Source organism: Haloarcula pellucida (assembly GCF_014647235.1).
GTDB classification, from domain to species: Archaea; Halobacteriota; Halobacteria; order Halobacteriales; family Haloarculaceae; genus Haloarcula; species Haloarcula pellucida.
In genome coordinates this window covers 1-106,567 of sequence record NZ_BMOU01000006.1, presented here as the reverse complement: position 1 = coordinate 106,567, position 106,567 = coordinate 1, and the positions used below count along the sequence as shown (strand labels likewise).

123 protein-coding genes and 2 rRNA genes (1 of these 125 cut by a window edge) are annotated in these 106,567 nt (G+C 67.7%); 75 read left to right on the top strand and 50 right to left on the bottom strand.

The genetic code is table 11. The annotated features are described in order from the left end of the window. The 11 genes from IEY28_RS17240 to IEY28_RS17190 all read left to right on the top strand — a co-directional run. A protein-coding gene (locus IEY28_RS17240) for an urea ABC transporter substrate-binding protein (RefSeq protein ID WP_189000806.1) crosses the window boundary here: on the top strand, positions 1–276 show its final stretch. 1,002 nt of this gene lie to the left of the window's left edge; only the last 276 of its 1,278 coding nucleotides appear in the window; its start codon lies off the left edge, out of view; its stop codon occupies positions 274–276. 1 nt (position 277) lies between these two features. After that, positions 278–1,216 (top strand): urea ABC transporter, permease protein UrtB, encoded by a 939-nt coding sequence (gene urtB, locus IEY28_RS17235; RefSeq protein WP_189000803.1) that lies wholly within the window; start codon positions 278–280, stop codon positions 1,214–1,216. Continuing rightward, positions 1,217–2,338 carry a branched-chain amino acid ABC transporter permease gene (locus IEY28_RS17230; RefSeq protein ID WP_189000800.1) on the top strand — a complete coding sequence of 374 codons (1,122 nt, stop codon included), beginning with the start codon at positions 1,217–1,219 and terminating at the stop codon, positions 2,336–2,338. Beyond that, entirely contained in the window at positions 2,338–3,132 is a 795-nt protein-coding gene (locus tag IEY28_RS17225) for an ABC transporter ATP-binding protein (RefSeq protein ID WP_189000797.1), read from the top strand. The genes IEY28_RS17230 and IEY28_RS17225 overlap by 1 nt, the downstream gene beginning before the upstream one ends. Beyond that, entirely contained in the window at positions 3,132–3,830 is a 699-nt protein-coding gene (locus IEY28_RS17220; RefSeq protein WP_189000794.1) for an ABC transporter ATP-binding protein, read from the top strand. The genes IEY28_RS17225 and IEY28_RS17220 overlap by 1 nt, the downstream gene beginning before the upstream one ends. Positions 3,831–3,894: 64 nt before the next feature. Further along, complete coding sequence (locus IEY28_RS17215) at positions 3,895–4,350, top strand: Mov34/MPN/PAD-1 family protein (RefSeq protein ID WP_189000791.1); 456 nt, start codon at positions 3,895–3,897, stop codon at positions 4,348–4,350. 286 nt (positions 4,351–4,636) lie between these two features. After that, a complete protein-coding gene (locus IEY28_RS17210) occupies positions 4,637–6,193 on the top strand; it encodes a high affinity choline transporter 1 (protein ID WP_189000776.1) in 1,557 nt (518 codons plus the stop codon). Between the two features lie 251 nt (positions 6,194–6,444). Continuing rightward, positions 6,445–7,467 carry a phosphate signaling complex PhoU family protein gene (locus IEY28_RS17205; protein ID WP_189001378.1) on the top strand — a complete coding sequence of 341 codons (1,023 nt, stop codon included), beginning with the start codon at positions 6,445–6,447 and terminating at the stop codon, positions 7,465–7,467. Between the two features lie 234 nt (positions 7,468–7,701). Continuing rightward, on the top strand, positions 7,702–8,811 hold the full coding sequence (locus tag IEY28_RS17200; RefSeq protein ID WP_189000773.1) for an agmatinase family protein: 1,110 nt from the start codon (positions 7,702–7,704) through the stop codon (positions 8,809–8,811). A 458-nt stretch (positions 8,812–9,269) separates the two neighbouring features. Then, positions 9,270–11,147, top strand: a complete 1,878-nt coding sequence (locus tag IEY28_RS17195) for a PINc/VapC family ATPase (protein WP_189000771.1) — start codon at positions 9,270–9,272, stop codon at positions 11,145–11,147. Between the two features lie 58 nt (positions 11,148–11,205). Further along, the gene (locus IEY28_RS17190; RefSeq protein ID WP_189000768.1) at positions 11,206–11,481 is read left to right on the top strand and encodes a ubiquitin-like small modifier protein 1; all 276 of its coding nucleotides are present in this window, start codon (positions 11,206–11,208) and stop codon (positions 11,479–11,481) included. On the opposite strand, the gene IEY28_RS17185 is transcribed toward IEY28_RS17190, so the two are convergent. Further along, positions 11,478–11,873: a MoaD/ThiS family protein gene (locus IEY28_RS17185; RefSeq protein ID WP_189000765.1), complete on the bottom strand. Its 396-nt coding sequence runs from the start codon at positions 11,871–11,873 to the stop codon at positions 11,478–11,480. The genes IEY28_RS17190 and IEY28_RS17185 overlap by 4 nt on opposite strands. A 91-nt stretch (positions 11,874–11,964) precedes the next feature. On the opposite strand from IEY28_RS17185, the gene IEY28_RS17180 reads away from it, so the two are divergent. Genes IEY28_RS17180 through IEY28_RS17170 form a run of 3 tightly spaced genes read left to right on the top strand, consistent with a single transcriptional unit; the run spans position 11,965 to position 13,006 of the window. Beyond that, on the top strand, positions 11,965–12,333 hold the full coding sequence (locus IEY28_RS17180; protein ID WP_189000762.1) for a DUF7971 family protein: 369 nt from the start codon (positions 11,965–11,967) through the stop codon (positions 12,331–12,333). Between the two features lie 53 nt (positions 12,334–12,386). Further along, positions 12,387–12,641: a MoaD-like domain-containing protein gene (locus IEY28_RS17175; protein ID WP_189000759.1), complete on the top strand. Its 255-nt coding sequence runs from the start codon at positions 12,387–12,389 to the stop codon at positions 12,639–12,641. A gap of 2 nt (positions 12,642–12,643) precedes the next feature. After that, complete coding sequence (locus tag IEY28_RS17170; RefSeq protein WP_189000756.1) at positions 12,644–13,006, top strand: DUF8048 family protein; 363 nt, start codon at positions 12,644–12,646, stop codon at positions 13,004–13,006. Here IEY28_RS17170 and IEY28_RS17165 read toward each other — a convergent pair. The 5 genes from IEY28_RS17165 to IEY28_RS17145 all read right to left on the bottom strand — a co-directional run bounded on the left by IEY28_RS17165 (position 12,996) and on the right by IEY28_RS17145 (position 18,534). Further along, complete coding sequence (locus IEY28_RS17165; protein ID WP_189000754.1) at positions 12,996–13,358, bottom strand: DUF8159 domain-containing protein; 363 nt, start codon at positions 13,356–13,358, stop codon at positions 12,996–12,998. The two genes, IEY28_RS17170 and IEY28_RS17165, sit on opposite strands and share 11 nt — an antisense overlap. 75 nt (positions 13,359–13,433) lie before the next feature. Then, positions 13,434–15,377 (bottom strand): aldehyde ferredoxin oxidoreductase family protein, encoded by a 1,944-nt coding sequence (locus IEY28_RS17160; RefSeq protein ID WP_189000751.1) that lies wholly within the window; start codon positions 15,375–15,377, stop codon positions 13,434–13,436. Between the two features lie 102 nt (positions 15,378–15,479). Continuing rightward, positions 15,480–16,448, bottom strand: a complete 969-nt coding sequence (locus IEY28_RS17155; protein ID WP_229783173.1) for an ABC transporter ATP-binding protein — start codon at positions 16,446–16,448, stop codon at positions 15,480–15,482. Then, positions 16,445–17,419 (bottom strand): ABC transporter permease, encoded by a 975-nt coding sequence (locus tag IEY28_RS17150; protein ID WP_189000748.1) that lies wholly within the window; start codon positions 17,417–17,419, stop codon positions 16,445–16,447. The genes IEY28_RS17155 and IEY28_RS17150 overlap by 4 nt, the downstream gene beginning before the upstream one ends. A 44-nt stretch (positions 17,420–17,463) precedes the next feature. After that, positions 17,464–18,534 carry a substrate-binding domain-containing protein gene (locus IEY28_RS17145; RefSeq protein WP_189000745.1) on the bottom strand — a complete coding sequence of 357 codons (1,071 nt, stop codon included), beginning with the start codon at positions 18,532–18,534 and terminating at the stop codon, positions 17,464–17,466. Positions 18,535–18,599: 65 nt separating this feature from the next. Between IEY28_RS17145 and IEY28_RS17140 the strand changes: the two genes are divergently transcribed. Both IEY28_RS17140 and IEY28_RS17135 read left to right on the top strand, forming a co-directional pair. Further along, entirely contained in the window at positions 18,600–19,307 is a 708-nt protein-coding gene (locus tag IEY28_RS17140; RefSeq protein ID WP_189000742.1) for a TOBE domain-containing protein, read from the top strand. 4 nt (positions 19,308–19,311) lie between these two features. Continuing rightward, entirely contained in the window at positions 19,312–20,403 is a 1,092-nt protein-coding gene (locus IEY28_RS17135; protein WP_189000740.1) for a putative sulfate/molybdate transporter, read from the top strand. Positions 20,404–20,409: 6 nt separating this feature from the next. On the opposite strand, the gene IEY28_RS17130 is transcribed toward IEY28_RS17135, so the two are convergent. Continuing rightward, positions 20,410–20,592, bottom strand: a complete 183-nt coding sequence (locus tag IEY28_RS17130; protein WP_189000737.1) for a hypothetical protein — start codon at positions 20,590–20,592, stop codon at positions 20,410–20,412. A 162-nt stretch (positions 20,593–20,754) separates the two neighbouring features. Between IEY28_RS17130 and IEY28_RS17125 the strand changes: the two genes are divergently transcribed. Further along, entirely contained in the window at positions 20,755–21,153 is a 399-nt protein-coding gene (locus tag IEY28_RS17125) for a hypothetical protein (protein WP_166968283.1), read from the top strand. A gap of 14 nt (positions 21,154–21,167) precedes the next feature. Here the strand turns inward: IEY28_RS17125 and IEY28_RS17120 are convergent, their stop codons facing one another. Genes IEY28_RS17120 through IEY28_RS17105 form a run of 4 tightly spaced genes read right to left on the bottom strand, consistent with a single transcriptional unit; the run spans position 21,168 to position 26,660 of the window. After that, on the bottom strand, positions 21,168–22,184 hold the full coding sequence (locus tag IEY28_RS17120) for a cytochrome b/b6 domain-containing protein (RefSeq protein WP_189000734.1): 1,017 nt from the start codon (positions 22,182–22,184) through the stop codon (positions 21,168–21,170). Continuing rightward, on the bottom strand, positions 22,181–22,561 hold the full coding sequence (locus IEY28_RS17115; RefSeq protein WP_189000731.1) for a hypothetical protein: 381 nt from the start codon (positions 22,559–22,561) through the stop codon (positions 22,181–22,183). Before IEY28_RS17115 ends, IEY28_RS17120 begins: the two co-directional genes overlap by 4 nt. Continuing rightward, positions 22,558–23,220, bottom strand: a complete 663-nt coding sequence (locus IEY28_RS17110; protein ID WP_189000728.1) for a 4Fe-4S dicluster domain-containing protein — start codon at positions 23,218–23,220, stop codon at positions 22,558–22,560. Before IEY28_RS17110 ends, IEY28_RS17115 begins: the two co-directional genes overlap by 4 nt. An 11-nt stretch (positions 23,221–23,231) precedes the next feature. Continuing rightward, positions 23,232–26,660 carry a molybdopterin-dependent oxidoreductase gene (locus IEY28_RS17105; RefSeq protein WP_189000725.1) on the bottom strand — a complete coding sequence of 1,143 codons (3,429 nt, stop codon included), beginning with the start codon at positions 26,658–26,660 and terminating at the stop codon, positions 23,232–23,234. 243 nt (positions 26,661–26,903) lie between these two features. On the opposite strand from IEY28_RS17105, the gene IEY28_RS17100 reads away from it, so the two are divergent. Continuing rightward, positions 26,904–29,045, top strand: coding sequence for a hydrogenase iron-sulfur subunit (locus IEY28_RS17100; RefSeq protein ID WP_189000723.1), 2,142 nt, complete (start codon positions 26,904–26,906; stop codon positions 29,043–29,045). Beyond that, entirely contained in the window at positions 29,042–29,668 is a 627-nt protein-coding gene (locus IEY28_RS17095; protein WP_189000720.1) for a TorD/DmsD family molecular chaperone, read from the top strand. Before IEY28_RS17100 ends, IEY28_RS17095 begins: the two co-directional genes overlap by 4 nt. On the opposite strand, the gene IEY28_RS17090 is transcribed toward IEY28_RS17095, so the two are convergent. From IEY28_RS17090 to IEY28_RS17080, 3 genes are read right to left on the bottom strand one after another with little or no spacing between them, the layout of a single operon-like run. Then, positions 29,669–29,902, bottom strand: a complete 234-nt coding sequence (locus tag IEY28_RS17090) for a hypothetical protein (protein ID WP_189000717.1) — start codon at positions 29,900–29,902, stop codon at positions 29,669–29,671. Then, positions 29,895–30,170 carry a hypothetical protein gene (locus IEY28_RS17085; RefSeq protein WP_189000714.1) on the bottom strand — a complete coding sequence of 92 codons (276 nt, stop codon included), beginning with the start codon at positions 30,168–30,170 and terminating at the stop codon, positions 29,895–29,897. The genes IEY28_RS17090 and IEY28_RS17085 overlap by 8 nt, the downstream gene beginning before the upstream one ends. Further along, a complete protein-coding gene (locus tag IEY28_RS17080) occupies positions 30,160–30,318 on the bottom strand; it encodes a hypothetical protein (protein WP_189000712.1) in 159 nt (52 codons plus the stop codon). Before IEY28_RS17080 ends, IEY28_RS17085 begins: the two co-directional genes overlap by 11 nt. 90 nt (positions 30,319–30,408) lie before the next feature. Between IEY28_RS17080 and IEY28_RS17075 the strand changes: the two genes are divergently transcribed. Beyond that, positions 30,409–31,629, top strand: coding sequence for a DUF7405 family protein (locus IEY28_RS17075; protein WP_189000709.1), 1,221 nt, complete (start codon positions 30,409–30,411; stop codon positions 31,627–31,629). On the opposite strand, the gene IEY28_RS17070 is transcribed toward IEY28_RS17075, so the two are convergent. The 7 genes from IEY28_RS17070 to yqeC form a co-directional block, all read right to left on the bottom strand. Continuing rightward, positions 31,630–31,773, bottom strand: a complete 144-nt coding sequence (locus IEY28_RS17070; protein WP_189000708.1) for a hypothetical protein — start codon at positions 31,771–31,773, stop codon at positions 31,630–31,632. 46 nt (positions 31,774–31,819) lie between these two features. After that, entirely contained in the window at positions 31,820–32,167 is a 348-nt protein-coding gene (locus tag IEY28_RS17065) for a hypothetical protein (protein ID WP_189001374.1), read from the bottom strand. Continuing rightward, the gene (locus IEY28_RS17060; RefSeq protein ID WP_189000706.1) at positions 32,164–32,310 is read right to left on the bottom strand and encodes a hypothetical protein; all 147 of its coding nucleotides are present in this window, start codon (positions 32,308–32,310) and stop codon (positions 32,164–32,166) included. The genes IEY28_RS17065 and IEY28_RS17060 overlap by 4 nt, the downstream gene beginning before the upstream one ends. Further along, on the bottom strand, positions 32,307–32,576 hold the full coding sequence (locus tag IEY28_RS17055; protein WP_166968269.1) for a hypothetical protein: 270 nt from the start codon (positions 32,574–32,576) through the stop codon (positions 32,307–32,309). Before IEY28_RS17055 ends, IEY28_RS17060 begins: the two co-directional genes overlap by 4 nt. A 51-nt stretch (positions 32,577–32,627) precedes the next feature. Continuing rightward, a complete protein-coding gene (locus tag IEY28_RS17050) occupies positions 32,628–33,398 on the bottom strand; it encodes a DUF7124 domain-containing protein (RefSeq protein ID WP_189000704.1) in 771 nt (256 codons plus the stop codon). Continuing rightward, entirely contained in the window at positions 33,395–35,167 is a 1,773-nt protein-coding gene (locus IEY28_RS17045; RefSeq protein WP_189000702.1) for an aldehyde ferredoxin oxidoreductase family protein, read from the bottom strand. The genes IEY28_RS17050 and IEY28_RS17045 overlap by 4 nt, the downstream gene beginning before the upstream one ends. Before the next feature lie 114 nt (positions 35,168–35,281). Beyond that, positions 35,282–36,001 carry a selenium cofactor biosynthesis protein YqeC gene (gene yqeC / locus IEY28_RS17040; RefSeq protein ID WP_189000699.1) on the bottom strand — a complete coding sequence of 240 codons (720 nt, stop codon included), beginning with the start codon at positions 35,999–36,001 and terminating at the stop codon, positions 35,282–35,284. Between the two features lie 109 nt (positions 36,002–36,110). Between yqeC and moaA the strand changes: the two genes are divergently transcribed. Continuing rightward, positions 36,111–37,175 carry a GTP 3',8-cyclase MoaA gene (gene moaA, locus IEY28_RS17035; RefSeq protein WP_189000697.1) on the top strand — a complete coding sequence of 355 codons (1,065 nt, stop codon included), beginning with the start codon at positions 36,111–36,113 and terminating at the stop codon, positions 37,173–37,175. A 1-nt stretch (position 37,176) separates the two neighbouring features. Here the strand turns inward: moaA and IEY28_RS17030 are convergent, their stop codons facing one another. Beyond that, on the bottom strand, positions 37,177–39,018 hold the full coding sequence (locus IEY28_RS17030) for a molybdopterin biosynthesis protein (RefSeq protein ID WP_189000694.1): 1,842 nt from the start codon (positions 39,016–39,018) through the stop codon (positions 37,177–37,179). Continuing rightward, the gene (locus IEY28_RS17025; protein ID WP_189000691.1) at positions 39,015–40,232 is read right to left on the bottom strand and encodes a molybdopterin molybdotransferase MoeA; all 1,218 of its coding nucleotides are present in this window, start codon (positions 40,230–40,232) and stop codon (positions 39,015–39,017) included. Before IEY28_RS17025 ends, IEY28_RS17030 begins: the two co-directional genes overlap by 4 nt. A 276-nt stretch (positions 40,233–40,508) precedes the next feature. On the opposite strand from IEY28_RS17025, the gene IEY28_RS17020 reads away from it, so the two are divergent. Continuing rightward, a complete protein-coding gene (locus IEY28_RS17020; RefSeq protein WP_189000689.1) occupies positions 40,509–40,673 on the top strand; it encodes a hypothetical protein in 165 nt (54 codons plus the stop codon). Positions 40,674–40,819: 146 nt separating this feature from the next. Here IEY28_RS17020 and IEY28_RS17015 read toward each other — a convergent pair whose 3' ends face one another. Beyond that, positions 40,820–41,086, bottom strand: a complete 267-nt coding sequence (locus tag IEY28_RS17015) for a helix-turn-helix domain-containing protein (protein ID WP_166968262.1) — start codon at positions 41,084–41,086, stop codon at positions 40,820–40,822. Positions 41,087–41,244: 158 nt separating this feature from the next. Between IEY28_RS17015 and IEY28_RS17010 the strand changes: the two genes are divergently transcribed. From IEY28_RS17010 to IEY28_RS17000, 3 genes are read left to right on the top strand one after another with little or no spacing between them, the layout of a single operon-like run. Continuing rightward, the gene (locus IEY28_RS17010) at positions 41,245–41,541 is read left to right on the top strand and encodes an EMC6-like membrane protein (protein ID WP_166968261.1); all 297 of its coding nucleotides are present in this window, start codon (positions 41,245–41,247) and stop codon (positions 41,539–41,541) included. A gap of 2 nt (positions 41,542–41,543) precedes the next feature. After that, positions 41,544–43,382: a ribosome biogenesis/translation initiation ATPase RLI gene (locus IEY28_RS17005; RefSeq protein ID WP_189000686.1), complete on the top strand. Its 1,839-nt coding sequence runs from the start codon at positions 41,544–41,546 to the stop codon at positions 43,380–43,382. A 41-nt stretch (positions 43,383–43,423) separates the two neighbouring features. Next, positions 43,424–43,801: a hypothetical protein gene (locus IEY28_RS17000; protein ID WP_189000683.1), complete on the top strand. Its 378-nt coding sequence runs from the start codon at positions 43,424–43,426 to the stop codon at positions 43,799–43,801. 66 nt (positions 43,802–43,867) lie between these two features. On the opposite strand, the gene IEY28_RS16995 is transcribed toward IEY28_RS17000, so the two are convergent. Both IEY28_RS16995 and IEY28_RS16990 read right to left on the bottom strand, forming a co-directional pair. Continuing rightward, positions 43,868–44,083 (bottom strand): hypothetical protein, encoded by a 216-nt coding sequence (locus IEY28_RS16995; protein WP_189000680.1) that lies wholly within the window; start codon positions 44,081–44,083, stop codon positions 43,868–43,870. 82 nt (positions 44,084–44,165) lie between these two features. Further along, positions 44,166–44,687 (bottom strand): archaemetzincin family Zn-dependent metalloprotease, encoded by a 522-nt coding sequence (locus IEY28_RS16990; protein WP_189000678.1) that lies wholly within the window; start codon positions 44,685–44,687, stop codon positions 44,166–44,168. A gap of 39 nt (positions 44,688–44,726) precedes the next feature. Here IEY28_RS16990 and IEY28_RS16985 point away from each other — a divergent pair, with 39 nt between their 5' ends. Genes IEY28_RS16985 through fer form a run of 5 tightly spaced genes read left to right on the top strand, consistent with a single transcriptional unit; the run spans position 44,727 to position 47,918 of the window. Beyond that, positions 44,727–45,125 (top strand): UPF0146 family protein, encoded by a 399-nt coding sequence (locus IEY28_RS16985; protein WP_189000675.1) that lies wholly within the window; start codon positions 44,727–44,729, stop codon positions 45,123–45,125. A gap of 35 nt (positions 45,126–45,160) precedes the next feature. Continuing rightward, entirely contained in the window at positions 45,161–46,027 is an 867-nt protein-coding gene (locus tag IEY28_RS16980) for a TIGR01548 family HAD-type hydrolase (RefSeq protein ID WP_189000672.1), read from the top strand. Between the two features lie 51 nt (positions 46,028–46,078). Beyond that, complete coding sequence (locus IEY28_RS16975) at positions 46,079–46,468, top strand: hypothetical protein (RefSeq protein WP_189000669.1); 390 nt, start codon at positions 46,079–46,081, stop codon at positions 46,466–46,468. 54 nt (positions 46,469–46,522) lie between these two features. Next, positions 46,523–47,188, top strand: a complete 666-nt coding sequence (gene npdG, locus IEY28_RS16970; RefSeq protein WP_189000666.1) for an NADPH-dependent F420 reductase — start codon at positions 46,523–46,525, stop codon at positions 47,186–47,188. A 46-nt stretch (positions 47,189–47,234) separates the two neighbouring features. Next, complete coding sequence (gene fer / locus IEY28_RS16965; protein ID WP_189000662.1) at positions 47,235–47,918, top strand: ferredoxin Fer; 684 nt, start codon at positions 47,235–47,237, stop codon at positions 47,916–47,918. A gap of 48 nt (positions 47,919–47,966) precedes the next feature. Here the strand turns inward: fer and IEY28_RS16960 are convergent, their stop codons facing one another. Next, positions 47,967–48,233 (bottom strand): thioredoxin family protein, encoded by a 267-nt coding sequence (locus IEY28_RS16960; protein ID WP_166968252.1) that lies wholly within the window; start codon positions 48,231–48,233, stop codon positions 47,967–47,969. 104 nt (positions 48,234–48,337) lie between these two features. Between IEY28_RS16960 and IEY28_RS16955 the strand changes: the two genes are divergently transcribed. From IEY28_RS16955 to IEY28_RS16945, 3 genes are read left to right on the top strand one after another with little or no spacing between them, the layout of a single operon-like run. Next, complete coding sequence (locus tag IEY28_RS16955; protein ID WP_166968251.1) at positions 48,338–48,493, top strand: preprotein translocase subunit Sec61beta; 156 nt, start codon at positions 48,338–48,340, stop codon at positions 48,491–48,493. Between the two features lie 39 nt (positions 48,494–48,532). Continuing rightward, on the top strand, positions 48,533–48,907 hold the full coding sequence (locus tag IEY28_RS16950) for a DUF7532 family protein (RefSeq protein WP_189000659.1): 375 nt from the start codon (positions 48,533–48,535) through the stop codon (positions 48,905–48,907). Further along, positions 48,904–50,304 (top strand): ribonuclease FAU-1 family protein, encoded by a 1,401-nt coding sequence (locus tag IEY28_RS16945; RefSeq protein WP_189000656.1) that lies wholly within the window; start codon positions 48,904–48,906, stop codon positions 50,302–50,304. Before IEY28_RS16950 ends, IEY28_RS16945 begins: the two co-directional genes overlap by 4 nt. A 25-nt stretch (positions 50,305–50,329) precedes the next feature. Here IEY28_RS16945 and IEY28_RS16940 read toward each other — a convergent pair whose 3' ends face one another. Beyond that, a complete protein-coding gene (locus IEY28_RS16940; RefSeq protein ID WP_189000654.1) occupies positions 50,330–51,715 on the bottom strand; it encodes an LVIVD repeat-containing protein in 1,386 nt (461 codons plus the stop codon). A 72-nt stretch (positions 51,716–51,787) separates the two neighbouring features. Between IEY28_RS16940 and IEY28_RS16935 the strand changes: the two genes are divergently transcribed. Beyond that, positions 51,788–52,525: an SDR family NAD(P)-dependent oxidoreductase gene (locus IEY28_RS16935; protein ID WP_189000652.1), complete on the top strand. Its 738-nt coding sequence runs from the start codon at positions 51,788–51,790 to the stop codon at positions 52,523–52,525. Positions 52,526–52,622: 97 nt separating this feature from the next. Beyond that, positions 52,623–52,817, top strand: coding sequence for a hypothetical protein (locus tag IEY28_RS16930; protein WP_189000650.1), 195 nt, complete (start codon positions 52,623–52,625; stop codon positions 52,815–52,817). Positions 52,818–52,913: 96 nt separating this feature from the next. Here the strand turns inward: IEY28_RS16930 and IEY28_RS16925 are convergent, their stop codons facing one another. Continuing rightward, a complete protein-coding gene (locus IEY28_RS16925) occupies positions 52,914–53,495 on the bottom strand; it encodes an LURP-one-related/scramblase family protein (RefSeq protein WP_189000648.1) in 582 nt (193 codons plus the stop codon). A 117-nt stretch (positions 53,496–53,612) separates the two neighbouring features. Here IEY28_RS16925 and uvrA point away from each other — a divergent pair, with 117 nt between their 5' ends. The 3 genes from uvrA to IEY28_RS16910 all read left to right on the top strand — a co-directional run bounded on the left by uvrA (position 53,613) and on the right by IEY28_RS16910 (position 59,745). Beyond that, positions 53,613–56,600: an excinuclease ABC subunit UvrA gene (gene uvrA / locus IEY28_RS16920; RefSeq protein WP_189000647.1), complete on the top strand. Its 2,988-nt coding sequence runs from the start codon at positions 53,613–53,615 to the stop codon at positions 56,598–56,600. Between the two features lie 73 nt (positions 56,601–56,673). Next, entirely contained in the window at positions 56,674–58,587 is a 1,914-nt protein-coding gene (locus IEY28_RS16915; protein ID WP_189000645.1) for a S9 family peptidase, read from the top strand. Between the two features lie 201 nt (positions 58,588–58,788). After that, the gene (locus IEY28_RS16910; RefSeq protein ID WP_189000643.1) at positions 58,789–59,745 is read left to right on the top strand and encodes a WD40/YVTN/BNR-like repeat-containing protein; all 957 of its coding nucleotides are present in this window, start codon (positions 58,789–58,791) and stop codon (positions 59,743–59,745) included. On the opposite strand, the gene IEY28_RS16905 is transcribed toward IEY28_RS16910, so the two are convergent. Next, positions 59,742–60,128: a hypothetical protein gene (locus IEY28_RS16905; protein ID WP_189000640.1), complete on the bottom strand. Its 387-nt coding sequence runs from the start codon at positions 60,126–60,128 to the stop codon at positions 59,742–59,744. The two genes, IEY28_RS16910 and IEY28_RS16905, sit on opposite strands and share 4 nt — an antisense overlap. Positions 60,129–60,235: 107 nt before the next feature. Here IEY28_RS16905 and IEY28_RS16900 point away from each other — a divergent pair, with 107 nt between their 5' ends. Next, complete coding sequence (locus IEY28_RS16900; protein ID WP_189000637.1) at positions 60,236–60,685, top strand: DUF5518 domain-containing protein; 450 nt, start codon at positions 60,236–60,238, stop codon at positions 60,683–60,685. A gap of 101 nt (positions 60,686–60,786) precedes the next feature. Further along, positions 60,787–61,914, top strand: a complete 1,128-nt coding sequence (locus IEY28_RS16895) for a geranylgeranyl reductase family protein (RefSeq protein ID WP_189000634.1) — start codon at positions 60,787–60,789, stop codon at positions 61,912–61,914. Here the strand turns inward: IEY28_RS16895 and IEY28_RS16890 are convergent, their stop codons facing one another. Continuing rightward, positions 61,915–62,163, bottom strand: coding sequence for a DUF8151 family protein (locus IEY28_RS16890; RefSeq protein ID WP_189000631.1), 249 nt, complete (start codon positions 62,161–62,163; stop codon positions 61,915–61,917). An 83-nt stretch (positions 62,164–62,246) separates the two neighbouring features. Here IEY28_RS16890 and IEY28_RS16885 point away from each other — a divergent pair, with 83 nt between their 5' ends. Next, positions 62,247–62,474 (top strand): DUF7860 family protein, encoded by a 228-nt coding sequence (locus IEY28_RS16885; protein WP_189000628.1) that lies wholly within the window; start codon positions 62,247–62,249, stop codon positions 62,472–62,474. A 248-nt stretch (positions 62,475–62,722) separates the two neighbouring features. Here IEY28_RS16885 and ygfZ read toward each other — a convergent pair whose 3' ends face one another. The 4 genes from ygfZ to IEY28_RS16865 all read right to left on the bottom strand — a co-directional run bounded on the left by ygfZ (position 62,723) and on the right by IEY28_RS16865 (position 67,319). Beyond that, positions 62,723–63,808: a CAF17-like 4Fe-4S cluster assembly/insertion protein YgfZ gene (gene ygfZ / locus IEY28_RS16880; RefSeq protein WP_189000626.1), complete on the bottom strand. Its 1,086-nt coding sequence runs from the start codon at positions 63,806–63,808 to the stop codon at positions 62,723–62,725. 38 nt (positions 63,809–63,846) lie between these two features. Next, positions 63,847–65,088: a carboxypeptidase regulatory-like domain-containing protein gene (locus tag IEY28_RS16875; protein WP_189000623.1), complete on the bottom strand. Its 1,242-nt coding sequence runs from the start codon at positions 65,086–65,088 to the stop codon at positions 63,847–63,849. Positions 65,089–65,166: 78 nt separating this feature from the next. Then, positions 65,167–66,111: a sugar kinase gene (locus IEY28_RS16870; RefSeq protein ID WP_189000620.1), complete on the bottom strand. Its 945-nt coding sequence runs from the start codon at positions 66,109–66,111 to the stop codon at positions 65,167–65,169. 80 nt (positions 66,112–66,191) lie between these two features. Continuing rightward, positions 66,192–67,319, bottom strand: coding sequence for a carboxylate--amine ligase (locus IEY28_RS16865; RefSeq protein ID WP_189000617.1), 1,128 nt, complete (start codon positions 67,317–67,319; stop codon positions 66,192–66,194). A 231-nt stretch (positions 67,320–67,550) separates the two neighbouring features. Here IEY28_RS16865 and IEY28_RS16860 point away from each other — a divergent pair, with 231 nt between their 5' ends. Beyond that, positions 67,551–68,489, top strand: coding sequence for a glycosyltransferase (locus IEY28_RS16860; RefSeq protein ID WP_189000614.1), 939 nt, complete (start codon positions 67,551–67,553; stop codon positions 68,487–68,489). A 23-nt stretch (positions 68,490–68,512) separates the two neighbouring features. Here the strand turns inward: IEY28_RS16860 and mutL are convergent, their stop codons facing one another. Beyond that, entirely contained in the window at positions 68,513–70,654 is a 2,142-nt protein-coding gene (gene mutL / locus IEY28_RS16855; RefSeq protein ID WP_189000611.1) for a DNA mismatch repair endonuclease MutL, read from the bottom strand. A gap of 129 nt (positions 70,655–70,783) precedes the next feature. On the opposite strand from mutL, the gene IEY28_RS16850 reads away from it, so the two are divergent. Continuing rightward, positions 70,784–70,948 carry a hypothetical protein gene (locus IEY28_RS16850; RefSeq protein WP_189000608.1) on the top strand — a complete coding sequence of 55 codons (165 nt, stop codon included), beginning with the start codon at positions 70,784–70,786 and terminating at the stop codon, positions 70,946–70,948. A gap of 75 nt (positions 70,949–71,023) precedes the next feature. Further along, positions 71,024–72,280 (top strand): HAD family hydrolase, encoded by a 1,257-nt coding sequence (locus tag IEY28_RS16845; RefSeq protein WP_189000605.1) that lies wholly within the window; start codon positions 71,024–71,026, stop codon positions 72,278–72,280. A 6-nt stretch (positions 72,281–72,286) separates the two neighbouring features. On the opposite strand, the gene IEY28_RS16840 is transcribed toward IEY28_RS16845, so the two are convergent. Continuing rightward, positions 72,287–72,895, bottom strand: coding sequence for a DUF4397 domain-containing protein (locus IEY28_RS16840; protein ID WP_189000602.1), 609 nt, complete (start codon positions 72,893–72,895; stop codon positions 72,287–72,289). A 151-nt stretch (positions 72,896–73,046) separates the two neighbouring features. On the opposite strand from IEY28_RS16840, the gene IEY28_RS16835 reads away from it, so the two are divergent. The 14 genes from IEY28_RS16835 (at position 73,047) to IEY28_RS16770 (ending at position 82,195) form a co-directional block, all read left to right on the top strand. Continuing rightward, positions 73,047–73,556, top strand: coding sequence for a hypothetical protein (locus IEY28_RS16835; protein ID WP_166968226.1), 510 nt, complete (start codon positions 73,047–73,049; stop codon positions 73,554–73,556). 86 nt (positions 73,557–73,642) lie between these two features. Continuing rightward, positions 73,643–74,242, top strand: a complete 600-nt coding sequence (locus IEY28_RS16830; protein ID WP_189000599.1) for a class I SAM-dependent methyltransferase — start codon at positions 73,643–73,645, stop codon at positions 74,240–74,242. Between the two features lie 61 nt (positions 74,243–74,303). Beyond that, positions 74,304–74,489 (top strand): hypothetical protein, encoded by a 186-nt coding sequence (locus IEY28_RS16825; RefSeq protein WP_189000596.1) that lies wholly within the window; start codon positions 74,304–74,306, stop codon positions 74,487–74,489. A gap of 38 nt (positions 74,490–74,527) precedes the next feature. Beyond that, a complete protein-coding gene (locus IEY28_RS16820; protein ID WP_166968223.1) occupies positions 74,528–74,698 on the top strand; it encodes a hypothetical protein in 171 nt (56 codons plus the stop codon). 108 nt (positions 74,699–74,806) lie between these two features. Then, complete coding sequence (locus IEY28_RS16815; protein ID WP_189000592.1) at positions 74,807–75,304, top strand: DUF7992 family protein; 498 nt, start codon at positions 74,807–74,809, stop codon at positions 75,302–75,304. Positions 75,305–75,400: 96 nt separating this feature from the next. Continuing rightward, the gene (locus tag IEY28_RS16810) at positions 75,401–76,261 is read left to right on the top strand and encodes a ferritin family protein (RefSeq protein ID WP_189000589.1); all 861 of its coding nucleotides are present in this window, start codon (positions 75,401–75,403) and stop codon (positions 76,259–76,261) included. Then, the gene (locus IEY28_RS16805) at positions 76,258–77,241 is read left to right on the top strand and encodes a quinone oxidoreductase family protein (RefSeq protein WP_189000586.1); all 984 of its coding nucleotides are present in this window, start codon (positions 76,258–76,260) and stop codon (positions 77,239–77,241) included. Before IEY28_RS16810 ends, IEY28_RS16805 begins: the two co-directional genes overlap by 4 nt. A 251-nt stretch (positions 77,242–77,492) precedes the next feature. Next, positions 77,493–77,738, top strand: coding sequence for an acyl carrier protein (locus tag IEY28_RS16800; protein ID WP_189000583.1), 246 nt, complete (start codon positions 77,493–77,495; stop codon positions 77,736–77,738). A gap of 1 nt (position 77,739) precedes the next feature. Then, positions 77,740–78,957, top strand: coding sequence for a beta-ketoacyl-[acyl-carrier-protein] synthase family protein (locus tag IEY28_RS16795; protein ID WP_189000580.1), 1,218 nt, complete (start codon positions 77,740–77,742; stop codon positions 78,955–78,957). 1 nt (position 78,958) lies between these two features. Continuing rightward, complete coding sequence (locus IEY28_RS16790) at positions 78,959–79,420, top strand: holo-ACP synthase (protein WP_189000576.1); 462 nt, start codon at positions 78,959–78,961, stop codon at positions 79,418–79,420. Positions 79,421–79,447: 27 nt separating this feature from the next. Continuing rightward, positions 79,448–80,395, top strand: a complete 948-nt coding sequence (locus tag IEY28_RS16785; RefSeq protein ID WP_189000573.1) for an ACP S-malonyltransferase — start codon at positions 79,448–79,450, stop codon at positions 80,393–80,395. Further along, positions 80,395–81,138, top strand: coding sequence for a 3-oxoacyl-ACP reductase family protein (locus tag IEY28_RS16780; protein WP_189000570.1), 744 nt, complete (start codon positions 80,395–80,397; stop codon positions 81,136–81,138). Before IEY28_RS16785 ends, IEY28_RS16780 begins: the two co-directional genes overlap by 1 nt. Before the next feature lie 170 nt (positions 81,139–81,308). After that, entirely contained in the window at positions 81,309–81,701 is a 393-nt protein-coding gene (locus tag IEY28_RS16775) for a DUF7344 domain-containing protein (protein ID WP_189000567.1), read from the top strand. Between the two features lie 77 nt (positions 81,702–81,778). Next, on the top strand, positions 81,779–82,195 hold the full coding sequence (locus IEY28_RS16770) for a hypothetical protein (protein WP_189000565.1): 417 nt from the start codon (positions 81,779–81,781) through the stop codon (positions 82,193–82,195). A gap of 64 nt (positions 82,196–82,259) precedes the next feature. Here the strand turns inward: IEY28_RS16770 and mutS (IEY28_RS16765) are convergent, their stop codons facing one another. Further along, the gene (gene mutS / locus IEY28_RS16765; RefSeq protein ID WP_189000562.1) at positions 82,260–84,959 is read right to left on the bottom strand and encodes a DNA mismatch repair protein MutS; all 2,700 of its coding nucleotides are present in this window, start codon (positions 84,957–84,959) and stop codon (positions 82,260–82,262) included. A 198-nt stretch (positions 84,960–85,157) separates the two neighbouring features. On the opposite strand from mutS (IEY28_RS16765), the gene IEY28_RS16760 reads away from it, so the two are divergent. The 6 genes from IEY28_RS16760 (at position 85,158) to IEY28_RS16735 (ending at position 90,980) form a co-directional block, all read left to right on the top strand. Continuing rightward, positions 85,158–85,298, top strand: a complete 141-nt coding sequence (locus IEY28_RS16760) for a hypothetical protein (protein WP_189000560.1) — start codon at positions 85,158–85,160, stop codon at positions 85,296–85,298. Continuing rightward, positions 85,295–85,717: an arsenate-mycothiol transferase ArsC gene (locus IEY28_RS16755; protein ID WP_189000558.1), complete on the top strand. Its 423-nt coding sequence runs from the start codon at positions 85,295–85,297 to the stop codon at positions 85,715–85,717. Before IEY28_RS16760 ends, IEY28_RS16755 begins: the two co-directional genes overlap by 4 nt. A 40-nt stretch (positions 85,718–85,757) precedes the next feature. Continuing rightward, complete coding sequence (locus IEY28_RS16750) at positions 85,758–87,893, top strand: peptidase (protein ID WP_189000555.1); 2,136 nt, start codon at positions 85,758–85,760, stop codon at positions 87,891–87,893. A gap of 64 nt (positions 87,894–87,957) precedes the next feature. Continuing rightward, a complete protein-coding gene (locus IEY28_RS16745) occupies positions 87,958–88,980 on the top strand; it encodes an AIR synthase family protein (RefSeq protein WP_189000552.1) in 1,023 nt (340 codons plus the stop codon). 189 nt (positions 88,981–89,169) lie between these two features. Then, a complete protein-coding gene (gene tnpA / locus IEY28_RS16740; protein WP_189000549.1) occupies positions 89,170–89,601 on the top strand; it encodes an IS200/IS605 family transposase in 432 nt (143 codons plus the stop codon). Next, positions 89,598–90,980 carry an RNA-guided endonuclease InsQ/TnpB family protein gene (locus IEY28_RS16735; protein ID WP_189000537.1) on the top strand — a complete coding sequence of 461 codons (1,383 nt, stop codon included), beginning with the start codon at positions 89,598–89,600 and terminating at the stop codon, positions 90,978–90,980. Before tnpA ends, IEY28_RS16735 begins: the two co-directional genes overlap by 4 nt. Before the next feature lie 46 nt (positions 90,981–91,026). Here the strand turns inward: IEY28_RS16735 and IEY28_RS16730 are convergent, their stop codons facing one another. Then, on the bottom strand, positions 91,027–91,191 hold the full coding sequence (locus tag IEY28_RS16730; RefSeq protein WP_189000523.1) for a DUF7331 family protein: 165 nt from the start codon (positions 91,189–91,191) through the stop codon (positions 91,027–91,029). A gap of 171 nt (positions 91,192–91,362) precedes the next feature. On the opposite strand from IEY28_RS16730, the gene thiD reads away from it, so the two are divergent. Then, complete coding sequence (gene thiD / locus IEY28_RS16725; RefSeq protein WP_189000520.1) at positions 91,363–92,715, top strand: bifunctional hydroxymethylpyrimidine kinase/phosphomethylpyrimidine kinase; 1,353 nt, start codon at positions 91,363–91,365, stop codon at positions 92,713–92,715. 67 nt (positions 92,716–92,782) lie between these two features. Here thiD and IEY28_RS16720 read toward each other — a convergent pair whose 3' ends face one another. Continuing rightward, complete coding sequence (locus IEY28_RS16720; RefSeq protein WP_189000516.1) at positions 92,783–93,028, bottom strand: PRC-barrel domain containing protein; 246 nt, start codon at positions 93,026–93,028, stop codon at positions 92,783–92,785. Between the two features lie 100 nt (positions 93,029–93,128). Further along, entirely contained in the window at positions 93,129–93,584 is a 456-nt protein-coding gene (locus tag IEY28_RS16715; protein ID WP_189000513.1) for a ferritin-like domain-containing protein, read from the bottom strand. Positions 93,585–93,782: 198 nt separating this feature from the next. Between IEY28_RS16715 and IEY28_RS16710 the strand changes: the two genes are divergently transcribed. Further along, entirely contained in the window at positions 93,783–94,493 is a 711-nt protein-coding gene (locus IEY28_RS16710) for a TraB/GumN family protein (RefSeq protein WP_189000510.1), read from the top strand. Positions 94,494–94,574: 81 nt separating this feature from the next. After that, positions 94,575–95,210: a DsbA family oxidoreductase gene (locus tag IEY28_RS16705; protein ID WP_189000507.1), complete on the top strand. Its 636-nt coding sequence runs from the start codon at positions 94,575–94,577 to the stop codon at positions 95,208–95,210. Here the strand turns inward: IEY28_RS16705 and ddh are convergent. From ddh to IEY28_RS16690, 3 genes are all read right to left on the bottom strand, one after another. After that, positions 95,207–96,133: a D-2-hydroxyacid dehydrogenase gene (ddh, locus tag IEY28_RS16700; RefSeq protein ID WP_189000504.1), complete on the bottom strand. Its 927-nt coding sequence runs from the start codon at positions 96,131–96,133 to the stop codon at positions 95,207–95,209. The genes IEY28_RS16705 and ddh overlap by 4 nt on opposite strands. 110 nt (positions 96,134–96,243) lie before the next feature. Beyond that, positions 96,244–96,498, bottom strand: coding sequence for a hypothetical protein (locus IEY28_RS16695; RefSeq protein WP_189000502.1), 255 nt, complete (start codon positions 96,496–96,498; stop codon positions 96,244–96,246). 104 nt (positions 96,499–96,602) lie between these two features. Beyond that, positions 96,603–96,785, bottom strand: coding sequence for a hypothetical protein (locus IEY28_RS16690; protein WP_189000500.1), 183 nt, complete (start codon positions 96,783–96,785; stop codon positions 96,603–96,605). Between the two features lie 186 nt (positions 96,786–96,971). On the opposite strand from IEY28_RS16690, the gene IEY28_RS16685 reads away from it, so the two are divergent. Together IEY28_RS16685 and IEY28_RS16680 are read left to right on the top strand one after the other, a co-directional pair. Further along, the gene (locus IEY28_RS16685) at positions 96,972–98,063 is read left to right on the top strand and encodes a sulfite exporter TauE/SafE family protein (protein ID WP_189000496.1); all 1,092 of its coding nucleotides are present in this window, start codon (positions 96,972–96,974) and stop codon (positions 98,061–98,063) included. A gap of 24 nt (positions 98,064–98,087) precedes the next feature. Continuing rightward, the gene (locus tag IEY28_RS16680) at positions 98,088–98,528 is read left to right on the top strand and encodes a universal stress protein (protein ID WP_189000493.1); all 441 of its coding nucleotides are present in this window, start codon (positions 98,088–98,090) and stop codon (positions 98,526–98,528) included. Here the strand turns inward: IEY28_RS16680 and IEY28_RS16675 are convergent. Together IEY28_RS16675 and IEY28_RS16670 are read right to left on the bottom strand one after the other, a co-directional pair. Beyond that, positions 98,525–99,280: a DUF7847 domain-containing protein gene (locus IEY28_RS16675; protein WP_189000489.1), complete on the bottom strand. Its 756-nt coding sequence runs from the start codon at positions 99,278–99,280 to the stop codon at positions 98,525–98,527. The two genes, IEY28_RS16680 and IEY28_RS16675, sit on opposite strands and share 4 nt — an antisense overlap. A 38-nt stretch (positions 99,281–99,318) precedes the next feature. Then, positions 99,319–99,651 carry a thioredoxin family protein gene (locus IEY28_RS16670; RefSeq protein ID WP_189000486.1) on the bottom strand — a complete coding sequence of 111 codons (333 nt, stop codon included), beginning with the start codon at positions 99,649–99,651 and terminating at the stop codon, positions 99,319–99,321. A gap of 89 nt (positions 99,652–99,740) precedes the next feature. Between IEY28_RS16670 and mutS (IEY28_RS16665) the strand changes: the two genes are divergently transcribed. Continuing rightward, complete coding sequence (gene mutS, locus IEY28_RS16665; protein WP_189000484.1) at positions 99,741–102,467, top strand: DNA mismatch repair protein MutS; 2,727 nt, start codon at positions 99,741–99,743, stop codon at positions 102,465–102,467. A gap of 73 nt (positions 102,468–102,540) precedes the next feature. Beyond that, positions 102,541–102,804 carry a HalOD1 output domain-containing protein gene (locus tag IEY28_RS16660; protein ID WP_189000482.1) on the top strand — a complete coding sequence of 88 codons (264 nt, stop codon included), beginning with the start codon at positions 102,541–102,543 and terminating at the stop codon, positions 102,802–102,804. Here IEY28_RS16660 and nucS read toward each other — a convergent pair. Beyond that, positions 102,801–103,529 carry an endonuclease NucS gene (gene nucS, locus IEY28_RS16655; protein WP_189000479.1) on the bottom strand — a complete coding sequence of 243 codons (729 nt, stop codon included), beginning with the start codon at positions 103,527–103,529 and terminating at the stop codon, positions 102,801–102,803. The two genes, IEY28_RS16660 and nucS, sit on opposite strands and share 4 nt — an antisense overlap. 9 nt (positions 103,530–103,538) lie before the next feature. Beyond that, a complete protein-coding gene (locus IEY28_RS16650) occupies positions 103,539–103,970 on the bottom strand; it encodes a hypothetical protein (protein ID WP_189000476.1) in 432 nt (143 codons plus the stop codon). A gap of 164 nt (positions 103,971–104,134) precedes the next feature. Between IEY28_RS16650 and IEY28_RS16645 the strand changes: the two genes are divergently transcribed. The 4 genes from IEY28_RS16645 to IEY28_RS16630 all read left to right on the top strand — a co-directional run bounded on the left by IEY28_RS16645 (position 104,135) and on the right by IEY28_RS16630 (position 105,988). Further along, entirely contained in the window at positions 104,135–104,422 is a 288-nt protein-coding gene (locus tag IEY28_RS16645; RefSeq protein WP_189000473.1) for a DUF7577 domain-containing protein, read from the top strand. Between the two features lie 299 nt (positions 104,423–104,721). After that, positions 104,722–105,561, top strand: a complete 840-nt coding sequence (locus tag IEY28_RS16640; RefSeq protein WP_189000470.1) for an aldo/keto reductase — start codon at positions 104,722–104,724, stop codon at positions 105,559–105,561. A gap of 9 nt (positions 105,562–105,570) precedes the next feature. Next, complete coding sequence (locus IEY28_RS16635; RefSeq protein ID WP_189000455.1) at positions 105,571–105,756, top strand: hypothetical protein; 186 nt, start codon at positions 105,571–105,573, stop codon at positions 105,754–105,756. A gap of 94 nt (positions 105,757–105,850) precedes the next feature. Continuing rightward, entirely contained in the window at positions 105,851–105,988 is a 138-nt protein-coding gene (locus IEY28_RS16630) for a hypothetical protein (RefSeq protein ID WP_166968190.1), read from the top strand. A 176-nt stretch (positions 105,989–106,164) separates the two neighbouring features. Here the strand turns inward: IEY28_RS16630 and rrf are convergent. After that, positions 106,165–106,287: ribosomal RNA gene (gene rrf, locus IEY28_RS16625) — 5S ribosomal RNA — on the bottom strand. A 127-nt stretch (positions 106,288–106,414) separates the two neighbouring features. Then, a 23S ribosomal RNA gene (locus tag IEY28_RS16620) occupies positions 106,415–106,567 on the bottom strand; the annotation flags it as partial.

Sequence of the window (106,567 nt, the reverse complement as noted above, 5' to 3'; positions counted from 1 at the left end):
ACCGAACAGCCGGAAGTGAGGGAAGCCCTCGAATCGGGTATCACCTACGAGGCCCCCGAAGCCCCGGACGGCGAGTCCATCAAACTCGACGGCGCGACCCACCACGTCGACCACCACATGTGGGTCATGCGCGCCGACGACCAGCACAACGTCGAGGCCGTCGACGACCGGGTCATCCCGGAGACGTTCCTCTCGGAGACGGTCGGCTGTGACCTCACCCAAGAGGACGAGGAGACGCAGTACACCCCGCAGGACTTCTACGAGGAGGCCGGATAGCATGGTCAACGGGCTCAACCTCCTGTTCCAGTTCCTCGATAGCTTCGCCTTTATCGTGCTGGCGGCGGCGGGGTTGGCCATCATCTTCGGCATCATGGGCGTCATCAACCTCGCCCACGGCGAGTTCATCATGGTCGGCGCGTACGCGACGACGCTGGCGAACATCCGCGCGGGCCTCCCGCTTCCCGCCGCGATGCTGGTCGGCGTCCTCGTGACGGCCGGCTTCGGCCTCGTCGTCGAACGAGTCGTCATCTCGGGCACCGTCCCGAACGCTCTCAGTCAGCGGTTCCTCGGCCGCAAAGTCATCGAACCGCTGTACGACCGACTCGCCGACTCGATGGTCGCGACGTGGGGGCTCTCGCTCATCATGGTCCAGGGCGTCCGTATCACGCTGGGCAACTCGCTGGACCAGATCGGGACGCCGCTTGGCAACATCGCCTACAGCGGCTTCTCGTACTCGACGTATCGCGTCATGCTCGCCGCCGTCGCACTGGGCGTGCTGGCACTGACCTACTACGTGTTCACCCGCACCGAGTACGGGATGCGCGCCCGCGCGACGATTCAGGACGAGGACACCGCCCGAGCGCTGGGCGTCGACACCGAACGCACCTACATGACGACGTTCGCTATCGGGTCCGGACTGGCCGGCCTGACGGGCGCGCTGTACGCCCCGACCATCACGATGGTCCCCGGGCTGGGCAGTTCGTTCCTCGTCGAGGCGTTCGTCGCCGTCGTCGTCGGCGGCCCCAGCGTGGTGCTGGGGACGACGCTGGCCGGCGGCCTGCTGGGCGCTATCAACGCGACCGTCTCGAACGTCCTCGGGACGTTCTTCGGGCGCATCGCGCTGCTCGTGACCGCCATCGTGATGATCCGGTTCCTGCCGGACGGCATCACTGGCTTCGTCGAGACGCTTCGGGAACGCAGACAGGAGGGCGCGTAGATGGCGACGGAAACGAGCGGCGCTGGTCCGGCAGACGCCGGCGACAGCGGCGCCCTCGCCGGCCTCCGAAGTCGCTTCGAGGGCCCCAACACCGTCGGGAACTCCCGCGGGTTCTGGGTCGGCTTCCTCGTGGCCGTCCTCGCGCTGGCGGCGTACCCGTTCGTCGTCGGGTCGTATCAGGCCTCGCGGTTCTCGCTGTTTCTGGTGTACGCCTTCCTCGGCCTCTCGCTGTCGGTCGTGTGGGGCTACGCGGGCGTCCTCTCCTTCGGACAGGTGGTCTTTTTCGGCGTCGCCGGCTACACGTTCGGCGTCGTCTCGGTGAACTTCGCCACGCCGGCGGGCATCACCGGCGCGTTCCTCGTCGGCGTCTTCGGCGGCGCGCTGATGGCGTTCGTGCTGGGCTATTTCATGATCTACGGGGGCGTGCGTAACGTCTACGTCACCATCATCACCCTCGTCTCGACGCTCGTCTTGCACACGTTCATGGCCCAGACGGCCGGCGACGAGTGGACCATCGGCGAGGCGGCGCTGGGCGGGTTCAACGGGATGCCGACCATCCCGAACCTCGCCTTTGGCGTCGGCGGCGCGTCGATTACGTTCAGCAGCATGACCTTCTACTACCTCGTGTTGGGGCTGCTCGTGGCGACGTATCTGGGTCTGCGGGCGCTCGTCAACTCGGACTACGGCCGCGTGATGGTCGCGGTCCGAGAGGACGAGGACCGCACCCGGATGTTCGGCTACGACGTCGAGCGCGTGAAACTCGCCGTGTTCACGCTGGGCGGCGCGCTGGCGGGCCTCTCGGGCGTGCTGTACGCCGCGTGGGGCAACTACATGAGTCCGGGCGTGTTCGAGTTGACGTTCGCCTCCCTGCCGGTCATCTGGGTGAGCGTCGGCGGCCGCAAGACCCTGCTGGGCGCGGTGACGGCCACCGTCGGCATCGAGTTCCTGCGGAACTCGCTGGGCGGCGAACTGGCGTTCGTCATCGTCGGCGTCCTCTTGCTGGTGTTCATCCTCGGTCTCCCCGGCGGTATCGTCCCGTGGGTCCACCGGACCTACGTCGAGATGCGAAGCGACGGCGCTACTCCGGAACCGCCTGAGGCGTCGGCAGAGGTGAGCGACTGATGAGTACGAACCAAGACGCATCCGGCGGACCGAACGTCCGCCAGACGGCCGCGGAACTGGCGACGGGCGACCGAACGGACACGCTGTTACAGACCGAGGACCTCCGCAAGGAGTTCGGCGGCTTTACCGCCACCGACGAGGTGGACTTCTCGGTCGCCGAGGGCGAGTTGCGGTGTCTCATCGGCCCCAACGGCGCCGGGAAGTCGACGCTGCTGAACCTCGTCACCGGCACCTACGACGCCTCGGGCGGGAGTATCTACTACGACGGTCACGACGTCACCGACCTCGACCCCCACCAGCGGGTCCGTAAAGGTATCAGCATGAAGTTTCAGGTGCCGTCGGTGTACGGCGACCTGACGGTGCGTGAGAACGCTCGCCTCCCCATTCAGCGGTTCGCCGACGGCGACGAGCGGCGTCGGCGGGTCGACGACGCCATCGAGGCCGCCGGCCTCGCGGGCTACGAACACGTCGACGCGAGCCAACTCTCCCACGGCCAGCAACAGCAACTCGAAATCGGGATGGCCGCCGCGCTCGAACCGGACCTCCTCCTGCTGGACGAACCGGTCGCGGGACTCGACGTGGCCGAACGCGAGGCCATCGCCGAGCGCGTCACCCGCCTCAACGAGGCGGAGGGCATCGCCTTCGTCGTCATCGAACACGACACGGAGTTCGTCGCGAACATCGCCGACGAGGTGACCGTGCTCCACAACGGCGAGATATTCCGCGAGGGCCCCATCGAGGCCATCGAGTCAGACCCCGAGGTCCAGCGCATCTACCTCGGAGGTGAGCACTGATGCTGGAACTGGACGGCGTCACCGCGGCCTACGACTCGACGCCAATCCTCCGGGACGTGGACCTCTCGGTCGAGGAGGGCGAGATCGTCGGCGTGATGGGGAAAAACGGCGTCGGCAAGACGACGCTGATGAAGACCATCATCGGCCTGCTCGAACCGTCGAGCGGGACGATTCGCTACGCCGGCGCAGACGTGACCGACGCGCCCGCCGACGAGCGCGCTCGCGCCGGGATGGGCTACATCCCGCAGGGCCGGGACGTGTTTCCGAAACTGACCGTCGAGCAGAACGTCCGGATGGGCGAGACGGTCAACGCCGACAGCGAGCAGACGCTGTACGACCAGATTTACGACTACTTCCCGGTCTTGGCGGAACGCGCCGACCAGCAGGCCGGCACGCTCTCGGGCGGCCAGCAACAGATGCTCGCCATCGCGCGGGCGCTCGTGTCGAACCCGGACCTTCTCTTGCTCGACGAACCGAGCGAGGGCATCCAGCCCTCCATCGTCGACCAGATCAGCCGCGACATGCAGGCCATCAACGACGACCTCGGGACGACGATTCTGTTCGTCGAGCAGAACCTCGGGGTCATCCGGGAGATGGCCGACCGCTGTTACGCGATGGAGCGCGGCGAAATCGTCGACGAAGTCGGCCCGACGACGCTGGCCGACGAGGACGCCATCGCCGAGTATCTGGCCGTCTGAGGGCTCGTTACTTCACCGCCGTTCGAAACGTACCTATGTCTTCCTGCCGTAGCGGTTATCCACTGTGTACGCGGTCCGTCGGCCCAGCGCGCTCGTCGTTCCCCAAGCGGTGCGAGCGGCGATAGCCGACGACGTGCGGACGGCCCACCCGCACGAGGCCGGCGGCTTTCTGGGCTGTGAGCGTCGCGACGGCCGCCTGTACGCCACGTCGCACGTCGCACTCGACAACGAGGCCGAAACGCCACGGCGACGGTTCGTCTCGACGGCCACCGACGCCGTCCCCCCGTCGCCGCGCGTGTTCTATCACTCCCACACGTCCGCGTCGACGCCCTCCGGACTGACGGGCGTCGACCGGCGCAACATTCCCGATTCGCTGGCACTCGTGGTGTTCGCACCCCACGGCGACCCGTACAGTTATCGACTGTTCCGTCGAGCGCTGTTCAACTGGCAGGAGGTCCCCGTCGAGACGGCCGAGGAGTCGGCGGCCGTCGGGCGCGAACGCCTTCCACGACTCGTCTGAGTGGTGTCACCGGACGCTCAAATCCTTATATTCTCTAAAGACGCTAGGGAGAGAAGTACCCCCCTCAGACTGTTCGTACATCCATCTATTAGTTCGAACAGTGGGTGTACGTTGGTCGTCAATCCCAGACGGTAAACAATGTCAGGGTAAGCCCTTTTTGTGGTGGTCGGTTCTCAACTTCTGTCCCAACTATGCGTACGAACGCCGACGGAATCCGTCTCGGAATAGCCGAATCGGGCACTGACTGCCGACACAACTGGACGTTCTGTAATGGGGGTGTCGGTCGGTGAGCGTCATCCTCTACGGACTGGTCGCGATGATTCTGGTGACGATGGGCGTCGGCCTCTACGTCGCCAAGAAGATAGAGGGCGACAGCGTCAACTACATCGTCGCCGGTCGGGGACTGGTACTGCCACTGGCGGCGGCGACGCTGATGGCACAGTCGCTGGACGCGAACGCGACGCTGGGGAATACGGACCTCACCGCCAGTTTCGGGTTCTGGGCCGGTGCGGCACTCCCCATCGGCCTCGCCGGGTGTCTGTTCCTCACCGGGCTGTTCTTCGCGAAACCGATGAACCGGATGGACCTGATGACGCTCCCGGACTTCTACCGCCGGAAGTACGGCCGGGTGACCGAAGTCATCGCGTCGCTCATCATGGTGCTGTCGTTCTCCCTCCTGCTGGGTGGGAACCTCGTCGCCGGCGGGTTCCTCTTCCAGACGTTCATGGGCACCACGTTCGTGCAGGGCGTGCTCATCATCTCCGCGGTGGTGTTCCTCTACACTATCGCGGGTGGCCTGTTCGCCGTGGCCTACACCGACGTGATTCAGGCCGTCGTCGCGCTCGCGGGCTCTATCGCCCTCATCGTCTACGTCGCGACGACGTACGGCATCACCATCCCGGAGGGGATGGGGCCGACGGCAATCGTCCAGATAAATCCCTTCGACAACTCCGCCGGGTCGTGGATAAACCTCGCGACCATCTTCGCGCTGGCGCTGGGTGACATCGTCGCCATCGACTTCATGGAGCGTGTGTTCGCCGCCGAGAGCCCGGAGACGGCACAGAAAGCCTGTTTCGCCGGCTCCGCGGGGACGCTCGTCATCGGCATCCCGTTCTCCATCGTGGCGCTGTCGGCCAACAGCATCCTCTCGTCCATCGGCGTCGAGGCCGGCAATCAGGCCGTCCTCTACGTCCTCCTGCAGGAGGCAGTTCCGTCGTGGCTGGCCGTCCTCGTACTGGCCGGAATCGTCGCCGCGTCGCTGTCGACCGGTGACGGGGCTATCCTCGGCACGTCGGCCGCACTGGCCCGGAACGTGCTGGGCATCCGCGACGAGGACTCGCCCGGCGAGGGCGTCGAGGCCGACGGCTCCGGCTTCCTCAGCAAGGGGTCGGACAAACTGCTCGCGGCGACGCGGGTGATGGCCGTCCCCATCACGATCCTCGGGGCGTTCTTCGCCATCCAGGTGAGCGCGACCGGGATGTTGCTAGTGTTGGCGTTCGACGTGGCCTTCGCCGGGCTGCTGGTCCCACTCGTGTTCGGCATCTACAAGCCCGACGTGGCGACGGCACCCGCCGCGCTGGCGGGGATGCTCTCGGGGTCGCTCACTCGGCTGTTCTTCTTCGTCACCATCCCGACGACGTACGCTATCCCGAACAACCTGCTGTACGTCGAGAACAGTCTCGTGCCGGCCGGGTGGGACGGACTGGTGACGTTCATCGCGCCGCTGGTCGGCCTGACCGTCTTCCTCACCGTCGCGTTCCTGACGAAAGACGACTACCCGACCCACAGCGTCACGGGACGGCAACAGCGGGCCATCGTCGCCGGTGGCGAAGAGGATGACTGACTACTCACCCGCCGACCGGTTCTTCCTGTTCGGCCTGGGCCTCCTCGTCGTCCTCCTCGGTGTGACCCTCGCCGTCGTTCTCGCGATAGGGTAGCGAACGTTCGTCCGCCAGTTCGGAATTTACCACGTATTGTGCCTACCATAAGTCGGAATAAGTTGCAGTTTCGACAGTGTATACAGATGAAAGTGAACGAAGTCGAACCACGTGTTCTCGGCGGGTGTGCCGGGCTGTGACTCCCGACGCCGTCCGGATGAAGCGGAAGGTCCAGCAACTCGGCTCCTCGACGTTGGCTGTGACCGTCCCCGCAGAGTGGGCCCGGCACCACGACATCGAGAAAGGTGACGAGATAATCGTCCAACGCGACGAGAACGGCGGGTCGCTGCTGCTGGTCCCCGAACAGCCGTCGATAGCGGACGTGGAAGCGACCGTCGACGCGGACGCGCTGACCAGTGACGCACTCGAACGGGCTATCGTCACCCAGTACGTCCTCGGCCGCCAGCTCATCCGTATCGAGGCGACGACGCCGCTCGGCCTCGAACACCGCAACGCCGTCCTCGGTGCCGAACGACGGCTGATGGGGCTTGGCATCGTCGAACAGGCCGAGACGACCGTCACCGTCCGCTGTTCGGTCGCGCCCGGCGACTTCGACCTGCCGACGTTACTCGGCCGACTCAGCCGAACCGAGGCGGCGATACGGAGCGACGCCGTGACCGCGCTACTGGACGGGGACCCTGAGGCCGCCGAGCAAGTCAGCGCCCGAAAGGGACAGGTCGAGAAGCTGTTCTACCTGTTCTTGCGACTGGTGTTCGCGACCTACCGGAATCCGCGACTCAATCAGGCGGTCGGGTTGGAGACTGGATTCCCCCTCATCGGCTACCGGTCGGTCGCACAGGACGTCGTATTGATGGCTGACGTGGCCGTCGAGATAGCGACGCTCGCGGCCGAGGGCGACGGCACGGTTCCCGACGCGACCACGGCCGAGGTCGTGACCGACCTCGCCGAGGCGCTGGACGAGGCCGCCAGTGCGACCAGAGCGGCCGTCACGACGCCGGACTACGAGGGGACCGAGACGGCCCGCGAGGCGTTCGACCGGGTCGACGAGTGCGTCGCCGCGGCGAACGACCACCTCGCCGCCGAGCGCCCGGAGCCACTGCTCGTCCTCCAGCGAGCGGTCACGCTCCTCGAACGGAGTGCCAGACACGCTCGCGACAGCCTCTCGGTCGCGACGCACCTCGCGTTCCGCGAGGACCCGGACCTCGTCACGAGCGAGTGACGCGCCCCCCGTTTCTCCGCCGCTCGACCGACCAGCGGCGCCGCCACCCAGCCGTCAGCCGCGCACGGTCCTAGAACACCTAGATGAGAGTCGAACGGTACATGCCTACGCATGGTCACCGGAGGGAGTATTACACATCCGAAGGAACGCTTTTCAGTACGATACGTCCATCCAGTAGTGTCGCAATCATCGGCCGAAGTGTGCCGAAAACGCGGCCGAAACACTACGATTACCATGTCCGAAGAACGCAACGGCGAAGACATCTACGGCGACAAGCACAAAGAGGCGAACGAACCCATCTTCAGCGGCATCCCGACGTTCCTCAAACTCCCGCAGGCCGACCGGGACGAACTCGACGAGGAGGACGTCGACGTCGGCATCCTCGGCGCGCCGCTGGACACGGCGACGACCATCCGCCCGGGGACCCGCTACGGGCCCCGCGCCGTGCGGGCCGCCTCGACGGTGCCCTCCCCACCGTACGAGCACTTCAACATCGAGACGGGCGTGGACCCGTTCGACACGTTCAGCGTGGCCGACACCGGCGACGCCACCGTGTCGCCGGGCGACACCCGCCAGAGCCAGTTGAACATCGAGGACGCCGTCTACGAGATCAGCGAGCAGGCCACCCCCATCGTCATCGGCGGCGACCACTCCATCTCCTACCCGGACATCAAGGGCTGGGCGGAGGCCAACGGCTACGAGGACATCGGCCTCATCCACTTCGACTGTCACGCCGACACCGGCGAGGACGGCCTCACCGGGTTCGAGTACGACCACGGCGCGTGGGTCAAGCGCGTCTACGACGAGGGCATCATGGCCGGCGAGAACTACACGCTCATCGGGCCGCGCGGGTTCTGGCCCGGCCCCGACACCTACGAGGACATGCGCGACGCCGGCATGAAGTGGTACACCGCGATGGAAGTCGGCGGGATGGACCTGGACGACATCGTCGCCGACGCCGTCCAGCGAGCGACCGACGGGACCGACGCCGTCTGGGTCTCCTTCGACGTCGACGTGATGGAGCCGGCCTACTGTCCGGGCACCGGCGAACCCGAACCCGGCGGCCTCATCCCCCGCGAGGCCATCTACATGGTCCGGGAAGTCGTCAAGGCGCTGGACCCCGAGGACTTCGGGTTCGACGTGGTCGAAGTCGCGCCCCAGTACGACGTGAGCGACACCTCCTCGTACAACGGCGGTATCACCAGCGGGTTCGCCAACCGCCTCATCATCGAAGTGATGGGGAGCATGGCTCTCGCAGAGAAGGGGCTGGAGTCCGGTGACCCCATCAAGCCTGAGGAACCCCTCGGCCCGACGGAGACGGCCGAGACGCCCGCCGACGACTGAGCCGCCCCCGTTTTGAGACGGGTCCGGCGCGGCACTTCCGCTCTCTTGCCCAACCGCGTCGACCCACTTTGCTCCCGCGTCGATTGACTACCGACCGTATCGACACGAACGCGGGCCCCTCTCGGTTCTCGGAACCAGAAAACGCCATACTGTCGCTGATTGGCCAGCCAGGCGGGTGGGACTGAAAGGGGCCGACCGCTCGGCGTTCGAGATCGTTCGAAAGGCCCAATGCACCTTTCGTGATGACGAGAGAGCTTTGCTCTCTCGAACCACGACGCAAGCACGCGAACGGAGTGAGCGCGCAGCGAGTCGCAGTAGCCGAGCGGTCGGGGGCTTTCTGCCTGTTCACAGCGTGGCCCGAGCGATTCAGTAGATAGGCGACGCAACTCACGGCTAGCACGCCACTCGCTAGCGCGGGCATCAGGACCCTTATCACGCGACAGGCACCTACTCCGCATATGGAAATCGTACCGGACACGAGCGTGGTCATCGACGGCCGCGTGTCCGACCAGATAGAAGCCGACGCCGCTCCCGACGGTGACGTGGACGGCATGGGCTTTGCCGGCGCGACGGTCGTCGTCCCCGAAGCCGTCGTCGGCGAACTCGAAGCACAGGCCAACGACGGCCGGGACACCGGCTGGGAGGGGTTAGAGGAACTCCAGCGTCTCGTCGACCTCGCCGACGAGGGCACCATCGACGTGGAGTACGTCGGCCGCCGTCCCGACGCCATCGAGAAGCGAGACGCCGGCGAGGGCGAGATAGACGCGCTCATCCGCGACGTGGCACAGAACCGTGGCGCGACGCTGGTGACCAGCGACGACGTACAGGCCGAGGTGGCCAGCGCCAAAGGGCTGGACGTGGAGTACATCGAGCCGCGCGGGCGTAGCGTCGACCGTCTCCAGATAGAGAACTTCTTCGACGAGGGGACGATGAGCGTCCACCTCAAGGTCGGCGTCCAGCCGTTCGCGAAGAAGGGCTCCATCGGCGACATGCACTACCAGCCGATTCGCGACGACCTCGCGACCGAGGCGGAGTTGCGCGAGTACGCCGACGACATCGAGGACGCCGCTCGCGCCTCCCCCGAGGGCTTTCTGGAACTCGACGAACCCGGGATGAGCATCGTCCAGTTCCGTGACCTGCGCATCGCCATCGCGCGCCCGCCGTTCTCGGACGCCATGGAGATTACGGCGGTCCGACCCATCGTCAAGACCGACCTGGACGACTACGAACACGCCGACGAACTCCGCGACCGCTTCACCGAACACCAGCGCGGCGTCCTCATCGCGGGGTCGCCCGGCGCCGGGAAGTCGACGTTCGCGCAGGCGGTCGGCGAGTTCCTCGTCGACGCGGACTACTCCGTCAAGACGATGGAGAAGCCGCGGGACCTGCAGGTCGGCCCGAACATCACCCAGTACACCGCGCTGGGCGGGTCGATGGAGAAGACGGCCGACTCCCTGCTGATGGTCCGCCCGGACTACACCATCTACGACGAGGTCCGCAAGACCGACGACTTCGAGGTGTTCGCGGACATGCGCCTCGCGGGGGTCGGGATGGTCGGCGTCGTCCACGCAACGCGGGCCGTCGACGCCCTCCAGCGACTCATCGGCCGCGTCGAACTCGGCCTCATCCCGCAGATCGTCGACACCGTCGTCTACATCGAGGCGGGCCAGGTCCACACCGTCTACGACGTGACGACCGAGGTGAAGGTCCCGCAGGGCCTGATGGAAGAGGACCTCGCGCGCCCGGTCATCGTCGTCCGGGACTTCGAGACCGGCCAGCCAGAGTACGAGATATACACGTTCAACCGGCAGGTCGTCACCGTCCCGCTGAACGAGGACGACGACGAACAGGACTCGGGCATCGACCGCCTCGCCAAACAGGAGGTCGAACGCGAGATTCGCTCCATCGCCCGCGGCCACGTCGACGTGGAACTCCGCGGCCCGAACAACGCCGTCGTCTGGGTCGAAGACGACGACATCCCGCAGGTCATCGGCAAGGGCGGCGGCCGCATCACCGACGTGGAGAACCGACTGGGCATCGACATCGACGTGCGGACCTTAGACGAGAAGCCCACCGGCCCCTCCGGCGGCCCCCAGACCGACAGCGGCGGGAAGCAGGGCGAAATCGTCCAACCGGAGGTCACCTCCCGCCACGTCAGGGTCCCGCTGGACGGCCACGCCGGCGACACCGTCGAGGTGCAGGCCGACGGCGAGTACCTCTTCACCGCCACCGTCTCTCGTGGCGGCGAGATTCAGGTCTCGCGCGGGTCGGGCATCGCCGAGGAGTTAGAGCGAGCCATCGACCGCGGCAAGACCATCACGGTCGTCCCGTCGTAGCGTCGACCGACCGCATCGCCGCTCTACATTTATACGGCCGTGTCCCTAGCACCCGCACATGGAAATCGAGTTGCGCTTCTTCGCGAACTTCCGGGCGACCGTCGGCCAGAAGATACTCCGCCGGGAGTTCGACGACGGCGCAGACGCCGGTGACGTCCTCCGGGCACTCGGCGAGGAGTACCCCGAGATGGAACTGTTCGAGTCCGACGACACCCTCCGGCAGTACCTGACGATTCTCCGGAACGGACGGGACATCGAACACATAGAGGGCCTCGACACCACGCTCGAAGACGGCGACGAACTCAGCGTCTTCCCGCCCGTCGCCGGCGGCTAACAGCAGAAGATGAACGGATAGAGGAGGCCGATCCGCTCGCCGCCGTCGAGTTCGGTGTCCAGTCCGTCCAGATGCTCGTTGAACTGGCCGTCGACGGTGACGCGGGCGTAACACCGCGTCTGGTCGCCCTCCGGGTTCTTCTTCCACGTCCCGGGCAGTGACTCCAGTTCCGGGGCCCATCCCTCGGTGGCGGCGTCGGACTCCGTCTCGGCGATGAGGAGGTCGGCCACGTCGTAGCGCTCACAGAACGCTTCGAGGAACGCCCGGAGCGTCGTGCCCTCGAAGGTATATTCCATGTGTGGCTCGCCGACGGCGTCTCTGACGTGACCCGTACATCGGACCTCGACGGTCGTCCGGGCCCGCTGTGTCCCCTCGTGTGCCGTCCCGTTCATGGAGGCGGCTAGGGCCAGCGCGGCTAAAACGGTGGGTGCGAACACGTTCGGGCGGGGCCGGGTTTAATTGCCCGCGGCTCCAGCAACGGGTATGGAGGACATCGAACTGGGGATTCCGGCGGGCATCGTCGACTCCTTGCCGGCCGACGGCGAGGACGCCAAACAGGACGTCCAGCGGGCCATCGCCGGGTGGGAAGGCGACATCAACGCGGCGCTCGACAGCGAGGACCCGGCGAGCGCCGTCGTCGACCTCGTCGAATACTTCGAGGACCGCTGGGAGGCCTACGACGAGTACGTCGTCGAGTTGCGGGCGTGGGGCCAGTCGCCCATCTACGCGATGGTGTGGCGGGACCTCACCGCGTCGATCATCCAGCAGATATACGACCACGCCGACCTCGCAGACCGCATCGACCGCGAGCGCAACGCCCGCATCGTCGACGACGGCATCCGGCCCGGATGACCCGGCACACGCGCCCCGAGGCGTTTAGTCGCGGCGGTGCCTAACGACTCGCGATGCGACGAGAACGGAGCTTCCGCGGTATCTCGATGCGACTCGCCCGGCACTATCTGGAGGGCCTCGGCGGGGAGGAGCGCGACGAGACCACCGTCGTCGCCGACGACTGGACCGCCGAGCTGTCGGCCGAAAAGGTCGGTATCGGGCCGACCATCGAACTGACCGAGGTGACCGTCGTCTTCGAGGGCGACGAGGAGACGCTGGACCCGCTCGTCGAGGAGTTCGCCCAGAAGGCGATGCGGGCCGGCGGGTAGCGATGAGCGACCACCCTATCGAGGCGCAACTGGTCCTCCTCGCGGGCACCCACGCGAGCGTCCCGCTGGACCGTCTCCCCAGCCTACTGGAGGGGGCCCAGCGCTACGTCTCGGACCATCGCACCGAGTACGAGCGGCGCTACGAGCGTATCGAGGGAGCCAGAGACGCCGACTACTACTGCGCCGAGACGGGGTACTGGGAGTCGGTCGGCGAGGAGTTGGGATTCAACAGACGGGAGTGGGAGGCGGTGCGGCGCGCGCACGAAGCGCAGTTCGAGCGGGACGGCCGGCGACTCGACAGAGAAGCGGAGTTCGAGTCGACGCTCGAACTCCGCGAAGTCGTGGCCGTCGACGCTACACGCTGAGCGTCTCCAACACCTTCTGGGAGAAGTCGGTCTGTGAGAGGTCGCCGTTGTGGAGGCCGTCGAACCACTCGGCGTCGACGTACCAGTAGCCCCGCACCTCGCCCTCTAAGTCGTGGACGGTGGCCTCGACGTCCGCCCCCGACCAGTCGTCGGCGTGGAGGTCACGCAGGACGTTGATGACGCGGCCGATCTCCGAGTGGGGGACCGACCCCGGTTCGGCCGCGATGGACTCGTAGGTGACCGCGTAGGTGTTCTCGTCGGCGCGCTCTTCGAACTCCTGTACGTAGACGCCGTGGCTCGTCAGTCGGGACTCGACCTGGAACTCGAAGTCGTCGAACTCGTCTTTGTGCATCAGTACTCACCACGTCTGCGGTTCACTCCGTTCACCGCGTCGGTCCGAGGGAGTTCCCCGACGGTCACTCCCTCGCTAGTCGTCGCTCGGTGCGGCCGCGCCGCCGGAACTGACGCCGGTGCCGGGGCCGACGTCGATGCCGAGGTCGTCGAGTTTCTCGTCGGGAACGACGCCGTCCTCCCAGTCCCGGACCTCGTAGTACTCGGCTTTCAGTTTGTCCAGTTCGGCGAGTTCGCCCTCGGAACCGCCCTGTGCGGGGATGGCGTTCTCGTTGCCCTCGACGAAGCGGTCCGGCAGGTCGTCGTCGCTCCCGTCGAAGCCCACGAGGTTGTTGTAGTAGCGTTCGAGGTTGTAGATGCGCTCGCCGGCCTCCATCAGGTCCTCCTCGCCGACGTCCAGTCCGGTCATGCCGTTGTACTGGAGGACGTACTCCTCGATGCCCTCCGCGAAGGCGTTGAACTTGCAGATGTCGAACGAGTCGCTGATGGCGTGGAGGTCCTGGAAGGTGGCACACAGTTCGCCCTTCCCCTCCCACTCGCGCGGGTCGACCTTCTCGGGGACGCCGAGAATCTCGGCAGCCGGGGTGTAGCCCCGGAGGTGGCAGGCCCCGCGGTTCGAGGTGGCGTAGCCGATGGCCATCCCCTTCATACAGCGGGGGTCGTAGGCGGCCATCGTCTGGCCCTTCACCGCCAAGGAGTTCTCGCTGGCGTCGAACTCCTCGGCGAGGTGGCTGGGGCCCTCGGCGAGGTGGTCCGCGAGTTCGCCGTCGCGGTGGCCGATGGCGTCGATCATGTCTATCATGGTGTCGGCGTCGCCCCAATCCAAGCCGTCCCCGAGGCCGTCGAGTTTGCCCTGCTCGGTCATCTCCATGGTCATCGCCATGGTGTTGCCCACGTCGATGGTGTCGACGCCGACGTCGTTACACCGTTCGAGCATCACGGCGATCTTATCGCGCTCGACGTGTCCGGAGTTCGGGCCGAGCGCCCACGCCGACTCGTACTCGTAGGACTCGGTGCGGACGTTCATCTCCTCACCCTTGTGCATCGCCTGCACCTCGACTTCCTTCTTGCAGGCGACCGGACAGGAGTGACAGGTCGGCTCGTCGACGAGGATGTTCTCCCGGACGTTCTCACCGGAGACGTCCTCGGAGTCGATGATGCGCTCGCCGTTGCCCTCCGTCTCGGACATCGACCGGGTCGAGGAGTACTTCGCGTTCTTCGTCGGGAGCCCGTCTATCTCCTCGGTGAGGTTCATCAGGACGTTGGTGCCGTACAGCGAGAGGCCCCCCTCGTTCGGGCCGGTGATGTCGGACTCCTGGATGACCTGCATCGCCTGCTTGTGGCCCTCCTGGAACGTCTCCTTGTCCTTCGGTTTGGGCATCTTCGTCGGGGACTTGACGACGACGGCTTTGAGGTTCTTGTTGCCCATCACACAGCCAGTGCCGCCCCGTCCGGAGGCCCGGTCGTCCTCGTTGATGATACAGGCGTACTTCACCTCGTTCTCGCCGGCCGGCCCGATGGCCATCGTCGAGAGGTTCTTGCCGTAGGCCCCCTCCACCTCGTCTTCGATCTCCTCGATGGTGTCGTGGATGCCCCAGCCCCACATGTGTGAGGCGTCGCGGAGTTCGACTTCGCCGTCCTCGACGACGGCGTACACCGGATGGTCGGCCTGCCCCTCGAACAGGAGGCCGTCGAACCCGGCCCACTTCAGGCGCGCGCCCGACCAGCCGCCGTGGTGTGAGTCGGTGACGGTGCCCGTCAACGGCGACTTCGTGCAGATGGCGATACGGCCGCTCATCGTCACCTGTGTCCCCGTCAGCGGCCCGTTCACGAACGCCAGCAAGTTGTCCGGACCGAGGGGGTCGACGTCCGGCCCTTGGTCGAAGACGTACTTTACACCCAAGCCGCGCGCGCCGATGTACTTCTTCGCGTCCTCCTCGTCTATGCCTTCGTAGGCGACATCACCCTCGCCGAGGTCGATTCGCGCCACGTGGTCCTGAAAGCCGCCGAGGTCAGTCATGAATATCTATGTTAAATCGGGCGCCGACTACACTTAACGGTTTACACTAGTTTGGCTACAGCCGTGGCTATTCGATGCCCGCCGGACGCTGGCGGGCGGCTCTCAGCAGACGTGGAGTCGGTCGCGGGGGAACGAGACGCCGACCGTCGCTCCCTCGTCAGGCGGTTCGTCGGCGAACGCCTCGACGGTCACGCCGTCGAAAGCGAGCGTCACGCGGCTGGTCGCGTCCTCGCGGACGACCCGTTCGACGGTCGCTTCCAGGTCGCCGCTGCCGCCGTTGAGTCGGACCGCCTCTGGGCGGACAGCGACGTGACTGTCCAGCGAGCCGTCACCGTTCAGCAGCGCGGCCAGCGACGGGGCGGCCGACAGGTCGACGACGTTCGAGCCCGTGAAGTTCGCCACGGTCGGCGACTCGGGCCGTTCGAATATCTCCTCGGGGGACCCTCGCTGGACGACCCGTCCGTCACGCATCACGGCGATGCGGTCCGCGATGGCCCGAGCAGTCGTTCGGTTGTGGGTGACGTAGAGCGCCGTCACGTCGGCCAGAATGTCGGCGAGGTCGTCGCGCAGCGACTGTCGAGTCGGCACGTCAAGCGCGGCCAGTGGCTCGTCCAGCAGCATCACGTCGGGTTCGACGGCCAGCGAGCGGGCAAGCGCGACCCGTTGTCGCTCGCCGCCCGACAACGTCGGCGGGTACCGGTCGAGCAGGTCGCCGACGCCGAGGTCGGTCAGGAGGGCCGCCGCGTCGGGCGTCCCCTCGTGGTAGCGAGCCCCGTACTCGACGTTCTCGCGGACGGTCATGTGCGGAAAGAGCGCGTAGTCCTGGAACACGAAGCCGAATCCTCGCTGTTCCGGCGGCCGGTCGTGCAGCGGGTCGCCGTCGCGGGTGACGACCCCCTCGTGGTCGTGGAAGCCCGCGATAGTCTCCAAGAGAAGCGTCTTGCCGCTGCCGCTGGGCCCCAACACGACGAGCGTCTCGCCGCTGTCGACTTCGAGGCTCGCGTCGACGGTGAACGCCTCGGCCCCGTCGGCGGTGAACGTCGACGCGACGTCGGCCTGCAAGAGACTCACGCGATTCCCCCCGAGGTGTCGTTGGTCAGGTACCTGACGACGAGGAAGATGAGCGCGGACACGCCCAACAGGATGAACGCGACCGCGCCGCTCTCGGCTAAGCCGCCCTGTAGGTAGGTGCTGTAGACGAACACGGGCGCGTGCTGGGTGGTCACCTTCTCCCCGGCGGGGAGGTAGAAGAACTCCACGCTGTAGGCGACGACGGCGACGGCCCCGAACTCGGAGACAGCACGGGCCCACGCCAGCACGCCGCCGGTGACCATGCCACGGACCGCCAGCGGGCCGGTGACCCGGCGGAACGTCTCCCAGCGGTTGGCCCCGTGGATTCGGGAGGCGTATGAGAGCCGGTCGTCGATGGCCTCGAACGCCTCGCGGGTGGCGTTGACCGCGTAAGGGGCCGAGACGAACACCATCGCCAGCACGACGCCGACCATCGTACCGAGTATCGATAGCTGCGGGAAGGCTCCGCCCTTACCGAACCCGAAGAGGATGAGGATCCCGGCGACGGAGTGGGGCACCACCAGCGGGAGGTCGACGAGGCTCTCGACCAGCGGTTGGCCGGCAAAGCCCTCGGCCAGCAGGTGTGCCAGCGGGATGCCGAGCAGGAGACTCACGATCGCCGCCAGCAGCGGGCCGTACACGCCGAGATACAGCATCCGGTGGACGTCCGGGCTGACCGCCTTCTCGGCGATTATCGACGGCTGCTGGCGGGCGACGAAGAGGAACAGCGGCAGCCCGAGCGCGACCAGTAGCACGCTACTGATGGTGGCCGAGGCGACCGCGAACGACGAGCCATCCAGCAGGTACGCAGTCACCGCCGTGCTCCCGATCATGAAGTAGGCGTACCACGTCGGATGGCCCGCGGTGTAGGTGGCAGCGAACGCCACCGCCTGAACGAGGATGAACGCCAGTACCTGCGGTGTCCGACCGAGCCGCTTGCCGTCGAAGCGTCGTTCTGTCTCAGTTGCCATCGTGGGTCGTGCTGGGTAGCTCGTTCATGAGTCGTCGCCGGGATCTACAGCTCCAAGGGGCCGAGAGTGGACTTGGCGCTGGCGACGTCCATCACGGAATCGGGTACTGCGTCCTGCCCGCTCTCGGGCACGACGATGGGGTCGACGGGGACCAGCCCCTTGTTCTGGAGAATCTCCCGGCCGGATTCGGTGGCGAAGTACTCTATCCACTGTGCGCCGCGGCCCGGGGCCTCGGCGACGTCGGGTACCGTGAGCCCGTACGCGATGGGCGCGCCAGTGAAGGTCCCCGAGTCGGTCTCGACCTCGGCCTTCGCGTAGTGTTCGGCGTACTTGCTCGTCGCCTTCGAGAGGTCGACCTCGGGTTGGAGGTCGACGTAGGGCATGTCGGCGGTGCTGGAGATGGACTGGTAGTAGAAGGCGTAGTCGAGCGCGCCGCTCTGGAGCTGGCCCTTGAGTTTGGTCTCGGTCCCAGTCGGCACCGTCGAGTTCTCTCGCATCTTCTCGAAGGTTGCCTCGTCGTACAGTCGTTCGCCGTCCAGCGTCTCCTTCCCGAGTTGCTGGGTCATCACCGCGCGGTAGCCGCCGGGATCGACTGCCGGGTCCGCATGGCCGACTGTCACGTCGTCCCGGGTGAGAATCTCCCACCAATTGTCCGCCGAGATCTCGTCCGCCCCGGGCGAGTCCTCGCGGTACTGTATCGACATCGAGTTCGTCGTGAAGATGGCGTACCAACTGCCGTAGTCCGGCAGGATGCGGTTACGGATGAGTCGGAAGTCAGAGACCCCCAGCACGTCCGCCGTCCGGCCCTGCTGGGTTATCTTCTGCGTCGAAGCGACCGATCCCTTCGGTTCGCGGTTCACGTCGACGCCGAACTCCTCCTCGAACCCAGGTTCGGCCTCGCTGAACGGCGGCGCGAGCGACCCGGCGTGGAAGATAGTCATCGAGTCGGCCATCCCGCCGCCGGACGTGGTGGATGTCGTGCCGCCTTCCCCGCCATCGCTCTCGCCGTCGGTGTCACCGCTCCCGCCGTCGCCGCTACACCCTGCGAGGCCGAGGGCAACTGTCGCCCCGACGCTCCCGAGGAAGGTGCGTCTACTGCGTCGCTGTTTCGACATGGATACATCGGTATTGTTACCAATCGTTCATAATGGTTTTCCCGGACGGCGTGACAATTGGTTGTATGGACGCCAGCGTCGACGCACAGTTACAGTCTGACGGCGTCGCCTTCACCGCGGCCGACGCCGAGTTGCTCCGGGCCATCCGAGACGCCGGGTCGGTCGCCGGAGCGAGCGAGGCCCTCGGTCGCTCTAGAGCGCGGGCACTGGACCGCATCGAAACGCTGGAGGAGGCCTACGGCCCGCTCGTCGAGCGACGACGCGGCGGTGCGACCGGCGGCGGGAGCGACCTGACCGAGACGGCCGCGTCGCTCCTCTCGCGGTTGGCCCGCCTGCAAGCGACGCTCGCGGGGACAGCCAGCGTCGAGGAGTGCGTGATTCCGGGTCGGGTGACCGAACGGGACGGCGAACTCGGCGTCGTCGCTACCGATGCCGGCGACCTGCGGGCCCGACTGGTAGCGCGGGACGGCGGCGACGTGCCTGAGGTGGACTCGCCGGTACAGGTCAGCGTCCGGTCGGACGCGGTGACGCTGCACGCGCCAACGGACGCGCCTGCCGCCGGGGGTACGAGCGCGCGAAACCGATTCGAAGGGACCGTCGTCGGCGTCGACGCGGGCGAGACTATCGTCTGTGCGACCATCGATATCCGGACGCCCGACTCGCTGTCGGCACTGCTCACGCACGAGAGCCTCGACCGACTCGACCTCCGCCCGGGGAGTCGCGTCGTGGCCTCGTTCAAAGCGACCGCCACCCGTGCGATAGCGGCCGACTGAGTCGATGGCCTTCTCTATCGACTACCGCGAGGACACTCGGTTCGACGTGGCGTGGCACGAGGTCACCGGCGCCGTCGGCGACTCCGCGACGGTCCTGCCGGTGGTCGTCGCCGTCGCGATGCTGACCGACCTCTCGCTGCCGGTGATGTTGCTGTGGTTCGGTGCCATGCAGGTGGTCTGGGGGCTGTACTACGGGATGCCCGTCTCCGTCGAACCGATGAAGGCACTCGCGGCGCTCGTCGTCGCCGGGGCCGTCTCGACCGGGGAACTGGTCGTCGCCGGCCTGTTGCTCGGCGTCGTCCTGCTCGGCCTCGGGTGGACCCGGACCCTCGAAACCGTCGAGCGATACGTGGGGACTGTCGTCGTCCGGGGCGTCCAGTTCGGCGTCGCGCTCGTCCTGTTCGAGACGGGCCTCGGACTGGCGGGCGGGGACCTGCGACTGGCGGCACTCGCGGTCGGGGTCGCCGTCGCGTTGACCGTCGGCGGCTACCGCTCGGTGAGCGCCCTCGCCGTGTTTGCCGTCGGCGGGGTCGTCGCCCTCCTGTCGAGTGGGATGCCCACACCGGCGCTCCCGTTGCCCGACGCGATGCTCACGCTCCCGGCGGCGGACCTGACGGTCAGAAGCGTCGAGGCCACGCTGGCGCAACTGGCGATGACCGTCGGGAACGCGGCGCTGGCGACGTCGGTGTTGCTCGGGGACTACTTCGACGGCGACGTCTCGGCCGACCAGCTATCGACGAGCATGGGCGCGATGAACCTGCTTGCGGTACCGCTGGGCGGGTTTCCGATGTGTCACGGGAGCGGCGGCGTCGCCGGAAAGTACGCTTTCGGCGCGCGGACGCCGGGTGCGAACGTCGTCCTCGGCGTCGGCTACGCGCTCGTCGCGGTGCTCACGGTGGGACTGGTCGCCGCGTACCCGACTAGCGTCCTCGGCGTCATTCTGGCGCTCGTCGCGGTGCAACTCGGTCGGACGGGCCTCGGCGAGGCGGATTCGACGCTCCCAGTCGTCGCTATCGGCGTCCTCGGCGTCCTGACCAACCTCGGCGTCGCCTTCGTCGTCGGTATCGTCGGCTACCACGCGCTCGGCGAGCGGTGACGCCCGCTACGCGAGGAACTCCACGCCCAGTGCGAGCAAGAACACCAGTGCGACGAGCATCGCCGACACTTGGAGCCACCGCGACCCGGTCTCTTCCGTGTCCGATACCACCTTCGCGAGCGCCCCCAGCCCGACGACGGCGACGCCGACGGCGAGGACGAGGTATATCGCGTCGAGTATTCCCGCCATGTGTTGACAGTACACGTAGCATCGGTAACAAATTTTCCCCCGCCCGACAGCTCCGGCCGGCCGTCAGCACCCACGGACCGACTTCAGCGGGTCGGTGGCTGGTGCGAAGTGTGCTATCAGCCTGCACAACAGTCATACCGCAGTACACCGTACGGTCTCGACATGCGGCTGGAACTGCGGGTCTGTAAGCACTGTTTCGAGGGAGACCACGGCAACGAGCAGAAGACGGCCGTCACACAGGACATGGTCGCCTGCGCCCGGCAGGTCCGGGAGTACAAGGACCTCGTCGGCCTCGACGGCGTCTACGTCACGATGGTCGAGGAGGGCGACCCCGGCGGCGCCGAGGCCCTGAACGTCATCGTCGCCAGCATCGAGGGCGACCAAGTGGCGCTGTCCGATACACAACTCGTGATGGAAGACGGCGACGGGAACATGCTCGTCTACCCCGAACCGAAGGACATCCTGCAGGTGCTGACACGGAACCTAGACCAGATACAGGAACAGACACGGCAGGACGTCGGCGTCGACCTCTCGCCGGAAGGGAAAGCTATCGTCTCCTGAAGAGACGCGCGGCCTCAGTCGTCCGATGGGTCCTCGCGTCCGCCGTCGGTGGCGGCGGGTCCTTCGCGTTCTTCCTCCATCTGGCGCTCCCAGCGGATGCGCAGGACGTTGCCGTACATCGAGAGGACGAGCCCGACGCCGAGCACGAGGATGCCGACGTTGATACCGATGGTCAGCAGGACGCTCGTCGGCCCGCCGCCGATGGCGAGTTCACGGGGCACCGGATAGCCCTCGTCGAAGATGCTCCCGACGAGCACCGAGACGATACCGATGACGGTCAGCGCACCGAATATCGAGGACATCGTCCGCCACGAGGGCGAGAGCGACAGGCGCTCGATACCGGTCGTCTCCGGTTCCTCGTCCTCGTCGGCGTGGTACTCGGGCACCATACTCCGGGGGATGAACGCCTTCGTCTCGACGGGGTAGAACGCGGGATGGAACCCGTGTTCGAAGACGTGGAACATGACCCCCATCAGCATGATGACCCCGAGCAGACCGTGGAACGTGACGAACGCCATCGCGGCGGCCTTCGTCTGGAACATCGCCGCCAGCCCCGTCTTGCTCCAGATGAGCAGGCCGGAGATGGCAAGCAGCGTCAGTTCGATAGAGAAGATGAACACGACGCCCTTCCCGATGTAGGACAGGAGCGGCACCTCGTCGGCCTTGTAGCCGGCGAACTGCCGGGCGTTGGGGTGACGTTCGTCGGCCCGGCCCAGCATGAACTGGACGTCCTGTACGAACGCGTCGACGTCGTCCTTGTTCGGGAGTATCTGGCTGAAGTTCCCCCGCCCGGTCGGCGAGATTATCTGCAGGACGACCCAGAACACGATGAGCGCGATGAGGGCGATACCGGTGAGACGGTGGATAGCCGTGACGCCGCTGGCGCCGCCCATCGCCGCGAGCAGCCACCACAGTTCGTCGTTGAACATGATGGCGTAGCCGGTGAAAAACAGCAGGAACACGTCTAGCCCGAGTAGCGAGTGGAACAGCGTCGTCACCCGCGTGAACTTCCCGTGGTCGAGATTGCTCATCCTTGCTCACCCCCGTCGGCGGCGACGGCCTCGCCGCGCTCCTCGCCCGGCTGGCGCATCCGGTCGGCCAGCCGACGGAACGCCGCCCAGTGGAGGAACACCATCACGAGGATGAACGCCCCCATCAGCACGTCGGCGGCGTGGACGAGCGCGATGAGGAAGTCGAGCGCCGGGATGGTGTTGCCGAACACCCAGTCCGATCCGATGCCGCCGCCCTCGACGCTCGGGTTGACCCGGTACAGCGACTCGTAGAAGACGTCGAACCCCTGTGCCCACCAGACCGACAGCCCCGCGACGAGGAGGCCGACGACGGCACTGATGGCCACGTGTGACCGGGCGTAGCCAGACACCTCCGGCGTCTCCTGTCGCCCGCTCATTGGAACTCACCCGACTCTTCGCCGAAGATGATGTTCATCGCCTGGTCGTTGAAGAACACCCCGCTGTCACGGTGTTCCAGTTCGTCGGCGATCTCGCTCGGCGTCCCGACGAGGATGGCGTCGGTCGAACACTCCTCGGCGCAGGCCGGCCCCTTGCCGACGTCCTGCCGTTCCTCGCACATGGTACACTTGTCCATCGTGTTGCCGCCGCCGACGAGGTTCGCGGCACCGGTCCCCTGGTCGGGGAACTGCGGGGCGCCGAACGGGCACGCCGAGAGGCAGTACTGACAGCCGATACAGAGATCGTCCCGGACGCGGACGAAGCCGTTGTCCTTCTTGATGAGGGAGTCGGTCGGACAGACCGAGACACACGGCGCGTTCTCGCAGTGGTAACACTGCATCGGGATGGCCGTCTCGCCGGGGTTCTCGCCCTGCTCCATCGCCCGGCCGCTACTGGCGTTGAACCCGGGGGCGCCCTCCTGTCCTTCGAGCATCGTGGCGATGCTGATACGTTGCTCGTCGCGGGGGACATCCCACGTCCGCTTACACGTGACGACACAGCCGCCACAGTCGATACACGCTTCGACGTCCGGGAAGATACGGGCGTCCTCGCCCGTACTCATGACGCCGTCGCGCATCACTTCGTTTCCTGTTGACATGTCATATCACCTCATTGCACCGTCGAGTTGTCGCGGACGTCGAAGTCTTTCTGCGTGCCGATGTCGTTGCGGTCCTGCGGGAACTGTAGGTCGACGTCCATGTTGAGGTCGTTCAGCAGGCTCTGTGTGGCCGGTCTGACGGCGACCATCGCCACTTTCGTCTCCTGCATCTGGGTCTCGACGTCGTAGCCACGCGACGTGATGGCGTTTGCCGAGTCCCCGATAGCGTAGGGGACGGTTCCGTCGGGGTACTTGTCCTCCAGACTGTTGCCCTTGAAGACGCCGGCCCAGTGGAACGGGAGGAACACCTCCCGGTCGTTGGGCCGGTTCGTGACCCGGGCCTTGACGAGCACCGAGCCACGGTCCGTCGAGGAGATGACGACGAGGTCGCCGCCGTCGACGCCGAGTTCCTCGGCCATGTTCGGCGTTATCTCGGCGTACATGTGGGGCTGGAGGTCGGCCGTGTGGATGTTCGACCGCGTCTCCGAGCCACCACCCTGATGTTCGACCTGCCGGCCGGTGGTCATGATGGTGTCTAAGTCCGGCCCGTCGCTCTGGTTGTGGATGATGTCCATCGCGCGCTGCTGTTCCTCGGCGTTGTTCTGGTCTAAGCGGTAGAAGTTCCGCTGCTGGCCGTTCGCGGGCCACTCCTCGACCAGTTCGGGGAACGGGCTCTCGATGGGTTCGCGGTGGACCGGCACCTTGTCGAGGAAGTTCCAGACGACGCCGCGCGCGCGGCCACGACCGGTCGGCGCGTCGACCTGCCGGAAGTCGTACTGCTCGTAGAAGGACGCGTCGATGTCCTGGGTCTCCTGAACGTACTGGGTGAACTCCTCGCTGGTCGTCCCGGTCCACTCGAACTCGGGGTTGTCGATTTCGAGGGCCGGTTCGTTCTGGCCGCTTCCGTATCCCAGCGGGTCGTTCAGATGCAACGCGGCGGTGTACACCGACCCGTTCTTCGACAGCGCGTGTTGCTGTGGAATGGTGAGTTGGTCGGCCCGGGTCTGTTTGCCGGGATCCAGCAGGCTCTCGGGGAAGGTCGTCTTCCATCCGGGGTACTCCGGCACGCCGTGGAGCATGCCGTCCTCGGCGGAGTCACGCGGGCCCGCCCACTCGGGATCGTACGGCGCACGGGTCAGGTCGAGCGCCGCTTCCTGACTCTCGTAGCGGTCCCCGACCGCGTCCAGCGTCGCCTCGAACGGATACGGGTCCTCCGTGGGCATCGCGTCCCACTCCTCGGGCGTCGGCGCCTGCACGCCCCATCTGGTCCGGAAGTCCTGTCCCCCGTTGTTGGGGTTCAGGTCGTCGTTCCAGATGATGGGCGTGCCCGGATGGCCCTCGCCCCAGCAGGGCCACGGGAGCATCCAGTACTCGCCCTCGACGGGCGTCCCTTTCGCGCCACGCAGGGTCTCACTGGAGAACGCGTAGTCGTACTCCAGATGCTGCTGGAGGCGTTCGGGGTCCTGCCGGTAGCCGATAGTCATCGTGCCGAGGTTGAACTCCCGGACGACGGCCTCGTAACTCGCCTTTCCGTTGTGGATCTCCTCGCCCTCGCCCCAGTCGAAGTGCTCGCCGAAGCCCAGCGCGGCGGCCAGTTCCTGCATTATCTGCAGGTCCGGCTTGGAGTTGTGGGCCGGCGGGCGCACCGGTTGTGACCACTGGGTCGCCCGGTGCGTGTTGGTCAGCGAGCGGTAGTGTTCGTACTGACTGGAGGCCGGCAACAGGAGGATTGGCGGGCCCTCCTCGAAACTCGGGAGGACGCTCGCCACCGAGGGGAACACGTCGCAGACGACCAGCAAGTCGAGGTTCTCCATCCCCTCTTTCATCTGCTCCATCTCGCTGATGGAGTTCGCGGAGTGACCCCAGAAGAACGCTATCTTCACCTGGTCTGGCTGGTAGATAGGCGTCTCCTGATACCGAATGTCCTGCGGCAGTGCGGCCTCGAACCACCGGGCGACCGTCAGCCCGTTCTGGAACATCATCGAGTTGTCCGCCGGGAACGAGGCGTCGATGTCCTCGTTGCCCTCCGCGACGGCGCTCTGCCGGACGTAGAGGTCCTCCGGCATCAACTCGAACTTGTCGTACAGCTCGCGGAACGAGGTGGACCCGCTCGTGTAGGGGCTCTTGTCCCACACGTCGGCCCACCACGACCAGCCACCGGGGCTCAGGCCGTAGTACCCCGGCAGGATGTGGCTCGCGACGGCGAGGTCGGTCGCTCCCTGCACGTTGGCGTGGCCACGCATCACCTGCAGACCGCCGCCGCTCCGGGCCGCCGACCCGGAGGCCAGACTCAGTTCGGCGTACGAGCGGATGTTCTGGGTCCCGTTGTTGTGCTGGGTCCCGCCCATCGCCCACTCTATCTGGACGTGCGGGCGGGCCTCGTGTATCATGTCACTGATGCGCTGGATGTCCTCGACGTCGACCCACGTGATTTCCGAGACCGTCTCTAAGTCGTACTGGTCGAGTTCTGCCGCGACGTCTTCCCAGCCCTGTACCCGGTCTGTGAGCATGTTCTGCCCGGTGTCGTCGGCGTCCGGGTCCATCGCGAGGCCGTGGCGGTCACGGAGGTCCTTGATGACCCCCATCATCAACGCCACGTCCGTGCCCGGGCGGAACCGGACGAACTCGTCGGCGTGGGCCGCGGTCTTGGTGAACCGCGGGTCGAGGACGAGAATCTTCCCGCCCCGCTTCTGGCCTTCGAGGATGTGTTGCATCGCGATGGGGTGGGCTTCGGCCGGGTTCTGCCCGACGATGATGTCGAGGTCGTAGTTCCGGTAGTCGTTGACCGTGTTGGTCATCGCCCCGTAGCCCCACGTGTTCGCGAGGCCGGCCACCGTCGTCGAGTGGCAGATACGCGCCTGATGGTCGACGTTGTTCGTGCCCATGAACGCCGCCAGTTTCCTGATGGCGTAGGACTCCTCGTTGGAGTGGTGGGCGCTGCCGAGCAACATCACGCTCTCTCTGCTGTGTTCTTCGTCTACGTCTACGGCGTCGCTCGGCGAGACGTCCGAATCCGGCCAGAGCGCCCGAATGTCGGTGGCGAGGCGGTCGTAGGCCTCGTTCCACCCGATCTTGCGCCACTCGCCGTTCTCCTGAATCATCGGGTGTTTCAGGCGCTTCTCTGAGTGTTCGGTCTCGTAGATGCCGGCGCCCTTCGAACAGAGCGACCCGGCGTTTACCGGGTGTTCCTTCCACGGTTCCATGCCGACGAACGAGTCGCCCTCACGTTCGCCGTGGAACCCGCACCCGACCGAACAGTAGTTGCAGATGGTCTTCGAAAGCTCCGTGCCCGTATCCGCACCCTCCGGCTCGTCACCTGTACTCTGAAGCGCCTGTCCGGCGCCACTGACCCCGAGTGCGACCGCACCTGCGAGTGCGCTCGCCTTCATGAACGACCGTCTGTCGAGGTCTAACGAAACTGGTTCTTGCTGTGTACTCATGGTATGTTCTCCCCCGCTTTTCTTTCACCGCGGTACGACGCCATCGGGACTATATACATTGTCAACTCCTACCTTGTCAATAGTTACCAGCAATCTATAATAAAACATCGTGAACATTTCATGTCGCTCTGGCGGCATTTTTTGGCAAACCTAAACCAGAAGACGGTAACCCGGCCCTTACAGGCAGTTAGGCGGTGAAATCACCCGCAAACGATATCACTTTGCCATGTTTTTTCATGTATAATGAACACAGGTGCCTTCGTGTGTTCGTGTGGGGGCTCGTGCGACATCGACCTGGAGACGGTCCGCGAGGGCGTCTCAGGGGTCGACGTAGTCGCGAGTTCCGAGTTGCTCTGTCAGGACGGGCGCGACGCGATGTCGAAAGTCATCGACGGCTACGACCTGGACCAACTCATCGTGACGACGCCCGAACCGTCGTGCCAGGACCGAATCCGGTCGCTGGCCGACGACCACGGACTCCACCCGGACGCGACACAGTTCGTCGACCACAGAGAGACCAACGCGTGGGTCCACGGCGAGGCCGAAGCGACGGAGAAGACGGCCCGACTCATCAACGCCAAGCAGGCGGGCCTCCAGCACGAGGCCATCACCCGGAGCGTCTCGAAAGACGCGGGCAACCGCGTGGCCGTCGTCGGTGACGCCGACGCCGCGACATCGCTCACCGAGGCGGCCGACGTGACACTCATCGCCGACGGGCGCGAGTTCGCCGAGGTCGAAGGACTCGGCGACGTGACCGTCGAACGCGGCCGCGTCGTCGGCGTCGACGGCTCGTTCGGCGAGTTCGAACTCACGCTCGAAGCCCGAGTCACCGACGACTGCATCGACTGCATGGCGTGCGTCCACGAGGGCCCCGACGGGATGGTCACCGAGTACCCCGTCGACATCCACCCCGACGCCCCGGAGGGCGAGTGGCCCGACTGCTGTCCGACCGACGCCATCGACCTCGACGGGGTGACACGCACTGTCGAGTTCGACCAGATACTCTATCCCGGCGGCCGCGACGACGCGCGGGGCGGGCGACTCGGCTACTACACCGGCCCAGTGGACGCAGGGACTATCGCCGCCGTCGAGTCCCAACTCGGCGGCATCGAGAAACCGCAGTTCCTCGATTTGGAGATGGACGTCTGTGCGGCCGGCGCGTCGAGTCAGGAGGGGTGTACGGCCTGTGTCGACGCCTGCCCGCACGGCGCGGTAGACCGGCCCACCATCGACTCGGTCGAGTTCGACCAGACGGCCTGTCAGGACTGCGGGGCCTGTACGAGTGCCTGTCCCACCGGCGCGACGATGCTCCGAGAGCCCTCCAACGAGCGCATCGCGCGCGAGGTGGAGGCGCTACTGGAGGGCGACGAGGCCGACGGCGGCCTGCTCTCCCGGGGCACGGCACCGGCCATCGACACGCAGGTCGTCGCGTTCGTCTGTTCGGAGTACGCGGCCGAACGCCTCCGCGCGCACGGACGCCGTGCCGCCCGCAGCGACGACGACCTCGACTACCCGCCCATCCTCCCGGTCCGAGTCAACTGCACCGACACCGTCGGCGAGGCCCACGTCATGCACGCGCTGGCGGCGGGGGCCGACGGCGTCGCCATCGTCGGATGTGGTGGCTCGTGTCTCCACTCCGGGCCGGACCCGAAACGGGACCTCGTGGACCGACTCAACCGAGCGACACAGGACCTCGGCCTCGGTGAGCGGGTCGGCTTCTTCGCCCCCGAAGCCGGTACCCCCGAATCGTTCGTCGAGGCCATCTCCGGGTTCGTCGAGTTCGGATTAGACGAGACGCCGGTGCCCGCCGGCGACTACGAGGCGACCGGGCGCATCGACGCCGACTGGGGGACAGAGCGGGCCAACCCATCCTTCGACAGTCACGGCTGGACCCTCGAAAGTGTGCGGACCATCCTCGACCACGTCGACCCCGACCGGGAGGTGATTCGCGGTCTGAAAGACTTCGGCCTGATGGAGGTGAACGACGCGTGTACGCTCACGCCGACGTGTACGAACCTCTGTCCGACCGACGCCATCCGGCGGACCGGCGAGGGCGAGTTACAGTTCAACCACGAGCGGTGTGTCAACTGCGGCCTCTGTGAGGAGGGGTGTCCGGAGACGGCCATCACGATGGAGACGGGGCTGAACCTCGGTCTCCTCCCGGAGAACCGCGACGGCGAGTCGTGGCAGACCGTCCACGAGGACGAGATGATGGAGTGTGTCCGCTGTGGCAAAGCGTTCACGAGCGTCGCCTCCGCGGAGAAGATAGCGGAGGAAGTCGGCGAGGTGGTCGCGGGACTGGCACCCGAGTCCGAACACAGCGTCTTCGAGTACTGTGGCGACTGTCGGAGCCACCTGCTGTTCGATCAGGGGGGTCGACGATGAACGACGCGGCCGTCTACGAGGCGCGCCTCGAACTGATAGACTTCGTCATCGAAGTGTTCTGGGACACGCCCAGCGAGGCGTTCGTCGAGAAATTGCTCGGCGACGAAGTGGCGTTGCCCGAGGAGTCGATCAACGACCCGATGGACGAGGGATTCGAGATGCTACAGACGTGGTTGGACGAACAGGCGGGGCGGGACCCGTCGGTCGTCCAGACGGAACTGGAGCGAGAGTACACCGACCTCCTCGTGGGACCGCGCCCGCCGGTGTTGCCCCACGAGACCCACTACCGGGACGACACCGAGTTCATCGGCGAAGGGCTGGCGGAGGTCGAAGCCAGTTACGGCGCCGCCGGGTGGTCCTCGCCGGAGGAGTACCCCGAGGAGGACGACTTCATCGCCGTCGAGATGGCGTTCCTCCGCTACCTCGTCGACGCACAACGGGCGGGCCGGGAGGAGACGGTCGGCTTCGAGCGGGTGTTCCTGAACGAACACCTGAACGCGTGGACAGACGACTTCGTCGCGGAGATGCGCGGGGAGGCCGACGACGGCCTGTTCCTCGCGGCGGCGCTGGTCTGTCAGGGGCTGGTCGAGTTCGAGAACGACATCGTCGGCCAGATAGGGTAGCTACCGAGCCCCGGCGACGAGGCCGACGCCGGAGACGAAAGCGACCGCAAGCAGGGCCTTCACCGTCGGGACGAGCAAGGCGAGCGTCTGTTCCATGAGAAAAAGCGAGCGCCAGGTCCCGACCGCCTCGGCGTAGATAGCAATAGCGCCCGCGCCGGCGACGAGGATACAGAGCAGGGTCACCGAAGCGGCCGCGGTCAGGCCGAGCAGGTTGCCCTGCAAGCGCTCACGCATCGGGAATCACCCGCCGACCGACGACGAGGACGACGAACAGTGGTATCAGTACGACCAGCAACCGGCTGACGAACAGGCCGACGAAACTGATGGTCGACTCGAGGTGGATGGCCCAGTGCCACGTGCCCTTTATCTCGGCGAGGAGGCCGACAGTCCCGACGACGAGCAACGACAGCGCCAACAGGGCCGCCAGCACGTACACGGTGATACGGACGTAGCCGAGGAGCGTGGCGGCGTCGAACCGCTCCCCGGACTGCTCAGTCGCCACGGTCCACCTCCGAACGGTAGTGTTGTCTATATATATCGTAGGTGATGACGGCGACGACGACGACCCCTATCGCGAGGAACACGGCACCGGTATCCGGGGATAGCGGGAGGTCTATCCCCGTCCGAGAGTGTATGGGTGTGAGCCCCATACACACCAAGTACGGCACGAGCGGCAAAACGGTTGCGAACGTATTGGGTCGGTAAGGTTTTTCTTCGGCAGGCCCCTTCCTCGGGGTGACATGCCATCCCGTCGGGACCTGCTCTATCGCCTCGCGACGATCACCGGCGCGGCCGGCCTCAGCGGCTGCTCGAACTTCCTCGCCCGCCGTGCGGCGTCCCCGACCGCCGACCTCCCGCCGAATCCGCGGGCCGGGTCCCTCCCACAGAGCCAGCACACGTGGAACGACCGCCTCAGGACCGACAGCGAGGACAACCCGCTGTTGCCCGAACACTTCCGACTGTTCCTGTTGGACCTCGACGCCGACCCGACGGAGGAGGCCGCCCGCACCGTCGAACTGGCGATGCGGACCCTCGAAGAGGCCTACGAGTTCCGAAGCGACGGGCTCCTCCACATGCTCGGGTGGGGGACGGCGTACTTCGAGCGCCTCGGGCGACTCGGCGACTCGCCGATTCGCCACCCGACGGTCGTCTCCCGGACCGACGACCCCGAACTCCTCTCGTACGACGCCATCCTCGTCCTCGCGAGCGACGTCCCCTCGCAACTGGCGGCCACAGAGGCGGCGGCGTTCGGCACGCGCTCCACCCTCGGCGGCGTCACGGTCGCGGAGCGACTGGGTGACGTGTTCACCGTCGGCGAACGGCGGACGGGCTTTTTCGGCGAGGGGCTCCCGGCCCAGCACGCCAACGCGGAGGGCGTCCCGAACGACATCCCCAGCGACGTCCCGAACTTCACGGGCTTCTTCTCCGGGCGTGCTGGCACGCAGGCCTCCGAAGAGCGCGTCACCATCTCGGACGGTCGCTACGCCGGCGGGACCACGATGCACCTCTCGCACCTGCGGGAGTCGCTGGATAGCTGGTGGGCGATGGCGGAAGCCGACCGCGTCACGCAGATGTTCTCTAGCGAGTTCTCGCCCGAGGACGTAGCCGGGCACGGACCGCTCGACTTCGCCGACGCTGTCACCGAACACGCGAGCGAGACGGGGCGGGTCGGCCACTGGGAGAAGGTGGCACGGGCGCGCAAGGACGGCGAACCGCTCCTGTTACGTCGAGACTTCAACAGCGTCGACGGCGGCCACGCCGCGGTGCAGTTCCTCTCGCTCCAGCGGAAACTGGCCCACTTCGAGGAGACACGCGACGCTATGAACGGGTGGTGGTTACAGGACGAACACCCCGACATCCAGGACGAACAGCACAACGGCATCCTGGAGTTCATCGAGGTGCTGTCGCGGGCGAACTTCTACGTCCCGCCGCGTGACCGGCGGGCGTTCCCCGACGCCTGATTACTCCTCGTCGGTCAGCGATATCTCGCCGTCGACTTCGCCCTCGTTGACGTCGATGGGCCAGACGCCGTGGTCCCAGACTTCGTACCCCTTGAACGTGTCTGTGGCTCCTTTCGGGCGCCAGTCATTGTCTTCGTGAGCCATGGTATATCACACCATTGTGCGTCCAGTGAGTTAACGTTTCCCCGCGTCACTCGGTCGGCGGTGCGTTCGGCGGGCGTTCCTCGGACGCCGCCTCTTCGAGGAAGGCGTTGGCGTAGAGGTCGACGTGCATCTTCAGCACGTCGCTCTCGTCGACGTCCCGCCCGTCGGCTTGCCGTTCGAGGAACGCGGCCAGTTCGTCGGTCGGGTCGTACGTCACGGCCCGGCCCTCGAGGTCGAACTCGACCTCGTGTGACTGTGAGACGAGATGTTCTATCTCCAGTAACGACTGCTCGACTTTCGTCTCGAGCGCCTCGTCGATGTCCTGCATCATCTTCTCGCCCCAGCGTTCGGCGGCCTCGTAGAGGCGGTCGCTGACCTCGAAGGTGTACATCAGAACGACACCCCCTCGTCCGCGGTGAACTCGGGCGTCCAGCGCGTCGTCTCCTCACACACCGGACAGTGCTCGCGACGGGGCTGTTCGTCGAGCGTCGAGAGATCGATGAGTTGGCCACACTCCTCGCAACTGTAGTACGTCATCGCTCGGACGGCGGCCACGCTTCCGGCCCCGGACTCGTCTCGGACACCTCGGAGTACAGCACCACCAGCACGCCCAGAAGGACGGCCAGTACGACGACGCCGGCGATGCCGCCGACGGCGGTCTGTCCCACGAAGTCGCCCGTGTTGATCGCGGCCCAATCGAACGTCCCCATCACGTTCAGCAGCGACAACAGGAGCCACACGAAGGCCCCCATGACGACGAACGTGAGTATCTTCGACTGTTGCAGTGCAGTTCTGAGGGTCATGTGTCGGCCTCTAGGTATTACCATGCGGTGCGTTACCAAAAAGGTCACCCGTCACTCGGGGTCCTCGGTGAGGCCCCAGTCGGCCTTCTGGGCCGCCGTCGAAAGCGGCACGAACTCCCAGTCTGCTTGCTCGGCTATCGATGCTTCCTCGGGGAGGCCGACGACGACCATCCGCTCGGCGAAGAACATGGAGTGTTCGTCGATGTCCGCGAGTCGCTCGCCGGGCGACTGGCCCGACCCGCTGAAGAAGTCCACGTCGACGCCGTGGTCGCGCTGGAACTTGCTGATGACGAACGTCTCGACGTCGCCGACGATGCCGAGCCAGTCGGTCCACGTCTTCGCGTCCCGGATGGCCAGTTGCGGGTCCGCGAGTCGCTGGGCCGCCGCGTAGGTCAGCGCCATCGTCATGTCGTCGATACCGCCGCCGTGCGGACCGCTCGCGGCCTGTTCGTCGGCTGCGTCCGGGTGTTCGGGGGCGTCCGCCGGCGTGCCGGCGTCGGCGGCGGCCCCGCCGCCCGCGCCGCCGCTCTCGACCGGGATACCCGCCGGCTTGTCCTTGTTCTCCCGCGGGACGTGCGGGACGGGGCCGGCGCTCGCGTCCGCGGCGTCTGGGTCGTCCGGCCCGTCGACGTCCGTCGCTCCGGCCCCGTCCACCGCGCTCTCGCCGGCGTCCGGCGTCACGGTCGAGGGCGTCTCGACCGCTCCGGCGTCGGGTTCCTCGCTCGGGTCGCCCTCGCCGCGCCAGAACCAGTCGCCGCGGTTCGGGCCGTCCTCGTCGTCCGATTCCACGTCCAGTTCGTCGAGGTCGATTTCGTCTGTCATGGCTCTGAGAGCGGTGCCTCGGCGAGTGGCGTCTCGTCGTCGACGGCCTCGTCCAGTCCGAGGCGGGCGACCGTCGCACGGGCGGGCCGGCCGTCGGCCCCCCAGCCCCGACGGCGGTAGTAGGCGTCGAGCATCGCCTCGAAGCGGTCCTGCTCGACGGCCGCCCCGGCGTTCGGTCCCGATTCGAGCGGGTCGCGCAGGACGGCGGGCAGTTCGTCGTCGGCCCGGGAGACGCCCTCGCGGACGTTGAACAGGCGCGTGAGGTTCCACACCCGTTCGCCGACGGTCCGCAGGTCGCCGTCGACGTCGAGACCGACGGCCTCGACCCACTCGGCGCCCAAATCGTCGAACACGTCGCCGACGAAGTCGTCCACGACGAGACACCACAGCACGGAGCGCTGGTCCTGTTCGCGGACGACGGCGGCGGCCGCTCGCTCGGGCGACCAGTCCTCGTCGAACGCCTCGCGCTCGACGGTCCGGGCGCGCCGGTGGCAGGCCCCCCGGTCGCTCGTCGCGTAGGCCAGCGCCATGCTCTGTGCGCCCCGCGGGTCGTAGGCCGGCAATTCCATCGCCTTGACCGTCGGGACGAGGCCGGCCCCGCCGTAACGCTCGGCGGCCGCGTCGACCCCGCCCGCGAGTGCGTCCCCGAGGTCGGTCTCACGGGCGGCGATCTCTCGGAGGAGCGTGCGGGCGCCGTCGGGGTCGCCGAAGGCGAGGTCCCGGTCGACGTGGCCGGCGTCGGCGGCCTTGATGGCCCACGCGACGGCGCTCCCGGCGCTGATGAGGTCCATCCCGAGGCGGTCGCAGGTCTGGCCCAGCGCCGCGACGGCGTCGAACTCGTCGATGCCGAGCGCGGCCCCCAGACTCATCGCCGACGCGCCGCGGGGGACGTGGTCGCCCTCGTCGGTCTCGACCCGAAACCCGCCGGGGTTCTCGTCGTCGTCGTACTCCCGGCCCGCCGCCAGCGCCTCGACGGCGCTGATGCCCACCGCGTCGGCCCCCTCGAACTGGCCGTCGGTCCAGCCACGTGTCGAGAGCGCCCCGACCTCGTTGGCGAAGTCGACGCTCTCGACGGTGCCGCTGGATTCGAGCCAGCGGCCCGTCGCCGTCTCGCGGTACGCCTCCGCGTAGGACTCCCGCAGGGCGTCCAGTCCTTCGGGCGGGTCGCCGCGCGCGACGACGGCTTTCAACCGCTTCGACCCCATCACCGCGCCGGCACCGCCCCGGCCCGCGTGGTGGTCGCCGGCGTCCGAGGCGATGGAGGCGAAGGCGACCCGCTGTTCGCCCGCCGGGCCGATGCAGGCCACCGCCGCGTCCGGGAACGCCGCCGCCGTCTCGACGGTGTCGTCGCCCCACGTCCGGGCGGGTTCGACCGTCGCGGAGCCGCCCTCGACGACGATTCGGACCGGGGCGTTGGCCCGCCCGGTGACCAGCAGACCGACGTTCTCGCCCAGCGCCCCGACGAGGGCGTCGGGGAACTCGCCGCCGGCGTAGGAGTCGAGGAACCCGCCGGTCAGCGGCGACTTCGTGACCGCCGCGTAGCGGGACTCGCCGGGCAGGTACCCCGAGAGCGGGCCGAGCATGAACAACAGGGCGTTTCCCGGCCCGAGCGGGTCCGTCCCGGCGGTCAGTTCGTCGTAGAGGTATCTAGCCCCCAGTCCCTTCCCCCCGACGTACTTCCGCCGCCACTCGTCGGGCACCCGGACGCTCTCGGCGGCCCCGGCCGAGAGGTCGACCCGAAGGAGACGCCCGGGCGTGTCGAGTGTCATGATATATCATACGGCTGGCGGGCGACAAAAGCGTTGTTCCGGTGCCCGCCGGTGGTTCCGGCCCATCGGGCACCGTCGGTCACCGGAGGCGGCGACGACGCCGGTAACCCCCGCCTAGACGACCTCGACCAGCGGGTCGGGTGCGCGCATCTCCGCGAGAACCACCCGCGGCACGTCCGTCCGGTCGTGGATCGCCCGTGCGATCGCGCGCGCGGTAGCCGTCAGTTCGTCGTCGTCGACCATGTTCACGAGCGGAATCACCGTCGCGCCGTCGGGCACGCCCTTCCGGCCGCCCCGGTCGCTCGCGAGCACCGTCGCCACGTCCGCCGCGCGGATGGTGTCGCCCGGGTCGAGGCCCGTCAGGTCGGCAACCCGGTCGACCCGGTGGACGCGCTCGTCGGTGAGTGGCTGCCCGACCACGTGCGCGCTGGCGATGGGAACGACGGTGTCGGCACTCGACGGAACCTGTGGTTCGCGGTCGCTCGGGGCCTTGAACCGGCGCATCCGCGCGCCGTCGGCTTTCACGAGGACCGGGACGCCGCAGTCGGAAAGCACAGCCACCGTCTCGCGGTCGTAGCCCAGATACCGGTCCTCGCGTTCCCGTTCCGGGACGACGCCCAGCGGCCAGTCGTCGGTCGCCGCGACGGCCGCGGCGGGGTCGTCGGTCACCGCGACGCGGGCGACCCAGTCGTCGAAGATGGGGATGCGGACTGTGGCCGTGACGACGGCGCGGTCCAGTCGGGCGGCGAGCGTCGCCATCGTCGTCTTCTTCCCGCCCGCGCCGACGAAACAAGTCGTTCCCTCGTGGGCACCGAGCGCGCCGACGATGTCCATGCCCTAGCAGGCGAGGTCGTGGCTGAAAACGCTTCCCCCGTCGCCGTCGCTAGGTTCGGCCTACAAAACGACCCTTTAAATCCGCGGAGTGTGAACACTCGACAAGCAAATGCTCGAAGACGAGTTCGGTCGCGAGGTCTCGGGGGTCCGCGTCTCGCTGACCGACCGGTGTAACTTCGACTGCGTCTACTGTCACAACGAGGGACTCGGCGACACCCGCGGTCCGATGGACCCGCAGGACGACGAACTGTCGACGGACCACGTCGTGCAGTTCCTCGAAGTCGCCAGGGAGTTCGACGTCGAGGCCGTGAAGCTCACCGGCGGAGAGCCGATGCTCCGGGACGACCTAGAGGAGATAGTCCGGCGCGCGCCAGACGAGATGGAGGTATCGATGACGACCAACGGCACCTTCCTCCCGGGTCGTGCCGAGGGGCTCGTCGAAGCGGGCCTCGAACGGGTCAACGTCTCACAGGACGCGCTGGACAGGGACGCGTTCGCCGAACTGACCCAGAGCGGAGCCTACGAGCGGGTCTTAGAGGGGGTCGAGGCGGCGCTGGACGCCGGTCTCGCCCCGGTAAAACTCAACATGGTCGTGTTCGAACCGACCGCGGGATACGTCCCGGGGATGGTCGACCACGTCGCCGAGAACGACGGCCTCCAACTGCAACTCATCGAGTACATGCCGGAACTGGCGGGCCACCCCGAGTGGGCCATCGACATCCAACGCGTCCACGACTGGCTCGAAGACCGGGCCGACCACGTCGAGACGCGCGAAATGCACGACCGCCGGCGCTACTTCGTCAGCAGCGAGGCAGACGAGGACGCGACGGTCGAAGAGACCGGCGCCGCACGCGCGGCCACCGACGGCAGCGGCCTCGGGATGGTCGAAATCGTCGACCCCGTCGGCAACGCCGAGTTCTGTGCGAACTGCCACCGGGTCCGGCTCACCCACGACGGCTACCTCAAGGGCTGTCTGAACCGGAACGACGACCTCGTCGCCATCGGCGAGACCAGAGAATCGATGCGCGAGGCCTTCCGCAAGACCGTCGCCGAGCGGGTCCCCTACTACGGCGAGTACATGATAGAGGGCGAGGACGGCGACTGGGAGTTCAACGAGGCCTACATGGACAGCGAGGGGGACCGCGCACCCTACGAGTACGCCGACGAGGACTGAGCTACAGGCCCTCGATGGCGCGCCCGAGCGCGAGGACGCCCTCTTTCTCCGTCCGGTCGGCGTTGGCGAGGACCCGGACCTGCTGGGTCCCCAGTGAGACGTACTCCAGCCCGAGTTTCTCCGCGGTCGACCGGAGTCCCAGCCCCGCGTCCGCCTGCCCGGCGGCGACCTTCCGGGCGGGGCTCTCGTGGGCCTTCGTCGTCAGTTCGTAGCCGTCGATAGCCTCGGCGACCGTCGCGCGGTCCGTGTCGCGCTCCTCGGCGAGGGCGGCCAGCGCGTCGTCGAAACTCCGCCGCAGACCCGACGCCGTATCGCGGTTGACGAACCGCCACTCGCCGTCGACGAGGGTCGCGAGCGAGTCCACGTCGGCGTCGGGGGCGACGACGAGGCCCCAGTCGCGCTCCCAGTCGCCGACGTTGACGGCTGCCTTCGGCGGTTCGGCCGGGCCGGCCGCGACAGCGATGTCCGGCGTGCCGTCCCCGAGACGGCGCAGTCCCTCCGTCGTCCCGACCGGGAGGTAGCGCGGGCGGTCCACGTCGTCCAGTAGTCGGGCGAGGGTGGGGTCGTCTTCGCCGACGCCGAGCAGGGTCGGCGGGCGCACGTCCGGGGAGAAGAGGTCCACTTCGACCGTCTCGCCCTCGCCGAGGTAGTCGGTGTCCGCGGGGACGGTGACGGTGCCGTCGGCGTCCACGAGGCTGGTGGTCGCGCCGCTCCCCTTGTCGACCGGGTAGACGAGCAGGTTCCCGTCGCCGTCCGCGACGAGGCCGACGGGCATGAGGCGGTGGCGACCCTCGCTGTACCGTTCGGTGACGGCCATCTCGCCCGTGACCGTCGCCGTCGCGGGTGCCTCGCGCCCGGCCGCCTCGCGAATCACCGGCGCGACGAACACCCGGAAGATGGTCAGCGCCGAGATGGGATATCCCGGAAGACCGACGTAGGCCGACTCGCCGACGGTGCCGACGAGCATCGGCTTGCCGGGCTTGACCGCCACGCCGTGTAAGAGGAGTTCGCCGCGGTCCTCGATGACGCGGTAGATGACGTCGACGGCACTGGCGCTCGTCGACCCGGAGGAGAGGACGAGGTCACACTCGTCGGCGGCCTCGTGGAGCAACCGCTCCATCTCCTCGTAGTCGTCGCCGGCGTGGGGGTACAGCACCGGGTCGCCGCCGGCCTCCTCGACGGCCGCGGCGAGCGTGTAGCTGTTGACGTCGTATATCTCGCCGGCCGCGCTGTCCAGCGACTCGCCCGGCCGGACCAGTTCGTCGCCCGTCGAGACGATGCCGACGGTGGGCGTCCCGCGGACCGGTACCTCGTCGACGCCCAGCGCCGACAGCAGGCCGATCTCTCGGGGCGTGATTCTGGTGCCGGGGCCGAGCGCCCGCGCGCCGGCGGCGATGTCCGCGCCCGCCAACATCACGTTGTCGCCGGGCGCGACGGCGGTCCGAATCTCGACGCCGTCCTCGACTTCGGTGGTGCGTTCGACCATCACCACGGCGTCGGCGCCCTCGGGCATCACCGCGCCGGTAGAGATCTCGACGACGGTCCCCTCCTCGACGGTCACCTCGGGTTCCTCACCGGCGTGGACCGCGCCGACGAGAGGCATCGTCACCGGGTCGGCCTCGTCCGCGCCGAAGGTGTCGGCCGCCCGGACCGCGTAGCCGTCCATGCTCGCGCGGTCGAACCCCGGCACGTCCAGTTCGGCGTCGACGCGCTCCGCGAGGACGCGGTCGCGGGCCTCGGCGAGCGGCACGCGCTCCGGGTCGGGCGTGAGGTCGAGACCCGCCAGCGTCTCGTGGGCCTCCTCGGGCGGCGCGAGGTCGCGGAACTCCCGTCGGTCGCTCATCGCGAGGCCTCCCAGTTCTCGACGGGGACCGTCTCACCGGCGTCGTACCCCTCCCGGCGCTCGGGGACGACGACCCAGCCGTCTGCGAGGGCGACGCTGGAGAGGACGCCGGAGCCACTGGCACGTGTCGGCGTCGCCGTGACGCCCTCGTCGTCCTCGCCCAACTGGACGCGCACGTACGTCCGGGTGCCCGGGCCGCTGACCACCTTGCGCGTCAACCGCGCGTCGGTCGTCGGCGGGCCCCTCGTCGGGAGGTGGCCCGCGCGTTCGAGCGTCGGCCGGAGGAACTGGACGGCGTTGACGATGCACGCGACGGGATACCCCGGGAGCATGAGGACCGGCGTGTCCGCGACGCGGCCCAGCGCGACCGGGTGACCGGGCTTCAGCGCGACGCCGTGGACCAGCACCTCGCCCAACTCGTCGACCACCTCGGGGATGAGGTCGCGTTCGCCCACCGAGGACCCGCCGGTGGTCACCACCACGTCGTGGTCGAGGTCGCCCTCGACGGCCGCTCTGAGGGCGTCTTCGTCGTCAGAGACCACGTCGCGATAGGTGGCCTCGCCGCCCCAGCGCTCGACGTACTGGGTGACCGTCTGGCCGTTCGTCTCGACGACTTCGCCGGGGTCGGGGTCGTCCTGTACGAGTTCTTCGCCGGTCGGAATCACGCTGACCCGCGGTCGCTCGTACACCTCGACGGCGTCCAGTCCGACGGACTTCAGCAGGCCGAGGTCCGAGGGCCTGAGACGGTGGCCGGCCTCGTACAGCGTCTGGTCCGCCTCGACGTCCTCGCCGACGGGCGCGACGTTCTCGCCGCCCGCAACGGCGTCGAAGACGGTCAGCGACTCGCCCTGCCGGTCGGTGTCCTCGACCATCACGACGGCGTCGGCACCGGCCGGCAGTTCGCTCCCGGTGTGGACCCGACTGGCGGTGCCCGGCCCCACGTCCTCGGCGACGCGCAACTGCTCGGGCGAGCGGTCGCTGGCGCCGAACGTGTCCGCGGCCCGGACCGCGTAGCCGTCCATCGCCGCCCGCTGGTAGTGCGGGACTGGGCGTGCGGCCCCCACGTCTGTCGCGATGACACGTTCGTCGGCGTCCCTGAGCGGGACGCGCTCGGTCCTGTCGTGCGGTGTCACGGCGTCCAGTAGCGTCTCCCGGGCCGACTCGACTCGTGTGCGCTGTTTGAATCCCTCCGTCCGCCGGGCCTCGTCGCTCATGTCCGTCGCTATGCCGCTGGCGACCAAAAACCTCCGCGTGGATACGGGGTCGGTACCCGTCCCGTATCTGACTGTCGAGCGGTCGCGCCGGGCGTGGTGCGTCGACGGCCGGTGTAGAAGACGATATGCAAATACCACATACAGCTAATTATTCCCTCATTTTCAAGGTTATTGGCCCACCCCAAATGCCAGATAGAAGAAGGTGTGGTAGAATATAAGGATATTACGGGACGTATGCCCATAGAGCTTTAGTAGACGTTCGTGCTTCGTGTTGACATGGAACTGAGCAACGGACAGACAGCGACGACCCGTCACGAGACGACTGACGACGCGCAGTTCGGCATCGAGGACAGATACTGCCGGTACTGTCGGGAGATAGCGCTGGCGTTCGACCCGGCCGCGGGTCGGCCCCGCTGTCGGACCTGCGGTGAACTCGCGTGAAGCCACGATGAGCATCCGACAGCGGCTACAATCACGATTTCGGCGGCGGGCGACCTACGAGTGTGGGCTGTGTGGCCTCACCTTCGACGACGAGCGTCAGAACTGCCCGGCCTGTGGATACGGGGTGAGAGAAGCCAGTCGGTGAGTCAGTCCGAGACCGCGGCGTCGGCCTGTTCGGCCGGTTGGTCGGTTATTTCGTAGAGATTCTGTCGGGCGTCGGCGAAGTAGACGTCCTCTTCGATGACACCGACTTCGTCGAGCCGTTCGAGAGCGTAGCGGACCGTACGCGCGGAGAGCATCGACTCCTCCACGATGCCCTTCTGGGTGAGCGGCCCGTCGTATTCCAGCACCTTGTAGACGAGCTTCGCGCTCGGTGGAAGGTCTGCGATGGCCTCCCCATCGGATTCCGTCATTACCTGCACCGAGTGGCGCCGGATGCATAAAGATTGAGGAGTCCGTTCGCCAGACCGGCGCTCACGGCGGAACTGTCGACTCGGTCGGCGTGGCTCCATCGGGACCGAGCGGTACTGGAACCGCGCCCCTTTTGGTGAAGCGTAGTCCAGTACTGGGTATGGCTACGGATACGGCGGACGGCATGAGTTCCCACATGCGGGGACTCACCGTCACAACCATCACGGCCGTTGCGGGCATCGCGGCGGCGTTCGTCTCGAACGCTGTCGCGGCAAGCGCGACGGACGTCACCGGCGTCCTCGTCGTGGCGGCCGCCGTCCTCGCACAGTTCCCGGTACTCCGGGTGATCGGTATCGGACCGGACGACCTCTCGACGAAGGACGTCCTCTACGTCGCGTTCATGACCTTCGCGCTCTGGTTCGTCTCGTGGGGTATTCTGCTGACCGCCGGAGTGTAACGATGGCGGAGGACAGCATCGCGGTCGTCGACTTAGATAGGTGTCAGCCCGACCGCTGTAACTACGAGTGTATGAACTACTGCCCGCCCAACCGGAGCGGGAAAGAGTGCATCGTCAAGCGTGGCGAGGCCTACGAGGAAGACGAGGAGTTCGAGGGGAAACCCGACCAGGTCCGCATCTCCGAGGAGATCTGTCTCGGTGAGTCCTGCGGTATCTGCGTCAACAAGTGCCCGTTCGACGCCATCGAGATCATCAACCTCCCGCAGGAACTGACCGACGACCCGGTCCACCGCTACGGCGAGAACGCCTTCGCCCTGTACGGCCTGCCCACGCCACAGGAGGGGCAGGTCACCGGGATTCTCGGCCCGAACGGCATCGGGAAGACCACCGCCGTTCGCATCCTCGCCGACGAGATGGCACCCAACCTCGGGCAGTACGGCCAAGAGCCCGGCTGGGACGAGATTCTCGACGAGTACCGCGGGACGGCCCTGCAGGACTACCTCGAAGACATGCGCGACGGCGACGTCGACGTGGCTCGCAAGCCACAGTACGTCGACCGCATCCCCGACCAGTTCGACGGGAAGGCCCGCGAACTGCTCGAACAGACCGACGAGCGCGGCGAACTGGACTACCTCGTCGAGCGCACAGGCATCGGCCCCGTCGTCGACAACCACATCGGCGACCTCTCGGGCGGTGAACTCCAGCGAGTGGCGCTGGTGGCGACGCTCGCCCGCGATGCGGACTTCTACTTCCTCGACGAGATTACGCCGTATCTGGACATCGGCCAGCGGATGACCGCCGCGCGCCTCATCCGGGAACTCGCCGAGGAGGGCGACCGCTCGATGCTCGTCGTCGAACACGACCTCGCCATCCTCGACCTGCTGGCAGACAACATCAACGTCGCCTACGGGTCGCCCGGCGCGTTCGGTATCATCACCTCGCCGAAATCCACGAAGAACGGCATCAACGAGTACCTCTCCGGGTATCTGGAGAACGAGAACATGCGCATCCGGCAGACCGAAATCGAGTTCGAGGAACACGCTCCGCGGACCGCCTCGACCGGCGACGTGGTCATCGAGTACCCGGACCTCCAGAAGAGCTACGGCGAGGGCGAGTTCTCGCTGTCGGTCGACGCCGGCACCATCCGCGAGAGCGAAGTACTGGGCGTCGTCGGCCCGAACGGCATCGGGAAGTCGACGTTCGCGAAGATGCTCGCCGGGCGCCTCGAACCAAGCACGGGGTCGGTCGACACGAGCCTCGACATCGCCTACAAACCCCAGTACATCGAGATCGACCAGCCGATGCGCGTCGACGCGTTCCTCGCCTCGATCACGGACGACTTCGGCACCTCCTACTGGAACACCGAAATCGCCCAGCCCCTCCAACTGGACGCGGTGATGGAGCAGCAGTTGACTGATCTCTCGGGCGGTGAGCGCCAGCGCGTCGCCATCGCGGCGTGTCTCTCGAAGGACGCCGACCTCTACCTGCTGGACGAACCGTCGGCCCACCTCGACGTCGAACAGCGGGTGCTGGCCACCTCCGCGATTCGGCGCTACGCCGAGAACCACGACGCGACGGCGATGGTCATCGACCACGACATCTACATGATCGACCTGCTCGCGGACCGCTTGCTCGTCTTCGAGGGCGAACCCGCGAAGAACGGGCGCGCCGCACCGCCACAGGGGATGCGCGAGGGGATGAACGAGTTCCTCTCGAACCTCGACATCACGTTCCGCCGCGACGAGCGGACCTCCCGGCCGCGCATCAACAAGCCCGGGTCCCAACTCGACCGCAAGCAGAAGAACGCGGGCGAGTACTACTACTCGCCCGACGACACCTGAACGGCTACTTATTTTAGAGCCGGCCCCGACATCCCGACAGCATGGCACGTAGCGAACGCGCGGTCGTCGCCCGAGACCTGTTCGTCGGTGCGTCGAACGTCGTGACCGCGACACTGATAGCGTATTCGCTCGACGGGCCGACGGCGTGGCCGCTCGGTGCCGTCGCTGTCGCGTTCGGCAGTGTCCTCTTCGCGGCGGTCGACCGGAGTGCCGCCGGGACCTGGGGACTCACAGTCGGACTGTCGGGGAGTATCGTCGCATTTGCCGCGGTGCTGTGGTGGCTCGGCCCCGGAACACCGCTCGCAGTGCTCCCGCCGCTGCTGTTCGGACTGGGCATCGGGACGGCCGCGAACCGCCTGCTGTTCGGCGTCGTCTATCCGCTGCCGGAGGCGTGTCTGCGACGGGAAAACCTGACGTAGCCATTCGGGGGCGTTTCGAGGAGGGGCGGAGAACACGTGGGGCCGCGCCGGTGTGCGGTGGTCGGGCTACGTCGCGGGGTCTGAGGTGTCGCCGGTTTCGGACCCGGCGACGGCGTCGTCGAGTCCGTCCGCGACTTCCTCGGGGTCGAACTCCTCGTCCGGCCGGAGTTCGCGGTCGGTGGAGTCCCCGGCCTGTTGTTCGGTGACCGATTCATCGCCGGTGACCGAGACGAAGATGTCACCTAGCTCCGCCACTCGGTCGCTGGACTGACTCTTGCTCATTCGCGTTCGGGAGGAAGAGCCAGAGGGAATTAGGCGGTCTACCTAACTCGTTAGGACCGTCGCAGTCCGGCGGTTACCGCGGTCAGAGGACGTTCCGCTGGCAGGAGCCACACAGCGACGCCTCCTTGACGTCGACCTGTCGGACCGTCGGTGAGAAGTTCATCACACAGCGCTTGTTGTCACAGTGTTCCAGTCCGAGGGTGTGGCCGATCTCGTGGACGACCTCTTTGCGGACGCGTGCGGAGAAAATCTCGCCGGCCGAGCGGTTCGAGAACCCGCCGTCCGAGGACGTCTGCAGGCGATACGTGGAGATGACGCTTCCGGAGCCGCCGAGGTAGGCGAGTCCGAACACGTAGTTGCGGCGGCGATAGAAGAGGTCTTTCGGCGTGATTGCGATGTTCTTGCTCCCGGAACCGACCCGTCGAGCGAGGTCGATGAACTCCTCGGCGCGGTACTGGTCGCGGTCGCCATCGTACGCACCGGCGGGCACCGACTGTGGCTCGTGCATGGAGACCTCGCAGTCGTAGGTGGCACGGAGGCCGTCGGAGGCCTCCCGCTTCACCTGGGCGGAGACTTCGCCCACCGGTACGATGTCGACGTGCATGCGAATCCATATGGGACGGCACCGCTTAAACATCCCGCCATGAGCGACTCCGACCGTGCCCTCGTCGACCGGTTGGCCGCCGCCGAGACGGTCGTCGAAGTCGGCGTCGGCAACCACCCGGCCGTGGCTGCTGGACTGGTCGAGCGCGGCGTGACCGTGACGGCGACCGACGTTCGACCGCGGCGGGTTCCCGAGGGCGTGACGTTCGTCGTCGACGACGTGACCGAGCCGACGCTCTCGGTGTACGAGGGGGCGGACGTCGTCTTCGCCCGGAACGTCCCGCCGGAACTCCATCGCCCGCTCCGGGACGTGGCTCGCCGGGTCGACGCCGCCTGCTGGTTCACGACGCTGGGCGGCGATCAGCCGACGGTCCCCGTCGAACGCGAGCAACTGCCGGACGGGGAGACGCTGTATCGCGTCAGCGAGGGGCCGGGATAGCAAGCGGCTTGAACGAGGGCCGCGACCCACCCGATATGCAAGTCGACGCGGTGGTCCTCGACATCGACGGCGTCCTCGTGGACGTGGCCGACTCCTACCGACGCGCGGTCGTCGAGTCCGTCGAGCGCGTGTACGGCGACACCATCGAGAAGGCAGCCATCCAACAGTTCAAGGATGCGGGCGGATTCAACAACGACTGGGAAGTGACCGACGCGGCGGCGCTGTTCGTCCTCTCGGCCCGCGAGGCCGACGTCGCGGACCTCGCGGCCTTTACCGACGCTATCGCCGAACGCGGCGGTGGCATCGAGGCGGCCGAAGCCGTCGTCGGTGACCTGCTGGACGAGGCGGCCGCCGAGCGAGTCATCTCGGCGTGGGACCCCGACGAACTCCGGGACGTGTTTCAGACGCTGTATCTCGGGAGCGACCTGTACCGCGAGTTAGAGGGCGGGGACCCGCCCTTCGACGCGCCGGGGTACATCAACGACGAACCCGTGCTGGTCGACCCCGAGACGCTCGCGACCCTGCGAGAGCGCTACGCCGTCGGCGTCGTCACCGGCCGACCCGCGGCGGAGGCCGACATCGCGATGGCGCGCGTCGGACTGGACATTCCCGACGAGCATCGGTTCACGATGGACGACTGGGAGGAGGGCAAGCCACACCCACGCGCACTGACGACGCTGGCCGAGCGCTTCGGTGCCGAGCGCGTGGCGTTCGCTGGCGACACGCTCGACGACGTGAAGACGGCGGTCAACGCCGACGACGCCGACGGCGACCGCGTGTACTACGGCGTCGGCGTCCTGACCGGCGGCCTGACCGGCGAGACCGGTCGCCGGAAGTACGCCAACGCGGGCGCGAGCGCGGTCGTAGAGACCATCAACGATCTCCCGGACCTGCTGGAGTAACGGGCTCCGGCGAACGGCAGGGATTTCAACGATGGGTCGGAACTGACGGGTATGGGACGACGGGGGCGAATCGGTTGGTCGCTGTTAGTGAGTATCTGGGCCGGCCTCGTCGGCGGCGCCGCGGTGTTCGAGCCGGGGCTCCAGTACGTCCAGTTGTACGCCATCGGCTTCGCGCTGGTCGCGTTCCCGGCGGCGTACTGGACGATTTCGACCCACCAGCAGATTTTCCGGACCGCGCACCGGCCCGGCCGAGTCGCCGTGTTCATCCTCGTCATCTTCGTCGTCACGGTAGCGCTGGCGACGGTGTTCGTGTTCCTGCTTGGCAACACCAGCCCCCTCGGTATCGTCGCCCAGTTGGTGGCCTACGTGGTCGGTCTCGCGGCGGCGCTGTATGCGGCCTACGGCGGCGGCGTCGACTATCTCTGGAACGAGTACACGTAGGCAAGTCCCACCGGTCGCACAACGCTTATTCGGAGGTCGGCCTACCGCGTAGATATGGATATCGCGCTACTCGGCGGGACCGGTGACATCGGCGAGGGACTCGCCCTTCGCTGGGCGTACGACACGAACCATACCGTCATCGTCGGGTCACGTGAGGCCGAGAGGGCCGAGACGAAAGCCGAGGAGTACGAGACCGAACTCGACAGCCGCGGACAGGACGTCACCATCGAGGGACTGGCAAACGAGGACGCGACCGCTCGCGCGGACGTGGTCGTCACGGCCGTCCCGGCCTACCACCTCACGGACACCGTCGAGAGCATCGCCGACGAACTCGGTGACGCCACCCTCGTCGCGCCGGCCGTCGGGATGAAGCGGGACGAAGACGGCTTCCACTACAACCGTCCCGGCGTCGGCAGCGTCACGCAACTGGCCGCGAAGGCCGCCCCCGAGGAGACGCCCGTCGTCGGCGCGTTCCACAACCTCGCCGCCGGTCGGCTGGCGAACTTAGACGCCGACCTCGACTGGGACACGGTCGTCGTCGGCGACGACACGGACGCGAAAGACACGGTTTGTGAACTCGCGGAGGGCATCGTCGGCCTGCGCGCCCTAGACGGCGGCCCCCTCTCGAACGCCGCCGAAGTCGAGGCGGTGACGCCGCTGCTCATCAACGTCGCCCGCCACAACGACGGTATGCACGACCTCGGCGTCCGGTTCCAGTAGCGACCGTCGAAGAGAGACTTTTCACCCCGCAGTCCTACTCCCCGGTGTGGCCTCCCCATTCGAGATACTCGGTGTCGACCCGGACGCAGACGAGGCCGACATCGTCGACGCGTACCGGGAGCGAGTCAAGGAGACCCACCCCGACCAGGGCGGGTCGGCCGAGGCGTTTCAGGCCGTCCAGGACGCCTACGAGCGCATCGAGAACGGCTACGAACCAGGCGACGAGCCACGGTATCCGCCGACCGGGCCAGCGCCCGGCCCCACCGAGGCGGACCCCGAACCGGAGCCCGACCCCCCTGAACCCGAGGGCATCGAGGTCGAGTACCTAAACTACGAAGTCGTCGCGGACGAGGGGTGGAACCTCGACGACGACGACCTCTTCGAGAAGGCCGCCGACGGCGGGTTCGACCCGGCGGACTACGGCCGGTTCCACGTCGCGGAGAACGAGTCTTTGCTCGAAGCCGCCGAAAACGAGGGGTACGCGTGGCCCTTCGCCTGCCGCGGTGGCGCCTGTACGAACTGTGCCGTCGCCGTCGTCGAGGGCGAGATGCCCTCACCGGCGAGTCACATCCTGCCCCAAGAACTCCACGACAGGGGGATTCGCCTCTCCTGTATCGTCGCGCCCGAGTCGGACGCGAAAATCGTCTACAACGTCAAGCACCTGCCCGAGGTCCACGACCTGTTGCTCCCGGCGAGTCGGTTCGAGCAGGCGTCGTCCTCGACGGACTGAGCGATCGCTGGGGCGTCGGTTGGACCGTGAAAAGTGGCGGCGCTGTGCTTACGCGCCGGCCTGCGAGAGCGCGTCTTCGAGGTCCTCGGCCTGCGTGACGCCGACGAAGCGCTCGACGATACCGTCGTCGTTCTCGACGATGAGCGTCGGCAGGGAGCGTACCTGATACTCGTTGGCGACGTCCTGTTCTTCGTCGACGTTGATCTTCTCGAACTCGACGTCAGTCCACTCCTCCTCTAGATCTTCGAGGATAGGGTCTTGAGTCTTGCAGGGGCCGCACCAATCGGCGTAGAAGTCCTTGAGCGTGACCGTCATGGTTCTCTTCGATGTAACCTGTGGTGCCAGATAAGGATTGTCCATGTGGGTGCGGCGGGGGCGAACCCGAAAGGCTTACTCCCGGGGAGTGGACAGTCTGTGGTATGAGCAGCGACAGCGGCGGGCTGATGTCGAGTGCCGGACTGGTCCGGTACTTCGACGCCGAGGACCAGAACACCATCCGTATCGACCCGCGAACCATCGTGGCCTTCGGCATCCTGTTTGGCGCCCTCATCCTGGTGCTGAACGCGATGGCCTGAGTCCGCGACGTTTTCTATCCCCCGCCGACAAGAGCGGGTATGCACTTCACACAGCGCGAACAGCGCGCGCTCCGGCAGGCCGGCGTCGAACAGGCGACCATCGAAGCCGCCTCCGAGGCCGTCGTCGCCGCCACCGACGCGGCCGCCGAGGACCTCGAAGCGTTCTTCGCCGATCTGGAGACGGTCCACTCGGACATGGACATCGCCCATAGCTCCGCGGACGTCCAGACACACACCGTCGAGTACGTCGACCTCTACACGCACGCCGACGACATCCGCGGTTACGTCCGCTTCGACTCGTGGGGCGTCCCGGTCGAGGGCGGGCGGGTGCTGAACGAGGACGTGGTCGAACTGACGCTGGGCCCGACCGTGGACGGTCGGGTCCGCTTCGCGACCGAGCGAGACGCGCTATGAGCGTCCGCATCAGGGGCATCTACACGACGGCGCTGACCCACCTGCTCGACGATGCGGGCCTCGACGTCGTACAGGCGTCGGGCCCCATCGAGGACCGCTTCGACGCCGAGTTCGCGGCCGAGCGAGCGGCGGCGACCGTCGAGACGACCGACGACCGGCAGGGCGTCGGCGTCAGCGGGGACGCCGAGACGGTCGACCGGGTCGTCGACCTGCTCGCCGACCTCGGTCGGGACGCGCTCTGGTGGGCCGACCCGCTCCCCGAGGGCGCGGTGTACGCCGGCGAAGTGACGGAGACGCTCGGAAGCGGCGCGGTCGTGGACTGCGGCGACGGCGAGGGCTTCCTCCCGTACTCGAACGCCGAGGGCCGGGTCGAGACCGGCGACCGCCTGCGCGTGCAGGTCGTCGAGGGGAGCGCCCCGTGGACCGACGGGCGACCGGTCCTCGACGGGACGATCGCTATCCGCGGCGACGTCCTCACGCTGGAACGCGGCGGGTCGAACTCGACGACGGCGGGCGGCCCGGCCATGCTGGACGTCGTCGCGGCCGACCCCCGTGAGGGATGGGGCGTCTCGTGGGAGCGCGAGAGCGACGACGCGTCGTTCGACGCGCTAGCCGACGCGCTCTCGGCGGCCAACGACCGGGCCGAAGCCGTCGATACTGCCCTCGACGGCACCGACCCGGCCGCCGAGGTCGCGCCCCACCGCTACCACGACGGCGGCGCGACGACGTGGGTGTGGTTCGGCCGGGAAAGCCGCTTCGCGCTGGACGAGCAGCGACGCGAAGTGACGACGACGATGCAGGGCCACCATCGCGTGAAAGCCGGGTCCAGCGCCGCCAGCGCCGCCGTCGACTACGTGGAGGCGCTGTGTTCGGACCCCGGAAGCGGCGGCGGGACGGACTTCCCCTTCGCCGTGACCGCACGGCAGTTCGGCCCGCAGGCCGGCGGGTCGCTCACGCTCGGCCACGGCAAACCGGACGGCCGACTCATCACACTGGGCCGGGCCGACGTGCAGTCGGTCGACGCCGACGGGACGGTCACCGTCGAGCGAGAGATGCGTGCCGGCGGCGAGTACGACGCCCTCGGCACCCCGAAAGAGGCCGGCGACGTCGCGGAGACGAAACTGAAGGAGGGCCGGTGGTGGTACCCGACGACCTACCGGGACGGCGACGGCGAGACGAAGGGGACCTACGTCAACGTCTGTACGCCAGTCGAGATATTCCCGGACACCGCCCGGTACGTGGACCTGCACGTCGACGTCGTCAAGCACGCCGACGGCACCGTCGAACGCGTCGACGACGACGAACTCGACGCGGCCGTCGAGGCCGGGACCGTCCCCGAGGAACTGGCCGAACGCGCCCGCAGCGTCGCCGCCGCGGTTGCGAGCGCGCTCGCCTGAGCGACGCTTTGCCGGGCCAGACGCCTCAGCGCCGAAGTCGCCACGCCGCGAGACCGACGGCCGCGAGCGCCGCGGCCACGCCGAACCCGTCGCCGGCGGCCCCGACGATGGGAACCCCGCCGCCCGTGGCCGAATCAGTCTCGTCGGTGGGTGCCCCGAGACGCGGGTCCGGGAAGGCGTAGACGCTGGGGGTGACCGCCGACCCGGCGTTGGCGTTCGTGTTGGCCGCGAGGAAGCACCCGGCACCGCGCTGGGCCGTCCAAAACGACGTGGTCTCGGAGTCCCGCCACGCGAACACCTCGCGCGGAGAGGCGGGGTCGCGCACGTCGTGGACGGTGACGCCGCCGTTGTACCACGCCGCGTAGCAGCGGCCGTCGGTGAGTTCGAAGTTGTGCGCCGTCGTCAACACGCCGCCGGGCGTCGGGTCGCTCGTCGGCGGCGGGCCGATAGTGGCGACGGACTCGGGGGCCGTCTCGTCGGTAACGTCGAACAGTTCGATGCCGCTCGGGCCGCCAGAGCCGTCGTCGTCGAGGTCCCACGACTCGCTCCCGACGCCCAGCAGCGTCGCGTCCTCGTTCACCGTGACGAAGTGGTCGTTGCCCGGCGGCTCGCTCCGCTCGACGGACGGTGATTCGACGTCGGCCAGTGCCGCCGGGTCGCGCCCGCGGACCCGTGAGACGAGCGCTGGGGCGGTCGGGTCCGAGACGTCCAGAATCCACGTCCCGGCGTCCCAGTACGCGAGATAGGCCCGGTCACCGTGGACCCACACGTCGTGCAGGGGGCGGAGGCTTCCGGGCACGTCCCGCCACGCCTCGTCGGCGTCGAACAGCGACCACGTCCCGGCCTCCCGTTCCGTCTCGGTGTCGACGACCAGCAGGGGGTTCCCCGCGCGACTGTTGGCCGTGAGGTAAGCGTACCGGCCGTCGAAGTCGCAGTTGTGGACGACGGTGTCGACCTCGTAGCCGACGACCCGGTCGAGCGACTGGCGGTCGGTCACGTCGAAGACGACGAGGCCGTGAGCGCCCTCTGCGGGGTGGGCCGGGCCGGCGACGAGGAGTCGATCCCCGCGGAGCGCGAGGTCCTGCACTTCCTCCATCGGTCCCTCGGCGCTGTCGGCCAGTAGGTCCGTCCGGTGAGTGATACGGCGCGGGTTCGTGGGAGTGGTGACATCGACGACGGCGACCCCCGTCCCGGTGGCGACGTAGGCGGTGTGGCCGTCCGGACTGGTGACCAGTTCGTGGGCACCCGGCAGGTCGAGCGTCCCGAGTGTGTCGCGGCCGGTCGGCGTCCCCGCGGGCGTTCGGGCGGTGCCGTCGGCCGTCGGCGTGGGATGGCCGCTGGCAGCGCCAGTGACCGCGGCGGCCCCGACGCTGGCGGCGCCGACGCGCCGGAGGAACGTCCGCCGATACATACCCGGCCTCGGGGTGGAACGGCAAGAAGCCTTCCGGTGGGGGTTTTCATCCGGGCGCACCGTAGCGATGGTATGCTCACACCGGACCTCGACGGCCGCACCGCACTCGTGACCGGGAGCGCGAAGGGCGTCGGCCGCGAACTCCTGCTCGCTATCGCCGACCACGGCGCTGACGTGGCCGTCCACTACAACACGAGCGCCGACGCCGCCGCCGAGGTGGCCGAGGCGGCCCGCGAACGGGGCGCGACGGCGACGACGGTACAGGGCGACGTGACCGACCCCGACGCCGTCGACGCCATCTTCGAGCGCGTGGCGGCCGACCTCGGGCACGTCGACGTGCTGGTCAACAACGTCGGGGCGTTCGCCCCCTCGTACTGGGAGGACATCGACTACGAGACGTGGCGGACGGTAATGACGACGAACTTCGACGCCACCTGTCTCTGTTCGAAGCGTGCCCTCCCGGCGATGCGCGAGGGGTCGTGGGGCCGCATCGTCAACGTCGGCTACGCCACCGCCGAGCGAACGTACGTCGACCCGGTGAACTTCCCGTACTACGTCGCGAAGGCCGGCGTCATCATGTTCACGCGGATGCTCGCCGCCGAGACCCAAGACGACGGCATCACGGTCAACGCCGTCTCCCCCTACACCGTCGAGAACTCCGAGGAGTTCCCCGAGGACCTGCCGCGCGGGCGACCGGCCTCCTTCGAGGACATGCAGCAAGCGTTGCTGTTCTTCCTCGACGAGGACTCGGACTACATCTCCGGGGAGAACGTCGAAGTCGACGGCGGACTGGTGCCAGAGCGGTTGTAGGCTGAGCGCCCGACGGTAGTTGTTCAAACCACACTGGTCAGTACAGTTAAACCAAATTTCGTGAGTTTATTGGTGTCGAACGGACAAACCGAATCGAATGTCGGTGCAAAAAGCCCTCCTGCTTGAGCTATTCGCAATCGTTCTCGTACTTTATGGAGGATTCACGATATTGAGCACGGATATGATGGGTGAGTTGTGGGCCTTGTATATAGGATTCTACCTCGGTCTCTTCGGACTTGTCTACGGTCTCGTCGGTGGCAGGATAGTAGCGGCCATCCGAAACGATACGTAAGCACACCTACTGAGCATCGTATTCCCGCTACCAGAAGATGAAAACAACACCTCGTCACACACATACGAGAGGCCCAGAAACGGGATTCGAACCGACTCAGTTGCCCTGAATCGCGTCGATGACCATCGCCGCGGCGATGATGGGTTCTTTCGGGACGGAACTGGCGTCGTCGATGGTTATCTCGTAGCGGTCCTTCAGCGAGAACTGCCCGTCGATGTTGCCGACGTGGTCGCCGTTCTGGTCGGTGATCTCGTACTTGTGGGGGATCCAGTGACCGAAGGGAAGGACGTTCCGGGCCAGCGTCACCATCGCGCCACGGGAGTTTATCTCGGCGAGTTTCTCCTCGGTCTGGGCGTCGCGAACCTTCCACGTGTCCTGCAGGATGGAGTAGTCGTTGTCGAGGACGACGACGTCCTCGCCCGTCTGGGAGTCGGTCAGGACGTAGTTGCCGGCCACGTCGATGATGCCGCCGGCGTTGACCTCGAACACCTCGTTGTCGTCGGCGTCCACGAACGGGAACTTCTCTTTGAGTTTGAACATCTGCTGCTTGCCCCGCAGGACGACGTTGCCGGCGGCGTCCATCGCCTTGTACTTGTTCCGGACGAGGCTCTGCTCGACGGTGTACGTGTCGTCTGTGAGTGCGATTCCCTGTATGTCGTACTTGCCGGTCGTACTCATGTGCTTGAATTATACAGCCACAACTTGAAACTTTTCGTGGTGGTTCCTCTCAGACGGACAGGGGGTTCGCGAGCAACCGACAGGGTTTCACGAGTCCCGTCCCTGGGGAACCCATAGATGAGCAAGGACGTCATCGAGGTCAGGGGTGCAGAGGAACACAACCTCAAGGACGTCGACGTGGAGATTCCCCGCGAGGAACTCACCGTCGTCACGGGGCTATCGGGGTCGGGGAAGTCGTCGCTCGCCTTCGAGACGGTGTACGCCGAGGGCCAGCGGCGCTACATCGAGTCGCTGTCGGCCTACGCCCGCAACTTCCTCGGGCAGATGGACAAGCCACAGGTCGAGAACGTCGAAGGCCTCTCACCGGCCATCTCCATCGACCAGAAGAACGCCGCCAACAACCCCCGGTCGACGGTGGGGACGGTCACGGAACTCCACGACTATCTCCGGCTGCTGTACGCCCGCGTCGGCGTGCCACACTGCCCGGAGTGTGGCCGCGAGGTGGGCGAGCAGTCCGCCCAGAACATGGTCTCGCGCATCCTCGAACTCCCCGAGGGGACCCGTGCGAAACTGTGTGCCCCGGTCGTCCGCGACCAGAAGGGGGCCTTCGAGGACCTGTTCGACGACCTCGTGAGTGACGGCTACTCGCGGGTCGAAGTCGACGGCGAGGAGTACGACCTCACCCTCGACCGGCCCGAACTCGACGAGAACTACGACCACACCGTCGACGTGGTGGTCGACCGCGTGAAGGTCTCCGCGGACGCTCGCTCGCGCATCAACGACTCCGTCGAGACGGCCCTGACCGAAGCCGACGGGACGCTGAAGGTCGTCCTCCCGGACCCGCCCGAGGGCGCGGCCGACGCACTGGGCGGGTCGACCGCTCGCGCGACCGGTGACCTTGCCGACGCCGAAGCGGACGAGGAAGCAACCGAGGACCGCCTCGTCGTCGAACTCTCGGAAGATCTCGCCTGCACGCACTGTGGCATCGACATCTCGGAGGTCGAGACCCGCTCGTTCTCCTTCAACTCGCCCCACGGCGCCTGTCCCGAGTGTGAGGGGCTGGGCGAGACGAAGGAGGTCAGCGAAGACCTCGTGATTCGGGACGCCTCGAAGCCGCTCAAGCACGTCTTCGAGCCGTGGAGCTACGACCGCACGTACTACTCCCGGCAACTCGACAACGTCGCCGACCACTTCGGCGTCTCGCTGGACACCCCGTTCGAGGAGCTCGACGAGGCGATTCGGCGGCAGTTCCTCTACGGGACCGACGACGTCGTCCACTTCCAGTGGCGCACGAAGAACGGCACGCGGGAGAAGACCGAACGCTTCGAGGGTGTCATCCCCAACCTCGAACGCCGCCACGTCGAGACGGACTCCGACCGCGCCCGCGAGCACATCGAGGAGTTCATGGCGACGACGACGTGTCCCGCCTGTGAGGGGACCCGCCTGAAGGCCGAATCGCGGGCCGTCCTCGTGGACGGCACCGCCATCACCGAGGTAAACAGGATGTCCATCGGGGACGCCTTAGCGCACTTCGAGGGACTGGAGGCGAACCTCTCGGCCCGGGACACGAAAATCGCCGAGGAGATTCTCAAGGAGATCCGCGCCCGTCTGGGCTTCATGCAGGAGGTCGGCCTCGAATATCTGACGCTGGACCGCGAGGCGTCCACTCTTTCGGGCGGCGAGAGTCAGCGCATCCGCCTCGCCACGCAGATCGGCTCCGGTCTGGTGGGTGTGCTGTACGTCTTGGACGAACCCTCTATCGGCCTCCACCAGCGGGACAACGACCGCCTGCTGAACACGCTGGAAGAGCTGCGCGATCTGGGCAACACCCTGCTCGTCGTCGAACACGACACCGAGACGATGCGCCGGGCCGACCAGATAATCGACATGGGGCCGGGGCCGGGCAAGCGCGGCGGCGAGGTCGTCGTCAACGGCCCGCAGGAGGAACTGATGACCACCGAGGCGTCCGTCACCGGCGATTATCTGGCCGGCGACCGGGTGATTCCGGTGCCCGACGAACGCCGCGAGGGCGACGGCCACCTCACCGTGACGGGCGCGCGCCAGCACAACCTCGCGGACCTCGACGTACAGTTCCCGCTGGGGACGTTCACAGCCATCACCGGCGTCTCCGGGTCCGGCAAGTCGACGCTGATGCACGACGTGCTGTATAAGGGGCTGGTCCGCCGGATGAACGACACCGACGTCAACCCCGGCGAACACGACGCCATCGAAGGCATCGACGCCATCGAGACGGTGCGGCTCATCGACCAGTCGCCCATCGGCCGCACGCCGCGGTCGAACCCCGCGACCTACACGAACGTCTTCGACCACATCCGCGAACTGTTCGCCGAGACCAACCTCGCCAAACAGCGCGGCTACGAGAAGGGGCGGTTCTCGTTCAACGTCAAGGGCGGTCGGTGTGAGGCCTGTGGCGGGCAGGGGACCGTCACCATCGACATGAACTTCCTCTCGGACGTGGAGGTGCCCTGCGAGGAGTGCGGCGGCGCCCGCTACAACGACGAGACGCTGGACGTGACCTACAAGGACGCGACCATCGCCGACGTACTGGAGATGAGCGTCGAGGAGGCCTACGACTTCTTCGAGAGCCACCCCGGCATCCGCCGTCGCCTCCAGCTCCTGAAGGACGTGGGACTGGACTACATGACGCTGGGACAACCCTCGACCACGCTCTCGGGCGGGGAGGCCCAACGGGTCAAACTCGCCGAGGAACTGGGCAAGAAAGACTCCGGCGAGACGCTGTACCTGCTGGACGAACCCACGACTGGGCTCCACCCCGAGGACGAACGGAAGCTCATCGACGTCCTCCACCGCCTGACCGACGACGGCAACACCGTGGTCGTCATCGAGCACGAACTGGACCTCGTGAAGAACGCCGACCACATCGTCGACCTCGGCCCCGAAGGCGGGGAGAACGGCGGCGAACTCGTCGCCGAGGGCACCCCCGAGGCAGTCGCGCGGACCGAAGCGTCGTTCACCGGCCAGTACCTGCGTGACCTCCTCCCCGACGTCGAACTGGAAGGGCCGCGCGCCGACCGCGACCCCGTCGAGGGCGACGACGCCGCGGCGAAGGCCGACGACGACTGACGACAGGGCCCGGACCGGTCCTGCCGTATCCGGGCAGAACTTCTACATGCGGACCGGTCCTGTGTCGGGCTGAATGTCTGACCCTGACAGTTCGGAGACACTCGAAGCACTGGCCAGTCTGCCCACACTGGCACATCCGACTGCGTCCCCCGACGGCGAGTCCGTCGCCCTCTACTACGACGGCACCGGCCGCAACGAACTGCACGTCCTCGACCCAGACAGCGGCGAGTCCGAACAGTGGAGCGACGGCGAGGTGCCCCGGAACGCCCGCTGGCACGTCGAGTGGAGCGCCGACGGCGAGCGCGTGTTCTTCCACCTGGACGACGCCGGCGACGAACAGAACGACGTGTACGCCATCGACCGCGACGGGACCGTCGAACCGGTCGTCGAGATGGACGGGCAGGTCGTCGTACAGGACGTCGGCGCGGACGGCGAGACGCTGTTAGTCGGGTCGACACGCGACGGGCAGATGAATCTCTACGCTCACGACCTATCGAGCGGCGAGACGGCGAAGCTGACCGACTACGAGCGGGCGGTCTGGACCGGCCTGCTCTCGCCCGACGGGGACCGAGTCGCCTACACGACCAACGAGGCCGACGACTTCGAGAACATGGACGTGTATCTGGCCGACGCCGACGGCTCGAACCCCCGGACCCTCGGCGTCGGCGAGACGGGCGCGGAGGCGGCCCCCGTCGACTGGGGCCCGGACGGCGACCGCCTGGTGGTCTCGGACAACAGCGCCGACCTGACGCGGGCCGGCGTCTACGACCTCGAAACCGACGAGGTTGCGTGGTTCGGCGGCGAGTTCGAGGAGGAGCCACACGGCTTCACGCCCGACGGGGAACGGTTCCTCGCCACCCGGACCCGCGAGGCCGCGAGGATGCCCGTCGTCTACGACGTCGACTCGGGCGAGAGTCGTGAACTCGACCTCCCCGAGGGCGTCGCCACGTTCGCCGGCGACTCGACGCTCGCCGACGGCCGAGTCCTGCTGATCCACACGACGCCGACACACCGACCGGATCTGCTGGCCTACGACCTCGCGGCCGACGAGTACGAGACGCTCCACGAGGCCGAGTACGGTCCGTTCTCGCCCGAGGACTTCGCCGAGGCCGAGTTCTTCACCGTCGCGTCCGACGGCGTCCCCGAGACCCGACAGGCCGCCGTCGAACACGACCCCTACGAGACGCTCGACGTCGGCGCGCTCCTGTACGACTCCGGCGAGCGACCGTCGCCGCTCGTCGTCAACCCCCACGGCGGCCCGCGGGCGATGGACACGAAGTCCTTCGGTCTCTACACCCAGTTCCTCGTCCAGCGGGGGTTCTCGGTGTTGCAGGTGAACTACCGGGGGTCGACCGGCCGCGGCCGCGAGTTCGTCCAGCGACTGTACGACGACTGGGGCGGGGCCGAACAGGGCGACGTGGCGACGGCCGCCGAACACGTCCTCGACACGCGCGAGTGGGTCGACGACGAGCGCGTGGCCGTCTTCGGCGGGTCCTACGGCGGCTACTCGGCGTACTGGCAGCTGGTCCAGTATCCCGACCTCTACGACGCCGGCGTGGCGTGGATAGGCCTGACCGACCTCGAAGACCAGTACGAGAACACGATGCCCCACTACCGCACGGAACTGATGGAGAAGAACATCGGGACACCCGAGGACAATCCGGACCTCTACCGGGAGCGCTCGCCCGTCGAGTACGTCGAGAACCTCTCGGCGCCGCTGTTCGTGCTCCACGGCGTCAACGACCGCCGCGTCCCCGTCTCGCAGGCCCGCCTGTTCCGCGACGCCTTAGACGATGTCGGCTATACAGAGGGGCCGGAGAGCCCGCGAGGAGACGGCAGCGCCGTCGGCGGCGACTACGAGTACGAGGAACTCGGCGAGGAGGGTCACGCCTCCTCGGACATCGACCAGAAGATTCGGCTGTTCGAACTGCTCGACGACTTCCTCGACCGGCGCATCGGCACCGAGGCCGTCGCCGCCGACGACTGAGCGGACAGCACGTATTACGGTCCCTGCCGACGGGTTCGAGTACTGATGGTCTGGTCGGGTGCGGACGGCGACCGGACAGCGCGCCGCCGGTCGAAGCAGTTCCTCGGGGCCTGCTTCATCGCGCTGTACGTGGTCGCGCTGACCCGGTCGGTCAGCCGGTGAGCGCGCAATCTTTCTGCCCCTCGCCGACGTAGGCGTGGTATGGACACCTGCTACGCCGCTCTCTCTGACCGGTTGCTCGTCGGGTCGGGCGAGTGGACCGAGCGCCTGCGCGACCACACGCTCGAATGCGTCGCCGCCGACGAGCGAGCGCCCGACCGGGCCTTCGTCGGGACGGTCGGCGCCGGACTCCAGCGGACGACGGACGGCGGGGAGACGTGGGAGCGCGTGCTGGACGCGGGGGACCGCGTCACGAGCGTCACCGTCAGTCCACGCGACCCTGACGGAGTGTGGGCCGGCACCGAACCGAGCGCCGTCTATCGGTCGACGGACGGCGGCGAGACGTGGACAGAGTGCGGGGGGCTCACGGACCTCGGTTCCGCCTCACGGTGGTCGTTCCCGCCGCGGCCCCACACCCACCACGTCCGGTGGCTGGCCGTCGCCCCGGACGACCCCGACCGGGTGTACGTCGCCATCGAGGCCGGGGCGTTCGTCCGGACCGAAGACGGCGGCGAGACGTGGGTCGACCACCCCGCTGGCGGGCGACGCGACAATCACACGCTGGCGGTCCATCCGGACGCTCCGGCGAGAGTGTACACGGCCGCCGGCGACGGCTACGCCCAGTCAGAAGACCGCGGCGAGACGTGGCAGTACCCGCAAGACGGCCTCGACCACCGCTACGTGTGGGGGCTGGCGGTCCACCCCGACGACCCCGACTGCGTGGTCGTCTCGGCCGCCCGCGGTCCCCGGTCGGCCCACGTGACGACCGGCGAGAGCTACGTCTACCGCTGGACCGGCGACGGGTGGACGGCGGCGATGGACGGCCTGCCGGGCCCGGACGGCCTCGCGCGGGCCGTGCTGGCCCCGGACCCCGACGGGGCGATATGCGCGGTGACGAACCACGGCCTGTTCCGGTCGGTCGAGGGTGCGGAGTGGGACCGGGTCGGGTCGTGGGAGGCGGCGTACGAGCAGGTGCCACGCGGCCTCGCCGTCGTCTAGAGGAACGAGCCCAACGCGACGACGAGCGCCGTCGAGACGACGGTCAGGACGGCCGCGATGCCGAGAATTGTCGCGGCCCGCTTCCGGTCGGCGGCGACGGCCTCGCGTTCGGCGACCGACCCGGCGGCCCCGCCGGACCCCGAGAGGTCGTACCGGGCCAGCGCCCCGAAGGCGACGCAAAATTGGAAGTAGTCCTGTAAGACGCCGAGCCACCCGCCAAAGAGGAACGGCGCGGTGGCCCAAAGCGTGCTGGTCGGGAGTACCGAGAGGACGACCGCGAGGACGATAGCCGCGGCGACGCCGAACGACCCGATACCGGCCTGTCGCCGGGCGCGCCGCTGTGTCGAGCCGATGTTACACACCCCTGGCTGATACGCTGCCATACCGATCGAGACGGGCTGAAGCGACAAATATCGTCAGGACCCGACCACCGGCCCTCAGTCGTGGCGCCTAGGTTGAATTTATGTAGGTCGGTCGAGAATAATTGGTTGTGACCCGGATTGGTTCCCTCCACCCCGAACTGAGTGTGAGCTGGACGTACGCCATCCTCGGCGGTCTAGCGACGATTCCGTTCACCGTGGCCAGTTACTGGAGCAGCGGCGAATCGATGGCGTTCTCGTCGGTGTTCGTCGCCGCAGTGGCCACCGGCTACCTCGCGAAGCGACACGGCCTCGAGAGTAGCCCCGTCGGCGTCCGGACCGGACTCGTCGGCGCTCTGCCGGTCGCCTTGCTACTGGCGGAGGTCCTCGGCGCCGCCACCGCACTGGGCGGTTCGCTGCCGTTCATCGCGGCGGCGAGCGTCTTGACGGCCGGCTTTCTGGTGGCGATACTCGGACTGGTCGTCGGGCTCTCCGTGCTGTTGGGCTGGGCGGGCGGGCGACTCGGCGGCTGGCTCGCGGAACGAAACAGCCACGCACGGCCGCCCGCGATCGGTAACTGAGACGAGCCAGCACGCCGTTTGCCTGTTCGAGACGAGAGCGTCCCGGCCGTTTCCGACACGAATCGAGAAAGTACTTGTCTCGCGGCGCCGACGCGACACGTATGCACGATGTCGTCGTCGTCGGTGTCGGCCCCGCTGGCGCCCGCTACGCCCGGCGGGCCGCCGAGCAGGGATACGACGTCCTCGCCTTCGAACAGGGGACGGTGGGGGAACCGTTGGCCTGTTCGGGCCACGTCAGTACCGACGTCTGGGCCTACACCGACGACGCCCGCGACGAACTGCTCCAGAACGAGGTGTCCGGCGCGCGTTTCCACACCGACGGGCCGGGCAGCGACGCCCACCCCTTCTACAAGGACGAGGTCATCTCGAACGTCATCGACCGCGTCGGACTGGACCGCCACCTCGCCGAACTCGCTCGCGAGGCCGGGGCCGACGTCCGCGAGGAACACACCGTCGTCGGGGTTAGCGAGGGTCGCGAGACCCTCGGAAACGCGAGCGGGGAGGAACACGACCCGCGAGCGGACCACGTCACCGTCGAGGTGAAAGGCCCGGACGGTATCGAGACCCACCGCGCGAGGATGGTCGCCGGGTGTGACGGCCCCAAGAGCCGCGTCCGGCGGGAACTGGGCCTCCCCGAACCCGACGAACTGCTCCACGGGGTCCTCGGGTTCGACGAGACGGCCGACCACGGTGACTTCGTCGACGTCCACCTCACCGTCCCGAAGTTCTTCGCGTGGCGCATCCCCCGCGGCGAGGCGGGCGTCGAGTACGGACTGGCGGTGCCGCCGGGCGACGACGCCCGGGAGCGCTTCGAGACGTTTACGGACGGTTACGACGCAAACGTGACACGGCGCTGTTCGGGCCTCATCCCCATCGGCCCGCCGAAACGCGTCACGGGCAGGCGGTCGTTCCTTATCGGCGACGCCGCCGCCCAGACGAAACCGTTCACCGGCGGCGGCATCCTCTACGGCATGACCGCCGCGGACCACGCGGCCCGCGAAATCGACCCCGAGGACCCGGCGACGCTGGGCGATTACGAACGCGCGTGGCGCGACGACCTGCGACAGGAGATACGACTTGGCCACGCCGTTCGGGCGGGCTACTCGGTACCGAAAGTGGTTCAGAAGGCGGGCCTGAAGGCGTTCGAAGGCGAAATCGGCGTCCACATGGACCGGCCGACGACGCTGTTCTCCCGCGAGCAACTGAAGGCGCTGCTGTCTCGGTCGTGATCAGTTCGCCGCCACCGTCTGCCGAAGTCCCAGCCACACCCGCTTGTAGCCGAGCATGTAGAGGCCGGCATACAGCAAGACGGCGCCCATCCACAGTTCCCAGAGGCCGAACACCGACTGGCCGGCGAGCAGGTTCGAGAGCCCGGCGCTCTCCGTGAGGGCGCCGACGACGGTCAGTAGGCCGGCGACCAGCGCAGAGAGCAGGAGGCCGAGCAGTTCAGCCAGCGATTCAGAGGCGAGTCCGTTCATCAGCGATGCGTATGCCGATGTGAATTATAACCCTTTCCCCGCAAAGCGCAAGCGGTTAGTGGGTCCACAGCGACCCGGCGAGTATGACACAGTACCGCGATATGGACCACGGACTGTTGGCGAAACGGGGCTTCTTCCTCGGTGTCGGCCTCTTCGCGTTCGGCGCGCTCGGCGAACTTCTCGGCCACACGCTCCTCGGCCCGTTCCCGGCGTGGAGTAACGTACTGTTGACCGACATGGTGGCGCTCGGCATCCTGCTGGGCCTGCTCTCGCCGCTCGTGTTCGGCATCGTCCTCCCGCTCATCGAGTGAAGCGGCGACTCGGTCCAACGTAGCTACCGTCGCCAGCGTGGCCGCCCGCGATTCGCGGCGGCAGTCGCGGGGACGGTCCTCGGGCTCTGGCACAGCCTCGCACCGCACCAGTTCCAGACCGTCGGAGTCCCGCCGACGGCGGTGACGCAGGTCGGCGGGACGTGTCTCGCCGCGCTCTCGACGTACACGGCGCTGGTGACCGTCGAGTACTATCCGAGCGAACCGGCGTTCGCGGAAGACGACGTGGGCTACTCGTAACTGGGGAGTCGCGCCGACACCGCGGAGCCCTCGACGAACGGCAGGTCGGTCCGCGTCGCCTCGACGCCCTCGCCGTCGACGCGGACCGTCAGGGCCGCGTCTGGCAGGTCCCAGTCGACCGCCGCCATCGCGATGGGTGCCTCGCGCATCGGACTGTTGGTGGCGCGGGTGACCTCGCCGACGTGTTCGTCCCCGGCGAAGACGGCGGCACCGGCGTCGGGCAGTTCGTCGACGGCGAGGCCGACCAGCCGGGACGGAGGATGGCCACGGTTCTCGATGCGGGAGACGACTTCCTGCCCGACGTAACACCCTTTATCGAAGTCTAAGGCGTTGCGCAGACCGAGTTCGTTCGGGACGTGCCCCTCGATTTCGGTGTCGAACAGCGGCGACCCGGCCTCCATGGTGAGCGTCTCCCACGTCCGGTAGCCAAAGGGGACGGCGTTCAGTCCGCGGTTGACGAGCGTATCGAACACCGGTTCGGCGTCCTCGGCCGCACACACCACGTCGTAGCTCTCCTCGCCGGCGAGGTTGTCGGTGCGGATGACCGAGACGCCCACGTCGCCGAGTTCGCCCCGGTTGAACGAGAGGGGTGCCTCGGGCGAGGCGGCCTGATGGAGGACGCTCGCAATCTTCTCGGTGGCCTTCGGGCCGTGAACGCCGAAGGTGGCGAAGTCGTCGGTCGCGACCCGGACGTCGACGTCCTGGATGAACGTCTTTTCTTGCCACTCTTCGGCCAGCGCTGTAGCTTCCTGTGGCGGGGTAAAGACGAGCAAGCGCTCGCCAGCGTTGTAGACGTACATGTCCGTCTCGACGCGGCCCTGCGGGTCGAGTAAGAGCGCGTAACAGCCCTGCCCGTCTGCGTCGGGGACGCGGTTCGAGACGGCGTTGTCGACGTACTCGACCCGGTCCGCGCCGGTGACGACGAGGACGCCGTAGCCGAACTCACAGACCCCGACGACGTTCCGAACCGCGCGGTGGGTTCGCTCGGGACGGCCGTAGGTGTCGACGACGCGGCGGCCGCCGACCTCACGGAACGTCGCCTCGTGGGCAGCGTGTACTTCCTCGAGGACAGTCATTGCTCACGGATGGGTGCCTCGCGCCCAAAAGGGTCCCGCTACCGCCGCCGGAGCGCCAGCACCACGAGCAAGGCGAGTGCGACGACGACCGTCACCGGCGTGAATCCGGGCCCGCTCTCGCCGACCAGTCCGCCGCCGTCGGTCGGCGTCTCGGTGTCCGTCGGCGTCGTCGTCTCGGTAGCCGTCTCGGTCGACGTGTCCGTCGCGTCCGGGTCGATACCCTCGACGCTGGCCGTCGCCGAGAGGTCGCCCGCCGTCGCGGTGAAGGTCACGTTCCCCGCGGCGTCGACCGGGACCGTCGCGACGCCTGCGTCGTCGGTCGTGCCGACAGTCTCCCCGTTCCGCGTGACGGTCGCGTTCACCACGGGGTCGCCGTACTCGTCGGTCGCTTCGAGACGGACCGTCTCGCCGACGACGACCCGTTCGTTGGCGGGCGCGAGTTCGATCCGGGGCGTCCGCCGGATGGCCACGTCGACCGACGTGGGCGACTCGCGGACCCGAACCTGCCGTCGACTGGTTTCGTAGCCCTCCTTGGTCACTTCGAGCGTGTACTGGCCGTTGACCGGGACGCTGATGGTCGCCTCGCCGTCCGAGAGCGTCTGGACGGTGCCGACCGACGGGACGGCGACGGAGGCGTTTCGAAGCGGTCGGGGACTCCGGAAGTGGTCGTCGGTGACGGTGACGGTGACAAGCACCGACCCCTCTTCGAGCGTCAGCGTCGCCGCAGTCTCACCGGTGACCGCCAGTCGCGTGGAGTTCCGGAAGTAGCCGTCTTTCGACGTGAGGACGCGGTACTCGCCCGCCTCGACTGTGGGCGTCTCGACCACGCCGTCGGCGTCCGTGCGCTGGTCCGTGACGAACTGGCCCGACCGATAGAGTTGGACCCGTGCGTTCTCGACCGGGGACCCCTCGGTGTCACGCACCGTCAGCGTCGCACTGGCGCTCTTCGAGACCGGCACCTCGACCGACCGGGCGGTCGCGTCGGCGACGAGGTACGGCGAGTTGCGGATGTACCTGTCGTCGTCTACGTGAATCCGCACGTCGGCACCCTCGGGAACGTCGAGGAGCGCCTGTCCGTTGGCCCGCGTCGTCTCGTTGACCGGGCCGCCCGCTCCGTCGTTCCACGTGGCGTAGACGTCGACGTCGCTCAGTGGGTCGCCGTTCTGGTCGACGACGGTGACCGTAAGCGTCACCCGGTCACCCTGCGCGGCACCGACGCCGACGGGAGCGACCACGGCGAGGACGACGGCGAGGACGAGCGCCGAGCGAAACGAGGACATACGCGGTGGTAAGGGAGCCCGCGTTAACAGTATAGTCGACTTATTCCGGTCAGAGAGGAGTTTCCAGCCAGTCTCCGATCACCGACCGCGGTCGGACTGTGACTCGACGAGGCGTTCGACTTCGGCCTGTTCGAGCGGTGTGAGCGGCCCGGGCATCGTCCGGGTCAGCGCCGCCGCGGCACTCCCGTACGCGAGTGCGTCGTCGGTCGGCGCGCCGTCGGCGAGTCGCTGGAGGACGGCCCCGACCAGCGCGGCGTGTTGCCCGGAGCTATCGACGGCGGCCGTCTCGAAGGCGTCCTGTTCGTGGACGACGGTGTCGTGGTAGGCGACGACGCCGTGTTCGCTGCGCGTGAGGATGACCCGAGAGAAGTCGTACTCGGCCGCGAGGGTATGGACGAGTTCGCGGGGCCGCCCCGTCTTGTCGAAGACGGCCTTCGCCTGATCCTCGCTCGCGAACAGCAAGTCCACCGCGTCGAACAGATCCGAGAGCGTGTCGTGGGCGGCCTCGGCGCTCCAGAGCCCCGGGTGGTAATCGAGGTCTAACGCCCGCATCCCCGGCGCGGCGCGGAGGAGCGCTCCGGCCGTCTCCGCCGCCGTCGCCGAGAGGGCGGCCATCGACCCGGCAGTGAACACGACGTCGGCGTTCTGAATCCGCCCCATCGGTATCTCGCCGGGCGTGAGCGTCGCCATCGCGGTGTCGCCGCGGTCCTGCAGGAGGCGGTCCGCCCGGGGCGCTGCGGCGTCCTCGTAGAAGGTCAGGCCCTGCCGTCCGTCGTCGGCGTCGGCCCACACCACGTCCGTCTCCAGTCCGTGCTCGTGGAGTTCGGCGACGACGCGACGGCCCAGCGGCGTGTCCGGCAGTTTCGAGAGCCAGACGGCGTCGCCGCCGAGTCTGCTCGCCGTCGCCGCGACGGTACTCGCCGTGCCGTCGGCCCGCATCCGTACCTCGCGGGCCGTCTCGAAGCGCTGTCCGTCCGGCGGGGCGAAGCGGAGCGCCGTCTCGCCGAAAGTAACCAGTGACATACCCAGCGTATCGAGAGACTGGGGCTTAGTTCAACCGGCCGACTCGGCGTACGGTTCGGGCCGTACCGGGCCACCGACAGTCAGTTGACCGGGCCGTCGACGCTGACGACGGCCGACGCCATCGCGCGAGCGCCCTCGACGACGTGAGGGAGCGGGTCCGTGAGTTGGAGGTTCGACTGGGTCGACCGCGAGAGCAGATCGGTGGCGACCGCCGGAGCGCTCCGCGGACGTTTCACGGCGTGCAGGAGGTCGCCGGAGAGCGGCCAGTGGTACCGGGCCGGCGTGAATTCGAACGCCGGCACCGTCCCCTCGGAGAGGTACTCCAGCAGCGCGCACGGGAAGTTCATCCCCGAGGCGACCCCCAGCCCCATCGACCCCCAGAACTTCGGGTTGCACTCGAGCAGTCGAGGGGTTCCGTCGGCGTCGTTCTTGAACTCCAGCATCACGACGCCGCTCCAGTCGAGTGCCGACAGCAGGGGGTCGGCGTACGCGTACAGTTCCGGGTCCGAGAGGGACTCGGCACAGACGCTCTTGCCACCCGACGGCGGCGACTCGCGGATACGCCGGTGGGCGTAGTGGCCGCGGCACTCCCCGTCGACGTAGAGACCGAAGAAGCCCCGGCCCCGGCCGTTCAGGTAGGCCTGATAGACGGGGTCGGAGTCGTGGGTCTCCGTGTAGGTCCGGTACGTGGACCGGAGTTCCGCCGGGGACCCGACGTACCGGAGGAAACGTGGCTCCGTCTCGCTCCCCGTCTTGAACACGCCCGACGGGCCGACAGTCTCGACAGCGCGTGTGACGTCCGACGACGACCGGATACGGACCGACGTGGGCGTCGGGATGTCGAACTCGCCGGCCAGCGAGTGCAGGTCGTGCTTGTCGATGGCCCGACGAAACGACGGTTTCGGCGGGAGAATCGGGTCGAGCGGGGCGGGAATCGTCTCGCGGTGTTCCGAGACGATTTCCGTCGTGCGTCCGCTGACCGGCAGGACGTAGTCGTAGCCGTACTCCTCGACGACGCCGGCGAGTTGGGCCGCGTAGTCGGCGGCGTCGTCGGCCTCGATGCGGTGGTCCCGAGCGGTGAACCGGGAGGCGGCCGTCAGCGAGAACGGAAACTGTGCGACCACCCCGACTTCGTCGGCGACGGACTGGACGGCCCTGACCACCGTCAGCGACTTCTTCTCGAAGCCGTCGGTAACCAACACGTCCATACGACTATGCCTCTCACAGTAGCGTGATTGTAATTACAAACTTACGTCGGGTAACCGGTTTCAGACCGCTCTGCGGACGCGACTGGCGCGTCGACCGGCCGAATCGGACCGGACACCGCACCGGTTCGCACGCCGACGGTGGTGAACCTGCCCAATAAGGGCACTACTACCACGACACGGCCGACAATCGGGACACCATTACTTTGCGCCGCCGACGGAAGGACGCCACCGATGCGGGTCCTCCACCTCGTGACGCACCGTTCGCCCTTCTTCGACCGGCGCATCGAGCGTCTCCGCGAGCGAGGACACGCCTGCGACGTCGTGCCCGTTCCGGGCCGTGACAGCGACGACCGGGCCGAGCGCAAGGCGGCGCGTCGCTCCGTCCACCACTATCTCCGGTTCTACGGCCGGGTGCTCTCTGCGGCCCGGGACGACTACGACCTCGTCCACGCTCACTACGGCCTCACGGCACCGTTCGCGCTGGCCCAGCCACGTCGCCCCGTCGTCCTCACCCTCTGGGGGTCGGACCTCATGGGGGAGTTCGGGTGGGTCAGCGAGCGCTGTGCCCGACTGGTCGACGAGACGGTCGTCATGAGCGACGAGATGGCGACCAGCCTCGACGGCGACGCGACCGTCGTCCCGCACGGAGTGGACCTCGACCTGTTCCGGCCGATGGACCCGGCGAGAGCCCGCCGCGAGGTGGGGTGGGACCCCGACGCCGCACACGTCCTGTTCCCGTACACGCCCGACCGGGCGGTCAAGAACTACCCGCTGGCCGAGCGCGTCGTCGACGGCGTTCGTTCACGCCTCGACCGTGAGGTCCGCCTCCACGCCGTCTACGAGGTGGAACAGGCGGCCGTCCCGACCTACATGAACGCGGCCGACGCGTTGCTGTTGACCTCGCGTCGGGAGGGGTCGCCGAACACCGTCAAGGAGGCGCTCGCGTGTAACCTCCCGGTGGTCGCAACCGACGTCGGCGACGTGCGGGACCGGTTGGACGGAGTGACGCCGTCGGCGGTCTGTGCCGACGAATCCGCCCTCACCACGGCGCTCAGGCGCGTCCTCGACCGTGAGGAACGGTCGAACGGCCGGTCGGCCGCTCAGTCGTTGGGCGTCGACCAGATGGCAGTGCGGCTAGAAGACGTGTATCGGCGGGCGCTGGGTGAGTGAGAGGGATTCACACCCCCGCGTCGTCACTCGCGCCGGCCGCCGTGGCCGGGGTAGTCCCGCTCGAATCGGTCTTCGAGTTCGCTCCGGTCGAGTTCGATGACCGTCGGCCGGCCGTGCGGGCACGCGTAGGGGTTGTCGCAGTCGTCCAGCGCCGCCAGCAGGTCCCGAACCGACCCCTCGGTGAGCGACGTGTTGCCGGTAACCGACGGGTAACACGCGAGGTCACCGAGGAGTTCGTCGGCCGCTTCCTCCACCGTCGTCGCCGCCTCGCTCTCGCCGCCGACGAACGCGCCCAGCACGTCCCGGACGATGTCCGGCCCGGCGGCGTCGGCGATGACACCCGGCAGCGTGCGGACCTCGACGGTTCGCTCACCGGTCCGGGCGGTGTGGAAACCCAGACTCGCCAGCGCGTCGCTTCGCTCCTCGAACACGGCGGCCTCGCGGGCGGTGAGTTCGAGGTCGACCGGGTCCGCCAGCGCCTGCGTCGTCGTCTCGCCGGCGAACTCGGCCTGCAGGCGCTCGTAGTTCACGCGCTCGTCGGCCGCGTGCTGGTCTATCAGGACGAGGCCGTCGTCGGTCTCGGCGACGACGTACGTCTCGTGTAACTGGCCCAGCACCCGCATCGACGGGAGCGTATCGTGGTTCGTCTCGGGTTTCTCGCCGAGTCGGGCCTGCTCGTGGCCCCCGGAGAACTTCCGGGCGGGCGGTACGTCTTCGGTCGGCGAACCGCCGGGCGTACCGGACCCGCCGGCCGTCTCACCTGTCGAACGGGATCGGTCGTCGGACGGCGGCGTCGCCGTACCCGTCTCGCCGCTGCTCGTCTCGGCACGCTCGTCGGCGGTCGAGCCGTCGTCCCCGGCCGTTCGACCCGAAGCGGTGGTGTCGCCGGCCGTCGAGGTGGTGCCGTCACGCTCCGTCGCCCCCGCGTCGGCGGGCGTACTGGCCGCGTCGCCCGCCGCCGTCGCTCCGTCCGACCGGTCGTCCGGTCCACCGCGAGACTGTCCCGCCGAGGACGACCCGTCGTCGGCACTGCTCGACCGCGACGGCGATATCTCCGTCTGCTCGGGCTGTGAGCGACCCCGCGGGGCCGACGAGCGAAGCAGTCCCTCCCGGAGCAGGGCGTCCTCGACGGCGGTCCGGACCTGCTCGCGGACCCCCTCGTCGTCGGCGAACCGGACCTCCATCTTCCGGGGGTGGACGTTGACGTCCACGTCGCCCGCCGGCACGTCCAGAAAGAGGACGGCGAAGGGGTAGCGGTCCGGCGCTATCTGGGTGCCGTAGGCGTCGACGACGGCGTCGTGGGCCGTCTTCGCGCGCACGTAGCGGCCGTTGACGTACGTCGAGAGGTACTCCCGGCCGGCGCGGTTGGTCTCGGGGTGGGAGACGAGGCCGGAGACGCCGTCGAGTGGCCCGTCCGGCAGGTCGTCGCCGCCGCTCTGCGGGTCGCTTTGCTCCCCGCTTCGCCGGTTCCCGGGGCTGGCGCCCGCGCGGACCGCTATCATGGCTTGTGCCACCTCCCGCCCGTAGACGGACAGCACCGTCTCGCGCAGGTCGCCCTGCCCCGTCGTGGCGAACGTCTCGCGGCCGTCGTGTTCGAGGGTGACGGCCACGTCCGGGTTCGCCAGCGCGTAACTCGTCGCGATGGTGTTGACGTGGGCGAACTCCGTCGAGGCCTGCTTGAGGTACTTCCGGCGGGCGGGGACGTTGTAGAACAGGTCGTCGACCGCGATGGTCGTCCCCTCGGGGCATCCGGCGGGATTCACCGCGGTCACCTCACCGCCCTCGACGACGAGTTCGGTGCCGACGTCGCCCCCGCGTGGCCGGGTCGTAATCGTCAGGCGCGAGACGGCCCCGATGGCGTGGAGGGCCTCGCCGCGGAAGCCCAGCGTCCCGACCCCGCCCTCCAAGTCGGCGATGTCCCGAATCTTCGAGGTGGTGTGTTGTTCGACGGCGCGCTGGACGCTCTCGCGGTCCATCCCGACGCCGTCGTCGGTCACGCGGATGCCCTCGGTGCCGCCCCCTTCGACGGCCACCGTGACGCGGTTCGCGTCGGCGTCGACGGCGTTCTCGACGAGTTCCTTGACCACGGAGGCGGGTCGTTCGACCACCTCGCCGGCCGCGATGCGTTCGACGGTGCGCTCGTCGAGTTGCTGAATGTCGGTCATGGCGTCCCCCGCATTGTCGTTGCCCTGCGGTAACGGACGGGGCGACTTGAGACTGTCTCCAGCGAGTGTCGGCTAGCATATGGAAATAGTTAACACTCCACAGCCCCCATCCTCGTCCGGTGAGCCCCAATGTGCCACCACAGAGGATACAGCCCGGATTGGAGCCGTGACCGCGCTGACGAGAGGACCGGCCCGGACGAGGAGCCGTCGGAAGAAGCGGAGATACCGTCGTTCCTCAACGACGAGGAGACAGACGTCGAGGTGCTGACCGACGGCGGCGACGAAGAGCCATAGCACACACCGTTTTTCGAAGACGGCGAACCGTACAGTCAAGTGGACGGGCAGCGACAGGCCGGTCGACAGAGACAGATGGAACAGTACGACCAGCTCTATCGCCTGTACGAGACTGCAGACACCGAGACGCTGCGGGCCTATCAGGAGTTCGTGGACCTCTTGCCACCGCTCAGCTCCCCCGTTGCACTGGACCAGTGGGACGACGCTCGCGACGAACTGGACGAACGGAAGAGGAACATCGCCGAAGAGTTCCCCGCCACCGGGGAGACGTACGCCGACTTGGCCGCCCGGCTGACCCGCGAGGAGGCCTTTACCGCGCTCGACCTCTTCTCGAAGTACGACCGGTCGGTGAACGTCCTCGTCTTAGACGTCGACGAGACGCTCCGGTCGGCCGGCGACACGGACAACGAGATTCCACGCGACACCTTGTACCTCCTCACCGAGTTTCAGGAGCGCGGCATCCCCATCGTCGTCTGTACGGGCCAGACCTTAGAGAACGTCAAGGGGTTCATGATTCAGGGACTCGGTAACGAAGTGGTCTCCTCGGGGTCGCTGTCTATCGTCTACGAGTCGGGCAACGGCGTCTTCACGCCGAAACACGGCGCACAGACCAAGCAGTTGCTGTACGAACGACTCGACGACGAGGTGGTCGACGTCTTCGACGCCGTCCGCGGACGCGTCCTCTCGGAAGCCCCGGACGACGTGAGCCACGGGACGCACCTGCAGGGCAACGAGTTCAACGTCACGCTCAAGCCAAACGCCGAGGTGGGCAGCGACGCCGCCGTGGAAATCATCGACGAGGCGCTCTGTTACCTCTGTGGACTGGTCGGTGAGTGCGTCGCCGAAGCCGTCGGCGTCGACGTCGCCGACCCCGCCGCGCTCGCTCGCACGTACTTCTCGCGGGACCCGGAGATTCAGGCGGTCTTCGAGACGGCGGGGCTCTCGACCGACGCCGACCTCGACGACGCGCCGTCGGCACTGCTCGACCTCTTCGAACGCGTCGACCTCGGCTACTACGAGGGCGACGCCGCCGAACTCGTCAGTCTGGAACTCGATAAGTCCGCCGGCGTCGAACAGGCCTTCGAGGTGCTGGGCATCGACGACCCGTTCGCGCTGGTGATGGGCGACAGCAAGAGCGACCTGCGGGTGATGGAGTGGATCGCCGAGAACGACGCGGGTATCGCCGCCGCCCCGGACCACGCCTCGAAAGCGGTCTTAGACCACGTCCGGGCCCACGACGACCTCGTCTACGAGGCCGGCGAGGCGAGTTCGGTACTCAACATCGTCTACGGACTGGACCTCATCGCACGGCTGAACGAACGACGGTCCTGAACCCGCTCACTCCTCGGGCGCGACCAGTTCGACCGCGTCCGCCTCGACGACGGCGGCGAACGTCCCGGCTTCTAACTGCCCGAGGGCGATGGCCGAGTACGCGGTCCCGCCGTCGAAGGTGATGCCGTCGAGTTCGAAGTCGACCCGGCCGCGGTCCGTCGGCCGGAACGAGAGGTCGTAGGTGCCCGCCTCGACCGGGCGGTACTCGCTGGCCTCGCGGAAGTCGACGGCCTCGGCCACCGACGACGTCTCGCCGACGTCGAGCGAGATACTCGGCGCGTCCGGCGACGTGTGGACGAGTCGGACGTGTGCCACGTTCGGGGGGATCTCGCTGCTGTCGTCACGCAACGCGGTGGCTTCGATGTCGGTTATCAGCCCCGTCGCCAGCACCGTGTACGCGGCGTCCGGCGACAGCGTGACGGTCGTCTCGACGACGGTAGCGACACTCCCCGCGGGCGCGATGGCAACCTCGTGATCGCCGGAGTCGACGGTCGCGTAGTCGCTCAGTGTCGCGTACTCGACCTCCTCGAACCGTGTCGTGCCGTCGACGCTGACGTCGACGTTCGGCGCGTCCGGACAGCAGTGCCCGATGCGCAGTAGCGTACTGTCTGCCATTGTATCCACACCGGCTGGGCCGACGCTATCGGCGAGTTTCGTTATGAGGCTGATAGGTCCGCGGTAAGGCCGGGAAACCGAACACACCCCGAACCTACCGTGACACACGCTACCACAGAACAGTTAGACGGCTCGCCGCCGTAGCCCGACCATGAGCCTCGAACAGGTGTTCGGGCAGGTTCCGGACCCGACGTCTCACTCGTTTCCGGAGTACACGCTCAGTCAGGGCGACCCGGTACGGCCGGTGGCGGTTACCGACGAGGAACTGTCGGTGTTGCTCTCGCTGTACGAGCAGTTCGCTGCCGTAGACCCCAGCGGCGTCGAGTCGAACCCGTTCCTCCGGGCGACGAGTAGCTTCCTCGAACAGACGTTCGGGACGACGCTCAAACGGCCAGACGAACAGTTACACGACGACATCGCCGCGATGCTCAACGACTTCTCGGACGACCTCGGCGGGCAGTCCATGGGCGTCGTCGACGCCACGCCGGCCCACCACCGGACGCTGTATTTCTTCCTGACCAGTTGCAAGGCCTACCACGTCGCACCGCACCTCCGGTTTGACCCCGACGCGGACGCCGTCCAAACGCTGTACGACGTCTACGAGCGCGTGAGCGAACAGGAGTTCTATCTCAAGCGCCCGAAGTCCGTACTGGAGAGCTAGCGCTCGACGGTCGGGCGAGACACGAAGAGCGGTCCGTCGTCGGCAGTCCCCGGGGCGCTGATACCGCTTGCGTCCCAAGCGGCGGTATGGACCCCGAGGAGATACGGCGGGCGTGGGACGGCGTCGCCGAGACGTACGCACAGCGGCGGGACCCGGGCGGGTCCGACGCCGCGCTCGTCGACGACCTGCTGGCCGAACTGCCGCCGAACCCGACCGTACTGGACGTCGGCTGTGGCGACGGCGCGCGCACGCTGGCGAACCTCCCGCAGGGGAGCGTCGGCCTCGACTTCTCCCGCCGAGGGTTGGAGTTGGCGGCCGAGACGGTCCCGGCGGCGCGACTGGTACAGGGCGACATGACCGCGCTCCCGGTTGCCGACGACAGCGTCGACGGTATCACCGCCTACCACGCCGTCTTCCACGTGCCGCGCGAGCGCCACCCCGAGGTGTATCGGGAGTTCGCCCGCGTCCTCCGTCCGGGCGGTCTCGTCCTGATGACACTCCCCAGCGGCCGGTTCGAGACCGTTCGCCGGGGCTGGATGGGCGGGTCGATGTTCTTCTCCGCCCCCGGCCGGCAGGCGACACTGGACCAGTTGCGCGAGGCGGGGTTCGACGAGGTGTGGACCGAGACGGCCGACGACCCGCTGGGCACGTCGACGGATTTCGCGTTCGCTCGACTCGGGACCTGACGGCGCTCGCGGGGGTCGAGTCCGGACAAGGCATTTACCCGAGGCGTTCGATGCGACGGCCATGGTCCACTGCCCCGACTGCGAGACGGCCCTCGCCGACGAGAGCGACGTGGAGTTCGTCGAGATGGACGCCACCACCGGCTTCCTCGCGGCCTCCAAGCGGTTCTACGTCGCCAACTGCGCCGAGTGCGGCAACACGCTCGGCAGCGGCGTCGCCGGCGCGAAAGGCGGTGGCGGGGCCGTCTAGGAAGAAGACATTTATCGCCCCCCTGCGAGTGGGCGCCCATGGTCCACTGCCCTGAATGCGACGCGACCCTCGAAGCGAAAGACGACGTGGAGTTCGTCGAGATGGACGCCACCACCGGTTTCTTCGCCGCCTCCAAACGGTTCTACCTCGTCGCCTGCACCGAGTGTGGCGCCGCCATCGGCAGCGGCGTCGCCGGTGCGAAGGCCTGAATCGGGCGTCGTCCCCGGTGCGAAGGCCTGAATCGGGCGTCGTCCCCGCCGGCCGTGACGCCCCGAACCAGCGGTGCGTATTTCTAGTCGAACGCCCTACACGACAGTATGGCCCTCGACGTCTCGGTTCCGGACCCGCCGTCACTCCACGGACCACAGCCACGCGGTGAGTACCAAGCCATCGACGACCCGGAGGAGGAAGTCGAGGACGATTACCGACGCGAGGAGGTCGAACGCATTCTCGCCGACGGCGCGTGGCACGACGCCTTCGAGGAGTGGACGACACAGACCGGCCTGACAGCGGCCGACTTCGAGGTCGTCGTCGAACACGACCTCGTAGAGGCGTTCGACTTCTACTGGGACCCCGCCACCGACGAGGTGGGGTACCGGGCGCCGGCCCTCTCCGACGAGGCCCGCGGGGAACTCGACGCCGAGGACGTGGACGAGATAGAGTCGGAGCTGGACGCGCTCGGCCGCGTCGTCTCGGAGATGCTGGAGAACGACTACCTCCTGCGGGACGACGAGACGTTCGGCTTCTTCGATGACGATGCGCCCGAGGAGACGTTCGACTACGACGACCGGGAGCAGTCGGGCGACAGTCCGTAGCGGCGACGACCGGCGGCGCGGTTCGGCGGGCCGACGCCCACACCGCCGGCGACGGGAACGGGCACGTTTTTTCGCCCGTCGGTCGAACCCCGGCCCATGACAACAGCGGAACAGTCGACCCCGGAGCGGTACTTCCGACACGCGGTCGAACACCACTGGAGTCCCTACGACATCGACTGCTCGGCCGACCGGGCGACACTCGACGGCCTCGGACGGCGCGCGTTCACCCAGTTGCGTGCGACCGTCGCGATGTTCGGCGCTGGCGAGGAGCGAGTCACCGAGGACCTCCTCCCGTTGGCGGGGACCGTCGACGGGAGCGCGGACCAGCGGTTCGTCGCCAGCCACATCTACGAAGAAGCAAAACACGCCGCCTTCTTCGACCGCTACTGGACCGACGTGGTCCGACCGGCCGAGGAGGCGCGGGGACTCGACCCGACGGACCCGACCGCCGACCGGTGGTTCACGCCGGCCTACGAAACGGTGTTCGACCGGACGACGGTGGCGATGGAACGCCTGCAGACCGACGACACGCCCGAAAGCCGCGCCCGGGCGTACTGTCACTACCACCTGACCGTCGAGGGGGTCTTCGGCCAGACCGGGTTCCACGCGGTCGAAGCGACCTTCGGCCCGGACACCGACGGCCCGTCGCTTCCGGGTCTCGTCTCCGGGTTCGCGTCCGTACGACGGGACGAGGGACGGCACGTCGGCTACGGTGTAACGCGACTCGGTGACCTTCTTGAGCGCGGCGCGGTCGACCCCTCGCTCGTCCGGGAGACGGTCGCGAGTCTCGCGGACCCCGTCGACGCCGTCGTCGCGGAGATGGGATGGAAACACCTCCCCGGCCCCGACGCCGACGACCTCACCGCGTTCGTGGCCGAACAGCGGGAGAACCGCCTCGACCAGTTGCTGGACGAGGAGGCGACGGCGGACGCCGGGGACGCGGGGTCCTCTCCATGACCGTCCGAGCGGTCGAAGTCACCGAGTACGGCGACAGCGGCGTGCTGACGCCGAGGGAGCGACCGGAGCCCGAACCCGCGCCCGGCGAAGTCGGCATCGCGGTCGAGGCCGCGGGCGTCAACTTCGCGGACGTCGAGCAACGGCGGGGGAACTACCCCGAGGGACCGACGCCCCCCTTCGTCCCCGGCCTCGAAGTGGCCGGCACCGTCACGTCGGTCGAACGGGCGGGCGACACCGACCTCTCGGTCGGCGACCGCGTCGCGGCGCTCACGTCGAGCGGTGGCTACGCGGCGTTCGCGACGGCCCCGGTCGAGACGACGTTCCCGGTTCCCGACTCGCTCTCGATGCCGGCGGCGACGGCCCTCCCCGTACAGGGACTGACCGCGCACAACGTTCTCCACGAGTGGGGCGACCTCTCGGCCGGCGAGCGAGTGTTGGTCCACGCCGGGGCCGGCGGCGTCGGATCGCTGGCCGTCCAACTGGCCGACGCGGCGGGCGCGACGGTGTTTGCGACCGCCAGCACCGCCGCCAAGCGGGACCTCGCGTCGACGCTCGGGGCCGGCGTCACTATCGACTACACGACGACGGACGTCGCCGACGCGGTACTGGCCGAGACCGACGGTCGGGGCGTGGACCTCGTCGTCGACGGCGTCGGTGGCGAGGCCTTCTCCGCGTCCGTCGAGGCACTGGCACCGGCGGGTCGGGTCGTCTCGTTCGGGATGGCGAGCGGGTCCGTCCCCACGGTGGCGACGCCGCGCCTGTTCTTCGAGAACCAGTCGGTCGTCGGCTACCACCTCGACCACGCGCTCGAACACGTCCCCGACCGCGTCCTCGGGGCGGTCCCCTCGCTGCTCGACCACCTCTCGACGGGACGGGTCGAGGTCGTCGTCGACGAGCGCGTGCCGCTGGAACGGGCCGCGACGGCACACGAGGCGCTGGCGAACCGCGAGACGGTCGGGAAGGTCGTCCTCGAACCCTGACGACGGCGCCGACGATACGTCGTCTGGCTGTGTCTTGGCGAGAGACAGCGAGCCCCGACTGCTGGACTCGGGGCGTGTTGCGGTCCGTGCCCGCCGTTGCGCAGCCAGCCGCCCCGTTCAGTCCAACCCAGCCCGGTTGAGACGCCGACTGTGGGTGGCTTTCCGGCTGTTCACAGCTCCGAACGTGTAGCGAAACACCACCTGTCGCCGGAACCGAGACGGTTTTGAGGAGGGGTCAGGAATGGCCACATATGTCTGACACCCAAGAGATACGCGGGCGCGTACAGCGAATCGTCGCCGACCGACTGCGAGCGGACCCCGACGCAGTCGACCCCGAGACGCCGTTCGGCGGCGAGACGCTCGACGCCGAGTCCCTTGACATGGTCGAGATAGCCGAGGCCATCGAGGCAGACGTGGGCGTCCACGTCCCCGACGAGGCCCTCGAAACCGTCTCGACCGTGGGCGACCTGACCGATTACGTCGCCGACCGCGCCTGAGATGGGCCGGGACGTCGTCGTCACGGGACTGGGACTGGTGACGGCGCTCGGGGAGACGGTCGAGGCGACGTGGCAGGGCCTCCGCGACGGGACCAGCGGTGCGGGGCCGATAACCCGGTTCGACCCGGAAGCCGCTGGCATCCGCTCGAACGTGGCCTGCGAAGTGCCGGTCGACCCCGCGACCGTCCCGCCGGACGACCGGGTCGACGACCGCGTGATGGGGCGGTACGCACAGTTCGCCGTCGCCGCGGCCGCTGAGGCGGTCGCCGACGCCGGCTACGACCCCGCCGACCCGGACTGGACCCCGGAACGTGTCGGAACCAGCATCGGGTCGGGGCTGGCGGGCCTCGCCGAGATCGAGTCTGCCGCCGGGGAGCGGCCCTCGCCCTCCTTTCTCGTGAGCGCGCTGACGAACCTCGCGGCCGGGCACGTCAGCATGTGCGTCGACGCGCGCGGCCCGAACCGGGCACCGGGGACCGCGTGCTCGGCGGGGACCCACGCCATCGCCGCCGCAGTCGAGGACGTCCGACACGGGCGGGCCGACGTGGTCGTGGCCGGCGGGACCGACGCCGCGATATCGCCGCTCGGGGTCGGCAGTTTCGACTCGATGCGGGCGCTCAGCGGGCGCGACGGCGACCCCGCGGCGGCGAGTCGCCCCTTCGACGCCGACCGGGACGGACTGGTCCTCGGCGAGGGGAGCGGCGTCGTCGTCCTCGAAGCCCGCGACCACGCCCGAGAGCGCGACGCGACGCCCTACGCCGCAGTCACGGGCGTCGGTCGGACCGGCGACGCCCACCACGTCACGCGCCCGGCCGAAGACGGGACGGGACTCCGCCGCTGTATCGAGCGGACGCTGTCGGACGCGGGACGGGACCCGGCGAGCGTCGACCACGTGAACGCCCACGCCACGAGCACACCCGTCGGCGACGCCCGGGAGGCCGCCGCGCTCCGGTCGGTGTTCGACGACCCGCCGCCGGTGACGAGCGTGAAGGGCCACCTTGGGCACGCGCTGGGCGCCGCAGGCGCCATCGAAGCGGCCGTCGTCGCGCGAAGCGTCGCCGAGGGGACGATTCCCCCGACGCTGAACTACGAGACGCGGGACCCCGAGTGTGCTCTCCCCGTCGTCACGGACCCGCGCGAGACGGTGACAGACGTCGCCGTGAGCACGTCGGCGGGGTTCGGCGGGACCAACGGTGCGCTCGTGTTCGAGCGTGTCTGAGATGAGAGACGGGGACGTTCCCGGACAGCACGACGCGGCCGGACCCACCGTCCTCCACGGCGTCGACGTGGTGTCCATCGCCCGCGTCGCCGACCTGCTCTCGGAGTTCGGTGACTCCGTTCGCGGGCGGGCGTTCACCGACGCAGAGCGGGCCTACTGCGAGGCACGGGCCGACCCGCCACAGCACTACGCGGCGCGCTGGGCGGCCAAAGAGGCGTTCACGAAGACGCTCGCGGACCCCTCGCCGGGCGTCCCGACGGCCGCCGTCGAGGTGAAACGGCGCGACGACGGGCCACACCTCTCGCTTGCCCCCGTCGCGCAGGCGGCACTCGACGCGACGTTGGCGGAGCGGGACTGTTCGTTCGAATCGGCGGATATCGCCGTCAGCCTCAGTCACGACCAGTCGGCGGGCTACGCCGTCGGGTCTGTGACCGTCGTGGCGACAGCGAGCCGACACGACTAAGCGGCCGCTTCGACTCGCTCCGATACGATGGACAGCGACGAGTCACCGACGACGCTCGACCGGACCGCGTTCGTCTTCCCCGGGCAGGGCAGTCAGCGACCCGGGATGGGCCGGGCATTCGACGACGCGTGGCCGGCGATGCGGTCGACGTTCGACGAAGTCGACGCGGCGGTCGACGCCGACCTCCGGGACCTGTGTTTCGACGGCACCGCCGAGACGATTCGCCAGCCGAGCGTCACGCAACCGCTGTTGCTCGCGACCGGTATCGCGACCTACGAGGGAATCACGGCGCGATTCGGCGTCGAACCGGCGGCCGTCGCCGGCCACAGTCTCGGACACTTCACCGCGCTGGCGGCGGCGGGTGCGATAGCCCCCGAAGCCACAGTTGCGCTCACCCGCGAGCGCGGCCGGTGCATGGAAGCGGCGGCCGACGCCGACGGCCCGGGGACGATGGTGGCGGTCCTGCTGGCCGACCCGGACGAGGTCACCGACATCTGTGCGACGCGCGAGGACGTGGGAGTCGCGCTGTACAACGCACCCCGACAGACCGTCGTCAGCGGTACCCGCGAGGCCGTCGCGGCGGTTCGGGAGACGCTCGACGGGCGGACGCGCGCCCGGTTCCGCGAACTCGACGTCGGCGCGGCGTTTCACTCGCCGGTGATGGCGTCGGCGGTCGACTGCGTCGAGGACGCGATGGCGGCGGTGACGCTGACAGAGGCCGAGATTCCGGTCGTCTCGGACGTCTCCGGCGAGACGTACACCGACCCGGCCGTCGCACGCCGGGACCTGACGACACAGGTGACGTCGCCGGTCGACTGGGTCACCGTCGTGGAGACGCTCCGTGACCGGGGTATCGAGCGGTTCGTCGAGTTCCCGCCGGCCGGGGTCCTCGCCTCGCTCGTCGACCGCATCGCGCCCGAGGCCGACTGCGTCGCGCTGGAGACGCCCGCCGACGCCCGGGAGGCGTTCGCGTGATGGACTTCGAGGGAGAGGTTGCGGTCGTCACCGGCGGCACGCGCGGCATCGGCCGCGCGGTGGCCGAGCGACTGGCCGCGGGCGGTGCGACGGTCGTCGCGACCTACCACGCGGACGACGCCGACGCCGAGGCGACCGAACGCTCCCTAGCGGACTACGACGCCGAAACGGCCGTCGAGCGGTTCGACGTCGCGGACCACGACGCGGTGGCCGCGGCCTTCGAGACGGTCACGGAGCGGTACGGCACGCCGACGATACTCGTCAACAACGCCGGGACGGCCGCCAACGGACTGCTCGTCCGGATGGACCCCGAGCAGTGGCGCCGCGTCCTCGACGTGAACCTCTCCGGGACGTTCTACTGCACCCGAGAAGCGGCCAGCGGGATGTTGCGCGAGGGCGGCGGCGGCCGCGTCGTCAACGTCGCCAGCGTCGCGGCCCAGCGAGGGTGGGCGGGACAGGCCAACTACGCGGCGAGCAAGGCCGGCGTCCTCGGGTTCACCCGCGCGGCGGCCCGCGAACTCGGCGGGAAGGGCGTCCGCGTCAACGCCGTCGCGCCGGGCTACACCGACACTGACCTGCTGGAGAAGACGAGCGGGTACGCGGAGTCGGTCGCCGAGGACACCGCGAGCGGCCGTCTCGCCACGCCCGAGGAGGTCGCGGCCGTCGTCGCGTTCCTCGCCAGCGAGGCAGCGGCCTACGTCAACGGCGAGGTCGTTCGGGTCGACGACGGACTGGCGCTGTGAGGTGACCGCCCGCATTCGCGGGTCGCTCAGACATCCGGCGGAGCGACGACGACTCGACTGCCACGGAAACGACTGCTGTCGCAGGATACCCCTCACTCGAAAACCGGATACGTCCATCACTCAGTTATATTCGTAGATTATAATTACCAGTGAGGCAATCGGTCGTTACAATGGGCGGAGACAACGGGAACGACGATATACCGGAGATAGTAGAGTACCAGCGACGACGACACCTGCTCTACTGTCTCTGTCTGTCTTCGACACCACTGCCGCTGGCCGGCGTCGCCGACCAGCTAACGGTCTGGGAGACGGGCGACCCTCCCGACGACCGACCGGACGGACGACTCCGAATCTACATGTCCCTCTATCACGACCATCTCCCGCCACTGGTCGAGGCTGACGTCGTCGACTATCGGCAGGAGGCGGACACGGTCGACTGGGCAACGGATCCTCCGCGAAACCGCGTCGAGGCCGTTCTCGAACGGCACCTGACGGCCGACATCGGGGACCTCTTGCAGGCCGAGACCGAGACGTTCGACGACGGGAGCGACGAGACACCGTAGAGCACCCCGAGTGCAACGGCGGGACGTGAGGGCAAGTCACCGCAAGAGTGACTCGTGTGCCACGGTAACAGTCGCACATGTACCCCCGGACCGGCGACGGCGAGCGAGACGGGGCCGGACACTCCCCCCGCGCGTCGCTGGCGATCGCCGTGGCCGTTACGCTGCTCGGCGTCGGGGCCCTCGCCGGCCTCGTGTACGCAGAGGTGACGACGACGGTCACGAGAGTGGCCTACGAGGACTACCGCGCGGGGTGTGCTGACCTCGCCGGCGAGACCCGCCTCGTCGATGGCGGCCTCGGGATACGCGAGATAACGCTGAACGAGACGCACGTCAGGCGGTGTGAGAACACGACCGACGAGGAGTACCGACAGCAGCGCCGCCAGTCGCTCCAAACTGCTCCCATCGGACTGGCCCAGTGGTTCTGGTACGGCAGTATGGGGGCACTGTTGACCGGTGGCGGCGTCCTCCTGCTTCGGCGTGAACTGGGGTCGTAGCGGCCGACGGCGACACGCGGAGCGTCCGAAGAATGCTCGTCGAGAGGGGCCGTCGGAGACTATCTCACGCCTCGTCTAGCTCGTCCTGCCACTGCTGGACGGTCGCCATCAGTTCGACCGGCGGCGTCTCGTTGACGTCGAGGCCCGACAGCGCCGAGAGTACGTCCTCGGCGTCCTCGCCGAAGCGGTCCGTGAGCGTGTCCTCGTCGACTGTCTCGGCCGCGCCGCCGTCGGCGCTCGTCGGTTCGCCGCCAGCCCCGCCGAACGTCCCCGAGGAGAGGTCGAAGACGGCCTGTTTCGTCCCGGCACCGCCGCCGCTCCCGCGCGCTTCGATGGCCTTCTCCTCGCGCAGGCGGTCCAGCACCTCCTGCGAGCGGTCGACCACCGGCCCGGGGACGCCGGCCATGTCGGCGACGTGAATCCCGTAGCTCCGATCGGTCGGGCCGTCCCTGACGGTCCGGAGGAACGTCACGCCGTCCTCGCCCGCCGACTCCGGTTCGCCGGCGACGGCGACGTGGACGTTCTCGACGCGTTCTAAGTGGTCCGCGAGCGTCGTCAGTTCGTGGTAGTGCGTGGCAAAGAGCGTCTTCGCGCGCACCTCGTTGTGGAGGTACTCCGTCGCCGCCCACGCGATGCTGATGCCGTCGAACGTCGCCGTCCCCCGGCCGACTTCGTCCAGAATCACCAGCGAGTCCTCGGTCGCGGAGTGGAGGATGTTCGACAGTTCCTGCATCTCGACCATGAACGTCGAGCGGCCCTGCGCGAGTTCGTCGAGTGCGCCGACGCGGGTGTAGATGCCGTCGACCAGCCCCACCGTCGCGTCCCGCGCGGGGACGAAACTCCCCGCCTGCGCGAGCAGGGTGATGAGCGCCGCCTGTCGCATGTAGGTGGACTTCCCGCTCATGTTGGGGCCGGTGACGACGAGGAACTGTCGGTCGCGGTCCAAGAAGAGGTCGTTGGGGACGAACTCGGTGGTCTGTTCGACGACGGGGTGGCGACCCGCCTCGATGGACAGTTCCTCGCCGTCGGTGACGTCCGGCCGCGTCCAGTCGTTCTCGACGGCGTGGACCGCCAGCGAGGCCAGCGCGTCGATTTCGGCGAGCGTCCGACCCACGTCCTGCATGAGTGTCGCGCGCTCGGCGACCCGCTCACGCAACTCCTCGAACAGGTCGTACTCCATCTCGTGACGGCGCTCCTCCAGTCGCAGGACCGCCCGCTCCTTCTCGTCGAGTTCGGGGATGGTGTAGCGCTTGGAGTTCTTCAGCGTCTTTATCTCCTCGTACGCCTCGGGGACGCTGTCCGTCTCGGACTTCCCCACCTGGATGTAGTAGCCGTCGGTCTTGTTACGGTCGACCGAGAGGTGGGTGATGCCGGTGCGCTCTTTCTCTCGCTGGGGGAGCGTCTCCAGCCACTCCAGCGCGCCCTCGTGGTCGTCGATAATCTCGTCCAGACTGTCGTCGTAGCCCCGGCGGAACAGGCCGCCCTGCGTGACCGTGCCCGGCGGGTCCTCCACGAGGGCCGCGTCCAGTTCGGCGGCGAGGTCGGCGGCGGCCTCGCGGTCAGCGCCCGAGAGCGCGTCGGCCAGCGGCGACTCGGCCAGTCGCTCGGTCTGTTCGACGGCGTCGGCCACCTGCGGAAGGAGTGCCAGCGTCTCCTGGGCGGCCCGGAGGTCACGGGCGTCGGCGCTGCCGGAGGTGGCACGGGAGGCCAGTCGTTCGAGGTCGTAGGCGTCCGACAGGGTCTCCCGAATCGTCTCGCGGGCCATCGCCTCGCGGGTCAGCGCCGCCACCGAGGACTGGCGGCGGTGGAGTTCGCCGCGGTCCCGACGGGGGCGCTGGAGCCACCGCCGGAGGAGTCGCCCGCCGGCGGCCGTCGTCGTGTGGTCGACGGTGTCGAACAGCGACCCCGATTTCCCGCCCTGCATCGTCTCGGTGAGTTCGAGGTTCCGCTGGGTAGTCGCGTCCAGCGCGACGTGTTCGCGGGCGCCGTAGGCCTGCAACCGGGTGACGGCCGCGAGCGTCCCGACGCCGGTCTCCTCGACGTACGAGAGGACGGCGCCGGCGGCGGCGATGGCCGCGTCGTCGTCGGCGATGCCCACGCTCGACAGCGTCTCGGCGCCGAACTGCTCGCGCACCCGGTGGCGGGCGCGGCCGGGCGCGAACGACTCCGAGGCGTGCAGCGAGACGGCGGCGTCCGAGCGCTCCGAGAGGGCGTCCAGAAAGTCGTCGTCGTTCCGCAGGTCGGGGCCGGGCAGGACCTCCGCCGGGGCGAACGTGTACAGTTCGGTGAGGACGGCGCCGGGGTCGGCGTCGTCGAGTTGGGTCACCTGAAACTGCCCGGTCGTCACGTCGGCGAAGGCCAGTCCGTAGCTGTCGCCGTCGCGGCCGGACTGGCGGACCACGGCGGCGAGGTACTGGGCGGCGGCGTCGCCGGTTTCGAGGTGCGTGCCCGGCGTCACCACGCGCGTTATCTCGCGGGCGTGGCCGTCGGCCGTCTCGTGCTGGTCGGCGACGGCGACGCGGTACCCCCGTTCGACCAGCGCGGAGACGTACGGCGTCAGATCGTCGACCGGGACGCCGGCCATCGGGTACGACGAGCCGTGGGAGGACTTCTGGCTCACCTTCAGGTCCAGTTCCTCGGCGACCAGTTCGGCGTCCTCGGCGAAGAACTCGTAGAAGTCGCCGCACTGCATCGTCAGAATGTCGGCGTCGGTCTCCTCCTTGAGCGAGAGGAACTCCCCGACGATACCCGTCGCCTCTGTCATGGCCAATGCTCTGTCCGTCCCCGGCGTAAGGATTGCGGGAACGGACGGGGAGACGGCGTTCGGGTGAGCGAGTCCGACGACACCCGCGGACAGACAATATAGCTCTCGATAGCGGTATAGAGACCGGAGCGCACCGAAATCGCCATATGTCGAGTCGAACAACCCTCGGCTATCGCGGAGAGAATCCGCGGCACCATCATGACCGACACGTTCCGCGTCGCCGTCGTCTGCGTACAGAACGCCGTCGCGCCGCCGGCGCGACGAGCCCTGTCTCGTCTCGCTCGAACCGGCACCCGAATGCGACCCTCGATGCGGGTCGCCACGGGAGGCGACCGATGACCTATCGGGTCGCCTTCGTCTGCGTACAGAACGCCGGCCGTTCCCAGATGTCGACGGCCTTCGCCGAGCGAGAAGTCGAGAAGCGCGGCCTCGACGACCACGTCGAAGTCGTCACCGGCGGCACGCATCCCGCGGACCACGTCCACCCGGAGGTCGTCGAAAGCATGCGGGAACTCGACATCGACCTCGCCGAGCGGACCCCGCGCGAAGTCTCGACCGAGGAGTTGGAGGCCTGCGACCTCGTCGTTACGATGGGGTGTTCGACCCTCTCGCTGGACGCCGACGTCGAGGTCCGCGACTGGGCGCTGGACGACCCCGACGGGCAGGACGCCGAGGCCGTCCGGGCGATTCGTGACGATATCCAGACACGGGTCGCCGACGTGTTCGACGACATCGAAGCCCGGTTAGAGACCGCCTGAGCGGTCAGCTATATCAACGGGGAGACGGTACAGAGAGACAATGCGCGTGGCGCAGCGTGGCGGGGTGGCCGTCGCCGTCGCACTCCTACTCGTTCTCACGTCGGTCGCGCCAGCGGCCGGGACCGGCGAGGCGTCCCAGCAGATGCGTCCGCCGGACAGCGCCGCCGTCGAGTACCCGGAGCGGCGTCCCGCGAGCGTCTCGCCACCGACCGCGGGAGCGGCGGCCACCATGACGCAGGTCGCCGACGAGGACGCCATCCGCCAGACCCAGACCTACGCGCTGACCCCGGACACCCCCGGCGAGGTGGCGGTCGAACTGACCTACGAGATACCCGACCGCGTGGTCTCCCTGGAGACTCAGATCCCGGCCAACGCGACGGGCGTCGACGCCGACGGCTTCGAGCGGGTCAACGAGACCACCTTCGAGTGGGACGGCACGACAGACGCGGCGACCATCGACTACCGCATCGAACCCAACCGGACCATCGAGCAGAGCGGACCCGAAGGCGCCGACGGCCAGTACATCGCGGTCGACGCCGGCGAGTGGGCGCTCATCAGCCGGTCCCAGACCCCGACGCGGTGGCGGTACACCGGGACCGACCCCGTCGTCTTCCGACAGAACGTGACGACGGCCGGGGCGGGCGCCGCCGGCGAGCAACTGGTGTATCTCGGCCCGGTCGCCACCTTCGAGCGAACCGACAACGGGCAGACGTTCCGCCTCGCGGTGCCCGAGCGAGCCCAACTGATGACATCGCCGACCGAGATACTCGACTCGCTCGTGAACGCCTCGGACGCCCTGCAGGTCGGCGACCGCGACGAGGACGTGTTCGTCGTCGCCGCCCCGACAGACGGCGTCGACTGGGGCGTCCGGGGACTAGAGACCGGTGGCTCGGACTTCTGGGTGCGCGACACCGAGTCACTGGACACCCCGGACAACGTCTGGCTTCACGAGTACGTCCACAGTCGGCAGGCGTTCACGACGACCCGCGAGACGCGCTGGCTGACCGAGGGGACGGCAGTGTACTACGCGGCGCTCCTGACGCTCGAACAGGACCGCATCGACTTCGCGGCGTTCCGCGACGCCATGGACGACGGCCAGCGTGCCGTCTACGCCGACGTGGTGCTTTCCGACCCCTCGACGTGGGACCGCAACGCCAACTACGTCAAGGGCCCGCTGGTGGCCGGTCGCGTCGACGAGGAGGTACGCCGCCAGACCGACAAGGAGTCGACGTTTCAGGCGACGTTCAGGCGGCTGAACGGACTGAACCGGCCGGTGACACAGGAGACGCTCCTGAGCGCGGTCGAACGGGCCGGCGGCGACCGTGCGCGGGCGGAGACAGCCGACTACACGGAGACGACGGGTAGCGTGACGATGTGGAACCAGACGGTCCACGCCCGCGTGTTCGGGCAGTTGCCCGCCAGAATCGGCTACGCCCTCCCCAACGCGACCGCCGACAGCGGGTACCACGTCAGCGGCCCCTACCGGACCACGTCTCTCACGAACACCACGCCGATACGGCTCGCGACCGGCGAGACGCTGACCGTCGACGCGATAGTGCGCAACGCCGGCGGCACCGAGGGCACCTACAACGCGACGCTCGACCGCAACGGGACGACCGTGGCGAGCGAGGACGGGCGCATCGGCCCCGGCAACGAGACGGTCGTGCCGCTCTCGCACACGTTCACCACGCCCGGCCAGTACGTGATGAGCGTCGACGGCGACAACGTCACGGTCGTCGTCGAACGGCCGGCCGAGGCCCGCGTCACCGGCGTCGAAGTCAGTTCCCGCACGGCCACACAGGGAGGGTCCGTCGTCGTCACTGCGACGGTGGTCAACGATGCGCGGGTGCCCGCCGACGGGACGGTGGTGTTCACGCGTGACGACGAGACGGTGGCGACCCGCGAGGTGTCGCTCCCGCCGGAGAACACGACCCGTGTGGCAAACGGCGTCTCCCTCCCGGTGCCGGGCGACGTGTTCCTCTCCGCGAACGGGGCCCCGCCAGTCGCGGTGACGGTCACGCCGGCCAACGAATCGACCGCGCCGGCCGCGACCACGACGGCGACGGAGACGCCGACCACTACCACGACCGGCGAGTCCGGCCCCGGCTTTACCGTCGTGGGGTCGCTGGTGGCGTTCCTGCTGGTACTCGCGGCCGCCGTCAGTCGCCGTCTGTAGCGACCGTACAGTCGGGATTCAGTCGATAGCCACCCCTTAGTACCACCGCGTAGTAGCCAGCGTCATGCCAGAGCTAGGTAAAGTCGACCGCGACTTTTTCGGCGAGTACATCTACCCGAACCTCGGTGCGGACCGCGAGGACGTGACGCTCGGCCCGCAACACGGCGTCGACTTCGGCGTCGTCGACGTGGGCGAGAAAGCCGTCGCGATGGCGACCGACCCCGTGTTCGTGATGCCCTCGCTCGGGTTCGAGCGCGCGGCGTGGTTCGCCTTCCACATCCTGATGAGTGACGTCGCCGTCTCCGGCCTGCCGCCGACGCACCTCTCCGTCGACTTCAACCTCCCGCCGGAGATCACCAACGAGGAGTTCCAGACGGTCTGGGAGACGTTCGACGCGGAGGCCCGCGAGTTGGGCGTCTCTGTCGTCACCGGCCACACCGGTCGCTACGCGGGGTGTAACTACCCGATGGTCGGCGGCGCCACCTCGGTTTCGGTCGGCGAGTTCGACCAGTTGGTCCGCCCGGACGGCGCGGAAGTCGGCGACCGCATCGTCGTCACGAAGGGGCCGGCTATCGAGGCGACGGGCCTGCTCTCCATCCAGTTCGAGTCGCTGATGGAGGCCGAGATGGACGCCGACGACATCGCGGACGCCACCGACCGCTTCTACGACATGAGCCCGGTGAAAGACGCGCTGACCGCTGCGGCGGCCGGCCCGGTGAACGCGATGCACGACGCCACCGAGTGTGGTATCTACGGCGGCCTCTACGAGATGGCCCGCGCCGCGGGCGTCGGCGTCGAACTGGAGACCGACCGCGTGCCGGTCCAACCGGGCGTGCGCGAAGCCTGCGGCTTCTTCGGCATCGACCCGTGGATTTCCATCAGCGAGGGGACCCTGCTGGCGGCCGTCGACCCCGACGGCGTCGACGACGTGCTGGACGCACTCGACGCGGAGGGCATCCCGGCGGCCGACGCCGGCGTCGTCACTGCGGGAAGCGGGTTAGTGGTCGACGGTGAACCCACGGACCACCCCGGGGTCGACCCCTTCTGGGGGACCTTCGAGGAGTACATGGGGAAACTGCAGGCGTAATTACGGAAAATTCGAGGCGAAAGCCTCGTCCTTCAGGGGCATGGCGAGAGCGAAGCTCTCGCTGCAACCGAAAAGCTCTGCTTTTCGAGGACGGGGATGAAGCCGACCAACAGTATGCAACCGCCGACGACAGCACAGACGGGGTTCCAACGCGATCTTTAAGCCGTCCGACTGTGACAGTATGCATAGATGGTGAAGAGTACCCGTCACGCGAAATACGAACTCTACTACCACATAGTGTTCGTGCCGAAATCGGGCGGGACCGAAGGTCCCGCTGACCTCGCGGAACAGGGTTCCGCTCAGTATCGGCGTTCGCACCTGACGGGGAAGACGAAGGAACGTCTCGAAACCATCTTCGCGGAAATCTGTGAGGACAAAGACCTCGAACTGGCCGAGTGCGAAATCATGCCCGACCACGTACACCTGTTCATCGGCAGCCCGCCGAAGAACGCCCCGTCTCTCATCGTCAACTGGGTGAAGGGCATCTCAGCGCGGAAGTATAATCAGCGGTACGACGACCGCGTGAAGTGGACTCGTTCCTACTACGTCGGAACAGCGGGAAGTGCCTCGAAGGGCGCTGTCGAACAGTACATCGCTGAACAGGAGGGTGACGACGCATGAAGCGCGCCAACACCTTCGAGGTGGTTCCACAGACCGAGAACGACAAAGAGTGCCTCCTCCGGCTACTCGACGCCTCCGCCTCTCTGTGGAACGAACTGACCTACGAACGCCGTCAGAACTACTTCGGTGACGGCGACGTGTGGGACACCTCTGAGTACCGTGGACAGTACAACGGCGTCGTCGGAAGCGCGACTGTTCAACAGGTCACGCGCAAGAACAGCGAAGCGTGGCGGTCGTTCTTCGCCCTCAAGGAGAAAAGCAAAGACGCCAACCCGCCGTCGTACTGGGGCAACGAGGGGGACGGACGAGAACTCCGTACCTACATCCGAAACAACCAGTACACGATTCAGTGGGGCAAGCGAAGCCGACTCGAAATTCCTGTCGGGCAAGAACTGAAAGACGAATACGGACTCGGCTACCACGAACGACTCCGCCTCGAAGTCCGAGGCAACCCGAAGTGGGATGGCAAACAGGGTCGTCTGGAACTTGAGTACGACGAGGTGAGCGACACGTTCAGGGCTTTCCAACCAGTCACCGTACCTGATTCTCGACTGGATTCACGGAAAATCGAAGATTTTCCTGAAGTCGAAAACGCTTCGCGTTTTCGGAATTCACCACTGGCTTCTCACGAAGCCGCCCTCGACGTTGGCGCGAACAATCTCGTCGCCTGTTCCACGACCACTGGGAACCAGTACGTCTACGACGGCCGGGAGTTGTTCGGACGGTTCCGCGAAACGACAGACGAAATCGCCCGTCTACAGTCGAAATTGCCCGAGAGACGAAGTCTCTCGGAATCACGGAAGACGAAGTCTTCCGGACGACTCCGAGAGGGACGCTACAGTTCCAAGCGGATTCGACGGCTGTACCGACAGCGGACGAAACGCCGTGACCACGCACAGAATGCGCTGGTGCGCGACCTCGTTGAACGACTGTACGATGAGGGCGTGGCGACGGTGTACGTGGGCGACTTGACCGACGTGCTGGAAACGCACTGGTCGGTCAGGGTGAACGAGAAGACGCACAACTTCTGGGCGTTCAAGAAGTTCATCCACCGTCTCGCGTGCGTCTGTGAGGAGTACGGAATCTCTCTCGAAGTCGAGTCGGAAGCGTGGACGAGTCAGACGTGTCCGGAGTGTGGCGACCACGAGGAGACAGTTCGCCACGGGGAGACGCTGACGTGTCCGTGTGGCTTCGAGGGACACGCCGACCTCACAGCGTCAGAGACGTTCCTTCGAGAAAACAGCGATTGCGAAGTCAGGCCGATGGCACGGCCCGTGCGATTCGAGTGGGACGACCACGACTGGTCGGGGAAACCATGCCCTCATGAAAGTCCCAAAGAAGTGCGCACAAACCCGCAAGTTGCCTCCGTGGGTCGATAGCCGAACCCCAACAGAGGAATCCTCGCGCTTTAGCGCGGGGAGGATGTCAAGCGCTTGTTCGCTCCGACGAGGTACCTACTTCGACGGCATAGCTGGACTGAAGCCACGCTTCAGGGTTGTCGGTGTCGTAGACGACGACGTCGCCGCCGCCGGTCGTGAAACTGCCGTACTGCTCGTCGTTTTCGCCGGAGTCGTTCGGAGCCGGTTCCATTGTCGTACACCGGGTGTGGGAGGTTCTCATACATAAGCGTTTCTCGGGTGTGATATGAAGTATTATTAGCATACTAGGACGGCGTACGGGGTGGTGGTTTCGCCAGCTCGCTGTCACGCGCGGACCTGCCAGACCAGCACCGCTTTGGGGCCGCCGGTCCAGCCCTCGAACATGACACGCGCGGACGCACCGGTCACGCCGCCGGTCGTACTCACCATCGCGGGGAGCGACTCGGGCGGCGGCGCCGGCATCCAGGCGGACCTGAAGACCATCGAGGCCGGCGGGGCCTTCGGCACCAGCGCCATCACGAGCGTCACCGCACAGAACACGACCGGCGTACGGGGGAGCCACCTCCTGCCGACCGACGACATCGAGGCCCAGATTCGGGCGGTCCGGGAGGACTTCGACGTGGCCGCCGTCAAGACGGGGATGCTCGCGGTGAGCGACGTAATCGACCTCGTGGTCGAGGAGACGCCCCTGCCGAACCTCGTCGTCGACCCGGTGATGGTCGCCACGTCGGGCGACCGCCTGCTGGAACCCGAGGCCGAGGCGGCCTACGAGGACCTCATCGCGGAGGCGGCGCTGGTCACGCCCAACGCCGACGAGGCCGAGGTGCTGACCGACCGGACCATCGACGACCCCGGCGACGCCGAGGCGGCCGGCCGGGACATCGTCGAACTGGGGGCCGACGCCGCCCTCGTCAAGGGCGGACACGTCCCCGGCGACGAGGTGGTCGACGTGTTGGTGACCGACGACTCGGTGACGACGTTCCGCCACGACCGGGTCGACACCGAGGCCACTCACGGGTCGGGGTGTACGCTCTCCTCGGCCATCGCCACCAGACTGGCCCACGGCGACGACCTCGGCGACGCCGTCGCGGCCGGCATCGACCTGCTCGCTCGGGCGGTGCGGTACAACCTCGACGTGGGCGAGGGCCCCGGCGCGGTCCACCACATGGTCGAGACGCGTAACGAGGCCGCCCGCAACGACACCAGCGAGGCCGTCGAGCGGGCCGTCTCCGCGCTCGTCGACCGCGACGTCTCGCCGCTGGTCCCCGAGGTGGGGATGACCGTCGCCGGCGCGACGCCCTACGCCGAGACGCCGGACGAGGTGGCCGCCGTCGAGGGCCGCATCACCCGGACGATGGACGGCGTCCGGCCGAATCGGGGCGTGCGTTTCGGCGCAGGGAGTACCGTCGCACAGGTCCTGCTTGCCGCTCGCGAACACGACCCCGCCCTGCGATACGCCGTGAACTGCCGCCTGACCGACGCCGTGGAAGCGGCCCTCGACGCCCTCGATGGCTCCGTCTCGGGGTACGACCCGAGCGACCGACCGAGCGACGTCGCCGCCACGCCAGCGACGGCGTGGGGCGTCGGGCAGGCGTTCGAAGCGAGCGCGGACTCGCCCGTCGCCGTCGTCGACCGGGGCGAGGTCGGCGTCGCCGGGAGCGTCACCCTGCTCGCGGTCGACAGCGAGACGGTAGTAGAGCGAGTCGAGACGCTACTGGACGCCGTGGAGGCATAATCGAGGTCGTAAGAGCGTGAGAAACGGTCGAAGGACCACGCCCCCCTCGGGGCGTCCGTGAGAACCACTACAGGTTAGGCTTGAGTCGGACCTCGTCGTCGGTGATGGTGTCGACTTTCGAGGGGTCGAGTTTGTAGTCGTCCTCGTCGATGTCCTCCCAGCCGAGTCGCGACATGATCTTGTCTGTGATCCCCGGGTCGGGGTCGACGAAGGCATCGCCACCGCGGAATCCAGATATCATGCCTACGGCCTCGCCTTCCGCGTTGACGACTCGTTTCCCCTCGTCTCGTTCGGTCAGGTTGCTTCGTGCCATTGCACTACCCTGTGCCGAGACAGCGGGTATTGTTATACTGAGAGAACTGCGCGGGCGAGACGAACCACCCGCCCTTACCGTGTCCTAAGGCGGCGTTAGCTCAGTCGTTGCGGTACTCTTTGCGGAACCCGCGGAACTCCGTCCGGTGGGCCTCCTCGTCGGCAAGCAGGGTGACCGCGAGGTCCTCCGTCACGGGGTCGTTCGCCGCCTCGGCGGCGTCGATGAGGTCGTGATAGGTGTCGATAGCGTCGTTCTCGGCGTCGAGGACGCCCTCGATGACCGACAGCACGTCCGTCGAGTCGGCCGGTGGCTGGAGGGAGTCCTGCCGCGCGACGAACTCGCCGGAGCCGGGCGGTTGCGCGTCGAGTTGCTTGAGTCGCTGGCCGAGTCGCTCGGCGTGGCCCAGTTCCTCCTGTATGTCCTGCTTGAGGCTCTCCTTTATCTCTTCGGCGCGGACGCCATCGAGGACGATGGCGTTCGTCTGGTAGTTCATCACCGTCTCTATCTCGTCGCTGTACGCCTGCCGGAGGAGTTCGATGACGCGGTCGTCTGCCATGCAGGCGGCTTCGAGCGGGACGCATATACAAGGCAGGGTCGGTACAATCGACGTTCACGTTCCGTACCGACCGGTGATGCGTCTGCCCACCGAGACACGGTCGGATTGCTATCAGTACGCACGACAGTGGCGGAACGTTAATGTCTCTGTTCGGCCTGATACTACAGTATTACCGCAGTGCAGTCAAGCGACGACTCGATGAGCGACCCCCGCCTCCGTGAGGAGTGTCTCGACCGTGTCCCCGGTAGCGACGCCGACGGGGACGTCGTCCTCGTCGGGACGCTCCACGACCACCCGGCCAGCGCACACCGCGTGCAATCGGTGGTCGACCGCGAGTCTCCGGCGGTACTGGCGCTCGAACTCCCGCCGCTTGCGGTGCCGTTGTTCGAACACCACGCGACCGACACGATGACACCGCCCACCTTCGGCGGGGAGATGAGCGCCGCGATACAGGCGGCCGACGGCGCGGAAGTCGTCGGTGTCGACGGCCCGTCACTGGCGTTTCTGGGCCGCGTCGTGGCCGCCCTCCACCGGGAGCGCGCATCGCTGGCGACGATCAGAAGCACGGCCCGATCGGTCCTCTCACTCACGAAGACGGCACTCACCCGCCGGGTGGCTGCCGCGTTCACCGCGCTGACGGCGTTGCAGATGACCGTCGACGTCCCGACGGTGTACGACGCCGGGTGGAGCGACGACGCCGAGCGACAGGCCGCCGACGAGCGAGCGCTGATGGAGACGGCCGAGGCGATGCGCTCGGCGTTCGACCCGCCGCCTGCGGCCGACGTCCGCACGACGGCCCGCGAGCGTCACATGGCCGACCGACTGACGACGCTCCGGGCGCGTGGGGACGTGGTCGCCGTCGTCGGACAGGGCCACGTAGACGCCGTCGCCGCACACCTCAGGGACTGATCGACGGGCGACACCACGGTTGTGCGATGTTCGGACACGACCGGGTCCCGCTCTTACCGAGCGAGGGGGTACCTCGTCGGTATGAGCGAGACACAGGGAAGCGAGCGTATCACGGTGTACTCGGACTACGTCTGCCCGTTCTGTTACCTCGGGCGCGAGTCCCTGCGGCAGTACCAGTCGACGCGGGAGTCCGAACTGGAGATAGACTGGCACCCGTTCGACCTGCGGAGCCAGAAGCGCAATCCCGACGGCACCATCGATCACTCCGTCGACGACGGGAAAGACGACGAGTACTACGAGCAGGCCAAGCAGGGCGTCCGCCGTCTCCAAGAGAAGTACGACGTGGAGATGGACCTCGACATCGCCACCGACGTCGACTCCCTGCCGGCGCAGGTCGTCTCCTACTACGTCGAGGAGCACTACGACTACGAGACGTGGCTCGACTTCGACGTGGCCGTCTTCGAGGCGCTCTGGCAGGAGGGCCGCGACATCGGCGACGAGGACGTGCTGGTCGAACTCGCCGAGGAGGCCGGCGTCGACGCCGACGAGGTGCGCTCGGCGCTCGACGACGACAGTCTCCGGGCGACGGTCCGCGAGCAGTTCACCGCCGCACAGCGACAGGGCGTCACGGGCGTCCCGACGTTCGCCTACGACGGCTACGCCGCTCGCGGGGCGGTACCGCCGGAACAGCTCGAACGGCTGGTCGAAGGGACCTAGGCGACGCGGTTCCGGAGTGACTCGCCGCGCATCGCCCGCTCGACGTTCTCGCGGACGAGTCCGGCGATGTCCTCGTGGTAGTGGTTCGTAAAGGCCGCACAGTGTGGTGACATGACGACGTTCTCGTAGCCCCACAGCGGGTGGTCCTCGGGGAGCGGTTCCTCCCAGTAGGCGTCGATAGCGGCGCCGGCGATAGATTCGTCGGCCAGCGCCGACAGCAGGGCCTCCTCGACGACGACGTCACCGCGAGCGACGTTGACGAGGTAGGCGTCCGCGGGCATCGCGTCGAGGACGGCGGCGTCGACCAGTCCCTCGGTGGCGTCGGTCAGCGGGACGGCGAGGACGACGAACCGGGCGTCATCGACGGCCGCGCCCAGTTCGTCGGGCGTGTACACCCGCTCGACGCCGTCGACGGGGTCGCCCGAGCGCCGAACGCCGACCACGTCCATCCCCAGCGCGTCGGCCCGCCGCGCGACTCCCTGTCCGATGGTCCCGAGGCCGACGACGCAGACGCGCTCGCCGGTCAGGGTGAACGGGACCTCGTAGGCCTCGTGGTCCCAGACGCGCTCGCGTTGCTGGTCCCGGTAGACGTGGAGGCGGCGGGCGAACATGGTGAGGTAGCCGACCACCGTCTCCGGCACCGTGTCGCCGTGGATGCCCGTGCTGTTGGTGAGGGCGGTGCCGCTGGCCTCGTAGGCCGCCGTGTCGAACTCGTCGTATCCCGCCCGCACCCCGTGGATCCACGCCGCATCGAGGAACGCCTCGCGGGGCGAGAAGGTGACGACGCAGTCGCCGGGGCCGTACGTCTCGCCGTCCGTGGTCCGTTCGACAGGTACCGACAGCGACGACAGCGACTCGACCAACGCCGGGATGGGGAACGCCTGTCCGGCCGACTCGTGGACCGCGATGCGCTCGATGTCCATACCGGCTTCTCGGGGAGTATCGTGTTAGTGGTTTCGCGCCCAGCGAGCGTCGTCTCCGGAGAGTCGCTCTCCGACTTCGAAACAGCCGTCGAGCGACCCAAGAACGGCGGTTATGGTTCGTAGAACGCGTCCGGGCCGTGGTCGTCCTGCCACGCCAACAGCGTCCGGGCTGGAAGCCGGGGCAGCGAGCGCGCGTCCTCGCTCTCGCCCGTGAGCGGGCTCCAAACCGCCTCGTCCGCTCCGAACCTCGTTTCCCCTTCGCGAACTCGTTCGAGCGCGTAGCCGCCGTTCTCGTCGGCGTACAGCGACCCGTCGGCTTCGAAGACGACGACATCTCGGCCGCCGACCGTGTCGGTGACAGTCACGGTAGCGGCTACGCGGTTCCTGAAAGCCGTCGTGTCGCCGTCGTCGCGGCGGGCACACCCGATGCTACGGGCGTAGCGTCGGCAAGAACGGTCGACCGACGCCGCTAGCGACGGTCGGTACGGGCTTCGACGCGCATCTCGACGTAGCGGTCCGACCACGTCTCGACGTGGGTTCGAATGGCCCGCAGTACCGTCGCGACGAGTCCGTCCGTCGGGGCGCGATCGACTGCGTCGTGACTGTCGTCGTACGACTGCTCTGCCTCCGTGGGCCCCTCTGGAAAACTCATTACGTCACACAGTGACACGGCCCGGTACAATAAACATTAGGGATTTATCACCGCGCACGCGAGCGCAAGCGAGACGATGGTTATTGTCCCCTCAGACCGTCGAATTGTCACGAATCATCGCCCGAGACGTCGAACTATACGACAACGCTCTTAAGTCCCGATTCTCTACGCTGGTTTCACGATTCAATGACCACGTCGTCATCGTCCGGACACATCCAGAAGACTTTCCTCAAATACCAGCACGTCTTCGTGTTCCTCGCACCACTGGCGTTCGTACTCGGGGTGTACTTCTTCGCACCCACCAGTGGCTCGGGGACCGGCTACTGGCTCGAATACTGGTGGCTGTTCCTCGCGTTCATCACCGGCGCTACCATCGTCAACACGGTCGGGATAAGCGGGTCGGCGCTGTTCGTGCCGTTCCTCATTTTCGTCTTCCCGGTCGTCGCCGGCGAGACGCTCACGCCGGAGACGCTCGTGAAAGTCGGTCTCATCAGCGAGTCGTTCGGCCTCTCCAGTTCGGCGCTGGCGTTCATCCAGTACGGCCTCGTCGACCGCCGACTGGCGCTCAGCCTCGTCCTCGGCGGCATCCCGTTCGTCGTCGCGGGCGCGCTCCTCTCGTTCGTCATCCCCGCGCCGGTGTTCCACGCGCTGCTGGGTATCGCGCTCATCGCCGCATCGTTCCTGTTGTTCAAGGCCGACCTCGGGCACGAGGAACCCGGCGCCGCCGGCGACGAAGAGGCCGGCGTCTCCGCGGACGGCGGCACCGGCGCCAACCTTCCGAACGACGCCGACAAACTCGGTCCCGCCGGCGTCGAGAAAGACGAGAACGGCACCGTCACGCGCGTCGACAAGGACGGGAACGACTACACCTACTCACACGGCGGCTACCTCGAACGCTTCGCCAACTACAGCATCGGTGGGGTCTTCCAGGGCCTCGCCGGGTTCGGTATCGGCGAACTGGGTATCATCTCGATGCTCCGGACGAACGTCCCGGTCCGGGTCGCCATCGGGACGAACCACATCGTCGTCGCGCTGACCGCAGTGCTGGCCTCGCTCGTCCACGTCTTCGGCGGCGGCCTCGTGGGCGGCCACACGATGGATCTCGCCTCGACGCCGTGGAACATGGTCGTCTGGACGGTCCCAGCGACGGTCACCGGCGGCCAGATAGCGCCCTACGTCTCGGCGGCGCTCGACACCAGCCTCATCAAGAAGGGCGTCGGCGCCCTGTTCGCGATCATCGCCGTCGCACTGTTCCTGATGGCAGCCGGTGCCTTCTAACCGCGGCACGTTCTCCCTTCGAGTATGTACGACGACATCCTGCTTCCGACCGACGGGAGCGACGGCATCGCCGCGGCCGCCGAACACGCCGGGAACTTCGCCCACCGCTTCGACGCGACGGTCCACGTCCTCTCGGTGGTCGACACGCGCAACCGCTTCGAGAGTCCTACCGCCGGCCTCTCCGCCGAGGCGTGGACGGAAGCCGAACGCGAACGGGCCGAGCAGGCCGTCGACGACACCGTCTCGGCGCTGCCCGAGAGCGTGCCCGTCGAGACGGCCGTCGTCGAGGGCGTCCCGCGCTCGGAGATTCTGGCGTACGTCGAGGACGAGAGGTCGGACCTCGTCGTGATGGGTACGCACGGTCGAACCGGGCTAGACCACTACCTCATCGGCAGCGTCGCCGAGAAGGTAGTCCGGCGCTCGCCGGTGCCCGTCGTCACGGTCAGGCTCACAGCCGAGGACTAAGCCGGCCCGGCGCCGGCCCTCGGACCACCCAACGAGTGAGTGGTCCCGCCCTGTAGCTGCCGGTAGGCCGACGCGATGACGGCGACGGTATACAGCGAGACGGGGGTCTGTACGAGCACTATCGCCAGCAGCGCGAACTCGTACGGGAGCAACAGGGAGGTGACGAGGCCGATGACGCCGCCGAGGAAACCGGACAGCGCCACGACGACGACCATCAGGGCGAACAGGCGCACCCAGTGGCCCTTCGTACGGCGGTAACTCTCCCGGAGCGCGTCGACGAAATTGCGGTCCTCGACGGCGACGATGGGGAGCATAAACAGGAAGGCGACGTAGGCGACGAGGCCGGGGACGACGAGTAGCGACCCGACAGCGACGACGAGACTGTACGTGAGGCCGCCGACGAGGAGGTTCACCATCGCCAGCGGGACGTTCCGGGTGAACGCACCGTCCGGGAACGTCGCTCCGGCTCCGGCGACAAACGTCCGGACGGCGACGACCGAACTGTACAGCGAGACGACGAGCACCACGAGGTAGCCAGCGCCGAGGACCGGGGCCGCCACGTCCACCGTCAGCGGGAGCATCCGCGCCGCGTCGGCCAGCCCGAGACTGGCGTACCACCACGCGAGCGCCGAGTACACGATCGTCGTAGTGACTATCTGGACGACGAGAGACACCGCGAGAAGTACTGCGCCGGTTCGACTAACGAGGTGTGCCGCCGCGTCACTGAGCGCGACACCGATGCGGAGGGACATCAGTACCCGACTCTGCCGGCGAAATTAAAAGCGTACCGTCATCCGTCCTCGACGAACTCGACGAGGGCCGCCGTCGGGACGAACCCGTCGGCCCGCCGGTCGACCAACTCACCGTCGACGAACAGCAGGAACGTCGGGGTGCTACGGACGTCGAACGCCGCGACGGCGTCTAAGTCCTCGCGAGGGTTGAACACGAGGACGGTGGCGTCTGTCGCTCGCACCACGTTGTCGAGAATCGGTTCCATCGACTGGCAGATGGCACAGCCCTCGGTCCGGACCATCACCAGCACGCGGTCGCTCTCGGTCAGGTACTCGTCCAGTTCCGCGCGGGTCCGGATCGTCACCGGCCGGTCGGGGTCGGATGTGGTCATGCCCGAGTGTAGGCAGTGGATTCAGGTAAGCGTTACAGCGGCGTGGCCGGACCGCGGGGTATTTCTACGGCCCGGCCCGCCTTGAGAGCATGGACGCTGCGCTTGGCCCGCCAGAGCAGATGGCCGAGCTAGACGACGACCTGACGCCGATGATGGCACAGTACTACGAGCTCTGCGAGCAGTACGACGACGCACTCGTGCTCTTTCAGGTCGGCGACTTCTACGAGGCCTTCTGTGCCGCCGCCGAGCGAGTCGCACGGCTCTGTGAGATAACGCTCACCCAGCGCACCGACTCCACCGGGAAGTACCCGATGGCGGGCATCCCCATCGACAACGCCGAGTCGTACATCGAGACGCTGTTGGACGCCGGCTACCGGGTCGCCGTCGCCGACCAAGTGGAGGACCCCGACGAGGTCAGCGGCGTCGTCCAGCGAGCGGTCACCCGCATCGTCACGCCGGGGACGCTCACCGAGTCGGAACTGCTCGGCGGGGCCGACAACAACTACGTCGCGGCGCTGGCCGCCGGCAACGGTTACGGCCTCGCGCTCGTCGACGTCTCGACGGGCGACTGTTACGCCACGAGCGTCGCCAGCGAGACGGCCGTCGCCGACGAACTGAGTCGGTTCGGCCCCGCCGAGGCCATCGTCGGCCCGAACGTCGACGTGGCCGACGACGAGGTGTTCGGCCCGGCCTGTCTCGTCACCGAGTACGACGCCGCCGCCTTCGAGCGTGAGCGGGCCGAGGAGCGCATCGAGCGGTACTTCGGGCCGCCCGAGCGGTTGCTGGCCGGCGACGCCGAGCGACGCGCCTGTGGCGCCCTGCTGTCGTACGCCGAGTACACCCGCGGGAGTTCGGGTGCGGTCGGGCCGGACGGGGAACCCGTCGACCCCGACGTGGACCCCAAACGAACCCTCGATTACCTCAACCACCTCACGCGGTACGACCCCCGCGAGTACATGCTGCTGGACGCGGTGGCCGTCGAGAGCCTCGAACTGTTCGAGCGCCGCTCCGTGCGGGGCCACGAGAACCTCACGCTCGTGGACACGCTGGACGAGACGGCGTGCGCACTTGGTCGGCGCGAGTTGACCGACTGGCTTCGCCGACCGCTACTCGACACAGACCGCATCGATGGCCGTCACGAATCGGTTGCGGAACTCCAGCGTGACCCCGCGACCCGCGAGCGACTCCACGACCTGCTGGCCGACGTCTACGACCTCGAACGGCTCATCTCGCGTGTCTCTCGTGGTCGGGCGAACGCCCGGGACCTGCGGTCGCTGGCGTCGACGCTGTCGGTGGTCCCCGACGTGCGCGACGCCATCGCCGAGGCCGACGCCCGCCTGCTGGCTGACCTCCACGCGACGCTGGACCCGCTTACCGACACGCGCGAGGAGATAGAGGCCGCGATTCGCCCGGACCCGCCACAGGAGGTCACCGAAGGCGGGGTCGTCCGCGAGGGGTACGACGACGAACTCGACGCCCTTCGCTCGACGGAGCGCTCGGGCAAGGATTGGATAGACAGCCTCGAAGCCGACGAACGCGAGCGCACCGGCATCGACTCGCTGAAGGTCGGCCACAACTCGGTCCACGGCTACTACATCGAGGTGACCAACGCCAACCTCGAGTCGGTGCCCGAGGACTACCAGCGCCGGCAGACGCTGAAAAATAGCGAGCGGTTCTACACCCCGGAACTCAAAGAGCGCGAAGAGGAGATTCTGCGCGCCGAGAGCGAGGCCGACGACTTAGAGTACGACCTGTTCTGTCGGGTCCGGGACGCCGTCGCCGACGAGGCCGAACGCGTACAGGCACTGGCCGACCGCCTCGCTCGACTGGACGTCCTCGTCTCCTTCGCCGAGGTGGCCGCCCGTCACGACTACTGTCGGCCGACCGTCGGCGGCGACGGCATCGACATCGAACGGGGTCGCCACCCCGTCGTCGAACGGACGGAGGACGCGTTCGTCCCAAACGACACCCACCTCGGGAGCGGTCCCCTCGGGGACGCCGACACAGACGAACTCGACCCCTTCTTCGCCGTCCTCACCGGCCCCAACATGAGCGGGAAGTCCACCTACATGCGACAGGTCGCGCTCGTCTGTCTGCTGGCACAGGCGGGCAGTTTCGTCCCCGCGTCGTCGGCCGACCTCCCGGTGCTGGACCGCGTGTTCACCCGCGTCGGCGCCAGCGACGACATCGCGGGCGGGCGCTCGACGTTCATGATAGAGATGACCGAACTCGCCACCATCCTCCGGGAGGCGACGGCGGACTCGCTGGTCCTGCTTGACGAGGTGGGTCGGGGGACGTCGACGGCCGACGGACTGGCCATCGCCCGCGCCGTCACCGAGTACCTTCACGACGAAGTGGGTGCGTACACCCTCTTTGCGACCCACCATCACGACCTGACCGAGGCGGCCAGCGACCTCGCCGGCGTCGCGAACCGCCACTTCGAGACGAGTCGGGAGGACGGCGACGTGGTGTTCGACCACGAACTCGCACCCGGCCCGGCGGCGGCCTCCTACGGCGTCGAAGTCGCCGAGATGGCCGGCGTCCCCGAGAGCGTCGTCGAGCGATCCCGGTCCGTCATCGCGGACGACGAACCGGACGACGAACCGGCAAACCCGGACTCGACGCCGACAGCGACCCGCCCGTCGACGAACGGCCACGGGACGACAGACGAAGGCGCGGAGACGGCCGAGGTGGTTCGGACGAAGTCGGCTGACGGCCTCGAACGGGCCCTCCGCGAGGTCGACGTCGCGACGATGACGCCCGTCGAGGCGCTGAACGTGCTTGCAGACCTCAAGCACAGCGTCGAGCGAGGATGACAGTTGGTTAGAAAATACATTCCACTAACTAGTTAGGTAGGCACGTTTTATTCTTTGGCAGTTAGTGACACGTATGCACACAGCACCAGACGCCTCGTCGACCACGCCGGACCTCTCGACGACGCTCGAGAAGACGGATTCGGTCGCCGAAACCGTCGTTCGAGCGGTCGCGGCGGTCGAAGACGACCCTATCGAGGCGTTGCCCCCGCTGACGACGGCCGTAGACCCGGACGCACTAGCCGCGCTGTTCGGGAGCGAGACGGTCGGCCACGTCTCCTTTACCTACTACGGTCACACCGTCGTCGTCTCGTCGTCCGACGACATCGCCGTCTACTAGGGCGGTTCCAGCGAGACGAACTCCAACCCCTTCTCGGCCAGTAACTGCCGTGCGCGGTCGGTCACTGACGGCGCGACGAGGATACCCCTGACCTCGGTGTCCGCGTGTAGGTCCCGGCACAGCGCTTCGACGTACCGGTCGAGTTGGCCGACGGCGTCGGGGCCGACGCGACGCCGCTTCAGTTCTACGACGACCGTCCGGCCGGCCGCGTCCTCGCCGTAGACGTCGACGGCGCCGGCGGGCGTCTCCCGTTCGGTCGCGAGCGGCGTGAACCCGGACTCGACGAGGTCCGGTGCGTCGAGAATCCGCTCTTTCAGGTCGGCCTCGGTGCCGGTAACGGCCAGTTCCTCCGGGTCGCTCACGTCGAAGGCCGCCGCGTGCGCGACCGTCTCGAAGACGATTTCGAGTTCCTCCTCCGGCGTCGTCCGTTCGGACCGGACCACGAGTGCGCCGTCGGCGACGGCGACGCTGTGGTCACACCCCGGCGGTTGCCAGTTGACCGGTTGCTGGCCCTCGTCGGTGTGGACCAGTGCGGCCCCGTCTGGCTTCAGCGTCACGTGGCGGTCGCCGGGGCCGAGCGAACTGGCCGCTCGCCCTTCGTACTCGACAGTGCAGGGGCCGAACAACGTCACCATCGCCCCCCGCTCTATCGCCCGCTCGACGAGGTCACAGACGGTGTCGGGGGCCGGATAGCTGAGTGTCTCGACGGCGCTGTCGGCGGTCACGGCTGCCGGTTAGCGGGCGCCCCGTAAAAAGGGCGCGTCGTCGGGCAGGTGAACTGCGTCGGTCCGCTCGCGAAGGGCGGCCAGCAGTTCGGCCCGGACCGTCTCGGCGGCGCCGCTGCGGACGGCCTCACAGGCCCGAGATTTCTCCTCGACCCACCACGCTCGCAGGGCCGCCGGGTCGTCGGTGCGTGCGAGGGCGACGTCCCCGGGGTCCGCGAGCCTCGGGTCCAGCCAGCAGACGCAGTACCGGCGGACCGAGCCGTCACAGACGAGCACCTGCTCGAACGTCGCATCGAGCAGCTCTCGGACGGTAGCCGCCGACCACGCACTGCCGAGCGGACGCGACTGTGCGAACGGGTCGGCGTCGACGCCCCAGTGTGCGACCCGGCAGTCAAAGCGGCCGTCCTCACGGACGACGAGGACGAGGGTCCGACGACCCATCAGCGATCACCGGTCTCCAGCGTGGACATACGGCGGGTGGGTCCCTCACCCTACTTCAACGCTCGCGCTCCGCCCCGGCCCGCATTCACCACACGGCACCCAGAGACGACGAGGCATGTGAACTATGCACAACCCTCAAGTATAACGTCACCGTATAATCACGTATGATGGGGAGCGAATGGCTGTACGGCGCCATCGCCCTGCTCGTCGGCCTGCACGTACTGACGATGCTGTACGCCTACCGACGGCAGAGCGACCCCGCTTCCGGCGCCACGCAGTCCGACCCCGAAACGACGCCGCCGGCCCCCAGTGACGACGCGGTCGAGACCATCGACTGTGCCCACTGCGGGGCCACCAACGAGCGTGGGTACCAGTTCTGTCGGGAGTGCGTCGCCGACCTCTCCAGCGGTGCGCCACAGCGACAGTCGGTCGAACACAGCCAACCCTACTGACGGGCGGCCACGACCCGAGCGATTCTCTCGTCCCGAACCCAGAACGGCATCCGCCCAGTCGGACTTCTCGGTCGCCCGCGACCCCCCGAGCGGGGACACCACTTCGGCGGCTGACCGACGAGGTGGGCGACAGCCCCACCGTCCGCTGGTCGGGCGGGGCAGACGAGTTCGGTTCGAGCGGTGGCGTTCTGCATACCACGGCACCACCGTTTCGAGCGAGCCCGAACTCGAGCCGCGGGTGCGGGGTGGAACTGAACGTGGTCCAAACGGTTTTAGCGTCGGCGGGCCTCCGACCGACCATGTCCATCCCAACGACGACACTCCCCAGTGGCGACGAACTCCCGACGGTCGGCGTCGGTACGTGGAACCTCGACGACGACACCGTCGGCGACTCCGTACGAGCGGGTTTAGATGCCGGCTACGCGCACGTCGACACCGCCGAGGGATACCACAACGAGGCCGCTATCGGCGAGGCACTCGCCGACTACGACCGCGAGGACGTCTTCCTCACTTCGAAGGTCCTGCCGAAACACCTCGACTACGAGTCCGTCGTCGCGTCCTGCGAGGCGTCGCTAGAGCGCCTCGGAACGGACTACCTCGACCTGTACCTGATTCACTGGCCTAACCCGACCATTTCCCTCCGGGAGACGCTGAACGCGATGGCTACGCTCCACGACCAGGGAAAGATACGAAACGTCGGCGTCTCTAACTTCAGCGCCTACCAGCTCAGCGCCGCCCACCACGTCAGCGACATCCCTATCGCCGTCAACCAGATCGAGTACCACCCGTGGAACACCCAGGACGACGTCGTACAGTACTGCCGTGAGACTAACACCGTCGTTGAGGCGGCCGCACCGCTGGGCCGAACAGAAGTGTTCGCCGACGAGACGATTCGGGCCATCGCCGAGTCCTACGACCGCTCGCCGGCACAGGTTATCCTGAAGTGGGCCGTCGAGAACGATGTCGTCCCGCTTCCGAAGTCCTCCTCACCCGACCACGTCCGGGCGAACCGCGACCTGTTCGACTGGGACCTCGCCACAGAGGACCACCAGCGCATCGACGACATCGACCACCACCAGCCAGTGTATGACTTCCCCGCCCGCGACTGGTCGGGCGACACCTACGGCATCTCACAGTAACCCGAGTCGATGGTGACGCCTCCCGCGCCCGGTCGCTGGGACGCCGCGGCCGCCGCGAGCGTCGCCGCTCTCCTCGTCGTCGCGTACGTACTCGTCCCCGACGCGACGGTCCAGTACGGTGCGTGGCTCCTCGTCTTCTGTATCTGGATGGCGTGGTTCGTCGCCTTCGGCGCGCGCTGGCTCTACGGCGAGTGACACTCAGCCATCACGGGAAACCACAAGACGTGAAGCTTTTACTCGGTTCCGTGTCAGCGAGAATTTATTTACTCCCGGTCGCTATACACACCCGATGCCTCGCATCGAAGTCTCGGAGAACCTGTACCGGCAACTCGAGGACGAAGCCGACGGCGAAACAATCGACGACACCCTCTGGAAAATGGTCGGTACCTACCGCCGCAAGCACAACCCCGAATCAGACCGACGATAGCGCCGCCCGCTACTGATTCTGCCGCAGTCCGTCCGACGAGCTGTCGCTGTGTCGCGGGCACGACGCTCTGCGACGACTCAGTGACGCACATCGCCGCCGACAGCGCTGCCGCTCTCTATACATGCAAAAAGCCCCGCAGAGAGATGACTCTCTGCGAGGCTCGATGAAAGTATGAATGGTGGCGGCGAACCAGATTTCCCAGAGGCTCGCGCACTCCAGTACTCCCTGGAACGCTGGCGGGCTTATCTTCCGTGTTCGGGATGGGTACGGGAGGCAACCCCGCCGCTATGGCCGCCTAACGCCGAGTCGCGGAATCGAACCGCGAAACTACCAGTCTCGGTCGAACAACCTTGTGTACGTGCGATCCAGTTTGCGCCTGGACTCGTTCAGTCAGCTCGATGGCTGAACTGCGAGTCACAGTGCGTATGAATGATGGCTTCGAGCGCTTAGTACTCGTGGGCTCAACACTTCGTTACCTCAGTGCGTACACCCCGAGTCTATCTACCCTGTCTTCTACAGGGGCTCTCTGCGGTGTCTCTTTTCCAGGTGGGTTTCGAGCTTAGATGCGTTCAGCTCTTA

What these genes read in the sequence shown, in the direction of transcription:
- urtB (WP_189000803.1), top strand. Translation starts at nt 278, where the DNA reads ATGGTCAACGGGCTCAACCTCCTGTTCCAGTTCCTCGATAGCTTCGCC.
- IEY28_RS17230 (WP_189000800.1), top strand. Translation starts at nt 1,217, where the DNA reads ATGGCGACGGAAACGAGCGGCGCTGGTCCGGCAGACGCCGGCGACAGC.
- IEY28_RS17225 (WP_189000797.1), top strand. Translation starts at nt 2,338, where the DNA reads ATGAGTACGAACCAAGACGCATCCGGCGGACCGAACGTCCGCCAGACG.
- IEY28_RS17220 (WP_189000794.1), top strand. Translation starts at nt 3,132, where the DNA reads ATGCTGGAACTGGACGGCGTCACCGCGGCCTACGACTCGACGCCAATC.
- IEY28_RS17205 (WP_189001378.1), top strand. Translation starts at nt 6,445, where the DNA reads ATGAAGCGGAAGGTCCAGCAACTCGGCTCCTCGACGTTGGCTGTGACC.
- IEY28_RS17200 (WP_189000773.1), top strand. Translation starts at nt 7,702, where the DNA reads ATGTCCGAAGAACGCAACGGCGAAGACATCTACGGCGACAAGCACAAA.
- IEY28_RS17195 (WP_189000771.1), top strand. Translation starts at nt 9,270, where the DNA reads ATGGAAATCGTACCGGACACGAGCGTGGTCATCGACGGCCGCGTGTCC.
- IEY28_RS17190 (WP_189000768.1), top strand. Translation starts at nt 11,206, where the DNA reads ATGGAAATCGAGTTGCGCTTCTTCGCGAACTTCCGGGCGACCGTCGGC.
- IEY28_RS17185 (WP_189000765.1), bottom strand. Translation starts at nt 11,873, where the DNA reads ATGAACGGGACGGCACACGAGGGGACACAGCGGGCCCGGACGACCGTC.
- IEY28_RS17180 (WP_189000762.1), top strand. Translation starts at nt 11,965, where the DNA reads ATGGAGGACATCGAACTGGGGATTCCGGCGGGCATCGTCGACTCCTTG.
- IEY28_RS17175 (WP_189000759.1), top strand. Translation starts at nt 12,387, where the DNA reads ATGCGACGAGAACGGAGCTTCCGCGGTATCTCGATGCGACTCGCCCGG.
- IEY28_RS17170 (WP_189000756.1), top strand. Translation starts at nt 12,644, where the DNA reads ATGAGCGACCACCCTATCGAGGCGCAACTGGTCCTCCTCGCGGGCACC.
- IEY28_RS17165 (WP_189000754.1), bottom strand. Translation starts at nt 13,358, where the DNA reads ATGCACAAAGACGAGTTCGACGACTTCGAGTTCCAGGTCGAGTCCCGA.
- IEY28_RS17160 (WP_189000751.1), bottom strand. Translation starts at nt 15,377, where the DNA reads ATGACTGACCTCGGCGGCTTTCAGGACCACGTGGCGCGAATCGACCTC.
- IEY28_RS17150 (WP_189000748.1), bottom strand. Translation starts at nt 17,419, where the DNA reads ATGGCAACTGAGACAGAACGACGCTTCGACGGCAAGCGGCTCGGTCGG.
- IEY28_RS17145 (WP_189000745.1), bottom strand. Translation starts at nt 18,534, where the DNA reads ATGTCGAAACAGCGACGCAGTAGACGCACCTTCCTCGGGAGCGTCGGG.
- IEY28_RS17140 (WP_189000742.1), top strand. Translation starts at nt 18,600, where the DNA reads ATGGACGCCAGCGTCGACGCACAGTTACAGTCTGACGGCGTCGCCTTC.
- IEY28_RS17135 (WP_189000740.1), top strand. Translation starts at nt 19,312, where the DNA reads ATGGCCTTCTCTATCGACTACCGCGAGGACACTCGGTTCGACGTGGCG.
- IEY28_RS17130 (WP_189000737.1), bottom strand. Translation starts at nt 20,592, where the DNA reads ATGGCGGGAATACTCGACGCGATATACCTCGTCCTCGCCGTCGGCGTC.
- IEY28_RS17125 (WP_166968283.1), top strand. Translation starts at nt 20,755, where the DNA reads ATGCGGCTGGAACTGCGGGTCTGTAAGCACTGTTTCGAGGGAGACCAC.
- IEY28_RS17120 (WP_189000734.1), bottom strand. Translation starts at nt 22,184, where the DNA reads ATGAGCAATCTCGACCACGGGAAGTTCACGCGGGTGACGACGCTGTTC.
- IEY28_RS17115 (WP_189000731.1), bottom strand. Translation starts at nt 22,561, where the DNA reads ATGAGCGGGCGACAGGAGACGCCGGAGGTGTCTGGCTACGCCCGGTCA.
- IEY28_RS17110 (WP_189000728.1), bottom strand. Translation starts at nt 23,220, where the DNA reads ATGTCAACAGGAAACGAAGTGATGCGCGACGGCGTCATGAGTACGGGC.
- IEY28_RS17105 (WP_189000725.1), bottom strand. Translation starts at nt 26,660, where the DNA reads ATGAGTACACAGCAAGAACCAGTTTCGTTAGACCTCGACAGACGGTCG.
- IEY28_RS17100 (WP_189000723.1), top strand. Translation starts at nt 26,904, where the DNA reads ATGAACACAGGTGCCTTCGTGTGTTCGTGTGGGGGCTCGTGCGACATC.
- IEY28_RS17095 (WP_189000720.1), top strand. Translation starts at nt 29,042, where the DNA reads ATGAACGACGCGGCCGTCTACGAGGCGCGCCTCGAACTGATAGACTTC.
- IEY28_RS17090 (WP_189000717.1), bottom strand. Translation starts at nt 29,902, where the DNA reads ATGCGTGAGCGCTTGCAGGGCAACCTGCTCGGCCTGACCGCGGCCGCT.
- IEY28_RS17080 (WP_189000712.1), bottom strand. Translation starts at nt 30,318, where the DNA reads ATGGGGCTCACACCCATACACTCTCGGACGGGGATAGACCTCCCGCTA.
- IEY28_RS17075 (WP_189000709.1), top strand. Translation starts at nt 30,409, where the DNA reads ATGCCATCCCGTCGGGACCTGCTCTATCGCCTCGCGACGATCACCGGC.
- IEY28_RS17070 (WP_189000708.1), bottom strand. Translation starts at nt 31,773, where the DNA reads ATGGCTCACGAAGACAATGACTGGCGCCCGAAAGGAGCCACAGACACG.
- IEY28_RS17060 (WP_189000706.1), bottom strand. Translation starts at nt 32,310, where the DNA reads ATGACGTACTACAGTTGCGAGGAGTGTGGCCAACTCATCGATCTCTCG.
- IEY28_RS17055 (WP_166968269.1), bottom strand. Translation starts at nt 32,576, where the DNA reads ATGACCCTCAGAACTGCACTGCAACAGTCGAAGATACTCACGTTCGTC.
- IEY28_RS17050 (WP_189000704.1), bottom strand. Translation starts at nt 33,398, where the DNA reads ATGACAGACGAAATCGACCTCGACGAACTGGACGTGGAATCGGACGAC.
- IEY28_RS17045 (WP_189000702.1), bottom strand. Translation starts at nt 35,167, where the DNA reads ATGACACTCGACACGCCCGGGCGTCTCCTTCGGGTCGACCTCTCGGCC.
- yqeC (WP_189000699.1), bottom strand. Translation starts at nt 36,001, where the DNA reads ATGGACATCGTCGGCGCGCTCGGTGCCCACGAGGGAACGACTTGTTTC.
- moaA (WP_189000697.1), top strand. Translation starts at nt 36,111, where the DNA reads ATGCTCGAAGACGAGTTCGGTCGCGAGGTCTCGGGGGTCCGCGTCTCG.
- IEY28_RS17030 (WP_189000694.1), bottom strand. Translation starts at nt 39,018, where the DNA reads ATGAGCGACCGACGGGAGTTCCGCGACCTCGCGCCGCCCGAGGAGGCC.
- IEY28_RS17025 (WP_189000691.1), bottom strand. Translation starts at nt 40,232, where the DNA reads ATGAGCGACGAGGCCCGGCGGACGGAGGGATTCAAACAGCGCACACGA.
- IEY28_RS17020 (WP_189000689.1), top strand. Translation starts at nt 40,509, where the DNA reads ATGGAACTGAGCAACGGACAGACAGCGACGACCCGTCACGAGACGACT.
- IEY28_RS17015 (WP_166968262.1), bottom strand. Translation starts at nt 41,086, where the DNA reads ATGACGGAATCCGATGGGGAGGCCATCGCAGACCTTCCACCGAGCGCG.
- IEY28_RS17010 (WP_166968261.1), top strand. Translation starts at nt 41,245, where the DNA reads ATGGCTACGGATACGGCGGACGGCATGAGTTCCCACATGCGGGGACTC.
- IEY28_RS17005 (WP_189000686.1), top strand. Translation starts at nt 41,544, where the DNA reads ATGGCGGAGGACAGCATCGCGGTCGTCGACTTAGATAGGTGTCAGCCC.
- IEY28_RS17000 (WP_189000683.1), top strand. Translation starts at nt 43,424, where the DNA reads ATGGCACGTAGCGAACGCGCGGTCGTCGCCCGAGACCTGTTCGTCGGT.
- IEY28_RS16995 (WP_189000680.1), bottom strand. Translation starts at nt 44,083, where the DNA reads ATGAGCAAGAGTCAGTCCAGCGACCGAGTGGCGGAGCTAGGTGACATC.
- IEY28_RS16990 (WP_189000678.1), bottom strand. Translation starts at nt 44,687, where the DNA reads ATGCACGTCGACATCGTACCGGTGGGCGAAGTCTCCGCCCAGGTGAAG.
- IEY28_RS16985 (WP_189000675.1), top strand. Translation starts at nt 44,727, where the DNA reads ATGAGCGACTCCGACCGTGCCCTCGTCGACCGGTTGGCCGCCGCCGAG.
- IEY28_RS16980 (WP_189000672.1), top strand. Translation starts at nt 45,161, where the DNA reads ATGCAAGTCGACGCGGTGGTCCTCGACATCGACGGCGTCCTCGTGGAC.
- IEY28_RS16975 (WP_189000669.1), top strand. Translation starts at nt 46,079, where the DNA reads ATGGGACGACGGGGGCGAATCGGTTGGTCGCTGTTAGTGAGTATCTGG.
- npdG (WP_189000666.1), top strand. Translation starts at nt 46,523, where the DNA reads ATGGATATCGCGCTACTCGGCGGGACCGGTGACATCGGCGAGGGACTC.
- IEY28_RS16960 (WP_166968252.1), bottom strand. Translation starts at nt 48,233, where the DNA reads ATGACGGTCACGCTCAAGGACTTCTACGCCGATTGGTGCGGCCCCTGC.
- IEY28_RS16955 (WP_166968251.1), top strand. Translation starts at nt 48,338, where the DNA reads ATGAGCAGCGACAGCGGCGGGCTGATGTCGAGTGCCGGACTGGTCCGG.
- IEY28_RS16950 (WP_189000659.1), top strand. Translation starts at nt 48,533, where the DNA reads ATGCACTTCACACAGCGCGAACAGCGCGCGCTCCGGCAGGCCGGCGTC.
- IEY28_RS16945 (WP_189000656.1), top strand. Translation starts at nt 48,904, where the DNA reads ATGAGCGTCCGCATCAGGGGCATCTACACGACGGCGCTGACCCACCTG.
- IEY28_RS16940 (WP_189000654.1), bottom strand. Translation starts at nt 51,715, where the DNA reads ATGTATCGGCGGACGTTCCTCCGGCGCGTCGGCGCCGCCAGCGTCGGG.
- IEY28_RS16935 (WP_189000652.1), top strand. Translation starts at nt 51,788, where the DNA reads ATGCTCACACCGGACCTCGACGGCCGCACCGCACTCGTGACCGGGAGC.
- IEY28_RS16930 (WP_189000650.1), top strand. Translation starts at nt 52,623, where the DNA reads ATGTCGGTGCAAAAAGCCCTCCTGCTTGAGCTATTCGCAATCGTTCTC.
- IEY28_RS16925 (WP_189000648.1), bottom strand. Translation starts at nt 53,495, where the DNA reads ATGAGTACGACCGGCAAGTACGACATACAGGGAATCGCACTCACAGAC.
- uvrA (WP_189000647.1), top strand. Translation starts at nt 53,613, where the DNA reads ATGAGCAAGGACGTCATCGAGGTCAGGGGTGCAGAGGAACACAACCTC.
- IEY28_RS16915 (WP_189000645.1), top strand. Translation starts at nt 56,674, where the DNA reads ATGTCTGACCCTGACAGTTCGGAGACACTCGAAGCACTGGCCAGTCTG.
- IEY28_RS16910 (WP_189000643.1), top strand. Translation starts at nt 58,789, where the DNA reads ATGGACACCTGCTACGCCGCTCTCTCTGACCGGTTGCTCGTCGGGTCG.
- IEY28_RS16905 (WP_189000640.1), bottom strand. Translation starts at nt 60,128, where the DNA reads ATGGCAGCGTATCAGCCAGGGGTGTGTAACATCGGCTCGACACAGCGG.
- IEY28_RS16895 (WP_189000634.1), top strand. Translation starts at nt 60,787, where the DNA reads ATGCACGATGTCGTCGTCGTCGGTGTCGGCCCCGCTGGCGCCCGCTAC.
- IEY28_RS16890 (WP_189000631.1), bottom strand. Translation starts at nt 62,163, where the DNA reads ATGAACGGACTCGCCTCTGAATCGCTGGCTGAACTGCTCGGCCTCCTG.
- IEY28_RS16885 (WP_189000628.1), top strand. Translation starts at nt 62,247, where the DNA reads ATGACACAGTACCGCGATATGGACCACGGACTGTTGGCGAAACGGGGC.
- ygfZ (WP_189000626.1), bottom strand. Translation starts at nt 63,808, where the DNA reads ATGACTGTCCTCGAGGAAGTACACGCTGCCCACGAGGCGACGTTCCGT.
- IEY28_RS16875 (WP_189000623.1), bottom strand. Translation starts at nt 65,088, where the DNA reads ATGTCCTCGTTTCGCTCGGCGCTCGTCCTCGCCGTCGTCCTCGCCGTG.
- IEY28_RS16870 (WP_189000620.1), bottom strand. Translation starts at nt 66,111, where the DNA reads ATGTCACTGGTTACTTTCGGCGAGACGGCGCTCCGCTTCGCCCCGCCG.
- IEY28_RS16865 (WP_189000617.1), bottom strand. Translation starts at nt 67,319, where the DNA reads ATGGACGTGTTGGTTACCGACGGCTTCGAGAAGAAGTCGCTGACGGTG.
- IEY28_RS16860 (WP_189000614.1), top strand. Translation starts at nt 67,551, where the DNA reads ATGCGGGTCCTCCACCTCGTGACGCACCGTTCGCCCTTCTTCGACCGG.
- mutL (WP_189000611.1), bottom strand. Translation starts at nt 70,654, where the DNA reads ATGACCGACATTCAGCAACTCGACGAGCGCACCGTCGAACGCATCGCG.
- IEY28_RS16850 (WP_189000608.1), top strand. Translation starts at nt 70,784, where the DNA reads ATGTGCCACCACAGAGGATACAGCCCGGATTGGAGCCGTGACCGCGCT.
- IEY28_RS16845 (WP_189000605.1), top strand. Translation starts at nt 71,024, where the DNA reads ATGGAACAGTACGACCAGCTCTATCGCCTGTACGAGACTGCAGACACC.
- IEY28_RS16840 (WP_189000602.1), bottom strand. Translation starts at nt 72,895, where the DNA reads ATGGCAGACAGTACGCTACTGCGCATCGGGCACTGCTGTCCGGACGCG.
- IEY28_RS16835 (WP_166968226.1), top strand. Translation starts at nt 73,047, where the DNA reads ATGAGCCTCGAACAGGTGTTCGGGCAGGTTCCGGACCCGACGTCTCAC.
- IEY28_RS16830 (WP_189000599.1), top strand. Translation starts at nt 73,643, where the DNA reads ATGGACCCCGAGGAGATACGGCGGGCGTGGGACGGCGTCGCCGAGACG.
- IEY28_RS16825 (WP_189000596.1), top strand. Translation starts at nt 74,304, where the DNA reads ATGGTCCACTGCCCCGACTGCGAGACGGCCCTCGCCGACGAGAGCGAC.
- IEY28_RS16820 (WP_166968223.1), top strand. Translation starts at nt 74,528, where the DNA reads ATGGTCCACTGCCCTGAATGCGACGCGACCCTCGAAGCGAAAGACGAC.
- IEY28_RS16815 (WP_189000592.1), top strand. Translation starts at nt 74,807, where the DNA reads ATGGCCCTCGACGTCTCGGTTCCGGACCCGCCGTCACTCCACGGACCA.
- IEY28_RS16810 (WP_189000589.1), top strand. Translation starts at nt 75,401, where the DNA reads ATGACAACAGCGGAACAGTCGACCCCGGAGCGGTACTTCCGACACGCG.
- IEY28_RS16805 (WP_189000586.1), top strand. Translation starts at nt 76,258, where the DNA reads ATGACCGTCCGAGCGGTCGAAGTCACCGAGTACGGCGACAGCGGCGTG.
- IEY28_RS16800 (WP_189000583.1), top strand. Translation starts at nt 77,493, where the DNA reads ATGTCTGACACCCAAGAGATACGCGGGCGCGTACAGCGAATCGTCGCC.
- IEY28_RS16795 (WP_189000580.1), top strand. Translation starts at nt 77,740, where the DNA reads ATGGGCCGGGACGTCGTCGTCACGGGACTGGGACTGGTGACGGCGCTC.
- IEY28_RS16790 (WP_189000576.1), top strand. Translation starts at nt 78,959, where the DNA reads ATGAGAGACGGGGACGTTCCCGGACAGCACGACGCGGCCGGACCCACC.
- IEY28_RS16785 (WP_189000573.1), top strand. Translation starts at nt 79,448, where the DNA reads ATGGACAGCGACGAGTCACCGACGACGCTCGACCGGACCGCGTTCGTC.
- IEY28_RS16780 (WP_189000570.1), top strand. Translation starts at nt 80,395, where the DNA reads ATGGACTTCGAGGGAGAGGTTGCGGTCGTCACCGGCGGCACGCGCGGC.
- IEY28_RS16775 (WP_189000567.1), top strand. Translation starts at nt 81,309, where the DNA reads ATGGGCGGAGACAACGGGAACGACGATATACCGGAGATAGTAGAGTAC.
- IEY28_RS16770 (WP_189000565.1), top strand. Translation starts at nt 81,779, where the DNA reads ATGTACCCCCGGACCGGCGACGGCGAGCGAGACGGGGCCGGACACTCC.
- mutS (WP_189000562.1), bottom strand. Translation starts at nt 84,959, where the DNA reads ATGACAGAGGCGACGGGTATCGTCGGGGAGTTCCTCTCGCTCAAGGAG.
- IEY28_RS16760 (WP_189000560.1), top strand. Translation starts at nt 85,158, where the DNA reads ATGACCGACACGTTCCGCGTCGCCGTCGTCTGCGTACAGAACGCCGTC.
- IEY28_RS16755 (WP_189000558.1), top strand. Translation starts at nt 85,295, where the DNA reads ATGACCTATCGGGTCGCCTTCGTCTGCGTACAGAACGCCGGCCGTTCC.
- IEY28_RS16750 (WP_189000555.1), top strand. Translation starts at nt 85,758, where the DNA reads ATGCGCGTGGCGCAGCGTGGCGGGGTGGCCGTCGCCGTCGCACTCCTA.
- IEY28_RS16745 (WP_189000552.1), top strand. Translation starts at nt 87,958, where the DNA reads ATGCCAGAGCTAGGTAAAGTCGACCGCGACTTTTTCGGCGAGTACATC.
- tnpA (WP_189000549.1), top strand. Translation starts at nt 89,170, where the DNA reads ATGGTGAAGAGTACCCGTCACGCGAAATACGAACTCTACTACCACATA.
- IEY28_RS16735 (WP_189000537.1), top strand. Translation starts at nt 89,598, where the DNA reads ATGAAGCGCGCCAACACCTTCGAGGTGGTTCCACAGACCGAGAACGAC.
- IEY28_RS16730 (WP_189000523.1), bottom strand. Translation starts at nt 91,191, where the DNA reads ATGGAACCGGCTCCGAACGACTCCGGCGAAAACGACGAGCAGTACGGC.
- thiD (WP_189000520.1), top strand. Translation starts at nt 91,363, where the DNA reads ATGACACGCGCGGACGCACCGGTCACGCCGCCGGTCGTACTCACCATC.
- IEY28_RS16720 (WP_189000516.1), bottom strand. Translation starts at nt 93,028, where the DNA reads ATGGCACGAAGCAACCTGACCGAACGAGACGAGGGGAAACGAGTCGTC.
- IEY28_RS16715 (WP_189000513.1), bottom strand. Translation starts at nt 93,584, where the DNA reads ATGGCAGACGACCGCGTCATCGAACTCCTCCGGCAGGCGTACAGCGAC.
- IEY28_RS16710 (WP_189000510.1), top strand. Translation starts at nt 93,783, where the DNA reads ATGAGCGACCCCCGCCTCCGTGAGGAGTGTCTCGACCGTGTCCCCGGT.
- IEY28_RS16705 (WP_189000507.1), top strand. Translation starts at nt 94,575, where the DNA reads ATGAGCGAGACACAGGGAAGCGAGCGTATCACGGTGTACTCGGACTAC.
- ddh (WP_189000504.1), bottom strand. Translation starts at nt 96,133, where the DNA reads ATGGACATCGAGCGCATCGCGGTCCACGAGTCGGCCGGACAGGCGTTC.
- IEY28_RS16690 (WP_189000500.1), bottom strand. Translation starts at nt 96,785, where the DNA reads ATGAGTTTTCCAGAGGGGCCCACGGAGGCAGAGCAGTCGTACGACGAC.
- IEY28_RS16685 (WP_189000496.1), top strand. Translation starts at nt 96,972, where the DNA reads ATGACCACGTCGTCATCGTCCGGACACATCCAGAAGACTTTCCTCAAA.
- IEY28_RS16680 (WP_189000493.1), top strand. Translation starts at nt 98,088, where the DNA reads ATGTACGACGACATCCTGCTTCCGACCGACGGGAGCGACGGCATCGCC.
- IEY28_RS16675 (WP_189000489.1), bottom strand. Translation starts at nt 99,280, where the DNA reads ATGTCCCTCCGCATCGGTGTCGCGCTCAGTGACGCGGCGGCACACCTC.
- IEY28_RS16670 (WP_189000486.1), bottom strand. Translation starts at nt 99,651, where the DNA reads ATGACCACATCCGACCCCGACCGGCCGGTGACGATCCGGACCCGCGCG.
- mutS (WP_189000484.1), top strand. Translation starts at nt 99,741, where the DNA reads ATGGACGCTGCGCTTGGCCCGCCAGAGCAGATGGCCGAGCTAGACGAC.
- IEY28_RS16660 (WP_189000482.1), top strand. Translation starts at nt 102,541, where the DNA reads ATGCACACAGCACCAGACGCCTCGTCGACCACGCCGGACCTCTCGACG.
- IEY28_RS16650 (WP_189000476.1), bottom strand. Translation starts at nt 103,970, where the DNA reads ATGGGTCGTCGGACCCTCGTCCTCGTCGTCCGTGAGGACGGCCGCTTT.
- IEY28_RS16645 (WP_189000473.1), top strand. Translation starts at nt 104,135, where the DNA reads ATGATGGGGAGCGAATGGCTGTACGGCGCCATCGCCCTGCTCGTCGGC.
- IEY28_RS16640 (WP_189000470.1), top strand. Translation starts at nt 104,722, where the DNA reads ATGTCCATCCCAACGACGACACTCCCCAGTGGCGACGAACTCCCGACG.
- IEY28_RS16635 (WP_189000455.1), top strand. Translation starts at nt 105,571, where the DNA reads ATGGTGACGCCTCCCGCGCCCGGTCGCTGGGACGCCGCGGCCGCCGCG.
- IEY28_RS16630 (WP_166968190.1), top strand. Translation starts at nt 105,851, where the DNA reads ATGCCTCGCATCGAAGTCTCGGAGAACCTGTACCGGCAACTCGAGGAC.